The organism is Streptomyces diacarni, assembly GCF_003323715.1.
Taxonomy (GTDB): Bacteria; Actinomycetota; Actinomycetes; order Streptomycetales; family Streptomycetaceae; genus Streptomyces; species Streptomyces diacarni.
The window spans coordinates 1-109002 of sequence record NZ_QOIN01000049.1 but is presented as its reverse complement, the minus strand read 5'-3'; the positions used below and the strand labels follow the sequence as shown (position 1 = coordinate 109002).

104 protein-coding genes, 1 tRNA gene, 1 rRNA gene and 3 pseudogenes are annotated in these 109002 nt (G+C 72.2%); 45 read left to right on the top strand and 64 right to left on the bottom strand.

What is annotated here, in order from left to right; genetic code table 11:
- Nucleotides 1-117: ribosomal RNA gene (gene rrf / locus DTL70_RS25765) — 5S ribosomal RNA — on the top strand.
- Between the two features lie 242 nt (nt 118-359).
- Nucleotides 360-1652 carry a ricin-type beta-trefoil lectin domain protein gene (locus DTL70_RS25760; protein WP_147266820.1) on the top strand — a complete coding sequence of 431 codons (1293 nt, stop codon included), beginning with the start codon at nt 360-362 and terminating at the stop codon, nt 1650-1652.
- Between the two features lie 81 nt (nt 1653-1733).
- Here the strand turns inward: DTL70_RS25760 and DTL70_RS25755 are convergent, their stop codons facing one another.
- The 6 genes from DTL70_RS25755 to DTL70_RS25730 all read right to left on the bottom strand — a co-directional run bounded on the left by DTL70_RS25755 (nt 1734) and on the right by DTL70_RS25730 (nt 10361).
- Nucleotides 1734-3107, bottom strand: coding sequence for an RICIN domain-containing protein (locus DTL70_RS25755; protein ID WP_114024388.1), 1374 nt, complete (start codon nt 3105-3107; stop codon nt 1734-1736).
- Nucleotides 3108-3187: 80 nt separating this feature from the next.
- Nucleotides 3188-4876 (bottom strand): hypothetical protein, encoded by a 1689-nt coding sequence (locus DTL70_RS25750; RefSeq protein ID WP_114024387.1) that lies wholly within the window; start codon nt 4874-4876, stop codon nt 3188-3190.
- A gap of 142 nt (nt 4877-5018) precedes the next feature.
- Nucleotides 5019-6449, bottom strand: coding sequence for an ATP-binding protein (locus DTL70_RS25745; protein ID WP_114024386.1), 1431 nt, complete (start codon nt 6447-6449; stop codon nt 5019-5021).
- Nucleotides 6450-6554: 105 nt separating this feature from the next.
- Entirely contained in the window at nt 6555-8063 is a 1509-nt protein-coding gene (locus DTL70_RS25740; protein ID WP_114024385.1) for an SCO6880 family protein, read from the bottom strand.
- A 53-nt stretch (nt 8064-8116) separates the two neighbouring features.
- A complete protein-coding gene (locus DTL70_RS25735) occupies nt 8117-9496 on the bottom strand; it encodes a hypothetical protein (protein ID WP_114024384.1) in 1380 nt (459 codons plus the stop codon).
- Complete coding sequence (locus tag DTL70_RS25730) at nt 9486-10361, bottom strand: DUF8175 domain-containg protein (RefSeq protein WP_114024383.1); 876 nt, start codon at nt 10359-10361, stop codon at nt 9486-9488. Before DTL70_RS25730 ends, DTL70_RS25735 begins: the two co-directional genes overlap by 11 nt.
- 354 nt (nt 10362-10715) lie before the next feature.
- On the opposite strand from DTL70_RS25730, the gene DTL70_RS25725 reads away from it, so the two are divergent.
- Complete coding sequence (locus tag DTL70_RS25725) at nt 10716-11015, top strand: YiaA/YiaB family inner membrane protein (protein ID WP_181861085.1); 300 nt, start codon at nt 10716-10718, stop codon at nt 11013-11015.
- A gap of 135 nt (nt 11016-11150) precedes the next feature.
- Here the strand turns inward: DTL70_RS25725 and DTL70_RS25720 are convergent, their stop codons facing one another.
- Together DTL70_RS25720 and DTL70_RS25715 are read right to left on the bottom strand one after the other, a co-directional pair.
- Entirely contained in the window at nt 11151-11798 is a 648-nt protein-coding gene (locus tag DTL70_RS25720) for an O-methyltransferase (RefSeq protein WP_114024382.1), read from the bottom strand.
- Nucleotides 11799-11966: 168 nt separating this feature from the next.
- Complete coding sequence (locus DTL70_RS25715; RefSeq protein ID WP_114016278.1) at nt 11967-12275, bottom strand: hypothetical protein; 309 nt, start codon at nt 12273-12275, stop codon at nt 11967-11969.
- A gap of 472 nt (nt 12276-12747) precedes the next feature.
- On the opposite strand from DTL70_RS25715, the gene DTL70_RS25710 reads away from it, so the two are divergent.
- Together DTL70_RS25710 and DTL70_RS25705 are read left to right on the top strand one after the other, a co-directional pair.
- On the top strand, nt 12748-13728 hold the full coding sequence (locus DTL70_RS25710) for a C40 family peptidase (protein ID WP_114024381.1): 981 nt from the start codon (nt 12748-12750) through the stop codon (nt 13726-13728).
- 264 nt (nt 13729-13992) lie between these two features.
- On the top strand, nt 13993-14709 hold the full coding sequence (locus DTL70_RS25705; RefSeq protein ID WP_114024380.1) for a phosphatase PAP2 family protein: 717 nt from the start codon (nt 13993-13995) through the stop codon (nt 14707-14709).
- A gap of 45 nt (nt 14710-14754) precedes the next feature.
- On the opposite strand, the gene DTL70_RS25700 is transcribed toward DTL70_RS25705, so the two are convergent.
- The gene (locus tag DTL70_RS25700; RefSeq protein WP_147266819.1) at nt 14755-14976 is read right to left on the bottom strand and encodes a hypothetical protein; all 222 of its coding nucleotides are present in this window, start codon (nt 14974-14976) and stop codon (nt 14755-14757) included.
- 579 nt (nt 14977-15555) lie between these two features.
- Here DTL70_RS25700 and DTL70_RS25695 point away from each other — a divergent pair.
- Together DTL70_RS25695 and DTL70_RS25690 are read left to right on the top strand one after the other, a co-directional pair.
- Nucleotides 15556-16425, top strand: coding sequence for an SCO4651 family lipoprotein (locus tag DTL70_RS25695; RefSeq protein WP_245979734.1), 870 nt, complete (start codon nt 15556-15558; stop codon nt 16423-16425).
- Nucleotides 16426-16562: 137 nt separating this feature from the next.
- Nucleotides 16563-16793, top strand: coding sequence for a hypothetical protein (locus tag DTL70_RS25690; protein ID WP_114024378.1), 231 nt, complete (start codon nt 16563-16565; stop codon nt 16791-16793).
- A 48-nt stretch (nt 16794-16841) separates the two neighbouring features.
- On the opposite strand, the gene DTL70_RS25685 is transcribed toward DTL70_RS25690, so the two are convergent.
- Complete coding sequence (locus tag DTL70_RS25685) at nt 16842-17213, bottom strand: metal-sensitive transcriptional regulator (protein ID WP_242751937.1); 372 nt, start codon at nt 17211-17213, stop codon at nt 16842-16844.
- A 207-nt stretch (nt 17214-17420) separates the two neighbouring features.
- Between DTL70_RS25685 and DTL70_RS25680 the strand changes: the two genes are divergently transcribed.
- Nucleotides 17421-18041: a DUF47 domain-containing protein gene (locus DTL70_RS25680; protein WP_027738658.1), complete on the top strand. Its 621-nt coding sequence runs from the start codon at nt 17421-17423 to the stop codon at nt 18039-18041.
- Nucleotides 18042-18047: 6 nt separating this feature from the next.
- Nucleotides 18048-19043, top strand: a complete 996-nt coding sequence (locus DTL70_RS25675) for an inorganic phosphate transporter (RefSeq protein ID WP_114024377.1) — start codon at nt 18048-18050, stop codon at nt 19041-19043.
- 254 nt (nt 19044-19297) lie between these two features.
- On the opposite strand, the gene pstB is transcribed toward DTL70_RS25675, so the two are convergent.
- The 4 genes from pstB to pstS all read right to left on the bottom strand — a co-directional run bounded on the left by pstB (nt 19298) and on the right by pstS (nt 23504).
- Entirely contained in the window at nt 19298-20074 is a 777-nt protein-coding gene (gene pstB / locus DTL70_RS25670; RefSeq protein ID WP_114024376.1) for a phosphate ABC transporter ATP-binding protein PstB, read from the bottom strand.
- Nucleotides 20075-20087: 13 nt separating this feature from the next.
- Entirely contained in the window at nt 20088-21161 is a 1074-nt protein-coding gene (pstA, locus tag DTL70_RS25665) for a phosphate ABC transporter permease PstA (RefSeq protein ID WP_114024375.1), read from the bottom strand.
- The gene (pstC, locus tag DTL70_RS25660; RefSeq protein WP_114024374.1) at nt 21158-22144 is read right to left on the bottom strand and encodes a phosphate ABC transporter permease subunit PstC; all 987 of its coding nucleotides are present in this window, start codon (nt 22142-22144) and stop codon (nt 21158-21160) included. The genes pstA and pstC overlap by 4 nt, the downstream gene beginning before the upstream one ends.
- 232 nt (nt 22145-22376) lie before the next feature.
- Nucleotides 22377-23504, bottom strand: coding sequence for a phosphate ABC transporter substrate-binding protein PstS (gene pstS, locus DTL70_RS25655; RefSeq protein ID WP_114024373.1), 1128 nt, complete (start codon nt 23502-23504; stop codon nt 22377-22379).
- A 320-nt stretch (nt 23505-23824) separates the two neighbouring features.
- Here pstS and DTL70_RS25650 point away from each other — a divergent pair, with 320 nt between their 5' ends.
- Both DTL70_RS25650 and DTL70_RS25645 read left to right on the top strand, forming a co-directional pair.
- Nucleotides 23825-25003 carry a C40 family peptidase gene (locus DTL70_RS25650; protein WP_245979732.1) on the top strand — a complete coding sequence of 393 codons (1179 nt, stop codon included), beginning with the start codon at nt 23825-23827 and terminating at the stop codon, nt 25001-25003.
- A gap of 300 nt (nt 25004-25303) precedes the next feature.
- Nucleotides 25304-26716: a PP2C family protein-serine/threonine phosphatase gene (locus DTL70_RS25645; protein WP_114024371.1), complete on the top strand. Its 1413-nt coding sequence runs from the start codon at nt 25304-25306 to the stop codon at nt 26714-26716.
- A 33-nt stretch (nt 26717-26749) separates the two neighbouring features.
- Here the strand turns inward: DTL70_RS25645 and DTL70_RS25640 are convergent, their stop codons facing one another.
- From DTL70_RS25640 to DTL70_RS25630, 3 genes are all read right to left on the bottom strand, one after another.
- Nucleotides 26750-27112, bottom strand: a complete 363-nt coding sequence (locus tag DTL70_RS25640; RefSeq protein WP_114024370.1) for a DUF2516 family protein — start codon at nt 27110-27112, stop codon at nt 26750-26752.
- A 139-nt stretch (nt 27113-27251) separates the two neighbouring features.
- Nucleotides 27252-27920: a hypothetical protein gene (locus tag DTL70_RS25635; RefSeq protein WP_114024369.1), complete on the bottom strand. Its 669-nt coding sequence runs from the start codon at nt 27918-27920 to the stop codon at nt 27252-27254.
- A gap of 257 nt (nt 27921-28177) precedes the next feature.
- Nucleotides 28178-28585 carry a helix-turn-helix domain-containing protein gene (locus tag DTL70_RS25630; RefSeq protein WP_114024368.1) on the bottom strand — a complete coding sequence of 136 codons (408 nt, stop codon included), beginning with the start codon at nt 28583-28585 and terminating at the stop codon, nt 28178-28180.
- A gap of 153 nt (nt 28586-28738) precedes the next feature.
- Between DTL70_RS25630 and DTL70_RS25625 the strand changes: the two genes are divergently transcribed.
- Nucleotides 28739-30160 carry a MerR family transcriptional regulator gene (locus tag DTL70_RS25625; protein ID WP_114024367.1) on the top strand — a complete coding sequence of 474 codons (1422 nt, stop codon included), beginning with the start codon at nt 28739-28741 and terminating at the stop codon, nt 30158-30160.
- Between the two features lie 207 nt (nt 30161-30367).
- Here DTL70_RS25625 and DTL70_RS25620 read toward each other — a convergent pair whose 3' ends face one another.
- Nucleotides 30368-31018 carry a TetR/AcrR family transcriptional regulator gene (locus DTL70_RS25620; protein WP_114024401.1) on the bottom strand — a complete coding sequence of 217 codons (651 nt, stop codon included), beginning with the start codon at nt 31016-31018 and terminating at the stop codon, nt 30368-30370.
- Nucleotides 31019-31370: 352 nt separating this feature from the next.
- Between DTL70_RS25620 and abc-f the strand changes: the two genes are divergently transcribed.
- The 3 genes from abc-f to DTL70_RS25605 all read left to right on the top strand — a co-directional run bounded on the left by abc-f (nt 31371) and on the right by DTL70_RS25605 (nt 34924).
- Nucleotides 31371-33041, top strand: coding sequence for a ribosomal protection-like ABC-F family protein (abc-f, locus tag DTL70_RS25615; protein ID WP_114024366.1), 1671 nt, complete (start codon nt 31371-31373; stop codon nt 33039-33041).
- 71 nt (nt 33042-33112) lie between these two features.
- Complete coding sequence (locus DTL70_RS25610) at nt 33113-34006, top strand: Vgb family protein (protein WP_114024400.1); 894 nt, start codon at nt 33113-33115, stop codon at nt 34004-34006.
- Nucleotides 34007-34144: 138 nt separating this feature from the next.
- Entirely contained in the window at nt 34145-34924 is a 780-nt protein-coding gene (locus DTL70_RS25605; RefSeq protein ID WP_114024365.1) for a class I SAM-dependent methyltransferase, read from the top strand.
- Between the two features lie 74 nt (nt 34925-34998).
- Here DTL70_RS25605 and DTL70_RS25600 read toward each other — a convergent pair whose 3' ends face one another.
- The 4 genes from DTL70_RS25600 to DTL70_RS25585 form a co-directional block, all read right to left on the bottom strand.
- Complete coding sequence (locus DTL70_RS25600) at nt 34999-35418, bottom strand: ankyrin repeat domain-containing protein (RefSeq protein ID WP_114024399.1); 420 nt, start codon at nt 35416-35418, stop codon at nt 34999-35001.
- 106 nt (nt 35419-35524) lie between these two features.
- Nucleotides 35525-36256 carry an HAD family hydrolase gene (locus DTL70_RS25595; RefSeq protein WP_114024364.1) on the bottom strand — a complete coding sequence of 244 codons (732 nt, stop codon included), beginning with the start codon at nt 36254-36256 and terminating at the stop codon, nt 35525-35527.
- 98 nt (nt 36257-36354) lie between these two features.
- Nucleotides 36355-37434: an aminoglycoside phosphotransferase family protein gene (locus tag DTL70_RS25590; protein ID WP_114024363.1), complete on the bottom strand. Its 1080-nt coding sequence runs from the start codon at nt 37432-37434 to the stop codon at nt 36355-36357.
- A gap of 265 nt (nt 37435-37699) precedes the next feature.
- Entirely contained in the window at nt 37700-38566 is an 867-nt protein-coding gene (locus DTL70_RS25585) for a FadR/GntR family transcriptional regulator (protein WP_114024362.1), read from the bottom strand.
- A gap of 261 nt (nt 38567-38827) precedes the next feature.
- On the opposite strand from DTL70_RS25585, the gene DTL70_RS25580 reads away from it, so the two are divergent.
- Nucleotides 38828-39010 (top strand): hypothetical protein, encoded by a 183-nt coding sequence (locus DTL70_RS25580; protein ID WP_114016255.1) that lies wholly within the window; start codon nt 38828-38830, stop codon nt 39008-39010.
- A gap of 234 nt (nt 39011-39244) precedes the next feature.
- On the opposite strand, the gene DTL70_RS25575 is transcribed toward DTL70_RS25580, so the two are convergent.
- The 3 genes from DTL70_RS25575 to DTL70_RS25565 form a co-directional block, all read right to left on the bottom strand.
- Nucleotides 39245-40531: a GNAT family N-acetyltransferase gene (locus tag DTL70_RS25575; RefSeq protein WP_114024361.1), complete on the bottom strand. Its 1287-nt coding sequence runs from the start codon at nt 40529-40531 to the stop codon at nt 39245-39247.
- 197 nt (nt 40532-40728) lie between these two features.
- The gene (locus DTL70_RS25570) at nt 40729-41679 is read right to left on the bottom strand and encodes an asparaginase (protein ID WP_114024360.1); all 951 of its coding nucleotides are present in this window, start codon (nt 41677-41679) and stop codon (nt 40729-40731) included.
- A gap of 137 nt (nt 41680-41816) precedes the next feature.
- Nucleotides 41817-42371, bottom strand: a complete 555-nt coding sequence (locus DTL70_RS25565) for an RsiG family protein (protein ID WP_114024359.1) — start codon at nt 42369-42371, stop codon at nt 41817-41819.
- Nucleotides 42372-42533: 162 nt separating this feature from the next.
- Between DTL70_RS25565 and dtd the strand changes: the two genes are divergently transcribed.
- The gene (dtd, locus tag DTL70_RS25560) at nt 42534-42959 is read left to right on the top strand and encodes a D-aminoacyl-tRNA deacylase (RefSeq protein ID WP_114024398.1); all 426 of its coding nucleotides are present in this window, start codon (nt 42534-42536) and stop codon (nt 42957-42959) included.
- Nucleotides 42960-43031: 72 nt separating this feature from the next.
- Here the strand turns inward: dtd and ygfZ are convergent, their stop codons facing one another.
- From ygfZ to DTL70_RS25490, 11 genes are all read right to left on the bottom strand, one after another.
- Nucleotides 43032-44057, bottom strand: a complete 1026-nt coding sequence (ygfZ, locus tag DTL70_RS25555) for a CAF17-like 4Fe-4S cluster assembly/insertion protein YgfZ (RefSeq protein ID WP_114024358.1) — start codon at nt 44055-44057, stop codon at nt 43032-43034.
- Nucleotides 44058-44066: 9 nt separating this feature from the next.
- Nucleotides 44067-44513 carry a Fur family transcriptional regulator gene (locus DTL70_RS25550; protein ID WP_114024357.1) on the bottom strand — a complete coding sequence of 149 codons (447 nt, stop codon included), beginning with the start codon at nt 44511-44513 and terminating at the stop codon, nt 44067-44069.
- 83 nt (nt 44514-44596) lie between these two features.
- A complete protein-coding gene (locus DTL70_RS25545; RefSeq protein ID WP_114024356.1) occupies nt 44597-45406 on the bottom strand; it encodes a PT domain-containing protein in 810 nt (269 codons plus the stop codon).
- Nucleotides 45407-45754: 348 nt separating this feature from the next.
- Nucleotides 45755-46339, bottom strand: coding sequence for a heme-binding beta-barrel domain-containing protein (locus DTL70_RS25540; RefSeq protein ID WP_114024355.1), 585 nt, complete (start codon nt 46337-46339; stop codon nt 45755-45757).
- Between the two features lie 255 nt (nt 46340-46594).
- Nucleotides 46595-46966, bottom strand: coding sequence for a DsrE family protein (locus DTL70_RS25530; protein WP_114024354.1), 372 nt, complete (start codon nt 46964-46966; stop codon nt 46595-46597).
- A 68-nt stretch (nt 46967-47034) separates the two neighbouring features.
- Nucleotides 47035-47322, bottom strand: a complete 288-nt coding sequence (locus tag DTL70_RS25525; protein ID WP_114024353.1) for a DUF1416 domain-containing protein — start codon at nt 47320-47322, stop codon at nt 47035-47037.
- 39 nt (nt 47323-47361) lie between these two features.
- Nucleotides 47362-48204 (bottom strand): sulfurtransferase, encoded by an 843-nt coding sequence (locus DTL70_RS25520; RefSeq protein WP_114024352.1) that lies wholly within the window; start codon nt 48202-48204, stop codon nt 47362-47364.
- Nucleotides 48205-48816: 612 nt separating this feature from the next.
- The gene (locus DTL70_RS25505) at nt 48817-49533 is read right to left on the bottom strand and encodes an LmeA family phospholipid-binding protein (protein WP_114024351.1); all 717 of its coding nucleotides are present in this window, start codon (nt 49531-49533) and stop codon (nt 48817-48819) included.
- Nucleotides 49534-49651: 118 nt separating this feature from the next.
- The gene (locus DTL70_RS25500) at nt 49652-51538 is read right to left on the bottom strand and encodes a hypothetical protein (protein WP_245979730.1); all 1887 of its coding nucleotides are present in this window, start codon (nt 51536-51538) and stop codon (nt 49652-49654) included.
- Entirely contained in the window at nt 51535-51801 is a 267-nt protein-coding gene (locus DTL70_RS25495) for a MoaD/ThiS family protein (RefSeq protein WP_114024350.1), read from the bottom strand. Before DTL70_RS25495 ends, DTL70_RS25500 begins: the two co-directional genes overlap by 4 nt.
- A gap of 12 nt (nt 51802-51813) precedes the next feature.
- A complete protein-coding gene (locus DTL70_RS25490) occupies nt 51814-52860 on the bottom strand; it encodes an alpha/beta hydrolase family protein (protein WP_245979737.1) in 1047 nt (348 codons plus the stop codon).
- A 416-nt stretch (nt 52861-53276) separates the two neighbouring features.
- Here DTL70_RS25490 and DTL70_RS25485 point away from each other — a divergent pair, with 416 nt between their 5' ends.
- The 8 genes from DTL70_RS25485 (at nt 53277) to DTL70_RS25450 (ending at nt 63763) form a co-directional block, all read left to right on the top strand.
- Nucleotides 53277-54065 (top strand): response regulator transcription factor, encoded by a 789-nt coding sequence (locus DTL70_RS25485; RefSeq protein ID WP_114024348.1) that lies wholly within the window; start codon nt 53277-53279, stop codon nt 54063-54065.
- A gap of 182 nt (nt 54066-54247) precedes the next feature.
- Nucleotides 54248-55291 carry a LacI family DNA-binding transcriptional regulator gene (locus DTL70_RS25480; protein WP_114024347.1) on the top strand — a complete coding sequence of 348 codons (1044 nt, stop codon included), beginning with the start codon at nt 54248-54250 and terminating at the stop codon, nt 55289-55291.
- A 178-nt stretch (nt 55292-55469) separates the two neighbouring features.
- Nucleotides 55470-56573: a S1C family serine protease gene (locus tag DTL70_RS25475; protein WP_114024396.1), complete on the top strand. Its 1104-nt coding sequence runs from the start codon at nt 55470-55472 to the stop codon at nt 56571-56573.
- A 167-nt stretch (nt 56574-56740) separates the two neighbouring features.
- Entirely contained in the window at nt 56741-57523 is a 783-nt protein-coding gene (locus DTL70_RS25470) for a response regulator transcription factor (protein WP_245979729.1), read from the top strand.
- 134 nt (nt 57524-57657) lie between these two features.
- The gene (locus DTL70_RS25465; protein ID WP_245979735.1) at nt 57658-59148 is read left to right on the top strand and encodes a HAMP domain-containing sensor histidine kinase; all 1491 of its coding nucleotides are present in this window, start codon (nt 57658-57660) and stop codon (nt 59146-59148) included.
- Between the two features lie 10 nt (nt 59149-59158).
- Nucleotides 59159-60058, top strand: a complete 900-nt coding sequence (gene mshD / locus DTL70_RS25460; RefSeq protein ID WP_114024346.1) for a mycothiol synthase — start codon at nt 59159-59161, stop codon at nt 60056-60058.
- 194 nt (nt 60059-60252) lie between these two features.
- Nucleotides 60253-62463, top strand: coding sequence for an RNA degradosome polyphosphate kinase (locus tag DTL70_RS25455; RefSeq protein WP_245979727.1), 2211 nt, complete (start codon nt 60253-60255; stop codon nt 62461-62463).
- 127 nt (nt 62464-62590) lie between these two features.
- The gene (locus DTL70_RS25450; RefSeq protein ID WP_245979726.1) at nt 62591-63763 is read left to right on the top strand and encodes a CHAD domain-containing protein; all 1173 of its coding nucleotides are present in this window, start codon (nt 62591-62593) and stop codon (nt 63761-63763) included.
- A gap of 134 nt (nt 63764-63897) precedes the next feature.
- Here the strand turns inward: DTL70_RS25450 and DTL70_RS33300 are convergent, their stop codons facing one another.
- Nucleotides 63898-64737 carry a class I SAM-dependent methyltransferase gene (locus DTL70_RS33300; protein ID WP_147266818.1) on the bottom strand — a complete coding sequence of 280 codons (840 nt, stop codon included), beginning with the start codon at nt 64735-64737 and terminating at the stop codon, nt 63898-63900.
- Between the two features lie 154 nt (nt 64738-64891).
- Here DTL70_RS33300 and mshA point away from each other — a divergent pair, with 154 nt between their 5' ends.
- Together mshA and DTL70_RS25430 are read left to right on the top strand one after the other, a co-directional pair.
- Complete coding sequence (gene mshA / locus DTL70_RS25435) at nt 64892-66262, top strand: D-inositol-3-phosphate glycosyltransferase (protein WP_114024341.1); 1371 nt, start codon at nt 64892-64894, stop codon at nt 66260-66262.
- Nucleotides 66255-66758, top strand: a complete 504-nt coding sequence (locus DTL70_RS25430; protein ID WP_114024340.1) for a type III secretion system chaperone family protein — start codon at nt 66255-66257, stop codon at nt 66756-66758. The genes mshA and DTL70_RS25430 overlap by 8 nt, the downstream gene beginning before the upstream one ends.
- A gap of 15 nt (nt 66759-66773) precedes the next feature.
- Here the strand turns inward: DTL70_RS25430 and DTL70_RS25425 are convergent, their stop codons facing one another.
- The 7 genes from DTL70_RS25425 to DTL70_RS25390 form a co-directional block, all read right to left on the bottom strand.
- On the bottom strand, nt 66774-67232 hold the full coding sequence (locus tag DTL70_RS25425; RefSeq protein ID WP_147266817.1) for a hypothetical protein: 459 nt from the start codon (nt 67230-67232) through the stop codon (nt 66774-66776).
- Entirely contained in the window at nt 67229-68446 is a 1218-nt protein-coding gene (locus DTL70_RS25420) for a DUF6973 domain-containing protein (protein ID WP_147266816.1), read from the bottom strand. The genes DTL70_RS25425 and DTL70_RS25420 overlap by 4 nt, the downstream gene beginning before the upstream one ends.
- A 53-nt stretch (nt 68447-68499) precedes the next feature.
- Entirely contained in the window at nt 68500-69018 is a 519-nt protein-coding gene (locus DTL70_RS25415) for a hypothetical protein (RefSeq protein WP_114024337.1), read from the bottom strand.
- A gap of 811 nt (nt 69019-69829) precedes the next feature.
- A complete protein-coding gene (locus tag DTL70_RS25405) occupies nt 69830-70096 on the bottom strand; it encodes a DUF4235 domain-containing protein (RefSeq protein WP_114024335.1) in 267 nt (88 codons plus the stop codon).
- A gap of 1 nt (nt 70097) precedes the next feature.
- Nucleotides 70098-70436, bottom strand: coding sequence for a DUF3618 domain-containing protein (locus tag DTL70_RS25400; protein ID WP_114024334.1), 339 nt, complete (start codon nt 70434-70436; stop codon nt 70098-70100).
- A complete protein-coding gene (locus DTL70_RS25395; protein ID WP_114024394.1) occupies nt 70433-70858 on the bottom strand; it encodes a phage holin family protein in 426 nt (141 codons plus the stop codon). Before DTL70_RS25395 ends, DTL70_RS25400 begins: the two co-directional genes overlap by 4 nt.
- 391 nt (nt 70859-71249) lie before the next feature.
- The gene (locus tag DTL70_RS25390; RefSeq protein ID WP_181861082.1) at nt 71250-72545 is read right to left on the bottom strand and encodes an MDR family MFS transporter; all 1296 of its coding nucleotides are present in this window, start codon (nt 72543-72545) and stop codon (nt 71250-71252) included.
- A 109-nt stretch (nt 72546-72654) separates the two neighbouring features.
- Here DTL70_RS25390 and DTL70_RS35000 point away from each other — a divergent pair, with 109 nt between their 5' ends.
- The 3 genes from DTL70_RS35000 to DTL70_RS25375 all read left to right on the top strand — a co-directional run bounded on the left by DTL70_RS35000 (nt 72655) and on the right by DTL70_RS25375 (nt 76105).
- Complete coding sequence (locus tag DTL70_RS35000; protein ID WP_425470408.1) at nt 72655-73080, top strand: alpha/beta fold hydrolase; 426 nt, start codon at nt 72655-72657, stop codon at nt 73078-73080.
- A gap of 96 nt (nt 73081-73176) precedes the next feature.
- On the top strand, nt 73177-74034 hold the full coding sequence (locus tag DTL70_RS25380; RefSeq protein WP_114024332.1) for a 3-hydroxybutyrate dehydrogenase: 858 nt from the start codon (nt 73177-73179) through the stop codon (nt 74032-74034).
- A 10-nt stretch (nt 74035-74044) separates the two neighbouring features.
- Nucleotides 74045-76105 (top strand): helix-turn-helix domain-containing protein, encoded by a 2061-nt coding sequence (locus tag DTL70_RS25375; RefSeq protein WP_114024331.1) that lies wholly within the window; start codon nt 74045-74047, stop codon nt 76103-76105.
- On the opposite strand, the gene DTL70_RS25370 is transcribed toward DTL70_RS25375, so the two are convergent.
- On the bottom strand, nt 76067-77533 hold the full coding sequence (locus DTL70_RS25370; protein ID WP_114024330.1) for an MFS transporter: 1467 nt from the start codon (nt 77531-77533) through the stop codon (nt 76067-76069). The two genes, DTL70_RS25375 and DTL70_RS25370, sit on opposite strands and share 39 nt — an antisense overlap.
- A 127-nt stretch (nt 77534-77660) precedes the next feature.
- Here DTL70_RS25370 and DTL70_RS25365 point away from each other — a divergent pair, with 127 nt between their 5' ends.
- Nucleotides 77661-78422 carry a phosphoglyceromutase gene (locus DTL70_RS25365; RefSeq protein ID WP_114024329.1) on the top strand — a complete coding sequence of 254 codons (762 nt, stop codon included), beginning with the start codon at nt 77661-77663 and terminating at the stop codon, nt 78420-78422.
- Between the two features lie 110 nt (nt 78423-78532).
- On the opposite strand, the gene DTL70_RS25360 is transcribed toward DTL70_RS25365, so the two are convergent.
- From DTL70_RS25360 to phoU, 4 genes are all read right to left on the bottom strand, one after another.
- Complete coding sequence (locus tag DTL70_RS25360) at nt 78533-78904, bottom strand: type II toxin-antitoxin system death-on-curing family toxin (protein WP_342776512.1); 372 nt, start codon at nt 78902-78904, stop codon at nt 78533-78535.
- Nucleotides 78905-78930: 26 nt separating this feature from the next.
- Entirely contained in the window at nt 78931-79128 is a 198-nt protein-coding gene (locus DTL70_RS25355; protein WP_114024327.1) for a hypothetical protein, read from the bottom strand.
- Nucleotides 79129-79462: 334 nt separating this feature from the next.
- Nucleotides 79463-79627 (bottom strand): hypothetical protein, encoded by a 165-nt coding sequence (locus DTL70_RS33705; RefSeq protein WP_181861081.1) that lies wholly within the window; start codon nt 79625-79627, stop codon nt 79463-79465.
- A gap of 176 nt (nt 79628-79803) precedes the next feature.
- On the bottom strand, nt 79804-80583 hold the full coding sequence (phoU, locus tag DTL70_RS25350; protein WP_245979716.1) for a phosphate signaling complex protein PhoU: 780 nt from the start codon (nt 80581-80583) through the stop codon (nt 79804-79806).
- A 221-nt stretch (nt 80584-80804) separates the two neighbouring features.
- On the opposite strand from phoU, the gene phoR reads away from it, so the two are divergent.
- The gene (phoR, locus tag DTL70_RS25345) at nt 80805-82112 is read left to right on the top strand and encodes a two-component system sensor histidine kinase PhoR (protein WP_114024326.1); all 1308 of its coding nucleotides are present in this window, start codon (nt 80805-80807) and stop codon (nt 82110-82112) included.
- Between the two features lie 5 nt (nt 82113-82117).
- On the top strand, nt 82118-82789 hold the full coding sequence (phoP, locus tag DTL70_RS25340; RefSeq protein WP_479685630.1) for a two-component system response regulator PhoP: 672 nt from the start codon (nt 82118-82120) through the stop codon (nt 82787-82789).
- A 210-nt stretch (nt 82790-82999) separates the two neighbouring features.
- On the opposite strand, the gene DTL70_RS25335 is transcribed toward phoP, so the two are convergent.
- Entirely contained in the window at nt 83000-83710 is a 711-nt protein-coding gene (locus DTL70_RS25335; RefSeq protein WP_114024324.1) for a copper chaperone PCu(A)C domain-containing protein, read from the bottom strand.
- Nucleotides 83711-84362: 652 nt separating this feature from the next.
- Between DTL70_RS25335 and DTL70_RS25325 the strand changes: the two genes are divergently transcribed.
- From DTL70_RS25325 to ispF, 3 genes are all read left to right on the top strand, one after another.
- Entirely contained in the window at nt 84363-84845 is a 483-nt protein-coding gene (locus DTL70_RS25325; RefSeq protein WP_016472332.1) for a CarD family transcriptional regulator, read from the top strand.
- A gap of 383 nt (nt 84846-85228) precedes the next feature.
- Complete coding sequence (gene ispD / locus DTL70_RS25320; protein WP_114024323.1) at nt 85229-86008, top strand: 2-C-methyl-D-erythritol 4-phosphate cytidylyltransferase; 780 nt, start codon at nt 85229-85231, stop codon at nt 86006-86008.
- Nucleotides 85998-86537: a 2-C-methyl-D-erythritol 2,4-cyclodiphosphate synthase gene (gene ispF, locus DTL70_RS25315; protein WP_114024322.1), complete on the top strand. Its 540-nt coding sequence runs from the start codon at nt 85998-86000 to the stop codon at nt 86535-86537. The genes ispD and ispF overlap by 11 nt, the downstream gene beginning before the upstream one ends.
- A gap of 8 nt (nt 86538-86545) precedes the next feature.
- Here the strand turns inward: ispF and DTL70_RS25310 are convergent.
- Together DTL70_RS25310 and DTL70_RS25305 are read right to left on the bottom strand one after the other, a co-directional pair.
- Nucleotides 86546-86746: pseudogene (locus tag DTL70_RS25310) on the bottom strand (IS110 family transposase); the annotation flags it as partial.
- Between the two features lie 515 nt (nt 86747-87261).
- Nucleotides 87262-87702 carry a hypothetical protein gene (locus DTL70_RS25305; RefSeq protein ID WP_114024321.1) on the bottom strand — a complete coding sequence of 147 codons (441 nt, stop codon included), beginning with the start codon at nt 87700-87702 and terminating at the stop codon, nt 87262-87264.
- A 335-nt stretch (nt 87703-88037) separates the two neighbouring features.
- On the opposite strand from DTL70_RS25305, the gene DTL70_RS25300 reads away from it, so the two are divergent.
- The 8 genes and pseudogenes from DTL70_RS25300 to DTL70_RS25265 all read left to right on the top strand — a co-directional run bounded on the left by DTL70_RS25300 (nt 88038) and on the right by DTL70_RS25265 (nt 101003).
- Nucleotides 88038-90857, top strand: coding sequence for an AfsR/SARP family transcriptional regulator (locus DTL70_RS25300; RefSeq protein ID WP_114024320.1), 2820 nt, complete (start codon nt 88038-88040; stop codon nt 90855-90857).
- A 574-nt stretch (nt 90858-91431) separates the two neighbouring features.
- A complete protein-coding gene (locus DTL70_RS25295) occupies nt 91432-92025 on the top strand; it encodes a GNAT family N-acetyltransferase (protein ID WP_114024392.1) in 594 nt (197 codons plus the stop codon).
- A 27-nt stretch (nt 92026-92052) separates the two neighbouring features.
- The gene (locus tag DTL70_RS25290; protein ID WP_245979714.1) at nt 92053-93720 is read left to right on the top strand and encodes an ABC transporter substrate-binding protein; all 1668 of its coding nucleotides are present in this window, start codon (nt 92053-92055) and stop codon (nt 93718-93720) included.
- 151 nt (nt 93721-93871) lie between these two features.
- Nucleotides 93872-95671 (top strand): ABC transporter permease subunit, encoded by a 1800-nt coding sequence (locus DTL70_RS25285; protein WP_114024390.1) that lies wholly within the window; start codon nt 93872-93874, stop codon nt 95669-95671.
- 59 nt (nt 95672-95730) lie between these two features.
- Nucleotides 95731-96036: pseudogene (locus DTL70_RS25280) on the top strand (MFS transporter); the annotation flags it as partial.
- An 80-nt stretch (nt 96037-96116) separates the two neighbouring features.
- On the top strand, nt 96117-97517 hold the full coding sequence (gene cysS, locus DTL70_RS25275; RefSeq protein WP_114024319.1) for a cysteine--tRNA ligase: 1401 nt from the start codon (nt 96117-96119) through the stop codon (nt 97515-97517).
- A gap of 254 nt (nt 97518-97771) precedes the next feature.
- A complete protein-coding gene (rlmB, locus tag DTL70_RS25270; protein WP_114024318.1) occupies nt 97772-98698 on the top strand; it encodes a 23S rRNA (guanosine(2251)-2'-O)-methyltransferase RlmB in 927 nt (308 codons plus the stop codon).
- A gap of 142 nt (nt 98699-98840) precedes the next feature.
- The gene (locus DTL70_RS25265; RefSeq protein ID WP_114024317.1) at nt 98841-101003 is read left to right on the top strand and encodes a DoxX family membrane protein; all 2163 of its coding nucleotides are present in this window, start codon (nt 98841-98843) and stop codon (nt 101001-101003) included.
- Between the two features lie 212 nt (nt 101004-101215).
- On the opposite strand, the gene DTL70_RS25260 is transcribed toward DTL70_RS25265, so the two are convergent.
- The 3 genes from DTL70_RS25260 to DTL70_RS25250 form a co-directional block, all read right to left on the bottom strand.
- Entirely contained in the window at nt 101216-101935 is a 720-nt protein-coding gene (locus tag DTL70_RS25260) for a nucleotidyltransferase family protein (RefSeq protein ID WP_114016199.1), read from the bottom strand.
- Between the two features lie 82 nt (nt 101936-102017).
- A complete protein-coding gene (locus DTL70_RS25255) occupies nt 102018-102464 on the bottom strand; it encodes a hypothetical protein (protein ID WP_114024316.1) in 447 nt (148 codons plus the stop codon).
- Between the two features lie 375 nt (nt 102465-102839).
- Complete coding sequence (locus DTL70_RS25250) at nt 102840-103973, bottom strand: ABC transporter ATP-binding protein (RefSeq protein WP_114024315.1); 1134 nt, start codon at nt 103971-103973, stop codon at nt 102840-102842.
- Between the two features lie 171 nt (nt 103974-104144).
- On the opposite strand from DTL70_RS25250, the gene DTL70_RS25245 reads away from it, so the two are divergent.
- A tRNA-Thr gene (locus DTL70_RS25245) sits at nt 104145-104221 on the top strand.
- Between the two features lie 102 nt (nt 104222-104323).
- Here DTL70_RS25245 and DTL70_RS25240 read toward each other — a convergent pair.
- The 9 genes and pseudogenes from DTL70_RS25240 to DTL70_RS25200 form a co-directional block, all read right to left on the bottom strand.
- The gene (locus DTL70_RS25240; protein WP_114024314.1) at nt 104324-105583 is read right to left on the bottom strand and encodes a tyrosine-type recombinase/integrase; all 1260 of its coding nucleotides are present in this window, start codon (nt 105581-105583) and stop codon (nt 104324-104326) included.
- Nucleotides 105580-105807, bottom strand: coding sequence for an excisionase family DNA-binding protein (locus DTL70_RS25235; protein ID WP_114024313.1), 228 nt, complete (start codon nt 105805-105807; stop codon nt 105580-105582). Before DTL70_RS25235 ends, DTL70_RS25240 begins: the two co-directional genes overlap by 4 nt.
- Complete coding sequence (locus DTL70_RS25230; RefSeq protein WP_114024312.1) at nt 105804-107144, bottom strand: replication initiator; 1341 nt, start codon at nt 107142-107144, stop codon at nt 105804-105806. Before DTL70_RS25230 ends, DTL70_RS25235 begins: the two co-directional genes overlap by 4 nt.
- Before the next feature lie 122 nt (nt 107145-107266).
- Nucleotides 107267-107545: a hypothetical protein gene (locus DTL70_RS25225; protein ID WP_114024311.1), complete on the bottom strand. Its 279-nt coding sequence runs from the start codon at nt 107543-107545 to the stop codon at nt 107267-107269.
- A 14-nt stretch (nt 107546-107559) separates the two neighbouring features.
- Entirely contained in the window at nt 107560-107754 is a 195-nt protein-coding gene (locus DTL70_RS25220; RefSeq protein WP_027760578.1) for a hypothetical protein, read from the bottom strand.
- A 13-nt stretch (nt 107755-107767) separates the two neighbouring features.
- Nucleotides 107768-107959, bottom strand: a complete 192-nt coding sequence (locus tag DTL70_RS25215) for a mobile element transfer protein (RefSeq protein ID WP_027760579.1) — start codon at nt 107957-107959, stop codon at nt 107768-107770.
- Nucleotides 107959-108147, bottom strand: a complete 189-nt coding sequence (locus DTL70_RS25210; RefSeq protein ID WP_114024310.1) for a hypothetical protein — start codon at nt 108145-108147, stop codon at nt 107959-107961. The genes DTL70_RS25215 and DTL70_RS25210 overlap by 1 nt, the downstream gene beginning before the upstream one ends.
- 19 nt (nt 108148-108166) lie before the next feature.
- Nucleotides 108167-108787: a DUF2637 domain-containing protein gene (locus tag DTL70_RS25205; protein WP_114024309.1), complete on the bottom strand. Its 621-nt coding sequence runs from the start codon at nt 108785-108787 to the stop codon at nt 108167-108169.
- Between the two features lie 94 nt (nt 108788-108881).
- Nucleotides 108882-109002: pseudogene (locus DTL70_RS25200) on the bottom strand (IS5/IS1182 family transposase); the annotation flags it as partial.

Here is a 109002-nt window from a genome sequence, read left to right as displayed (position 1 = left end):
TTCGGTGGTCATAGCGTGAGGGAAACGCCCGGTTACATTTCGAACCCGGAAGCTAAGCCTTTCAGCGCCGATGGTACTGCATGCGGGAGCGTGTGGGAGAGTAGGACGCCGCCGAACTATTCGTGAGGAAAGCCCCGTTGGCACACGCCAACGGGGCTTTCTTTTTTGCGTTCACGGGGTTCGTAGCCCGGTCGCGCGCTTCGTCTTTTCGCCGGCATTCCCTTTTGAGCTCGCCCCTGACTTGTTCTTGCGAGGCGCTCGGCCGTTCTCGCGCCTCGTGGTAACGGTTGAGTCACGGCGCGGGACGGTGTGGGCGGTCAGCGCTCTCCGTTTGTGTACCCCCACGAACAGGAGGCTGCGTGACAACGCATCGGAAGCGGTCCGGAGGCGGCGCACATCGGGCCAGGCGCTGGAAGTTCATCGTCCCGGGAGGCGGTGCCGCGGTGGCGCTCGCGCTCGTGTGGAGCGCGATGGGCATGCCGGGTTGGGCGGACGAGTCCACTCCGAGGACGGCGGCGGAGGTCGCGGACGCGGTGGAGACGGCGCCCATGGGGGCCGTGGCGTGCGACGACGGCGAGGACGGCGACGGCAAGGGGCGTTACCAGGCCGTCTACGTGCACCGGCAGGGGGCCGCCCCACGCGAGGGCGGCCCGCAGGCCGTGCGGCAGGTGCTCTGGGACATCGACCAGACCTTCGAGGCGAGCGCGAAGCGCTACGCGGGTGACGACGAGAGCCGCCGGCCGCGCTTCGTCCAGGACGAGGAGTGCAGGCCCGCGGTGTTGAGCGTCGAGGTCACCGGGTTGGGTGAGAAGCACTCGATGCAGCAGGCGCGGGACGCGGCACGGTCCGTGGTCGAGAAGGAGCTGACGCGGCGGCTGGGTGGTGAGGCGCGGTTCGCCGAGTGGGAGAAGACGCACCGTGAGCTGTTCTTCTACGACACCGGCGAGCCTGACGGCTGTGGCACGGCGGGGACGCCGAGTCCCGAGTCGCGGGCCACGCTGCACGGTGGGTGGGCCGAGGTGTCCTGGGGTTGTGCGAGCGAGAGCGCGTTGACGCACGAGATGGTGCACCAGTTCGGCGTCTCGCACTGCGACGAGGACAAGGCCCAGGGCAACGATCCGATCTGCCGGGGCTACGACGAGACCCCGCGCTGTGACGGTCCGCGTGCCGCGTCGGTACTCGACTGCGGCCTGGACGGGTTCGCCTACTTCCATCCGCGCCCGGCCAAGGGGAGCTACCTGGCCACGCACCCCGAGGAGAACGTGGCGCGCAGCCCGTATCTGATGAAGAACCGGCAGGCCAGGGCGGTGAAGGCCCGGCTGGTGGACGCGGACGGCGGGAAGTGCCTGACCGCTCGGGGCGCGCAGTCGTCGAAGCTCGGACTCGCGGCCTGCGGCGGGGACGGGCAGACGTGGGTGCGCGAGATCGGCGGACGTGGCTACTTCAAGTTCAAGCTGGGAGAACGCTGCCTGGAGAAGCGCGACGGCGGGCGCGCGGTACTGGCCGACTGCGCGGCCGGCAAGTCCGCGCAGCACTGGTGGGTGAACGCCAATGTGGGCGACCGACTGGACGGGTACCACCTCGTGCACCGTTCGGGCGGTGACCCCGTGACCGTGGGCGACGCCACGACCTTCCGGATGCGTCAGGCGTAGGCACAGGCGTGGGCGTGGGCGTAGGTGTCGCCCACGCGTCGTCGACGACCACGGCGACGGCGACTCGCCGGGGTCGCGTCATCAGCGGTCCAGCGGGTCGCCGTCGTAGCGGAAGCGCAGGGACGGGGTGTTGTAGTAGTTCGCCGTCGTTCCGATGGTGGACGGGTGGGTTCTGCCCTGCGCGGCGTCGTGCCAGGCGTCGAGCCCGAGGAAGTGGAGGCGTGACCCCTGCTGGGCGAAGGCCATGGTGCCGTCGTCCTGCGGGAAGTACGTCCAGCGGGCGGTGCGGTTCTGCGAGGCGCACGACTGCTGGTGTACCGGTGCACCGTCGGTCTCGGTGCCCGTGTGGACGAGGCAGAGACCGCTGGCGCGGTTGCGCAGCTGTGCTTCCTGGGCCGGCTTGTTGAGCAGCAGGTCCCACTGTTGCGAGGCCGCGCCGGTGCAGGGCGCCTCGTGCGGAGCGGATCCCGGGGCGTCGGAGATGTCCATGCAGCGGCCGGTCGAGGCGATCCGCAGCCGGGTACGGGCGTCGGCGGGCTGGGCGGCAGGCCTGCTGGGTTTCCGCACTGCCTGTGTGCGGCTCGGCGACGGGGGCGGAGAGCTCTTCGCCGGGGTGGGGGTGGACCGGGTGCCGGTCGGCGGTGCGTGGGTGGCGGGCGGGTGCCGGGGAGCGGCGGCGCGGGGCTCGTCCTCGCCGTCCGGGAAGAAGACGAATCCCCCCACGGCCAGCGCCAGCAGCGAGGCACCGACGCCGGCGCCGATCTTGACGCCGGCCGTGGTCGAGGCGGCACCGGAGGCTCCGGCGGTCTTCCCCGCTGCTGCCGTCCCGGCTGCCACGTTCGCGGCCGTCGTCACACCCGTCGCCGCTGTCGCCGAGGCGGTCGCGGCTGCCGTGGCACCGCCTGTGCCGTGGGGTGTGCGGGCTTCGGTGGGGGTCTCGGAGAGCCAGCGGTCGAAATCGGGCGCCAGTTCGGTGCGGCGTGCGGTCTCGGACCAGGCGGCTGCCGTGCGACGGACAGCCGTGAGGAGGTAGGGCCGCCACGCCTCCGTGGGGCCGCCGCCGGCGCGCACGGCCTGGAGCGTGCGGGTGAACGCCTCGGAACCGAGGTCCTCCGCCGTGTGCGGGTCCCGGCAGCAGGTGCGGGCGTAGGCCAGCACGGCCGGGTGATGGCGCCGGTAGAGCTCGTCGAGAGCCGCTTGCCCGGTGAACGGGTCGCTCGCGCGGAGATCCTGTGTGAGAGCCGCGTCGCTGCGCTGCGCGGGCCCACCCGACGTCGTGTGCGGAACCGGACCGTCCGGGGAGGCGACACCGTGCCCTTGCCGGTCAGCAGGGCCGGCCGGGTCAGCGGAGTCGGCCGGGTCAGCGGGGTGGTGGCCGCTCGGGGCTCCGTGGTCCTCATCCCCCGTGCTGACGCCGGTGGGGGGTGGGGAGTTCGTGGGGCCGCTGTGACGCATGCACGTCATTGTGGCGGACGTGTGTGCGAGCCGGAAAGGTGAGGCCGCGACGCGGACGGAGACGCACCGACGGGCGTCGGTCAGGAGGGCGGCGTGACGGTCAGCTCCAGCACCGTCGTCAGTGGTGGGTCGAGCCGGCCGTCAGATGACCGTGCGGCCATGCGGCGGCCGTGCTCGACCACGCTCTCGATGAGCGCGTTCAGCAGCGGTAGCACCTCCGGCTCCGCGCCCACTACATACAGTGTGCCCGCTTCGGCGATGAACGATTCCCTCGCGAGCCTGTCGGCTCGCTCGGCCGAACACGCGTTGCGCACGTGCAGCTGCGACAGAGGAGCCAGCGCCCGCCGGATCAACGCGACCGCGTCGGCGCGCAGTTGCGGATGCCCGGCGAGCGCGGCCTCGAGCTCCCCCGCCGCACCCGCCGTCGCCTTGGGGTGCGAGCGCAGGATCCGTACGGCATCCGCCGTCCCACCCGTCGCCAGCGCCCAGCGGTGCACCTCGCGGAACGGGCGCTTCTCCAGCGCCGCCGCGTGCAGCCAGCAGCGCAGCAAGGTCTCGGCTGTGCTGTGGGTCGTCGCGTCGATGGGGCGCGGGGAGCGCAGCGGCGCCAGCAGAGCCGTCGCCCGGGAGGCGACCGTCGTACGGTCCGCGCAACCGTGGTGCGGCGACCAGCGGATGCGGTCGGGGGTGTCGCAGGCGTGCGTCGGGTCGAAGAGGTGGACAGGACCGAGCTTGGCGCGGGCCGCTTTCGTCGCCGCCCACAGGTCCGGCGTCGCCGAGGTGACGAGGGCGGCACCGGGCGCTTCGAGGACCCGGCCGACGGGATCGCCGTCCGGACCCGATCCGTGCGCGCCGTCGGCCGTCGTGCGCCGGCCTCCCACAAGGCCCCCGACGAGGCCTCCCGCGAGGGCCGTCGCACCGGCTTCGGAGCCGAGGGGCACGCGGGCTGACGTGCGCTCGGGCCCGGTCGGATGTGCGGTGGGGAAAGGAACGGCCGGTGCGTCGGCGGGGGGTGGCGAGGGCGTGCCCTGCGTGCCGGGCGGCGCCGGTGAGGCCGTGGGTGACGCTGTCGGCGGCGCGGCCTCGGTCGGCCACGGCTGCGACCGCTGCGCGGACACGTCGTGTGGCGCCTGCTCTGCGTGGGGCTCCTGCGCCTCGTGGGACACCTGCTGATCGGTACGCGGGTGTGCCGACCGTGCCTGCGGTGCGCCGGGGTGAGGCTGCGGGGAGGCCGGCGTCTGCGGGGAACCAGGTGTCTGCTGGAAGCCAGGCGCCTGGTGGGCCGGATCAGGGGACAGCGGCACGGACCCCTTCGTGAGAAACGTTTCCGCTTCCTCCCGTTCCCGGACCAGCCGCCGGGCCTTCCGTACGGCGCGTGCGCGGGCGACCGTCCCCATCACGAACACCGTGAGCACCATCAGCACCATCAACTGGCTGACGAAGATGCCCCAGAACAGGCCGTAGCCCGACAGCTGCCCCCGCGGGGTACCGGGCCAGGCGCCGGCGATGTCGTGCGGCTCGGTGACCAACTCGCGGATGGCGAGCGGGGTCCTGCCGAAGGTGACGTCGTCCGGCCAGGCGCCGTGGGAGAAGAGGCCGGCCAGACCCGTCGCGGTCCACACGAAGACGGTGAGCCCCAGCAGGAACGCCAGCGCGCCCACCAGCAGGCCGTCGGGGACGCCACCGTCTCCCCCACCGGCCGCGCGGCGCGGCCGGTGCGGGTCGTGGCCGCCGGAGCGGCGGCCCCTTTCACGGTCGTCGTATCGCATCGGCACCGGTATTCAATCGGGGGACGCCGGTCGCGGCAAGATCCCCTCCAGCGGACCACCTGTGCGGGGTACGCGGCGGGTCGGGTGCGGCGGGGCACCTGTACGGGGGGTACCTGTGCGGGGAGCACGCGCCGGGGCGGGCTCACGCCACCGTGGAGCCCGACGAGCGTCCGGGCGAGGAGCGTTCCATCGCCAGCGCCCGCGCCTCGCTCTCCGCTTCCAGATCGGCGTCCAGGGCCGTCTCGAAGACGGTGTCCCGGTCGGCGGAACTCTCCGTCATGGCGCGGTCGGTGAAGACGAGCGGCCGTTCCGCCTCGGTGACCAGGTGCTTGACGACCTGCACATTGCCGTTGACGTCCCACACGGCGATGCCGGGCGACAGTGTCGGAATGATCTCCACCGCCCAGCGCGGCAGGCCGAGCACCTTGCCGGTGGCCCGTGCCTCGTCCGCCTTCTGGGCGTAGATCGTCCGGGTCGAGGCCATCTTGAGGATCGCGGCGGCCTCGCGCGCGGCCGCACCGTCGACGACGTCGGAGAGGTGGTGGACGACGGCGACGAACGACAGGCCCAGCCGCCGCCCGAACTTGAGCAGCCGCTGAAAAAGCTGGGCGACGAACGGGCTGTTGATGATGTGCCAGGCCTCTTCGACCAGGAAGATCCGCTTGCGCCGGTCCGGCCGGATCCAGGTGTGCTCCAGCCAGACACCGACGATCGCCATCAGGATCGGCATGGCGATGGAGTTGCGGTCGATGTGGGACAGGTCGAAGACGATCAGCGGGGCGTCCAGGTCGATACCGACCGTCGTCGGACCGTCGAACATGCCGCGCAGGTCACCGTCGACCAGCCGGTCGAGGACGAGGGCGACGTCCAGCCCCCAGTCGCGGACGTCGTCCAGCGCCACGTTCATCGCCTCGGCCGACTCCGGCTTCGGATGCCGCAGCTGCTCGACGATGTCCGTCAGCAGCGGCTGCCGGTCGGCCGTCGTGGCGTTGACATAGGCGTGCGCCACCTTGAGGGCGAAGCCGGAGCGCTCGTCCAGGCCGCGGCCCAGCGCGACCTCGATGATGGTGCGCAGCAGCGCCAACTGCCCCGTGGAGGTGATGGCCGGATCCAGCGGGTTCAGGCGGATGCCCTGGTCCAGCGCCGCCGTCGGATCGAGGCGGATCGGGGTGATGCCCATCTCCTCCGCGATCAGGTTCCACTCGCCGACACCGTCCTCGCCCTGCGCGTCCAGCACCACCACCTGCCGGTCGCGGAAGCGCAGCTGACGCAGCACATACGTCTTCTCCAGCGCCGACTTGCCGTTGCCGGACTCGCCCAGCACCAGCCAGTGCGGGGCGGGCAGCTGCTGGCCGTAGAGCTGGAAGGGGTCGTAGATGTAGCCCTTCCCGCTGTAGACCTCGCGGCCGATGATGACGCCGGAGTCGCCGAGGCCGGGCGCGGCGGTCGGCAGGTAGACGGCCTGCGCCTGCCCGGTGGACGTACGGACGGGCAGGCGGGTCGTCTCCGTCTTGCCGAACAGGAAGCTGGTGAAGGCTTCGGTGATCGCGGACAGGGGATCGAGCGCGGCCATGCTGGCTACCTCCGGCCTGGAGCGGCGGTGCGGCGAGGGTGGGGCGGCGGTACGGCGCCGACACAGACGAAGCAGTCAGGTCTCATGCAGGGCTCCTTCCGCGCCTCAGCGCCGTATTCCGGTGGCGAACGGGAGAGTGTTGACGAAGGCGCGGTGGTGCTCACGGTCGCACCACTCCAGCTTCAGGTAGCTCTTGCCCGCCGACGCGCGGATCGTCCGCTTGTCGCGGGCCAGCGCCTCAGGGGACCGGGAGGAGACGGTGAGGTAACCGACGATGTTGACCCCGGCCGCGCCCGAGGCCAGATCCTCGCCCCGCTGGTCGACACGGCCGTGCGCGGCGAGGTCACGCGGGTCGACGGTGCGGTTCATCTTCGCCGACCTGCTGGCCTCCGCCTCGTCGTTCGTCTTCTCCGTCAGCATCCGTTCGATGGCCAGCTCGGTCGGCTCCAGATCCATCACCACGGCCACCGTGCGGATGACATCCGGGGTGTGCACGAGCAGCGGCGCGAGGAAGTTGACGCCGACCGGCGTCATCGGCCACTCCTTGACCCACGCCGTGGCATGGCACCACGGGGCACGCGTCGTCGACTCCCGCGTCTTGGCCTGCAAAAACGTCGGCTCGACCGCGTCCAGCTCGGCGGGCCACGCGTTGCGCTTGGACATGGCCTGGATGTGGTCGATGGGGTGATCCGGGTCGTACATCGAATGCACGAGCGAAGCGAGCCGGGCTTGGCCGAGCGGCTGCCGCACCCTGATGTCCGCCTCCGCCAACCGGGCACAGATGTCCGTCAGCTCGCGCGCCATCACTATCGCCAGCCCCTCGTCACGGGACAGCTTGCGGCCCGCCGTACGCCGCGCCGCCTTGGCGATCGTGTCCCCCTCGACAGCCAGCTCCCGCCCGTACTGCATACACGCCACCAGATACGCGCGATGCTGCTCGCTGGAGGTGGAGACCATCGACTGCAACTGGTCGTAGGACGTGCGCAGCCACCCCGCGGCACGCTCGTCGCCCCGCTGCGCCACATCCTTCGCGTGCGCGTCCGGATCCGCGGGCAGCGTACGGGCGAGCATCTGCAGCCGCGTGACATAGCCGTCACCGTTGGCCACATGCTTCAACAGGGTGCCGAAACGGTCGACCAGCGCCTCCTGGTCCTCACTGTCCCGCAACCCGACGCCAGGACCCTCGATCTCGATGGCCGCCGTCACCGTACGCCGGTCCGCGTGCAGCAGAACGGCGATCTCGTCGGGACCGAACGGCGCCGACATCCACGCGATACGGCCCACACCAGGCGGCGGACCGATCTCCACCTCGCGGCCGTCGAGCGTCGTACCCGCCTCCGCCGCGTTCGAACGGTAAGTCGTACCGCGGCGCAACAGCCGCTTGTAGGAACGGTTGATCTCGAACCACCTGTAGAACGTACGGCCCCTGTACGGCACATAGACCGCAGCCAGCGCCAACGCCGGAAAACCGACAAGCGCGGGGATACGAAGAGACAGCACGGGAATCAGCAGACCACTCATCATCCCGAGGAACGCGCCGACCACGATCGCAGCGATCTCGCCCGTGTCACGGTTCTTGCCGACGATCGCGTTCGGCCGGGCCTTGCCGATCATGTACGTACGGCGCTGGGTCGAAAGACCCGAACCCGCCGTGTGCGAAGGCGTCGTCACCCGCGGTCACCCCCCGAAGGGCGAGGCCGCGGCGGGTTCGAGCGGCCGGCCGAACCCCCGGAACCGGACGAGCCCCCGCGCGGCGGGCGCGCCGAATGCGGCGTCGCGCTCGTCGCCGGGGCCGGCGCCGGCTGACGGGGCGGAGGCGCCTCCTCCGCGCCACCGCCACCACCGCCACCACCGCCGCCGCCGCGCGCACTGTGCGCGGCGACACCGCCCGTGACGGCCTGCCCCGAACCCTGACCGCCGCCACCCGAACCCGAACCGGCCGCGTTCGCGGCGGCCGCGGTCTGCCCCCCACGGCCACCGTGCGTCGTGATGCCCTGACGCACCAGCGCCGCGGGCGACGACACCACAGCGGCCGCCCCACGCGACGACGTACGCACCGCGTTGCGGTGATTGGCGATGTCGTCGCCGAACCCTGGCACGAACCGGTAGATCATCGCGCTCGCGAAGATCGCCAACAGGATGATCGCGAGCCCGGACACCACCGCCGAAACCGAATCAGGACCCTCCCCGCCTGCGAGCGCACCCGCGAGGCCCAGCACGATCACGATCACAGGCTTCACAAGAATCACAGCGATCATGATGCCCGCCCAACGGCGCACATGCCCCCACAGATTCTTGTCGACCAGCCCCGCGTAGACGGCCGTGCCCAACAGCGCCCCCACGTACAGCAGCGCCGCCCGCACCACCAGCTCCAGATACAGCACCCCGGCCGCCAGCACCGACACCAGCGACACCACGATCAGCATGATCGGACCGCCGCCGATGTCGTGACCCTTCTTCAAGGCCTCCGAGAACGTACCGAAGAACTTGTCCGTCTCCTTGTCCGTACCGGCCGCCACGATCTCCGTCACCGAATCCGTCGCCGACACCACGGTATAGAGGATCAGCGGGGTGAACGCCGACGCCAGCACCGTCAGCCACAGGAAACCGACCGCCTCCGTCAGCGCCTCCGTGAACGGCACCCCCCGCACCGCGCGCTTCGCCACCGCCAACAACCACAGCGTCAGCGTCAGAATCGTCGACGCCGCGAACACCACGGCGTACTGCCGCAGGAACTCCGTATTCGTGAAATCGACCTTCGTCGTCGAATCCACGAGCTTCGCCAACTTCTCCACCGTCCAACTGGCAGCTTCGGCACAGCCTTTCGCCAGGGAGGAGAGGGGGTCGGTGGCTGCCGTGGGATCGTCGAGAGGGCTTCCGCCGCTGCCGTCGCTCTTCTCGCAGTCCTCGGCGAAGGGGCCCGGTGCGTAGTCGCAGTCCTCCTTGGGGTCTGCCGACGCGCCGGGTGCGAATAGCAGGACAGCGCCCTGCAAACTTGCGAGACCGGCCCCCAGAGGCAGAAGCCGGCGGCGGAGTTCAGCGCGCATAGGTGAAACCTCCGAACTTCTCTACGGCGTCAGAGATCTCGTCCGCGCTCGAAGCCGTGTTGTCGCCGTTCACGGGCGCGGGGCCTTCCTTCTGGGAGAAGTCCTGCACCTTCCAGTCACCGTCTGTCCACTTGAGGTCCAGGCTGAGTGTGAACCAATCGCTTCTGACGGGATTCGTGGACTTCTTTCCCGCGTTGCCGAAGACGCCTGTACACCACACGGCAAGTCGCGCGGAAGACTTCTTGTACTCCCGGACGCTGGTCCCCACCGGGGCGGTACGGGAGACGAACTTCGCTCCTGACTTCGCCGCCCCGTTCTTGTCCAGCCCGATCTTCTCGAACAGCGCGGAGGAGTACGCCTTGTCCATCTTGCGTTGCGTCTCATCGACCTTGGCGGGAACGAAGAGCCGCTGCACGATGGCGTCTCGCTGCGACTTCTTCATCATGTCCGCGGACACCAGTGCGACAGCGTAGTTCGCCGCGGCGCTCTGTGCCCCCTGCTCGGTGTGGGCGAAGCCGGAGGGGATGGTGGTGTCGGAGGAGTTCTTCACGGGTTTTTCACCGGTGGGGGCGGTGGGCTGGGCTCGGGAGTCGCCGCCCCGGGAGTCGTCGGAGGCGGCACCGCCGTCCTCGCCGCCTCCTCCTCCGCGGTTGGCGAAGGCGATGGCGGCGATGAGGAGGACGACCACCGCGACGACGGTGATCAGGCTGCGCCCCGGCCGGCTCGGCGGCCGACCGCCGCTGCCGCCTGCCTCGTTGCCCGGTAGGCGCGTCCGCGTCGTCGTCCGGCTGCCCTCACTCGCGCCGGGCGCGTAGTCGCTCGTGCGAGTACGCCCGTCGTACTCGTCGCCGCCGCCGATGTTCATGCCGGGCTGGCCCCCTCGACCTCTGTCGCTCAACTGCCGTCACTGCATTGTCCCCTCACTTGACGGTAGCGGGGTCACACCGCGCATGTGCCGTGTGCAAGCCAGGTGTTCGGCAGCATGTCGAACGCCTCGCCGGTGCGCCGTGTGCGTTCTCGCCGCTCGTGGCCTGTCTACGTCCGCGCCGGTGGGGCGGGCGGCGTGCAGCCGGTGAATGTTCGCCGGAGGGAGGGCTCGCGGGGAGCCCGGGGGCGCACGGTGCGCCCCCGCTTGCTGAGCGGCACGTGGCGGGGGTGGGTGCCGGAGATGAGTATCCGTACCCATGCTCGTGCCGGCTCTCGCCTGCACGCTGTGGGCATGAGTGAGACGACTCGTTCGCTTCAACGGCCGACGACGACGGCGTTCTTCGTGCAGTCGGCGATTGCTTTCGGTGTGGCGCTCTCGGCGTTGCTCGTCGGGATCGTGCGGTTGCCGGTGGGGCAGTGGGAGCGCGGGTTTCTGGCGCTCGGCCTCGTTTTCGTCGTGACGTCGGCGTTCACGTTGGCCAAGTGTGTCCGGGACCGCCAGGAGGCGGAGGAGGTGACGAACAAGGTCGACAAGGCGCGGATCGACAAGCTGCTCTCGGAGACGGACCCGTTCGCGCCGGGCCACGGCTGAGGGGCGGTCGACGTCTGTCCGCGGACAGACGTCGACCGCGGACAGCTGTGGTGCCTCGTGGAGCTCGGTGGCGGGTTTCCCGCCCAGGGCACGGTTGCGCGGTCGTGCCGTCTGTTCGGGCCCGGGTGCCGCGCGCTACGCGCGCTTGCGTGCGAGTGTCACGCCGTCCCGCAGCGGCAGCATGACGGACTGCATGCGGTCGTCGGCGGTGATCGTGTCGTTGATCCGGCGGATGGCGACGTCCGCCTCGTCCTGTGCTGCCGGGTCCACCACGCGGCCCGTGCGCAGTACGTTGTCGAGTACGAGCAGGCCGCCGGGGCGGAGGCGCGGCACCAGCTCCTCGTAGTACGTCGGGTAGCCCGCTTTGTCGGCGTCGATGAACGCGAAGTCGATGCCTGGTTCCTGCGGCAGCGCGCGGAGGGTTTCGGCGGCGGGGGCGAGGCGCAGGTCGATGCGGTCGGTGAGGCCGGCCCGCTGCCAGTAGCGCCGGGCGACTGCCGTCCATTCCTCGGAGACGTCGCAGGCGATGAGGCGCCCGTCCGCGGGCAGCCCGCGGGCGATGCAGATGGAGGAGTAGCCGGTGAAGACGCCGACCTCGACGGCGGTCGTGGCCCGGGTGAGCTGGACGAGCATCGTGAGGAACTCGCCCTCGTCGTGCGTGATCTGCATCGTCGTGCCGGGTTCCAGCGCGTGGGTCTCCTCGACCAGGTCACGCAGGAGGTCGTCGGCGGGCGTGCAGTGCGCCAGCAGGTAGTCGTCGAGGGCGGGGTTCACGATGTCCATGGGGCTCCTCGGGCTCTTGGTGCTCCTGGGGCACGGGCGGGGACGGTGTCGCTCGTCGGGAGGGGCGGCAGGTCGCCGTCGGTCCGTCGGACCACCGGCCTTACCGGGCCCGCCAGCCGCCAGCCGCCAGTCGCCAGCCCACCTGGGCGTCGGCCCGTGGGTCCGCCGCTAGACGGCCATGCCGTAGACGATGGTGAAGAGGGTGCCGAGCGAGCCGATGATGAACACGCCGGTCAGTCCGGCGACGATCAGGCCTTTTCCTTGCTCGGCGCTGAAGGTGTCGCGCAGGGCCGTCGCGCCGATGCGCTGCTTGGCCGCGCCCCAGATGGCGATGCCCAGGCAGAGCAGGATCGCCACGGCCATGATGACCTCGACCATCACGCGTGCTTCGTGGCCCAGGGAGCCGAACGGTCCCCAGTCGGGCGCGATCCCGCCGATGATGGTGGTGATGTCGCCCTTTTCAGCCGCCAGGAACATGGAGAACTCACCGCCTCGTTTCATGGTTTGTCTCTGACGGATTGTGCCACGGCCTGGTGACAAGGGGAGCGCCGCGCTTACCCGAAGTGCCCGCCGGTACGGGAGTTTTGTCTTGCGGGGCGGCGGGGCGGCGGGGCGGGGGTCGCTGGTCCGTGGGGCCGCCGGGGCGCCGCCGCCCCGGCCGGGCACGCGCACGCCCCTCCACCCGTCCACCCACCCATCCGTCCACCCACCCATCCGTCCACCCACCCGTACGCCTGTGCGCCGTTGGTGCTCCTCGTGGGCCGTGCGGGGGTCCGTTGGGGCCGGGTGGGGCCGGGGGTGCGGCTGGGTAAGGACCTGGGGCGGGGTGGATGGGCGACGCGTTCGCCTGGGCGCCTCCTGTCCGCCGTTCCTTTGTGGCGCGGGGGCTGGAATGATGAGCGCGGTTGTCGTGCGAGGAACTGGTGTCCTGCGGGGGAGGGTTGGGGGCGTGGGCCGGAAGAAGGTGTGGCTGCTGGCGGTGGGTGGCGGGCTGGGAGTGCTCTCCTTGTTCGTCGCGCTGCTCGTGGTGGGTACGTACGTGGCCGCGGCCAGCATTTTCGGCGGCGCCGGAGGCGCGGTCGCGCTCGCCAAGGGATCGGTTCCGGCCGCTTACTCGGGGCTCGTGCAGAAGTGGGGCACCTATTGCAAGGCCCTCAACCCGGCGGTTCTCGCCTCGCAGCTGAAGCAGGAGAGCGGTTTCCAGCCCGACGCGCAGAGCAACGCGCAGGCGCAGGGCATCGCGCAGTTCATCCCCACGACGTGGTCGGTGCACGGCTTCGACGCCAATGGTGACGGCAAGAAGAGCGTGTGGGACCCGGAGGACGCCATTCCGTCGGCTGCCAAGTACGACTGTTCGCTGGCGAAGAATGTGAAGGACGTGCCGGGGGACGCGACGAACAACATGCTCGCCGCGTACAACGCGGGCCCGTACGCCGTCATCAAGTACAACGGGGTGCCGCCGTACAGCGAGACGAAGAACTACGTGTCGACGATCCGCAGGATGGAGAAGAGCTTCTCCGCGCCCAGCGGCCGGCTGAGCCCGACGAAGGCGGGGGCGGGTGCCATCGCGTTCGCGCAGAGCAAGCTGGGGACCCCGTATCTGTGGGGCGGTAACGGTACGCCGGAGCAGGGCGGCAGGTTCGACTGTTCGGGGCTGACGAAGGCGGCGTACAAGAAGGTCGGGGTCGAGCTGCCGCGCGTGGCCAACGACCAGTACGACACGGGGCCGCATCCCAAGCGGGACGAGCTGCTCCCCGGGGATCTGGTCTTCTTCGCACATGATCTGACCAATTCGCGCTCCATCCACCACGTCGGCATCTACGTCGGGGGTGGCAAAATGATCAACGCCCCCTACACGGGAGCGAAGATCCGGTACGACCCGATCGACTCCCCGGACTACTTCGGAGCGACCCGTCCGGCCGGCAAGTGAGCGGCGCCGCGTGCGCACAGCCGGGGCGCACGGTTGTGTACGCAGAGCAGGGATTACGTCAACAATCCGTGAGGCATAGGTCCTGAGCTGCGTCTATGGGTCACCCTTGGGTAACGTCCTGGTGATCGTTCGGTACGTACGGAACGGTTCGCCTGCCGCAGCGCGTTTTTCTCCGCGGAACGGGACTTCCGCACCGCGACCACGGGGGGTCGTCAGCGCAGATCCAGCCATGAGCACACAGCCGAAGTGAGGGGCCGCACCGCGATGGCACTCTGGGACAACCCCGATGTCGAACTTCTCTACGACATCAACGGCCTGGCCAAAGACGCACCCACGTGGGCCGACCGGATCATGGAGTACGTCGGGGAGTACGGCATCGCCGTGGGGCTCGTCGCCCTGGCCCTGTGGGCCTGGTGGGGCGTCACCCGCAGGCGCGAGAGCCGGGAGGAGGCCCTCAGCGGCTTCGCCGGGCTCGTCTGGGCGCCCGTGGCGGCCCTCGTCGCGCTGGCCGTCAACATCCCCATCCGCGGCTTCGTCGAGCGACCCCGGCCCTTCCTGGACCATCAGGGCGTGGAGGTCCTGGTCCAGGGCAAGACCGACTTCTCGTTCGTGAGCGACCACGCGACGCTCACCATGGCCATCGCCGTCGGCATCTTCATGGTCCAGCGCAAGCCGGGACTCGTCGCCATCGCCCTCGCCGTGCTGGAGGGCTTCTGCCGCGTCTACATGGGGGTGCACTACCCCACCGACGTCATCGGCGGCCTCGCCCTGGGCACCGCCGTCGCCCTGCTGCTCGCCCCGGTCGCCATGTGGGCGCTGACCCCGCTGGTGCGGCTCGTCGCGGGCAACGCCAGGATCGAGACGCTCCTGTGGGCGGGCGGCGCGGCCGCGCGGACGTCCGCGGAGGACGACGGCCGGCCCGCCGAGCACCGGGAGGGTGCCACCGCGCGCCGCAGCTCGGGCCGCGACCTGGCGGCCTGAGCACCTGTCCCTGGCGGCTCCCCTTCCCCGTCCCCGAGGGTCGGCTTACAGCGCCCCCGCCGGTCCGCCCGGCGGGGGCGCTGCCGTGTGCGGGGCGGGGTCTCGGTGTGCGTCCTGGTGTGCGAGGGCGTCCGCGCGGGCCCGGTCGCGGGCGCGGCGCGCCGCGCCGCGCCAGCCGCAGGCGCACGAGGCGGAGCAGAACGCTCCCCGTTCGTGCAGCGCCGTGACGTGCGCGGCGGCTCCGTCCAGACGGGCGGCTTCGTCCACGGCCGGACGGTCGTTTGAAAGTGCGCCCCCGCCCACGGCCGCGCCGCCGTCCGGATGTGTGCCTTCGTCCACGGGCGAGGCTCCGCCTGTGCGTGCGGCTCCGGCCGCGGGTGCGGTCCCGGCCGCGGGTGCGGTCCCGGCCGCGCCCCTCGGCGGGACGACCCGTCCGGACCCGGGACCGTCGGATTCGACCCCAGGTCGGGGCGCGGGGAGACGGTCCGGCTGGTGTTCGGGGGCTCGCTCTCGCACGTGACCACCGTACTGGGGCCGTGACGGCCGCTCCCAGGGCCTCGTTGCCCCCGATGAACCGACGGATCCGGACCGGCCCGCGACCGGTACGGCAGCGACCGGGAACGAGAGGTCGGCGGGATGACAGTGCGGCGACGGGGGCGGCTGGGACAGCCGGGATGGCCGGGGCGGACAGGGCTGACGCGGCTCATGGCGCGCACGGCGGCGTGCAGGGCGCGCACGGCGCGCGGAGGGCGCACGGGCGGGCCGGGGCGGCGGCAGGGGCGGGCCGCACGCCCGGGGCGGCTCGCGCGTGGCGACGCGGTGCGCTCTCCCGTACTGGTGGCGGCGGTGAGCACCGCATTCGCCGCCGTGGCGCTCACGGGATGTTCCGGGGACGGTGCGGTCGCCACGGACGGTCCTCCCACGGCGGCGCGCCCCTCGGGCCCTGGCGGAGCCGCCGTGGTCAGGGCGGCCGAAGCCCTCACGCGGGCCGGTTCGGCGCGGGTGTGGACGGCCATGGAGATGGCCAGCGGCGGTACGCGCGTCACCATCGAGGGGTCGGGCCTCTTCGATCTGTCCCGTGCCACCGGGAGGCTGCGGGTGACGCTGCCGCCCGGCGCGGACGGGGCGCGGCCCGGGGAGCGCAGGCCCGTCACCGAGTTGATCACTCCGGATGCGCTGTACATGAAGAACCGCGCGGGTGTGCCGGCCGACAAGTGGGTGCGGGTGGCGACCGCGGGGCTGCCGGACGGGAACCTGGTGACGGGCGGGGCGACGGACCCGATCACCGCGGCTCAGTTGCTGAGGGGCGCCCGGCGCATCGCTTTCGAGGGGGCCACCGCGTTGGACGGCGAGCGGGTGTGGCACTACAGCGGTGTGGTCGACATCGAACGCGCGGCCGATGCGGCGCCGCCGCGGGCCCGGCACCGGTTGCGGGCGGCGGAGAAGGGGTTCGCGGGCCGTACGGTGCCGTTCGACGCCTATCTGGACGCCCAGGGCCGGCTGCGGAAGGTGCAGCACCGGTTCTCCTTCACCACGGAAGCCACCGGCAGGGATCCCGTCGGAGCGGGCCCCACCGGCAGCGCGGAGCCGTCCGTTCCGCCGGACATGGACCTGACCGTCTCGTCGACGACCCGGCTGGGCGACTTCGGGGTCGAGGCCCGGATCGCGATGCCCGAGGCCGGCGACATCTGGGCGGGGAAGATCGCGGCTGGGTGACCGGGCGTTGATCCGGTAAATGGTTCGGAAGTGCCATGCGCGGACGGTGTGGTACTCCCTACGCTGGGAAGCCGGGCCCCCGGCCCGGCCGTGGCGTTCCCGCCCGGTGGATCCGTGGAGCACGGGAGGTGATACGTGTGCCTGTACCGAAGCGTGACAACGGAGGTGACGGCCGCGGGAGCCGCTGCCGGCGGCGCGCGCTGACGCAGGATCACCAGGACCACGCGGCCCTCGCCGAGATCGAGCTGTGCGGAGAGCTGATGATCGCCGCCTCCGCCGCGGAGGGACCCCTCAGCCGGGCCCGTATCGACGAGGTGCTCCGCCGCGCCGCCGGTGAGCTGGACGAGGCCCCCGGCCCGACCCGGTAGGACCCGGCCGAAAGCAGCGCCCGGGTGGGCCGTGGCCCTACGCGGGGTTCAGGTGCGCAGGAGGCGGGCGATGGCGGCGGTGGCCTCTTCGACCTTGGCGTCCATCTCGGCGCCGCCGTCCTGTGCCGCGTGGGCCACGCAGTGCCGCAGGTGCTCTTCGAGGAGTTGGAGGGCGAAGGACTGGAGGGCCTTCGTGGAGGCGGAGACCTGCGTGAGTATGTCGATGCAGTAGACGTCCTCGTCGACCATCCGCTGGAGGCCCCGGATCTGGCCCTCGATGCGGCGCAGTCGCTTGACGTGAGCTTCCTTGTTCTTCGTGTAGCCGTGCTCCCCGGTGGCCGCGTGCGCGGAGCAGCACTGGGAGGTGGCTTCGGCCACAGTGTCCGGTGTCTCGGGGATGGGCTGTGGCGGCGGCGTCATGCGGTCCTCCAGGTGGTGGTGAGGGGCGGGCGGGGGCCGTGGCACCGGGGTTTTGATACCCCTCGTGGGTATAGGATACCGGACTTCTCCGAGCCCGCTTCAACGCGCGGGCTGACATGGGTGACACTGGGGGGACGCCGGTTCGCTGTGGCCGGATGATGCGCCTAGCATCAACGAGACCGTCATCGAGGCATCCGAGGACCCCCAGTGCGCTTTCGTCTGACCCCCAGGGAGACGAGCTTCTACGACATGTTCGCGGCCTCCGCGGACAACATCGTGACCGGCTCGAAACTCCTCATGGAACTGCTCGGGGCGGATTCCTCCGCGCGAACCGAGCTCGGCGAGCGGATGCGCGCCGCGGAGCACGCCGGGGACGACGCGACGCACGCGATCTTCCACCAGCTCAACTCCTCCTTCATCACCCCGTTCGACCGCGAGGACATCTACAACCTGGCCTCCTCCCTCGACGACATCATGGACTTCATGGAGGAGGCCGTCGACCTCGTCGTCCTCTACCAGATCGAGGAGTTGCCCAAGGGAGTCGAACAGCAGATCGAGGTGCTGTCGCGGGCTGCCGAACTGACGGCCGAGGCCATGCCGAATCTGCGGACCATGGACAACCTCACCGAGTACTGGATCGAGGTCAACCGGCTGGAGAACCAGGCCGACCAGATCCACCGCAAGCTGCTCGCCCACCTGTTCAACGGCAAGTACGACGCGATCGAGGTCATGAAGCTCAAGCAGGTCGTGGACGTGCTCGAGGAGGCGGCGGACGCCTTCGAGCATGTGGCCAACACCGTCGAGACCATCGCGGTCAAGGAGTCCTGACGCTCCGTGGACACCTTCGCGCTGATCGTGACCGTCGGTGTCGCGCTCGGATTCACGTACACGAACGGCTTCCACGACTCCGCGAACGCCATCGCGACGTCGGTCTCCACCCGGGCGCTCACCCCGCGCGCGGCGCTGGCCATGGCCGCGGTGATGAACCTCGCGGGCGCCTTCCTCGGCAGCGGAGTCGCCAAGACCGTCAGTGAGGGACTGATCCAGACCCCGCACGGCGAGAGCGGCATGGGCATCCTGTTCGCCGCGCTCGTCGGTGCCATCGCCTGGAACCTGGTCACCTGGTATTTCGGCCTCCCCTCCTCCTCCAGCCACGCGCTGTTCGGCGGCATGGTCGGGGCGGCGCTGGCCGGTGGGATCGCCGTCTACTGGTCCGGGGTGGTCGAGAAGATCGTCCTGCCGATGTTCCTCTCGCCCATCGTCGGCCTGGTCCTGGGCTATCTGGTGATGTGCGTCATCCTGTGGCTCTTCCGCAAGTCCAACCCCCACCGGGCCAAGCGCGGTTTCCGTATCGCGCAGACCGTTTCGGCGGCGGGCATGGCGCTCGGGCACGGCCTCCAGGACGCGCAGAAGACGATGGGCGTCGTCGTCATGGCGCTGACCATCGCCGACGTGCAGCAGCACAACGAGATCCCCGTCTGGGTCAAGATCGTCTGCGCCGCCATGCTGTCTCTTGGCACCTACGCGGGCGGCTGGCGCATCATGCGGACGCTGGGGCGGCGGATCATCGAGCTGGACCCGCCGCAGGGGTTCGCCGCGGAGACCACCGCGGCGTCCGTCATGTACAGCGCGTCCTTCATGTTCCACGCGCCCATCTCGACCACGCACGTGATCACCTCGGCGATCATGGGTGTCGGTGCGACGAAGAGGGTCAGCGCGGTGCGCTGGGGGGTCGCGAAGAACATCATCATGGGCTGGTTCATCACCATGCCGGCGGCCGCCGTCGTCGCCGCGCTGATCTTCTGGGCGGTCAAACTCGTCTTCGGCTGACGCGGCCCGGCCGAGCCCCTGGCGCGGCCCGGCCGCATGCCTGACGGGGCTCGGTTGCCCCCTGCCACGTCCCTCCCCCGGCTGAACCCCGGCGCCCTGCCCTCTCCGACACCGGAGGGGGCAGGGCGCCGGAGTCTGTCCGAGGCAACACGACACCGGACACAGGGCACAGGAGGCCGGACACCGGGGAAGGAAAAAGCCCGCGGTGGCACCGCCATGCAGCACCGCGGGCCGTCGGGGGGCCGCCGGAGCGGCTATCCGAAGCGTCCTGAGATGTAGTCCTCGGTGGCCTGGACGGACGGGTTGGAGAAGATGCGCTCGGTGTCGTCGATCTCGACGAGCTTGCCCGGGGCGCCCACCTCGGCGAGGTTGAAGAAGGCGGTGCGGTCGGAGACCCGCGCCGCCTGCTGCATGTTGTGCGTGACGATCACGATGGTGAACCGGGACGTGAGCTCCCCGATCAGGTCCTCGATGGCGAGGGTGGAGATCGGGTCGAGGGCCGAGCAGGGCTCGTCCATCAGCAGCACCTGCGGTTCGACGGCGATGGCCCGCGCGATGCACAGCCGCTGCTGCTGGCCGCCGGAGAGGCCGGATCCCGGCCGGTTCAGCCGGTCCTTGACCTCGTTCCACAGGTTGGCGCCCCTGAGGGACTTCTCGACGATCCCGTCGAGTTCGCTCTTCTTGTGGTCGCCGTTGAGCCGCAGGCCCGCCGCCACGTTGTCGTAGATGGACATCGTCGGGAACGGGTTGGGCCGCTGGAAGACCATGCCGATGGTGCGGCGCACGGAGACCGGGTCGACGCCGGTGCCGTACAGGTCCTCGTCGTCGAGCATCACCTTGCCCTCGACCCGCCCGCCGGGGGTGACCTCGTGCATGCGGTTGAGGGTGCGCAGGAAGGTGGACTTGCCGCAGCCCGAGGGGCCGATGAAGGCGGTGACGGAGCGCGGCTCGACGGTCATGGAGATGTCGTCGATGGCGCGGAAGCTGCCGTAGTAGGCGGAAAGGCCGCTGACGTCGATGCGCTTGGCCACGGGGATCACTCCCTTAGTGCTTGGGGGCCTTCCAGCGGGCGATGCCGCGGGCGACCAGGTTGAGGATCATGACGAAGGCGATCAGCACGAGGGCGGCCGCCCAGGCGCGGTCGTAGGAGGGCTCGTTGCCGTTGGCCCACTGCTCGTAGACGTAGTACGGCAGGGACGACTGGGCGCCTTCGAAGGGGTTGCCGTTGATCGAGGCCGAGCCGAAGACCAGCAGCAGGATGGGGGCCGACTCGCCGGCGATGCGGGCGACGGCCAGCATGATGCCGGTGGTGATGCCGCCGATCGCGGTCGGCAGGACGACCTTGAGGATGGTCCGCCACTTCGGTACGCCGAGCGCCAGCGACGCCTCGCGCAGCTCATTGGGGACCAGCTTGAGCATCTCCTCCGTCGAGCGCACGACGATCGGCATCATCAGGATGGCCAGCGACATGGCGCCGGCGAATCCGGAGTAGCCGAAGTCGAGGATGATGATCCAGAAGGAGAGGATGAACAGGCCGGCGACGATGGAGGGGATGCCGGTCATCACGTCCACGAAGAAGGTGACGGCCTTGGCGAGCCGCCCGGTGCCGTACTCGACGAGGTAGATCGCGGTCAGCAGTCCGACGGGCGCGGCGATCAGCGTGGCGAGGCCGACCTGTTGGAGGGTGCCGATCAGCGCGTGGTAGATCCCGCCGCCCGCCTCCATGGTGATGACGCCGTTCATGGAGTGCGTCAGGAAGTACCCGTCGAGCACCTTGACGCCCCGCGCCACCGTCTCCCAGATGAGGGAGGCCAGCGGGAGGACGGCCAGCAGGAAGCAGACCCAGATGAAGCTGGTGGCCAGCCGGTCCTTGGCCTGCCGGGTGCCTTCGACGGCTCCGGCGAGGACGGCGGTCAGACCCACGTAGAGCAGGGCGGCGATCAGGCCCCACTGGATGCGGCTGTCCAGCCCGGCCACCAGTCCGATGCCGGTGCCCAGCGCGGCGGCGACGGCGGCCAGGCCGAGCGGGGCCCAGCGCGGCAGCCGGGGCCGGTGCAGGGAGGCGGTGGGGGCCGAGGCGTCGACGGGGGCGGCGTCGGCCATGACGGTCTGGCTCATGCGTTCGCTCCCGAGTACTCCTTGCGGCGCGCGATGATCAGCCGGGCCGCGCCGTTGACCAGCAGGGTGATGACGAACAGGACGAGGCCCGAGGCGATCAGCGCGTCCCGCCCCGTGGCACCGGCCTCCTTGAAGCCCGCGGCGATGTTCTGTGCGAACGTGCCGCCGCCGGGCTGGAGCAGGCTGGCGTGGATGAGGAAGCTGGGCGAGAGGACCGTGGCGACGGCCATCGTCTCGCCCAGTGCGCGGCCGAGACCGAGCATGGAGGCGCTGATGACGCCGGAGCGGCCGAAGGGCAGTACCGACATGCGGATGACCTCCCACCGGGTCGCGCCCAGGGCGAGAGCGGCCTCCTCGTGCATCGTGGGCGCCTGCCGGAAGACCTCGCGGGAGACGTTGGTGATGATCGGCAGGATCATGATCGCGAGCAGGATGCCGGCCGTGAACAGGGAGCGCGCGGCGCCGCCCTCGTAGGAGAAGATCCCGCTCCAGCCGAGGTAGTCGTCCAGCCACTCGTACAGGCCGCTCAGGTGCGGGACGAGGAAGAGGGCGCCCCACAGGCCGTAGACGATGGAGGGCACGGCCGCCAGCAGGTCGATGACGTAGCCGAGGGGGGTCGCGAGTTTGCGCGGCGCGTAGTGCGAGATGAACAGCGCGATGCCCACCGCGACGGGGACGGCGACGATCATCGCGATGAGCGAGCTGACGACGGTGCCGAAGGCGAGGACGGCGATGCCGAAGCGGGGCGGCGTCGCGTTGGCGTCCCACTCGAAGGCGGTGAGGAAGTTGGCCTCGTCGGCGCTGATGGCCAGTGCGGCGCGCCAGGTGAGGAAGACGGCGATCGCGGCCATGATCGCCAGGAGGGTGATGCCGGAGCCCCGGGAGAGGCCGAGGAATATTCGGTCGCCCTTCCGGGTGGCGCCTTTCAAGGGGTCCGCGGGGTCCGCGGGTTCCGCTGTCGCGGGTGGGTTATCGGTAGCCATGGTTTCTCCGGTCTGACTGGTGCGGGCCGCCGCGCTCGGCGTGGGTGCGCGGAGTGGCCCTTCGGCGGTGCACCGGATCGTTCGGCATTCCGTGCAAGTGCGGATATTCAGGGCACGGGTCGCGTGGGTGGAGGGGGCGGCGGTGCGTGCGGCACCGCCGCCGCTCCCTCCGACAGGCCTGTTCCTGGCCTACTTCTGGCCTACTTCTGGCCTGGTGAGGCCCGCTCCAGGCTTACTTCAGGCCGTCGATCGTCGAACGGACCTTGGTGATGATCTCTTCGGGGATCGGGGCGTAGCCCTTCTCCGCGAGGGCCCGCTGGCCGTCCTCGCTCGCGGTGTACTTCAGGAAGGACTTCGTCGCGGCCAGCGTCTCCTTCTTGTTGCCCTGGTCGCAGACGATCTCGTACGTCGCCAGGACGATCGGGTAGGCGCTGTCGGCCTGCGTCTTGTAGTTGAGCTCCAGGGCGAGATCCTTGCCCTGGCCGACGACCTTGGCGTCGGCGATCGCCTTGGAGGCGTTGCCCGTGGTGGCCTCGACGGGCTCCTTCGCGCCGGTGTCCAGCTTGACCGTGTTCAGGTCGTTGCCGGTGGCGTAGGACAGTTCGGCGTAGCCGATGGCGCCGTCGTTCTGCTTGACGTTGGTGGCGATCCCGGAGGAACCGTCGGCGCCCTGGCCGCCCTTGCCTGCCCACGCCTTGGCGGGCTCGTGCTTCCAGGAGGCGGGGGCCGCGGTGTTCAGGTACTTGGTGAAGTTGTCCGTGGTGCCCGACTCGTCGGAGCGGTGGAACGCCTGGATCTTGGTGCCCGGCAGCTTCGCGTCCGGGTTCAGCTTCTTGATGGCCGGGTCGTTCCACTTGGTGATCTTCGAGTCGAAGATCTTGGCCAGCGTGTCGGCGTCCAGCACCAGGTCGTCGACGCCGTCGAGGTTGTACGTGACGGCGATCGGGCCGCCGACCATCGGCAGGTCGATGGCCTGGCCGCCCTTGCACACCTTCTTGGACTTGGCGACCTCGCCCGGCTCGAGCGCCGAGTCGGAGCCCGCGAAGGCCGTCTTGCCCTGGAGGAACTCCTGGATGCCCGCGCCCGAGCCGGTGGGCTTGTAGTTGAGCTGCGTGGTGTCGCACGCGGACTGGTAGGTCTGCGTCCACACGTCCATGGCGTTCTTCTGGGCGCTGGAGCCCGAGGCGAGCAGCTTGCCCTCGCCGTCGCAGCCGATGTTGCCGGCGGCCTTGCTGGTCTCGCTGCCGGAACCGCCGGAGTTGTCGTCCGAGCCGCAGGCGCTCAGGACCAGGGCGCCACACACGGTGAGAGCGCCGACAGCTGCGGTACGGAGCCGGCTCGTGCGCTGAAGCTGCTTCACTGTCGTTCAGTTCCTTCCTGGCCCGGGAGCGACGGCCGGCCGGCCGTCGGACTCTCTGGCTATGGGGCGCGGTCCCTGTCGTGGGGGGTGCCGCGCTCTTCGTAAGGCCGAAATTAGACAGATCAGGTGAAGCGGCCGACGGAGCTGAGTGAACGCCGAGTGAACCTCGGCGGTCAGCCCGGTGCACTGGCGGGCCGCGGCCTCGGGCGGGGCGGCCCGTTTGATACTCGTCAGTACGTTCCTCTGTTGTCTTTCGGACCGGCATGGCACTATCCGCTCCACTGGCCCCAGTTGACCATACGGAAATGGGGGTGGCCCGGGTGAGACGGCCGCTGATCAGCTCGACCCTCGCGTCGTCCGGACGGCACGGCCCGCTCGTCGTGGCCTGCGCCCTGGTGCTGCTGGCGGGACCCGCGCTCGGCACCGCCCACGCCGATCCGGAACGGCCGGGAGCGGGCGGCGCAGGTACGGGCGCCGACTCCGGCTCGACGTCGGGTTCCGATTCCGGTAAGGGCTCGGAGTCGGGATCAGGCTCGGGCGCCGGCTCCGGGGAGCGGGGCGGCGGGCCGAACCTGGAGGAGATCCGCAAGGAGATCGAGCGGCTGCACGACAAGGCGGAGTCCGCGACGGACGCGTACAACGCGGCCGAGTCCGCCACCAAGAAGCAGCGCAAGCGGATCGTCGCACTGGCCAAGCGGATCGACACCGCCCAGGGCAAGCTCGACACCCTCCACGACACCGCGGGCGCCATGGCGCGTGCCCAGTACCGCAGCGGCGGCGTGCCACCGGCCGCGAAGCTGATGCTGGGCGACGACCCGGAGGACTTCCTGCGCGGACTCTCCCTCACGCACAAGGGCCAGCAGGCCACCCGCTCCTTCATCGGCACCCTCACCGAGACCCGCTCCCGGCTCCGCGGTGACGCCAAGGACGCCTCCGACGCCTGGCAGAAGCTGGAGAAGACCCGCAAGAAGAAGGCCGCGGCGAAGAAGAAGGTCAACGGCAGGCTGAAGCAGGCGAAGAAGATCGAGACCGGCCTCAAGGCGGAGGAGCGCGAGCGGCTGCGCGAGCTGCAGGACGAGGCGGCCGAGGCGAAGCAGGCGAAGTGGCTGAAGTCCGGAGTGCTCGACGGCCTCGACGGCAAGGCGTCACCGGCCGGACGGCGCGCCATCGAGTGGGCCACCAAGCAGCTCGGCAAGGACTACGTGTGGGGGGCCGAGGGCCCCGACACCTTCGACTGCTCGGGCCTGACGATGCGCGCCTGGGAGGCCGCGGGCGTGCGCATCCCCCGTACCTCGCAGGAGCAGTGGAAGCAGCTGCCGCACGTGCCGGTCGGCAGCATGCGCCCCGGCGACCTGATCATCTACAAGAAGGACGCCAGTCACGTCGGGATCTACGTCGGTGACGGAGCGCTGCTGCACGCGCCGCGCACCGGTCGGCAGATCACGGTCGAGGGGGCGGGCTCCATGCCGATCCTGGGTGTGGTACGTCCCGACAAGTGAGACAGAGTCGTCCACTCCGGGCGTGTCCCTTCGCCCCCTTTCGTCGCTTTCCGCGCGTGAGCTTGGTCATGTACCGGCCACGGGATACGGCTCCGACCTGCGGTGAACTCGCGCTTCACCACGGGCATATGACAGGGGTCGACCGAGGCGGGCCATTCCGTCCGCGCAGTCGAGGGCGCTAAGGTCCCTCCGGAGAGCCCGGGATGACGAGCGCCCGACCACCGCGCGCCGTTCCGGGCCGAGCCATGGTGGCCGCCGCACGGCGCGCACCACGCCCTCGGGGGAGGGAGAGGTTTCAGCATGCCCGCAAGCGCGCCCGCGGCCGGAACGGCGGCGCAGCCCGCCGAGGCACCGGCCCAGCAGGCCGCGCCCGGAACCGGCGGCAGCCTGACCCTGCTGGTCATCGAGGACGACCCGGCGGGGGTGGTGAGCGTGCCCCGCATGCTCGACGCCTACGGCAAGCCCGTACGCGTCCGCACGGCCCGCAACCTCACCGAGGCCGCACGGCTGCTCACCGACGACGTCCACTGCATCCTGCTCGACCTCGCGCTGCCGTGCGAGGACCGCTGCGAGGAGCGGTCGGAGGACCGGCGCGACGGGCTGCGTGAGGAGCGCGGGAGCGGCGAAGAGCCCGCCACCGCAGAAGGCCGCACCGCGGGACGGGTGCCGGCCCAGGCGGCACCGGCGCCCGCGGCGGAGCCGTTGTCCGAGACCCCGGCTGAGCCCGACGAGCTGCACATCCTGCGCCGTGTCCTGCGCATGGCGCCGCGCCACGCCGTGCTGGCCCTCACCGACGGCAGCGACGCCGAGCGGGCCGCGGACGCCGTACGGGTCGGCGCACAGGACTACCTCTTCCGCGACGAACTCGACGGCAGGCTGCTCACCCGCGCCATCCGCTACGCCGTCGCCCGCAAGCGCGCCGACCTCGCGCAGCGCCAGCTGACCGAGAGCCGGCTGCGCGCCCAGGAGAACGCCAGGCTGGAGCGCGGACTGCTGCCCAGGCCGATCCTGGAAGGCAGCGCGTTGCGGTTCGCCGCGCGCTACCGCCCCGGCCGCTCCCGCGCCCTGCTGGGCGGGGACTTCTACGACACCGTCCGCACCCCCGACGGCACCGTCCACGCCATGATCGGCGACGTGTGCGGGCACGGCCCCGACGAGGCCGCCCTCGGTGTCGAACTGCGTATCGCCTGGCGCGCCCTCACCTTCGCGGGGCTGTGCGGGGACGCCCTGCTGAGCACCCTGCAGAAGGTGCTGGAGAACGAACGGGCCAGCGAGGAGATCTTCGCGACCCTGTGCACCGTCGACATCTCCTCCGACGGCCGCAGCGCCGGCATCTGCCTGGCAGGCCACCCCTCCCCCCTGTTCGCGGGCGGAGCGGGGGCGGCGCCCCGGCTGCTGCCGTACGACGAGAGCGGGCCCGCGCTCGGGCTGCTCCCGCACGCGCGCTGGCCGCGCCGGCAGGTCACCCTGGGGCGCTCCTGGAGCCTGATGATGTACACCGACGGCCTGATCGAGGGGCGCGTGGACGAGGGCCGTACGGACAGCAGGGAGCGGCTCGGCCAACAGGGAATGCTCGACCTCGTGGCCCGCAGGCTGGCCGAGGGCGCCAGCGGCGAGGGGCTGCTGGACGCGACGATGACCGAGGTCCGCCGCCTCAACGGTGGCGAACTCACCGACGACGTGGCGGTCCTTCTCCTGGATCGCTCCCGCTGACCGGAGCCGGCCGCGCCGTCGGCGCCACCGGCGTCACCGACCGTTGAAGGGTCCGTACGGACCGTCGCTGCTGCTGCCTCCTCTGCGGCGGCCCCAGCCGCCACCACGGGGCCGTCCGTTGCCCATGACCTGCTTGAGGGCGGGGCGCACGTCGACGATGTACACGATCGTGGCGATCAGGCCGATGATCTGCAGCAGGAAGAAGGGGATCTGCAACACGTTCACCAGGGCGGTGAGGCCCAGGACGATCAGCCAGAACGGCTTGGTCTGCTTGCTCGCGGCGCGGTAGGCGTCCTCCCGCCGTAGCGCGCTGTCCACGAAGGCGAACACCGCCAGAGCGAGCAGCACGACGCTGATCAGCGCCATGACGGTGAGCTGGAAGCCGTTGAACAACATCGTGCTCACACTCCCGGTCGGTCTCGGAGTCGTGTCTGACTCTTGCGGGCGGCTGTGCCGCCACCGTACCCCAGCACGAGGACAACGAGCCGGGCACGCGCATGGTGCCCGGCCCGTTCCCCACCCGCGCCCACGCGGCTCAGGACTCGCTCTTCGGCGTCGGCTTCCGGGCCGCCGGGGTGGTCTTGCGAGCGGCACCCGTCTTGGTGGCGCCGCTCTTGCCGGCCGCGGCCTTGGTCCCGGCGGTCTTGCCGTCGGCGCTCTTGCCGGCGGTGGCCTCGGTGCCGGCACCGGTTTCGGTGTCGCCGTCGGCCGCCGTCCTGCCCGTGGCCGTCGCGGACCGCGCAGCGGAGGCCTTGCCCGCGGGGGTCTCCTCGGCCGGCGGCTCGGCGATCTTCACGGCCGTGGCGGGCTCGCGCTCCACGGTCACCTCGGCGGCCTCGGACCCGTCGCCCTCGCCACGCCAGTTCTTGACGGCCTCCCGTCCGCGCACGGCCAGCTCGTCGTAGGCCTCACGGGCCTTGACCGCGTACTCAGCGGCGAAGCCGACGCCCTGGAGCGCGAAGTGCTGGGCCTGCTCGCGGAGCTTCTTGATGTCGGTGTCGATCCCGCCGAGGGTCTCGCTGACCCGGGCCTGCGTCTCCTTGGCCTGCTGGGTGAGCTTCGCCTGCACCTCCTTGGGGTCCGTCTCGCGGACCGAGGCGAGTGCCTGCGGCGCCTCTTCACGGAGCTTGTCGACGACACCCGCGGCGAAGTAGAGCGGCGTCGGGTCGGTGAGGGACTTGCGCAGGTCGTTCGCGATGGGCATGAGGGTACGCCTTTCGTGGCTGAACTCGCGTGGCGGTACGGAGGATTGCCGTATCGCCGTGGCTGATCCGCACGGGTGCGGTGTTCCGGCGCGCCGCGCCGGTGCTCGTCCGGGGAGCCCCGTGCTCCCGTGCTCCGGTGTTTCCGTGCTCCGGTGTTTCCGTGCTCCGGTGTTTCCGTGCTCCGGTACGTGCGTCCGTTCGCGGAACGCGCCGGTCGGTCGTTGCGCTCTGTGCTGATTGTGGGGTTCGGGCGGACTTACTCCGCGGACGCCGCGCTCGGCGGGTCCGCCGCCCGTCGCTGTGCGTTCTCCTTGTGCTGTGCGTTCTCCTTGCGGAAGGACTCGTAGATCTGGAGCAGCGCCTGCTTCTGCTGTTCGTTGACCGACGAGTCCGCGAGGATGGCGGCCGGCACCTGCAACAGGTCCTCGCGGTCCCGCTCGTCGAGCATTCCGGCCTGCACGTACAGCGTCTCCGCCGAGATTCGCAGGGCTTTGGCCAGTTGCTGCAGGATCTCCGCGCTCGGCTTGCGCATTCCGCGCTCGATCTGGCTCAGATACGGGTTCGAGACATCGGCGGCCTCCGCGAGCTGCCGCAACGACAGCTTCGCGTTGCGCCGTTGTTCCCGTAGGAACTCCCCGAGGTTCCCGACATTGAGCGAGGCCATGTCCCCACACTGCACCCATCCGCTAACTTTTGCAAGCACCTTGCTTGCAAGTGTCGCGTCGGCAGGGGCGTTGACCTTCACCCAGGGGAAGACCAGAGCATCGGCGGGGCCGGGCGCGGTGCCCGGTTCGAAGAGGGAGGGAGGGCGGGTGGGATGGGCACGGATCTGCTGACCATCGGGGCCTTCGCCAAGGCGTCACGGCTGTCGCCCAAGGCCCTGCGGCTGTACGACCGGCTCGGTCTGGTGACACCCGCCAGGGTGGACCCGTTCAGCGGTTACCGCCTCTACGCTCCCGCGCAGCTGGAGCGGGCCAGGCTGGTCGCCTGGCTGCGGCGCCTGGGCATGCCCCTCGCCCGCATCCAACGCGTGTGCGAGCTGGCGGAGTCGGACCGCGGTGCCGGGGCGCCGGTCGCCGCCGCGCGCCCGGGGACACAGGGCGGAGCCGCCGCGCGCGAGGTGCGGGCCTACTGGGCTGCGGTCGAGACGGAGACCACCGCCCGCCGCGACCTGGCCACCTTCCTCATCGACCACCTGTCAGGGAAGGACGGTCCCGAGATGACCGAGCAGAACGCGACAACCGAGAACATCCGGTGGCACGCGCACCCGCACGACGCCTCGTCGGCGACACCACGCGCTCCGTTGGGCATCCGGTACGCGGCACTGACCGACGCCGGACGGGTACGCGGAAACAACCAGGACACGGCGTACGCGGGGGAGCGGCTGCTGGCCGTCGCGGACGGTTTCGGCGCCGGGGGCGGCACGGCGAGCGCCGCAGCCGTCGACGTCTTCAAACGGCTGGAAACCGACACCGAGTGGTTGGCAACCGACGTCGGGTTGCCGGCAGCTGGTGCAAAACGGTCGGCAACCGATGCCGCGTGGTCGGCAAGCGGCGTGGAACCGTCGGCAAGCGGTTCCGTGGCCGACTCGGTCGGGGAACTCCTCAACGTGCTCGACGACGCCGTGCGCGAGGCCGGTCGCGCTGTTCACGGTGCCGCGGCGTCCGACGACGCTTCCCGCGAGAGCGGCACCACGCTCACCGCCGCCCTGTGGACCGGTTCCCGACTGGCCCTCGTGCACATCGGTGACTCCCGCGCGTACCTGCTGCGGGACGGCGGGCTGTTCCAGATCACCCATGACCACACGGTCGTGCAGACGATGATCGACGAGGGGCGCCTCAGCCCCGAGGAGGCCGCCTCCCACCCGCAGCGTGCCCTGCTGGCACGCGCCCTGACCGGCGGCCGCGGCGAGACGGCCGCACGCACCGCGAACGACGCGGAGAGGGGCGCGGGGGAGCAGACGGGCGCGGGAGAGCGGAGGGACGCGCCGGTGAGTGGGGCGAACAGCTCGCCGAGCGCCCAGCTGCGGCTCCACGGCGTCCGTCTCGGCGATCGGTACCTGCTCTGCTCGGACGGGCTGTCCGCGGTGGTTCCGACGGCACGCGTGCGTCAGTCGCTGAGCGCGGCCACCGATCCTGACGACGCGGTCCGCACCCTGGTCGGGCTCGCCAACGAGGCGGGCGGCCCGGACAACGTGAGCTGCGTGGTGGCCGACGTCGTGGAGGCCGCCGACGGGTGACGGGCGGACGTGCCGCGCCCCGTACCGCTGTCTCGTCGGACCTCTACGGCGGTTCTCTACGTCGCTTCTCTACGTCGGATCTGTACGCCGGATGCTCACGTCGGCGGTCGCGGGGCGAGCCGGTCGCGCGGGTTGACGATCGAGGAGCGGGCCATGGACAGGCAGCCGCAGCCGATGCCGGGTTGCTGCGCTTCGGCGGCTGCGGGGTTACTCGGGGCGGCTCCGCGTGCCGAACGCGCCCGCGCGGGCCGCGAGCACCGCGGTGCGCGCCGCCTCGCCGGGAAGCGCCGGGTCGGGTGCGCCGTGCAGCAGGACCAGATGGTGGTAGAGGGGAGCGGTCGCGGCCACCAGCAGGCCCCGGGTCTCCACGGGCGGGGTGAGTTCGCCGCGCGCCACGGCGCGCTCGACCACGTCCACGCACCGCTCGTAGCGGTCCTCCCAGAACCGGCGGAGCGCGTCCGCTGCTCCCGCGGAGCGGAAGGAGGCGGCGATCAGTGCCATGGCCAGGGAGGACTCCTCGCTCAGCGCGTCCTGCACCTCCTCGTTCAGCGCCCGCAGGTCGCCCTCGAGGCAGCCGGTGTCCGGCGCGGTCCACCTGTCCGCGCCGGCCGCGTCCAGCACGTCGGCGAGCAGTCCGCCGACGTCACGCCAACGCCGGTAGACCGTCGCACGGTGGACGCCCGAGCGGGCAGCCACGGCGTCCACGGACAGCCCGTCGTATCCGTGTTCCACCAGGAGCGGACCGACGGCCGCGAGTACCTGGTCGCGCACGCGCGCCGTCCGCCCTCCGGGGCGTCGGGCCGCGGGTGGCGGCGGTTCCGCGGCCTCGCCGCCGCCTTCCGCTTCCTTCTTCGTCACCGCCACAGCGCCGCCTCCGGTCTTCTCGCCCTTTTCACGCACCCGCCCACGTTCTCGTATCCGTTCTCTTCCGCTGTCGTCCGGTCCGCTCTCGTCCGGGCCGCTTTCGTTCAGGCCGCTTTCGTTCGGGCCGCGGATCTTCGTTCGCGTCCGGCCTCGGATTGCTCTTGCGGTCGGAGGGCCGTCGTGTCACCATCTTAACGCGACAGGTGTCGCTGTAAAAGCCGTGGCGGGCGCTGCCCGCACGTACGACGACGTGGAACGAGGAAATTGCCGATGCTCATCCGAAGCGTGTCCCCGGTCCTGCGGCCTGTCCCGGCCGCTTCACCCTCGATCGCTGTGGAGAGCATGGATGCCTACCCAGATCTCGGCCTCGGCCGTGACGAAGTCGTATGCGGGCCGGACGGTTCTGGACGGAGTGAGCTGCGCGTTCTCGGCGGGTGAACGCGCGGGGATCGTCGGCGAGAACGGCTCGGGCAAGACGACACTGCTCCGCCTTTTCACCGGGCAGGAGAAACCCGATCAGGGGGAGATCGTCGTCCACGCTGAGGGCGGCGTCGGACATCTCGCCCAGGAAGAGCGGCTCCCACCCGCGTTGACCGTCCAGCAGGTCATCGACGGCGCGCTGCGGGAGTTGCGCGACATGGAACACCGCCTGCGCGTCCTCGAGGCGGCGATCTCGGAAACCGACGCTGCCGGGCGGCCGTCCCCGAACTCGCGGAAGGCGCAGGGGGAGTACGGCGAGCTGCTGACCGCTTTCGAGCTGCGTGGCGGCTACGAGGCGGAGGCCCGCGTCGAACGTGCGCTGCACGGGCTGGGCCTGGGGGTGCTGTCCCGTGAGCGAACCGTGGGCGGTCTCTCCGGAGGAGAACGCGTCCGGCTGAGGCTGGCCGCGCTGCTGGCGGCGAGCCCCGAGGTGCTCCTGCTGGACGAGCCGACCAACCACCTCGACGACGCCGCGCTGCGCTGGCTCGAGGACCATCTGCGCACCCGCCGCGGCACGACGGTGGCCGTCTCCCACGACCGCGCCTTCCTCGAACGCGTGGCGACGACGCTGTGGGAGGTGGACGCCGACCGGCACCAGGTGGTCCGCTACGGCAACGGCTACGCGGGCTATCTCGCGGAGAAGGCGGCCGCTCGCCGTCGCTGGGCGGAGGCTCACGAGCGCTGGCGGGCGGAGGCGGAGCGCCTCAGGGAGACGGCGGCGACCACGGCCCGCAGGGTCGCCCCGGGCCGGGCCATGAAGGACGGCAACAAGATGGCGTACGACCGCGCGGCGGGCCGTGTCCAGCAGTCCGTCGCCGGCCGGGTGCGCAACGCCGAGGAACGGTTGCGCCGCCTGCTGGCCGATCCCGTCCCGCCATCTCCCGTGCCGTTGCGGTTCTCCGCGGCGCTGAGCGGCTCGGGCCTGCGCGGCACGGTGCTGGACGCCGAGAACATCAGCGTGCGCGGCAGGCTGGCCCTCACGGACCTGACGGTCGCGGCGGGTGAGCGCCTGCTGGTCACGGGGCCGAACGGCGCGGGCAAGAGCACCCTGCTCGATGTGCTGGCGGGCCGGGCGGAGCCCGACACCGGCCGGATCTCGCGGCGCGGCCGCATCGGCCACCTCTCCCAGGAGCCCGAGAGCGCGGCCGCCGCCGGGGTGTCGCTCCTCCACGCCTACGCGCAGGGCAGGCCGGGACCGGTCGAGGAGCACGCGGAACGGCTGCTGTCGCTGGGGCTGTTCGCCGCGGAGCGGCTCGAGGTGCCGGTGGCCCGGCTCTCCACCGGCCAGCGGCAACGCCTGGCGCTGGCCCGGCTGGTGACGGAACCGGTCGACGTCCTGCTGCTCGACGAGCCGACCAACCACCTTTCCCCCGCCCTGGTGGAGGAGCTGGAAGAGGCCCTGGAGGCCTACGACGGCGCGTTGGTCGTCGTGAGCCACGACCGCAGGCTGCGGCAGCGCTGGCGCGGTGCCCACCTGGCGCTGGAAGGAAAAGCACCGCTTCCGCTGGGAGCGGCCGACGACAGGAGCTGCCCGTGACACCCGCACATGTGCCCTCAGCGACAACCTCCTCCGCCGCGGCGCCGTCGGGCGCCGGCTCGTCGGCGGAGGTGAGGACGGTGGCCGCCTTCGGCGCCGAGGCGGGCCCCTACGACGTCGTCACCGGACCGGACGGAGCCCTGTGGGCGACGCTGGTCCATGCGGGTGCGGTCGCCCGCCTCACCCCGGACGGCCGGGTGACCACCCACTCGCTGGACGCCCCCGACTGCGGGCCTACGGTCATCACGCCGGGGCCCGACGGCGCCCTGTGGTTCACCCGCTACCGGGACCACCGCATCGGCCGGATCACCGTGGACGGGCGGGCGGAGTCGTTCGCCCTGCCGACGCCCGAGTGCGGACCGTACGGCATCGCGGCGGGTGCGGACGGTGCCCTCTGGTTCACCGAGACGAGCGCCCACCGCATCGGCCGCATCACGCCGGACGGTGAGGTCACCGAGTTCCCGCTGCCGTGCGAGGGCTTCCCCTCGGCGCTCGTTGCCGGCCCTGACGACGCGCTGTGGTTCCCGCTGAACCAGGCGGACGCGATCGGCCGGATCGACCTCGACGGCACGGTCACCGTCCACCCGGTGCCGACCGAGGGCGCCGCACCCGTGGGCATCACCAGCGGCCCCGGCGAGGAAGACGGCTCGGGAGAGCTGTGGTTCGTGGAGATCGGCGCGGGGCAGTTGGGCCGTATCACCACGGACGGCCGGGTGGACGAGTATCCGCTGCCGGACCGCGGGTGCCGCCCCCACGCGGTGGCGAGGACACCGGACGGCACGTGCTGGGTCACCGAGTGGGCGGCGGGCAGGATCGCGGCTCGCACACCGGACGGACGGATCACCGAACATCCCCTGCCGTCCCCGGGCGCGGAGCCGCACGGCCTCACGGTCGGCCCTGAAGGAGATCTCTACGTCGCGCTGGAGACCGGGGAGGTGGTACGTCTCGGCACCACCCGGCCGTGAGGCGAGGTCGCCCACCGGACGTTGCCGCCCCGAAGCCACCCGCCTGCCCGGCCTGCCCGGGTAGGCGAGGCGGAGGCCTCTGGCTTGACGAGGAGAAATGCGATTGGTCGGGGGCAGGGGAGCGGGGAGGATGCGGCCATGGCACATGCGCACGCGGAGCGGGCTCGGTCGTTCGAGGAGCTCGTGGAGGAGGCTGCCTCGGTCTCCGTGGAGGGCTGGGACTTCTCGTGGTTGGAGGGCCGGGCGACCGAGGAACGCCCCTCCTGGGGGTACCAGGGCCGGATGAGCGACCGGCTCGCCACCGCGTCCGCCGCTCTCGACCTGCAGACCGGCGGTGGGGAGGTCCTCGCCGGGGCGGAGAGGCTGCCGCCTGCGATGGCTGCCACCGAGTCGTGGCCGCCGAACGTCGCCAAGGCGACGGCTCTGCTGCGCCCGCGCGGTGTCATCGTCGTGGCGGACACCGACGAGCCTCCGCTGCCGTTCGCGGACGGGGCGTTCGATCTGGTGACCAGCCGGCACCCGGTACGGGCGTGGTGGTCGGAGATCGCCCGGGTGCTGGAGCCCGGCGGTGCCTACCTCGCCCAGCACGTGGGGCCGGCGTCCGTGTTCGAGCTGGTGGAGTACTTCCTCGGACCCCAGCCCGAGGCACGTGAGCGCCGGCGCCCCGAGGACGCGCGTGCGGAGGCGGAGGAGGCCGGTCTCGAGGTGGTCGACCTGCGGTCGGAGCGGCTGCGTATGGAGTTCTTCGACGTCGGTGCGGTCGTCTACTTCCTGCGCAAGGTCGTCTGGATGGTGCCCGGCTTCACCGTCGGGTCGTACCGCTCGCGGCTGCGCGCACTGCACGACCGCATCCGGACCGACGGCCCGTTCGTCGCCCACTCCGCCCGCTTCCTCATCGAGGCCCACAAACCGAAGTGATCACCAGTCGTTACTTCCCCCGGGGGGTGGCAGGAGAGGCCCCTGGACGGGGTCGTCCGCCCAGGGGGTGCTCGTCAGGGGGTGCCGAAGAGCGTCAGGAGTTCCTGCTTCTCGAACATGCGGGCTGTGTCGATGGCGGACGGCGCGCCGGCCCGCGGGTCGGCACCGGCCTCGACAAGCACGCGTACGACCTCGTCCTCGCCCTTGAAGACCGCGCCGGCGAGGGGGGTCTGGCCCCGGTCGTTGGTGCGGTTGGGGTCGGCGCCGTGGAAGAGGAGGGCGCGGACGGTGTCCGGGTGGCCGTGGTAGGCGGCCAGCATGAGGAGGGAGTCGCCCTTGTCGTTGGTCAGGTTCGCGGGTACGCCCGCGTTGACGTAGGCGGCGACGGTGTCGGTGTCGCCGTGCCGGGACAGGTCGAACACCTTCTGGGCCAGTTCCAGGACCTCGGGGTCGTGTGCGGGCTCGTCGCTCTCGGGGGTGGGTGCGTCGGTCATGGTGCCAGCGTACGGACGGTGGCGGCACACGGGCCGTTTCGGCCCGGCTCTGTTTCCCGGCCGGGCCGCATGCGGCGGCGTGCTGACGCGGCAGCGAGGTGGTGGTTCACACGTGGGCCAGGGGATCGACGGTGAGGAGGACATCGCGCAGCGAGGTGGTGAGGGTTTCGGCTCCGCTGTCCCTCAGCTCCCGTTCCTTGCGCTCGTTGCGGGCGTAGCCGACGAAGGCGACGCCGGCGGCTCGGGCGGCGAGCACGTCGCGGGCGGAGTCGCCGATCATCACCGCGTCCGCGGGGGCGGCACCGGAGGCGTGGAGGGCGCGTTCCACGCAGTCGGGGTCGGGTTTGAGCCGGGGGCCGTCCTGGTCGAGGGTCCGTCCGCAGATGCGGCCCGCGAACAGGCCGAGGAGGCCGCGTCCGGAGAGGTAGCGCTCCACCGCTGCGGCTGAGTTGTCGGTGGCGGCGGCCACGGTGCGTCCCGTCGCGCAGAGGGTGCGTACGAGGGTGTCCGCGTACGGGGTGGGGAAGGCGCCCACCGCGGCCGCGGTCTCCTCCTCGGTCAGCGAGCGTTCCATCGCGCGGGCCGTCGCGTCTTGCATCGCGCGGGCTGTCGAGCGTTCCGCCGCGCGGGCGGTTTCTCCCGGCAGCGAGGTGCCGAACGCGAGGGTGAGCAGGTGCAGCGGGTCCGAGGTCTGGTGGGCCGCCGCATCGGGCAGGGCGTGCTGGTAGGTGGTGCGCAGGCGCCCGGCGATAAGGGGGGCAGGGCGGCGGGCGAAGAGGCGGCACAGAGGGCCGTCGAAGTCGAATATCACGCACTGCGCGGAGGTGAGTTCCTGCATCGCTGACCGTCCCTGTCGTCGCCGGGCCCCGCGGGTGGGGCAGCGATTGTTGCAGGAGTACGGGCGAGGGGGGACCGGTGCGTGCGGTGTGGGTTCGGTCAGGATGTGCACATGTCGGCGTAGGCGGTCTCGATGGCTCCGGCGTCGGGTACGTCGTCGAGGTCGAGGGTGTCGGCCGCCCGGGTCAGGACGTCGTGGAGGAGTTTGGCCGCGTGGCCGAGGCGCTCGGCGAGTTGCGGGGTGCCGACCGCGTCGCGGACGGCGATGGCCTGTCGTACCGCGTCGGTGAAGACGGACTGGGCGCGCTTGTAGTCGAGGTAGCGGGGCAGGTCCTCGTCCAGTTGGGCGTCGGCTCCGGGCAGCAGTGTGCCGACGGTGCGGCGCCAGTCGGCCACGACCTCGGCGTGCTGGGCGGCGGGGTAGTCCATCAGGTACAGGTGGGTCGCCAGGTCGTAGAGGGGGTCGCCGAGGGCTGCGAGTTCCCAGTCGATGGTCCACAGGTGTCCGGCGGGGTCGACGACGAAGTTGGCGCGGTGCAGGTCGCCGTGGAGGAGGCAGAAGGGCCGCTCGGCCAGTTGTGCGGCTGCTCGTGCCGGTCGCGAGTGCGGGCCCAGCGCGTCGTGGGGTACGCCGAGTCGTGCGAAGAGCGCACCGTGGCGGGGCAGCTGGGCGTGATGGGCCCGGGCGCGGGTGTGGGCGAGCATGCTCCGCAGGAAGCCCGCGCTGTCGCGGTGGTGTCGCGGAGGGCGGGCGGTGGAGGGCAGGGGGGCGCGTCGGGCGCGGACCTGGTGGGGCCGCAGACGGCACAGGGAGGCGAAGCGCGCCATGATCTGGCGCAGGTGCTCGGGGGCCACGCGGTGGCCGGTCGGGGCGTGCTCGGCGAGGGTGGTGCCTTCGATGAAGCCGTGGAGCACCATGCCGTGCGGGGTGTCGAGGCGGAGCACCGGGGGGATGCGGGGGACGCCGAGGGAGGCGAGTGCGACGAGGAGTTCGTCCTCGGAGGTGAAGAAGCGCCGGTCCAGCCACGGGACGCCTCCGCGTGGCGCGCCGAGTTTGACGCGTCCCAGCCCGGGGAGCGCGCTTTGCGGCCGTACCACGTACCACTCGCGGTGGTAACCCGCCAGGGGGCCGTCCACCGAGCCGAGCGCTGCGGCCTGCCGGAGGGCGTGGGATGTCATGGGCGCTGTCCTAGGGGCGATTGTGCGGGGGAGCTTCCCCTGCGCACGGGCGAGGCTCCCCGCGTACGGAGGGAGCGCGTACGGAGGAAGGTTCCACACAAGTGGAGGCACTGTATCCGGCCCTCGTTCCTCCTCCGCCGCCGAGAGCGCGCTGGTCACCCGAACGCGGTCGGCCGCGGTCGGCCGGAACGGCGGTGCCCGGCGGCGCGCAGGAGGGGGCGCACGGAGAGCGGGTACGCAGCGGGCGCGGGGCGGACCGTCCGGCTCAGTCGAACCGGGTCGCGATCGTGTCCCACAGGGAGTCGAAGAACTGGCGGGACTCCGCCACGAAGGCCGCCTCCTGGTCGTCCCTGGCCTCCACGCCGCCGGTGGAGCGGAAGAGTTTGGCGGTGAGGCCGAGCACGTCGTACAGGGACAGCTGTTCGCCCTGGAAGGCGGCTTCCTCGTTCCTGACGACCTGGTAGTAGCCGATGAGGGCCTCGTTGCGGTTGAGCAGGTAGAGCTTGTGGGTGGGGGTGAGGGGGACGGCGCGGACGGTGAGGGAGACCTCGACGCCGAACCGGGCCAGTGAGGTCAGCGAGTTGTCGACGGCGTGCACGTAGCTGGTCTGCATCTGGTGCAGCCGCTCGCGGGGTTTGGGGTCGTCGGGGTCGTCGATGAGGCGGGGGAGTGCGAGACGCGCTTCGAGGCTGGGGACGAGGACGCGGGCCGTGAGGGTGCGCGGGGTCAGCCGCCGTTCCATGACCTGGCGTATGGGCCAGGCGAGGGCGTTGTTGAGGGTTTCGGTGGTGAGGGAGAACGCGTCGACGGTGACGTGTTCGGCCTGGAAGGCCGCGTGGAGCCTGTCCGCCAGTTCGACGCCCGCGCTGCGGGGGGCTTCGGCGTGGTGGCCGGGTTCGGCCACGGTGGGTGAGGAGCCGCGGCCCACGTTCTCCAGGAGGTCTTCGCGGGTGAGAGCGGCGAGGGCCTCGCGTACGGCGCTGCGGCCGACGGTGAACTCGGTCTCCAGTTCGCGTTGGGTGGGGAGCCGGGAGCCGGGCGCGTACTCGCCGTTGCGGATGCGCGCGCGCAGGGCGTCGGCGACCACGTCGCGCGGGCGGCGGCCGCTGGTGGAGGCGGGCTTCCTGGTCACACCGCCGACCCTACAACTTCGCGGAAAAGTGCGGCAGTTGTCCGTCAGCGGTTTTCGGATGGCGGACAACTGGGAATGCATAAGGTGAGTTGGTCGCCAACTCGCCACGCACACCGCAAAGTTGGTCACGACATGTCTCGGTCTGCCGGCCCCGAGTCGCTCGCCCGTTCGACGACACGATCCGCCCGTTCGACGACGCATGGGCGCACCCCGTACCTCCAGCACAGCCGTTCTTCCCGTGCCTGAGAAGGAGGGATCGCCATGCCGCTCCTCGCGCTCGCCGTCGCAGCAGCCGTCGTCTTCTTCGAACAGCTCGTCCAGGTGCGCTTCGGGGTCCTCGGCCTCGCCGGGTTCCTGTTGCTGAGTATCGGCCTCAAGGCCAGGCACACCGGATGCAGCACCGCCGGCGCGCTGGTGCTCGCCACGCTGCTGCTGCATCCCTGACCGTCCCGCCCCCACGGCGGGCGGTCGCCGTCATGCCGCCTTCCCCTCCCACTCACCCACGCCACGGGGGAAGGCGGCTTGATGACGGAAACCGGCACGCCGGCCCACGCGGTGGCGGCACCACGCCCCGCCCCTCACGCGCGCGGTGGACGGCCCCACGACCCCTGCTCCCCGGGCCGGAACACTGTCAGAACATCCTTCCGAACCGGGTGCCGAACACGCGTCAGAACACCGTCAGAACATGTCCGGGCACCATGGCCGCCGCGCGGTGCGGAACAGCGCGTCCGCCCGCTCGACGGCCCCCTCGCGATGACCGGCCAGCAGCCCCAGGGCGGCGAGCCGCACGGCCGACTCGTCGCCCAGGTAGAGGGCGGCGAGTTGTGCGACGTCGAGGGTGAGGTCGGGTTCCTCGCGGGTGGCGGTGCACTGGGCCGCGCTCCGCGGCCCGCCCGTCTCCAGGCGGAACCTGCCGGCCGCGTAACCGTCCTTGTCGCGCACGTCCAGGACCAGGGAGGTGCCGGCGCCCGCGTAGGTGCGGGCCGTCAGCATGCGCGGTACGTCCAGCGGGCGGATCCACAGCCAGTCGGTGTGGCTGACGGTGCGCGCGGCACGCGGGTCGGGCAGCAGCAGGGGCAGTACGTCGTCGGGGGCCCGCAGCCCCGTCCGCACCCGCTGGACCCAGTCCATCGCCAGGACGTACCGCCACAGCGCGGCCTCGCCGGCAGCCGTGGTGGCGAACAGGTCGCTGACCGTGAGGGTCTGTTCGGGCTGCTTGGCCTGCCACACGTTGTCGGAGGCGTAGGTCACCCCGCCCTGCGGGCGGCCCTCGGCATCGCGGTAGACCGCGTGGAACGGCGCGGTGAAGCCGTCGTCGGGGTAGCGCAGTTCCCCGGTGGCCACCCGCCACCACTTCTCGTTCCTGTCGATGGCGCCCTGGCGGTGCGCACCGGCGCGGAACCGCGCGTGGACCGCGGGCATCGACGCGCGGAAACTGGCGGCGTCCTCCAGGTCCACCCGCCCGCCGTCCCCCGCGTCGGCGGGGCCCGCGTACCGCCGGTCGAGGCCCGTGCGGGCGACGTGGACCTCCCACTCGGTGGCCCCGGCGGCGGGTCCGAAGCCGTAGCGCCCATAGATCGGGTACTCGGCGGCGATCAGGCTGGCGCAGGCGTCCCCCCGCTCCTTCGCGGCGTCCAGCGCGTTCGCCATCATCGCCGTCAACAGGCCACGCCTGCGGTGCGTGGGGGAGACGGTGACGGCGGTGACGGCACACGCGGGCAGCACGGCGCCGCCCGGCACGGTCAACTCCTGCGGCGTCGTACGGAACGTGGCCACGCACCTGGCCCCGTCGTAGGCGCCCTGTGTGCGGTCCAGCGCGGCCGGGGTGTCGAGGCCCTGCCTGCGGACCGCGGCCTCCTCGGCGCTCACGGCGGGGCCGCGGAAGAAGCCGGTGGCGACGGCGCGCAGCCACTCGGGGAAGTCGTCGGGGGAGGCCAGGGTGCGGATCTGGAGACCGTTCGCCATGCGGTCACGCTAGGCGCGCGGCCCTGCGCCCGCATCCGGGTTTCCGGAGCGTCGAACGCCGGCCTCCCGAGCGCCGGCAAACACCGGCCTCCCGCGAGCACCCGGCTCCTCGCGAGCACCTGGCTCCCCACGAGCACCTGGCTCCTCGCGAGCCGTCGACCTCGCAGGACGCGGCGCGTATCAGAACCCGGCGCGGATCAGAACGCGGCGCGGACCTCGCCGACTCGGACGCCGCCGCCCAGGACCGGGACCGTCGAGAGGCGTTCGAGTACGGGTGCGCTCGCTCCCATGTGGACGGACAGGGCGCGTGCCACGACGGGGCCGAGCGCCCTGCTCGCGCCGTCCTCCACCTTGAAGGCGAGGGCCTGTCCGTCCGGCAGCGCGACCCCCTGCACCGCTTCGGCGCCCATCTTGCTGACGCATCCGGGCAGCTCCCGCATCAGCCAGGTGTCGTGCCGACGGGTACCGCCGACGTACTCGGGGTGGGCGCGCATCGCCTCGGCGACCCGTCCCTCGGGGGAGTCTTCGGGCGCCAGGGCCAGCGCGCGGAAGCCGCGGGCCAGGCCGGTCAGTGAGACGGCCATCAGCGGGGCGCCGCAGCCGTCGACGCCGACGTGCGCCACCGGGTCGCCGGTGGCCTCCTCCAGGGTGGCGCGGACCAGCTTCTGCAGGGGATGGCCGGGGTCGAGGTAGCTCTCCAGCGGCCATCCCGCGGCCTGGCAGGCGGCGAGCATGGCGGTGTGCTTGCCCGAGCAGTCCATGGCCAGCGGGGTGCGGGTGTGTCCGGCGGCGAGGAAGGCCTCGCTCTCCTCGTCGTCCAGCGGGAGGGAGGCCGGGCACCGCAGGTGGGACTCGGCCAGTCCGTGCTCGGCGAGCATCGTGCGCACCAGGTCGAGGTGGAAGGGCTCCGCCGAGTGGCTCGCGGCGGCCAGTGCCAGCCGCTCACCAGACAGCTCGAGGCCGGAGCGCAGCACGGCGGAGGCCTGGAAGGGCTTGTTCGCCGAGCGGGGGAAGACCGGCGCCTCCGGGTCGCCCAGCGCGCAGGTGACGCTGCCGTCCGCCGCCAGCACCACCAGCGAACCCCGGTGCCGCCCCTCGGTGAAGCCGGACCTGACGACCTCGGCGAGCACGGGGAGTATGTCGGGCATCTCGGGACCTTCCGGTGATGTTCGGCGTACCGGCGTACGGGGTTGCGGCATTCGTGACCCCTCACCGTAACCGCACCGGACGACCCGCGAAACGCGCGCCCCCGGCCCGCGCAGCGGGCCGGGCGGCCGTCGGCCGGTCACGGCAGCAGGTCGTCCACCTGCGCCTCCCCCTCCCGGTAGCGGCGGGCGATCTCGGTGCTGCACCCGTCGGCGGTGCGCTGCAATCCCTGGCGGCGCCCCGAGACTTGGCTCTCGTACCCGACCAGCCGTGCCATGGCCTCGTGCAGCTCGGTGTCCGTGCGGGCCGCCAGGTCGCTCAGCTCCACCTCGGCCAGCATCGTCTCGGCCAGTGCCCGGTACTTCTCACCGCGCGGTGCGGCGAGAGTCACATGGCGCGCGGAGCGGTGGCCCGCCGGGTTGTCGGTGAGGATCTGCGGCAGCAGGTCCAGCAGTGGTGACCCCGCGGAGCTGCGCCGGGCCAGCTCGGCGCGGAGGATGTCGATCCGCCCCTGGAGCAGTCTGCGGACGTAGCTCAGATCCGCCTCGTCCTGCTGGGCCTCGCGCCTGAGGGCGCGCAGCTCGGGCAGGCTCAGCGTGAGCAGGTCAGGCCGGTTCTCCTCCGGCAGCCGTCCCGAGGCTCCGCCTCCGGGCTGTCGTGGTGTGTGAGCCCGGCCCGCACCGGTTGTGCTCATGGGCTTGTGTCCCCTCATCCCCGTCCGCGGTAGCTCGCGCGGCACGTGCTGAACGCACCGCGTGTGCGCATCGTGCCACTGAGTGCCCCCCGTTCGCACCGGTCACCCGCCCGCATGGCGGCCGCGTCCCGCCTCGGGGGGCGGGGCGGCATGATGGGCGGCATGCGAGCAGTGGTGCAGAGAGTGGACGGCGCGAGCGTCACCGTGGAGGGCCGGACAGTTGGTCGGATAGTCGGCGAGGGCCTGTGCGTGCTGGTCGGGGTCACGCACGAGGACACGAAGGAGAAGGCGGCGCAGCTCGCGCGCAAGGTGTGGTCCGTACGGATTCTGCACGGGGAGAAGTCGTGTTCGGATGTCGGAGCGCCGCTGCTGGTGATCAGTCAGTTCACTCTCTACGGTGACGCGCGTAAGGGCCGCAGGCCGACGTGGAACGGCGCGGCGCCGGGCGAGGCCGCCGAGCCGCTGGTCGAGGAAGTGGTCGCCAGGCTGCGGGAGTTGGGTGCCGAGGTCGCCACCGGCGAGTTCGGGGCCGACATGAAGGTGTCCCTGACGAACGACGGCCCCTTCACGGTGTTGCTGGAGGTCTGACGCCTGCTCTTTCCCCGCCCTCGGGGGGCGGGGAAGAGCAGGCGGACCGGATCCAGGGCGCGACGGCGGTGTCTACGGGGCGACGACGGTTTCCTGGGCGGCCGCCGTGGCGTCGGGGCCCACGATGAGTTCCGCGTCGGGGGCGATGTTCCGCTTGACCAGGGCCAGCGCGATCGGCCCCAGCTCGTGGTGGCGGGCCGAGGTGGTGACGAAGCCGATCTGCCGTCCCTCCAGTCCGGTGGCGGCCAGCCGCACCGCGTCGCCGTGCGCCGGCAGCCGCACCTCGCTGCCGTCCAGGTGGAGGAAGACCAGGCGGCGCGGCGGTTTCCCCAGGTTGTGGACGCGGGCGACGGTTTCCTGGCCGCGGTAGCAGCCCTTCTCCAGATGCACGGCGGAGCCGATCCAGCCCACTTCGTGGGGGATGGTCCGGTGATCGGTCTCCATGCCGAGGCGGGGCCGCCGCTCCTCGACCCGCAGGGCCTCGTGGGCCAGCACGCCCACCGCGGGCGTGTGGGAGGCGGCGAACGCGGTCAGCTCGGCGCGCGGCAGGAACAGGTCGCGCCCGTGGGCGGTCTCGCGTACGGCGTGGACGCTCGCGGGCACCTCGGCGATGGATCCCGCGGGCAGGTGGACGACGGCGATCTCGCTCGTCCGGTCGGCGATCTCCACCCGGTAGAAGAAGCGCATGCTCTCCAGATAGGCCAGCAGTTCGCCCTGTTTGCCCGGTTCGGTGTGCATCCACACCGTCGCCCCGTCGTCGACGAGCTGGAGTTCCTGTTCGATGTGCCCGTTGGCGGAGAGGATCAGCGCCTCGGTGGCCTGCCGGGCCGGGAGCCGCTCGACGTGCTGGGTGAGCAGCAGGTGCAGCCAGGTGAGGCGGTCGTCACCGGAGACGGTGACCACACCGCGGTGCGAGAGGTCCACGAAGCCGGTGCCGTCGGCGAGTGCGCGCTGCTCCTTGAACAGGTCGCCGTAGTGGGCGGCGACACCCTCGTCGGGTGCCTCGGCGGCGACGGCGCCCGGCAGCGTGAGCAGGGGGCTGGGGGTGGCGGCAGGGGCTGGGCCGCTGCTCGGGGTGCTCGGACTGCTGGAGGACATACGCCCAGCCTACGACGGTCCTTCCTCGCTCTCCTCGGCCTTCGCCCGGCACGTGGCGCACCGCCCGAAGATCGCGAAGTGCTTCATGTCGGTGTCGAAGCCGAAGCGCTCGCGCAACCGGGCGGTGAAGGGCTCGGCCTCGGACAGATCGGCCTCGATCACGTCCGTGCAGTCCCGGCACACCAGGTGCATGTGGTGGTGGCGGTCGGCCAGGTGGTAGGTGGGGGCGCCGTGGCCGAGGTGGGCGTGGGAGACCAGGCCCAGCTCCTCCAGGAGCTCCAGGGTGCGGTAGACCGTCGAGATGTTGACGCTGCCCGCCGTGCGGCGGACCTCGGCGAGGATGTCGTCCGGAGTGGAGTGCTCCAGTTTGTCCACGGCCTCCAGCACGAGCTGGCGCTGCGGGGTGAGCCGGTATCCGCGCGCCCGAAGATCGCTTTGCCAGTCGGTGGTAGCCACGAGGTCCAGTGTAGAAGCGGTGCGGGTCCGGGTGCCCCCGTGGCACCCGGACCCGCCCTACCGGAAGAGATCGAGCCGCGGGATCAGTTCTGGGCGGCGGTCTTCTTCCGCTTGGCCAGGAACACGGCCGCGCCGCCGATCACGACGAGGGCGCCCGCGCCGCCGACGAGCAGCGGGGTGTTGGAGCCGCCACCGGTCTCGGCCAGGTCGCCGCCGCCCGAGCCGCTGCCCTTGTCCGTACCACCGGCGGGCGCCGGGGTGTTGGCGTCGTCGGAGGAGTCGTCGCCGGGCTTTTGCGACGGCTTCTCGGTGGGCTTGTGGGTGGGCTTCTCGGACGGCTTCTCGCTCGGCTCGTCCGTCGGCTTCTGCGTCGGCTTCTCGGTGGGCTTCTCGGTCGGCTTGGGCTTGGTCGCGTCGACGCTGTAGGTCTGGGTGACGCTGTTGTTGCTGGTGTCGGGGTCGCTCTTGTCGCCCTTGATCTCGGCGCGCAGCGTCTGCTTCTTGCCGGAGAGGCTGGCCGGGAGGTCCATGTTCTCCAGGGCGTCGCCGTCGGCGGCCAGCTCGGCCACGATGACGACCTTCTTGGCGCTCCAGGACTTCACGGCGCCCTTGTCGACCTTCGGCTTGGCGGTGAAGGTGACGTTCTTGACGGCGGTCACCGTGACGGTGGCCGTGGTGGCCTCGGGCCCGTGGTTGCCGAAGTTGCCGCCGATGCCGTCGCCGAGGACCTTGCCGGAGTTCTTGTCGTAGAGGATGCCCGACGTGAGGCCGACATTCAGCTCGGCGCCGCTGTCGTAGGCGAACGCGCCTGCCGCGGTGGCCACCTGGGTGGCGGCCAGGCCGCCGAGGAGGGCGACGGTGGCGGCGGCGGAAGTGATGCGGGAACGATTCACAGAAAGAGCCTTTTCCCCGTTGGGCGGCCGGGCGCGGCGGCGGAAGCGTGCGGGAACACACGCGCTGAGGGCCGCCGGGGCCCGTGCCGGTGAATGGATTAACGCCATTCTTATCACTCAGGGGTACGCATTAGCTCCGCTCGCGGACGGTGAACCGACCGTCCGGTAGCGTGCGACGAGCGCCTGTGACCTGCTCGAATGCCGGCGGGAAAAGAACCCGGAGAAGCCGAAGAGCCGCTTTCCGGCTGCTGACCGGAAAACGGCTCTTGCACAGCTTTCACAATCGTGACACCGCTGAGACGCCTGGTGCCGCACTGTGACGCGGCACCAGGCCGCGGTCGGCTGTACTCAGCGGAAGAAGGCGATACCGTCGTCCGGCAGGTCCACGACGTCCTTCGCCCACTCCTTGGGGTCGACGACCTTCTTCAGCTGCGCCGACATGTAGGGGTGCAGCGGCGTCTGCGGCGTGGCCTTCTCGCCCACCCACATCAGGTCGCCGTTCACGTAGCCGTACAGCCGCTTCCCGCCGCTGTACTCGCCCGCCGCCTCGGTACGCGCCACCGCGTCCGTCGCCAGGTCGATCTGCGGCTTCTTGTCGGCCAGCTCCCCGTACCAGACCTCCGCGATGCCCTGGTCGCGGATCATCACGACCTCGACCCTGCGGTCCCTGCCGATCCGCCAGTACCCCGTCTCGGTCTCCAGCGGGCGGACCTTCTTGCCCTCCCCGTCCAGCTCCCAGGTGTGCGAGAAGTACTCCAGGAAGTCACGCCCGTCGTGGGTGAAGGTGACCTCCTGCCCGAAGTTGCACTTCTTCTCGCTCTGGCCCTCGCTCTGTCCCTCGTCGAGGGCGGCCACTCCCGCCCCGGTCCAGTTGCCGAGCAGGAAGGCGAGGGGGACGAGGTCCGGGTGCAGGTCGGACGGAATCTCGATCATGATGCGCTCAAGTCGTCTCGAAGGTCCGGGTCAGCTGGGGGCCGCGCTCAGCGCTGACCCTGGTACAGCTTCTTGAAGGTCAGCCCGGCGAAGGCCACGGTGCCGATGCAGACGAGGACCATCAGGGCGGTGAAGAATGCCTCAAGCACGGGGCGGCTCTCCTTGGGCGGTGTTCTGGGACTTTGCCGAGTCTAGTCGCCGCCGCGCGGGGCGGCCTCCCGAGGGGGCCGCTGCGGCCTCACGGGGGGATGGGGCTCAGTAGACGAGGGCCTGCACGCCCTCCGGCATGATCTCGCTGACGAAGACCTGCGCGCCGGCGATGCGGACGCCCTCGGCGACGTCCTTCTCCTCGATCCCCCTGCGGGCCGCGCACTGGGTGCACAGGGTGATTGCTCCCCCGCTCGCCAGGACGGCGTCCATGAGGTCGGGCAGCGGAGCCGCGTGCGGCAGGTCGAACTCGGCGGCGCGGCCCGGCAGGGCGAACCAGGCGGACTCGCCGGTCAGCCACAGGCTGACCCGGGTGCCGCTGGCCGCGGCCACGGAGGCGACGGTGAACGCCTGCGAACACCTCTCGGGGGCGTCAGCCCCCGCGGTGACCTTGATGACGAGCGTGCTGCGGGTTGCCATGGCCGCCAGCCTACGGGCGGCCCACCGCCGGTGGGCGCCCAGCAGCGGAGGGCGCCCACCGGGGGAGGTCACACCGCGATGGTGACCTCGGACAGGTTGCCCGTCTGGGCGATGACGGTGCGGTCGGCCGTGCCGCCGGGTACCAGGGCGCGGACGGTCCACGTGCCCTCGGCGGCGTAGAAGCGAAACTGGCCGGTGGCGGAGGTCGGTACCTCCGCGGTGAACTCCCCGGTGGAGTCGAGCAGCCGCACGTACCCGGTCACGGGTTCGCCGTCACGGGTGACGCTGCCCTGGATCGTCGTCTCGCCGGGCTTGGCGCTGGCGGCGTCCGGGCCGCCTGCCTGTGCTCCGCACATGGTGGGTTCTCCCTGGAGTGGTTCGCGGAAGGGCGGGGGTCAGTTCGAGCCCAGCTCGACGGGCACGCCGACGAGGGAGCCGTACTCGGTCCAGGAGCCGTCGTAGTTCTTGACGTTCTCCTGGCCCAGCAGCTCGTGCAGCACGAACCAGGTGTGGGCGGAGCGCTCGCCGATGCGGCAGTAGGCGATGGTGTCCGTGCCCAGGTCGACGCCCTCGCCCTGGTAGAGCTCGGTGAGCTCGTCGTCGGACTTGAAGGTGCCGTCGTCGTTGGCCGACTTCGACCAGGGGATGTTGCGCGCGCTGGGCACGTGTCCTGCGCGCTGCGACTGCTCCTGCGGCAGGTGGGCGGGGGCCAGCAGCTTGCCGCTGAACTCGTCGGGGGAGCGCACGTCGACCAGGTTCTTGGTGCCGATGGCGTCGACGACCTCGTCGCGGAAGGCGCGGATGGAGGTGTCCTGCGGCTTGGCCTGGTAGTCGGTGGCCGGGCGCTCGGGTACGTCGGAGCCGTCGACCAGGTCGCGGGAGTCCAGCTCCCACTTCTTGCGGCCGCCGTCCAGGAGCTTGACGTCCCCGTGGCCGTAGAGCTTGAAGTACCAGTAGGCGTAGGCGGCGAACCAGTTGTTGTTGCCGCCGTAGAGGACGACGGTGTCGTCGTTCGCGATGCCCTTGGCGGACAGGAGCTTCTCGAAGCCCTCCTGGTCGACGAAGTCGCGGCGGACCGGGTCCTGGAGGTCCTGCTTCCAGTCGATGCGGACGGCGTTCTTGATGTGGTTCTTGTCGTAGGCCGAGGTGTCCTCGTCCACCTCGACGAGGACCACCTTCGGGTCGTCGATGTGGGCCTCGACCCACTCGGCGTCGACCAGTACGTCGCTGCGGCTCATGCTGTCTCTCCTCTTGGGTGGGTGGGGTGCGGCGGAGGGCGAGTGGGGCGTACGTGGGCGCGGGGCGCGCGGTTCCTTTCCCGTCCGCGGCGGGAGCGGCGGGGGCCGTGGGCTGCCGGGGGGAGGGAGCGGTGCCGGTGCCGGTGCCGGAGCAGGGTGCCGGGTACGGCGTCCGCGGGGAGGCGGGAGGTGCCGAGGGGAGCTCTGCTGCCGGGGGAGGCGGGCGTGCGCGGGGGGCGCCTGGTGCGCTGCGGTGCGCGGCGTCGGCGGGGAGCGGACGGCCGGCGGGTCAGCGGGAGCCGCGACAGAGCATGGCGGCGATGCGGCACAGGTCCACTGCCCGGCGCTTCGTGAGGTCCGCCTGTCGCTTCATGGCTCGATCGTAAGGACGACGGAGGGCCCGTGTCACCGCTGATCCGTACTCTGAGACGGTTGTGTCCGCGATACGGGACGCCGGGTGTTCCGCAGGGCGCCGCGCGGCCGTGCGGAGGCCGTGCGGTGGCCGGAAACATCTACTGTGCGGACCCGCGTGTCTCGCATTCCGGGACCTGCGGTGCCGTGCGGTGCCGTGCGCTCCCGTGCGGGACCGTGCCTGCGCGGGTGGCCGGCCGGTCAGCCGGCCAGGTGTACGCCGGTGCCCTCCATGGAGAGGTTCACCCCGTCCTTGTCGGCGTCGACCTTCTCGAGCTTCAGCCCCTCGGGGAGCTTGTCTATCGTCCGGTCGAAGTCGATCTTCTCGCGGATCGTCTTCTCGATACCGGGGATCTTGGAGCCCGGCACCTCGTCCGCGTGCAACCGCACCGTCTTGCCGCCGGTCACACTGACGGTGCTGTAGACGCTGCGCTCGATGGTCTTGCCGATCAGCGGAACGGTCACACTCGCGCTGACCTTGACCTGGTCCTTGCCGGACTTGCTCTTGCCGCCGTAGCTGACGCGTACACCCTCGTCCGCCGCGTTGGACAGGTCCTTGTAGGAGAGGTGGACGGTGCCGGTGGCGTGGTCGGCGACGGCCGAGCTGAAGTTGTCGGACAACGCGACGTCGGTGGCCTCCATGGAGACCTCGCTCAGCCGCACCTCGCGCCCGCCCGCCTTCGCGGTGACGCCCTTCACCTGGGCCGTCACCTTGTCCAGTTCCTTGGCGGCGACCTGGGTGAGGAAGGGGAACCCCTCGATGGAGACCTCGGGGTCGCCGGAGGAGGCGGAGCCCAGCTCGCCCTTGAGTTTCTTGGCCACCTCGTCCTCGGCGAGGTTGACCGCGATCCGGTCGGCGGCCACGAAGAGCCCGGCGAGTACCACCAGGATCACAAGCCCTATGCGTAGTGCGCGCATTGCGTTCCGTATCCCCCATGAGTCGGCTGGCTACGCGCGAGCGTAACCCGCCGCCCCCGCTGTCCGCGGAGTGGTGAACGGGAGGTTCCGGGGTGTGACCGGCGCTGCGGGGCCCGGCTCACAGCAGCGTGCGGCCCAGCAGGTACAGGGCGGGGGTGGCCAGCGTGAGGGGCAGCGCCACGCCCGCTGTCATGTGGACGAAGCGGGACGGCCAGTCGTAACTGGCCACCCGCAGCCCCACCAGCGCGCACACGCCCGCGCCCAGGCCGAGCAGCGCGGCTGTGACCGGTTCCACGCCGTCCAGCTGGGACAGTGTGGAAAGTGCCGCCGCCACACCTGCGGCGGCGGCCGACGCGAGGAGGACGGAGGCGGGCCACGGCAGCGGTACGGCGCGCAGCAGCGCGGCTCCCGCGACGGCGGCGGCGCCCACCGTGACCGCCTCCGGCTCTGTGGGGATCAACCCGGCGGCCAGCACCGTCAGCCCTGTCGCGGCGAACCCCATGGTGACCGCGTACAGACGTTCGTCCGGGCTGGAGTTGTTGCGCAACTGCAGCACGAGGGAGAGCAGACACCACACCCCGGCGGCCGCGAGCAGCACCGCGGGCGCGTTCCCCGAGCCGCCGTCCGGGTGGCGTCCCAGACCGTCGGTGACCAGCAGCCCGACGTCGGCGGTCAGCCCCGCCACGAACGCGAGCGCGATGCCCTGCCGGGCGGGCCACATTCCGTTGAGCCGGTACCAGCCCGCGGCCGTCACCGCCTGGAGCAGCACCACGGCGCCGGCCAGCGCACCGTGCCCCAGCGGTGCCGCGGCCGCCAGCAGCGCCGCCAGCACCGTGGTGACCGCCGCGGGACGGAAGCCCGGCGCGATGATCGGCGACCCGGTACGCGGCCGCGCCCCGCGCGGGCCCCGCGCCGGGTCCGCGGCGCCTGCGGCGGCCTCGGCGGACCGCGCCTGCCCGGTGCGGTCCTGCTCCGCCTGCGGGGGAGGCCACCCCGGCTGCCCGTGCGGCGGCCGGCCGAACGGCTGCGGTTGCGGCTGGGCGTAGGGCTGCTGTTGGGCGTGCGGCTGTGGCTGGGGCTGCGCGTACGGCTGGGGCTGCGCTGCGGCGGGCTGCGGTGGGGGCATCGGCTGTGACGGGTCGTGGTGCTCCGGTGGAAGAGGTCCCGCGGCGCCGGTGGCGGAGAGAGCGGGGGCGGACTGTCGGCCCGCGTACGGATCGGGAAGCGGCTGGTGCGCGCCCTGCCCCGTCGGGTCCTGGGCCCCAGGCGCGGGCGGATTCGCGTCCGGGAGGGGGCCGGGGGCGCCGGCCGAGGCGGCCGCGGGCCCGGCCTGGCGGCGCGCCACGGCCTGGCCCGGTGCCTGCGGAGGCGAGCCGTCGGGCGCGGGAGGCCGGGAGTCCGGCCCGTCGACGATGCGGGGCAGCTGGAAGGTGGCGTCCGCGCCGCGGGGCAGCGGCTGCGCGGGCGGTGGCGTCTCGTCGGGGAGCGGCTCGGGCTCGGTGATCCGGGTCACCTCGTACGTCGGCTCGAACGACTGCTGCGCCCAGGCCTGCGGGGTCCCGTAAGGGGAGCCCCAGGCGCCGTGGGCGCGCGGATCACCGCCGTACGCCGGATACGTGTCCTGCGGCGGCATCGGCTGCTGCCACGGCTGCTCCGACTGCCACGGCTGTTCGGCCCGGCCCTGTTGCCAGTGCTGCTCGTGCTGCTCGTACCGCTGCTGGTGCTGCTGAGGGCCGTATGACGGGTCGTACTGCCGGGACGGGCCGTACTGCGGGTACGGGTCGTCCTGCGGGTACGGGTCGTACTGCTGAGCGTGCCGCCCCTGCTCAGGCTGCTGCTGTCCGGGCTGCTGGTGCCAGGCGCCCTGCCACGGCTGCTGCGGCTGTTGGGGCTGCGGCTGCTCCGGGTACGCGTACTGCTGTTGCGGTGGCAGCGGCTGGGCGGCCTCGGGGTGGGGCGCCGGTGCGTCGGGCGGCTCGCCGTACGGGGTCCGGTCCTCGCTCATCGGGCGCCTCCCGCGAACGGGGGGAGCACCTCGACCGTGCCGCCCTCACTCAGGCCGACCGTCTCGTGGGCGCGGGCGCCCACGGCGCCGCCGTCGACCAGGAAGGAGCAGCGCAGCAGTACGCGCGCGAAATCGGGCCGCTCCGCGTGGAGCTCGCGGGCGCGCCGCAGCGCGTCGGCGAGCGTGCCGGCCTCGTACGGCTCCTCAGCCGTGCCTGCCGCGGCCTTCGCCGCCGCCCAGTAGCGGATCGTGCCGCTGGCCATGGTGGGTCCCTCTCAGCCGTCCGTACCCTCGGTGCGGTCCGCGCCGCCGGTGGCGCCGGGCTCCGGGGGTCTCCCGGTGCCCTGGGTGCGCCGTGTGCCTGCCGCGCTCTCGCGGCTCCCATGATGGGGCCTGGCGGCGGCCGCGTGTATCCGGGTGGCCGTCCAGGCGCCGATACGGTGCAGCAGCGCGGGCTCCGCGGAGTTCTCGGCGTGTCCGAACCCCGCCTCGATCCACAGCTCACACGCCTCCGGGTCCGCGGCCTCGGCGAGGGAGAGCGGGTGGTCGAGGGGGAAGTAGGGGTCCTGGTCGCCGTGGACGAGGAGCAGGGGGACGGGCGCGATCAGCTCGGCGGCGGCCACGGGCGAGAGCGGCACGGGGTTCCAGTCGCGGTGGTGGACGCGGGTGCGGAGCCCGTAGCGGGCGACGAGGCGGCCGAGCGGGTGCTGGATCGCCCAGTGGAGCCGCCGCATGGGGGCTGTGCCCCGGTAGTACCAGCGGGCGGGGGCGCTCACGGCGACCACCGCGTCGGCGTGCGCGTCGGCGGGCTCCGCCTCTCCGCCGTCGCCCCGCCCGCTGCCGTCGCTCTCGCGCGCGACCGTGCGCCCCCTGTGCTTCACGGGATCAGGGGTTGACGGTGTGTAGCCGTCGGGGGCGCCGGGCCGGTAGAGGGCGCCGTGGCGCAGGACGACCGAGCCGCCCATCGAGAAGCCGATCGTGGCCACCCGGCGGTGCCCGAGGGAGCGTGCCCAGGCGACGGCGGCGGCCAGGTCCAGTACCTCGCGGTCGCCGACCGTCGAGTGTCCGCCGGAGCGTCCGTGGCCGCGGAAGGAGAAGGTGACCACCGCGGCGTGCCGGGAGAAGGCCGTGGCCGCGCGGCGCAGCGCGGGCTTGTCGAGGGCGCCGGTGAAGCCGTGCGCGAGCACGAGCGCGCCGGGCCCCGCCTCGCCGTCCGCCGGGCGCGCCGCTGTCCCGGAGTCCTCGCCGGGGCGGGGGGCGGCGTACGGGGTGTACGCGGCTTCGATCCGGACGCCGTCCGCCGCGCGCAACTCCGTGCACATCGGTCCCATGGGGCTACTCTCCGTGAGGTGTTGCCGGGGAGGGCGAGAGATGTCACATGCCGCTCCGTCCTTCATGCGGGTATTGTGCTGGGCAAGCAGGACTCGGGCAGCGTCGCCCCCGGGTCCTTTTGTGCTTTCTGGGGGCCGGGGCCGTGGTCAGGCCGCGGTCCAGCCCTCGGGCAGTGCCGTACGAAGCAGTGCCGACACATTCCCCCGGGCACAGCAGCCCGGGTGGCGTCCGGTGTACCGGGCGCCAGGAGGGAACTCGACGTCATGGGCAAGCGAACCGTGCAGAACCGAGACCGGGACCGAGGCCGTTCGAAAGCACACCATCCGCGCTGGGACCCACCCCACCTCTTCTCTCCCCCGCACCCCTCCCCCCGCAGGGCCGGCTCGCCGGAGGAGGGCGGGCGCGCATGAGCTCCCTTCTTCTCCTCACCAACGCGCTCCAACCGTCCTGTGAGGTGCTGCCCGCGCTGGGGCTGCTCCTGCACAACGTGCGGGTCGCGCCCGCCGAGGGGCCCGCGCTGGTGGACGCGCCGTCCGCCGACGCGATCCTCGTCGACGGGCGCCGCGACCTGCCGCAGGTGCGGTCCCTGTGCCAGCTGCTGCGCTCGACAGGCCCCGGCTGCCCGCTGCTGCTGATTGTGACGGAGGGCGGGCTCGCCGCCGTCACGGCCGAGTGGGGCGTCGACGACGTCCTGCTGGAATCGGCGGGGCCCGCCGAGGTGGAGGCCAGGCTGCGGCTGGCCACGGGCCGGCAGCAGGCCACCGCGGACGACAGCCCGATGGAGATCCGCAACGGCGACCTGTCGGTGGACGAGGCCACCTACAGCGCCAAGCTCAAGGGGCGGGTCCTGGACCTCACGTTCAAGGAGTTCGAGCTGCTGAAGTTCCTCGCGCAGCATCCGGGACGCGTCTTCACCCGTGCCCAGCTGTTGCAGGAGGTGTGGGGCTACGACTACTTCGGCGGTACCCGCACCGTCGACGTGCACGTGCGGCGGCTCCGCGCCAAGCTGGGGCCCGAGCACGAGGCCCTCATCGGGACCGTCCGCAACGTCGGCTACCGCTTCGTCTCCCCGGACAAGCCCGACAAGGCGGGCAAGGGCGGGCAGGCGGAGAAGCCGGCCGGCTCCGTGGCGGACGAGGCGGAGCGCGTGACGCGTGAGGCCGCCTCCTCGGCCCGCCGCGGCGAGCAGCCCTGAGCCCTTTCCGCTGAGAGCCCTTCCCAGAGGCCCTTTTCTCCAGGCCTCCCTCCACCGGGCTCCTTACCCCGGACCCTTCCACCGGGCCGTTTTCCCGCCGCCTGTCCCCGCCCCGCGGGGCGGGGACAGGCGGCGGGAAAAGGACGGTGGCCGGACAGGTGGACCCGCGTAGACTCTGCGGCGTGGCCAAGGTGACGCGTGACGACGTGGCGAGAGTGGCGGGAACCTCGACGGCCGTCGTCAGCTATGTGATCAACAACGGTCCCCGGCCGGTCGCCCCGGCCACGCGGGAGCGGGTGCTCGCCGCGATCAAGGAGCTGGGGTACCGGCCCGACCGCGTGGCGCAGGCGATGGCGTCCCGCCGTACGGACCTGATAGGGCTGGTCGTCCCGGACGCCCGCCAGCCCTTCTTCGCGGAGATGTCGCACGCCGTCGAACGTGCCGCTGCCGAGCGCGGGAAGATGGTCCTGGTCGGCAACTCCGACTACCTCGACGAGCGCGAGGTCCACTATCTGCGCGCCTTCCTCGGCATGCGGGTCTCCGGCCTCATCCTCATCAGCGCCGGCCCCAGCGAGCACGCCGCGGCGGAGATCGACGCGTGGGACGCGCGCGTCGTGTTGATGCACCGGCGGCCCGAGGCCATCGACGACGTGGCCGTCGTCCTCGACGACGTGGGCGGCGCCCAACTGGCCACCCGCCACCTGCTCGAACACGGCCACGAACACGTGGCCTGCCTCGGCGGGGTGGAGGAGACGCCCAAGCACGGCGACCCGGTCACCGACCACATCGTCGGCTGGGAGCGGGCCATGCGGGAGGCGGGCAAGTCCGTCGAGGGCCGCCTCTACCAGGCGCCCTACAACCGGTACGACACCTACCGCCTCGCGCTCGACCTGCTCAGGCGCCCCGACCGTCCCACCGCGCTGTTCTGCGCCACGGACGACCAGGCCATCGGCGTGCTGCGGGCCGCACGCGAGCTGGACATCGACGTGCCGGGACAGCTGGCGGTCACCGGGTTCGACGACGTGAAGGAGGCGGCCCTGACGGATCCGCCGCTGACCACGGTCGGCTCGGACCGCAAGGCGATGGCGAGCGCCGCGGTGGATCTGGTGCTGGACGACTCGGTGCGGATTCCGGGCACGCGCGCCGCGGGGGTTCCCGGCGGGAAGGGGCGGATGCGGCAGTTCCCGTCCGGGCTGGTGATCCGCCGCTCCTGCGGGTGCGGCTAGTTCTTCCTGCGGCTCTTGCTCCGGTAAGAGGGTGCCCCTGTTCGAAGCGTGCGGTCTGCGGGTTGTTGGTGGCTTGGCGCGCCGTTCCCCGCGCCCCTTCGGGGCTCGGCGGGGAGAACTTCGGGGTTTTTCAGGGGCTCCTCAGATGGCTTTCATGTTGCGGGGCGACGCTCGTGCCATGGAGAACTTCGCGAGGAACACCCAGCCGGGTACGGGGCAGCAGAGTTCGGGGCAGCAGGCGCGGCAGGACTCGGGGCAGCAGGGCGCGGGCGCGCCGTGGGCGGACACCGCCACCTTCGGGGCCGTGCCCCCGCCGCCCGCCGAACCGCCCGCCGCGCACCCGCACGCGAAGCCTCGGCGGATGCGGCGGCCCGCCGCGCTGCTGACGGCGGTGGCCGTGGGGGCGGCCGTGATCGGCGGGGGCACCGCCTTCGGGATGCAGGAACTGCTCGGCGGCCGCGGTGCGCCGAGCGCCTCCGCGCCCGCCGCCGACGGCACCAACGCCGCGGCCCAGGGCACGGTCTCCGACGTGGTGCGGAGCGTGAAGGACAGCGTGGTGGAGATCAAGGCGAACTCCGGTTCGGGCCAGTCCACGGGATCCGGCGTGATCATCACCGAGGACGGCCAGATCGTCACCAACAACCACGTCGTGGCGGGGGCCGACAGCGTCAAGGTGACGTTCAGCGACGGCAAGACGGCACAGGCCGACGTCGTGGGCACCGACCCCGACAAGGACCTCGCCCTGATCAAGGCGGACGGGCGTGACGGTCTCAAGCCGGCGCCGCTCGGCGACTCGGACGACGTCGGCGTCGGCGACCAGGTCGTCGCCATCGGCTCGCCCCAGGGCCTGTCCAACACGGTGACCAGCGGCATCGTCTCCGCCAAGAACCGCGAGGTGAAGGTCCCCAAGACGGACGGCGACCAGGGGCAGCTCCCGGGCCAGGGCGGTGGCGGCGGGCTCGACGGCGAGTGGCCGTTCGAGTTCGACGGCGGCGAGTACAACGGCGGCGTCCAGGGCGAGACGACGACCTACAAGGCCCTCCAGACCGACGCCTCCCTCAACCCGGGCAACTCAGGAGGCCCCCTGTTCACCATGTCCGGGCAGGTCGTCGGCATCAACTCGGCGATCCTTCCGGCAGGCTCGGGACAGGGCCAGGGCCAGGGGCAGGCGTCGCAGTCCGGCGCGGGCAGCGTCGGCCTCGGCTTCGCGATCCCCGTCAACGACCTGAAGCAGGACCTGGGCACTCTGCGGAACGGCGGGGACAGCGGGGGCGGCGCGTGACGGTGCCGGTTTCCCGGCGGGCACCGCGCACGCCCTCGGTGGCTCCCGTGGCTCCGGCCGCTCCCGATGGCCCGGCCAGTCCCGGCGCCCCGGCCTCGCCCGACGTTCCGGGTGGTCCTGGCGTTCCGGCGGGTGCGGGGAGGGGGGACGGTGCCAAGCTGGGGGCCATGCCCTCCGACACCCCCTCCACCCCACCCGCCGCGTCCCCGGCCCCGGCCTCGGGCCCCGCCCCGGCGGCCGAGGAGCCGACCGTCCTCGTCGTCGACGACGAGCCCGCCGTCCGGGACGCGCTGCGCCGCAGCCTGAGCTTCGAGGGGTACACGACCGTGCTGGCCTCCGACGGCGCCGAGGCGCTCGACCAGGTGGCCGCGCACCGCCCCGACCTCGTCGTGCTCGACGTCCTGATGCCGCGGATGGACGGGCTGACCGCGGCGCGCCGGCTGCGCGCCACCGGGCAGCGCGTGCCGATCCTCATGCTGACCGCCCGCGACACCGTCGGCGACCGCGTCTCGGGGCTGGACGCGGGCGCCGACGACTACCTCGTCAAACCCTTCGAGCTCGACGAACTCCTCGCCCGCGTCCGCGCGCTGCTGCGCCGCAGCTCCTACGCGCGCGAGCAGGCGCACGCCGACGCCACGCAGGAGCCGGAGACGCTCTCCTTCGCCGACCTGCGCATGGACCTGCGCACCCGCGAGGTGACACGCGGCGGGCGGCCCGTCGAGCTGACCCGCACCGAGTACACGCTGCTGGAGATGTTCCTGGCCCACCCGCGCCAGGTCCTCACCCGCGAACAGATCCTCAAGGCCGTCTGGGGCTTCGACTTCGAGCCGTCCTCCAACTCGCTCGACGTGTACGTGATGTACCTGCGGCGCAAGACCGAGGCGGGCGGCGAGCCCCGGCTGGTGCACACGGTGCGCGGTGTCGGCTACGTCCTGCGGGACGACACGTGACCCACGGCGCCCCCGGCACGCCGCCGCACACCGCTCCCACCCCGGGCCCTCCTCCGCATCCGAGTCCGAGCCCGGGGCCGAGCCCGCGGAGGGTCTGGTTCCGGCTGCGGCGCGAGGGCGCGCGCGCCGTCTCCATGCCGCTGCGCGGGCGCCTGGCGATGCTGGCCGCGGCGACGGTCGCGCTCGCCGTCGCCGCCTGCGCGACCACCTGCTGGTTCCTGGTGAGGGCCCAGCTGCTCAGCTCCCTCGACGACTCGCTGCGCGACAACTCCGTCGCGCCCAGCGCCGTCGTCGACCGCGTCCGCTCCGGCCAGTGCACCCCGCCCGACCAGCCGGCGCCCAACCCCTTCGGCGCCACCGTGCAGGTCGTCGACACCTCCGGCGGCAGCTGCGTGATCGTCGGCCGCAAACTCGATGTGACCACCGCCGACGTCGGTGTCGCCGAGCGCGACCGCAGCCAGTCCCTGCACACCGCGCGCGCTTCCAACGGCACCGAGTACCGGGTGCGCACCACCCAGGTGCCCGGCACGGGGCTCGCCGTCTCGCTGGCCCGGCCCCTGACCGAGATCGACGAGTCGCTGCGCCAGCTCGCGCTCATCCTCGCCCTGGTCGGCGGCGCCGGCGTCCTGGGCGCCGCGGGCGCCGGAGTCGCCCTCGCCCGCGCCGGACTGCGCCCCGTCGACCGGCTCACCGGTGCGGTCGAACACATCGCCCGCACCGAGGACCTGGCCGTGCGCATCCCCGCCGAGGGCGACGACGAGATCGCCCGCCTCTCCCGCTCCTTCAACGCGATGACCGAGGCCCTGGCCAGCTCCCGCGAACTCCAGCAGCAGCTTATCGCCGACGCGGGGCACGAGCTGCGCACCCCGCTCACCTCGCTGCGCACCAACATCGACCTGCTGGTCCGCAGTGAGGAGACCGGGCGCGCACTGCCCGAGGACGACCGCAGGGAACTGCTGGCCTCTGTGCAGGCGCAGATGACCGAACTCGGCGCGCTCATCGGCGACCTGCAAGAGCTCTCCCGCCCGCACGGAACGTTCGCCGCAGGCGCAGGCGCAGGCGCAGGCGCAGGCGCAGGCGCAGGCCCGGGCACCGGTACGGGCCCGGGCACCGGTACGGCCGCCGGGAGCGTGCCGGGCGAGCCCGGCGACCCGGCGCACAGCGGCATCGTCGGACTGCACGAGATCGTCGAACGCGCCGTCGACCGGGTGCGCCCGCGCGGACCGCGGCTCACCCTGACGACCGCGCTGGAGCCCTGGTACGTGCGCGGCGAGCCCGCCGCACTGGAGCGGTCCGTGGTCAACCTGCTGGACAACGCGATCAAGTTCAGCCCCGAGGGCGGCACCGTGCGCACCGCGCTGCACGGCGGAACACTGACGGTGCGCGACCACGGGCCCGGCGTGCCCACCGAGGACCTCCCGCACGTCTTCGACCGCTTCTGGCGCTCCCCCTCGGCGCGCAGCCTGCCGGGCTCGGGCCTTGGCCTGTCCATCGTCGCCCGCACGGTCGCGCAGAGCGGCGGGCAGGTGTGGCTGCGGCGGCCCGAGGACGGCGGGCCCGGCACCGAGGCGGTGCTCCGGCTGCCCGGGGCGCCCACGGCACCCCCCAGAGCCCCTTCGCCGTAGGGTCGGTCCCATGAGTGACGTGGAAGTTGTGGACGAGGTACCCGCAGGCGTCGTACCCGAGGTCCAGGCGCTGATCGAGGAGGCCGCGCGGCAGGACGGCCAGGCCGCCGTGTCCGAACAGGGCCGCATCCACCTGCGCGGCGGCCCCCGCGAGGCGGTCCGCCACCTGCTGCTGCGCACCGGCGACGGCACCCTGGCCGGGTACGCGCAACTCGAGGACACCGACCCCGTGGAGGCGCCCGCCGCCGAACTCGTCGTCGCCCCGGCAGCGCGCGGGAACGGCCACGGCAGGCGGCTCGGCCAGGCCCTGCTGGAGATGTCAGGGCGGCGGCTGCGCCTGTGGGCGCACGGCGGGCACCCCGCCGCCCGCCATCTCGCCCAGAGCCTCGGCCTCACCCTCTTCCGCGAACTGCGGCAGCTGCGGCGGCCGCTGGCCGGCTGGGACCAGCCCGAGCCCACACTCCCCGAAGGGGTCACCGTCAGGACCTTCAGGGCCGGCGAGGACGACGCGGACTGGCTGGCGCTCAACGCCGCCGCTTTCGCCCACCACCCCGAGCAGGGCGGACTCACCCAGCGCGACCTCGACGACCGCAAGGCGGAGGAGTGGTTCGACCCCGCGGGCTTCTTCCTCGCCGAACGCGGCGGACGCCTGATCGCCTTCCACTGGACCAAGGTGCACGCGGCGGAGGGTCTCGGCGAGGTGTACGTACTCGGCGTCGCCCCCGGCGAACAGGGCGGCGGCCTCGGCAAGGCCCTCACCACCATCGGTCTCCGCCACCTCGCGCGGGACCGGGGACTGCCGACGGCCATGCTGTACGTCGACGCCGACAACGTGGCCGCCGTCAGGGTCTACGAGGCCCTCGGCTTCAGCACCTACGAGACCGACCTGATGTACCGCACCGAAACGTAGGAGCCGCCTGCGGCCGTCCCCGCGTCCCGGCCGCCCCAGCGCGGCCGGGGAGGGGCGCCGGCAGGCGCGGCGAACTCCGGGGCAACCAGGGTCACCCCGGGTTGCCATGTGGGCGTAACCAGCGATTCAAACTCGCTTGCGAGGCTCGCGAAATGCCCCGCCTCATCCTCGTGAAGAGCATCGACAATGGCGGTATGACCCAGCAACCGCACCGCCCCAGCAATGTTCCCGGCGCGGGCCCCGACCTGGGCCTTGACCCGGACATCGACTCGGATGTCGACAGTTTCGAGGACGGCGGCGGCCACCCGGCGCACACCGCCGCAGACCTGCCCGCCGACCGGTTCCTGGACCGCGAACGCAGCTGGCTCGCGTTCAACGAGCGGGTGCTCGAACTGGCGGAGGACCCGCGTACCCCGCTGCTCGAACGGGCGAACTTCCTGGCGATCTTCGCGAGCAACCTCGACGAGTTCTTCATGGTGCGGGTCGCGGGGCTCAAGCGGCGGATAGCGACGGGCGTGGCGACGCGCAGCGCTTCGGGGCTCCAGCCGCGCGAGGTGCTGGAGGGGATCTGGAGCCGGTCCCGCGAACTGATGGCACGGCACGCCGCGTGCTACCAGCAGGACGTGGCGCCGGCGCTGGCGCAGGAGGGGCTGCACCTGATCCGCTGGGCCGCGTTGACGGAGAAGGAACAGGCGCGGCTGTTTCGCATGTTCCGGCAGCAGATCTACCCGGTGCTCACGCCGCTGGCGGTGGACCCCGCGCACCCCTTCCCCTACATCTCGGGTCTGTCGCTGAACCTGGCGGTGGTCGTCCGCAACCCCGTCAGCGGGCACCACCACTTCGCGCGGGTGAAGGTTCCGCCGCTGCTGCCGCGGTTCCTGGAGGCCTCCCCGCACCGTTACGTGCCGCTCGAAGACGTCATCGCCGCCCACCTGGAGGAACTCTTCCCCGGCATGGAGGTGCTGGGCCACCACATGTTCCGGGTGACGCGGAACGAGGACCTGGAGGTGGAGGAGGACGACGCGGAGAACCTCCTCCAGGCGCTGGAGAAGGAGCTGATGCGGCGCCGCTTCGGCCCCCCGGTCCGGCTGGAGGTCGAGGAGTCCATCGACCCGTACGTGCTGGATCTGCTGGTGCGGGAGCTGAAGGTCGGCGAGGCGGAGGTGTATCCGCTGCCGGGCCCGCTGGACCTCACGGGGCTCTCGGGCATCGCCTCGGCCATGGACCGGCCCGAGCTCAAGTACCCGAAGTTCGTGGCGGGAACGCACCGGGCCCTGGCGGAGGTGGAGTCGGCGTCGCCCCCCGACATCTTCGCCGCGCTGCGCGAACGCGACGTGCTGCTGCACCACCCCTACGACTCGTTCTCCACCTCCGTGCAGGCGTTCCTGGAGCAGGCCGCGGCCGACCCGGGCGTACTGGCCATCAAGCAGACCCTGTACCGCACCTCGGGCGACTCGCCGATCGTGGACGCGCTGATCGACGCGGCCGAGTCGGGCAAGCAGGTGCTGGTCCTCGTGGAGCTCAAGGCCCGCTTCGACGAGCAGGCCAACATCAAGTGGGCGCGGAAGCTGGAAGAGGCGGGATGCCATGTCGTCTACGGCCTGGTGGGGCTCAAGACGCACTGCAAGCTGTCGCTGGTGGTGCGGCAGGAGGACGAGGTGCTGCGCCGGTACGCGCACGTCGGCACCGGCAACTACCACCCCAAGACGGCGCGGCTGTACGAGGACCTCGGCCTGCTGACCGCGGACCAGCAGGTGGGCGCCGACCTGTCGGACCTGTTCAACCGGCTCTCGGGCTACTCGCGGCGCGAGACCTACCGGCGGCTGCTGGTCGCCCCGCACTCGGTGCGGGAGGGGCTGGTCTCCCGCATCAAGAAGGAGGTCACCCACCACAGAGCCGGGCGCGAGGCGTATGTACGGATCAAGGTCAACTCCATCGTGGACGAGGCGGTGTGCGACGCGCTCTACCGCGCCTCCATGGCGGGCGTGCCGGTGGACGTGTGGGTGCGAGGCATCTGCGCGCTGCGCCCCGGGGTGCCGGGCCTCAGCGACAACATCCGCGTGCGCAGTGTGCTGGGCCGGTTCCTGGAGCACTCCCGCGTCTTCAGCTTCGCGCAGGGCGGCGATCCCGAGGTGTGGCTGGGCAGCGCGGACATGATGCACCGCAACCTGGACCGGCGCATCGAGGCGCTGGTGCGGGTGACCGACCCCACCCACCGGACGTCCTTGAACCGGCTGCTGACCACGGGCATGGCGGACACGACCGCGTCGTGGCACCTGGGGCCCGACGGGGTGTGGACGCGCCACGCGCAGGCGGCCGACGGGGAAGGGCAGCCGCTGCCGAACGTGCAGGAGCTGCTGATCGAGGGGCGGCGGCGCAAGCGCGGCCCGACGGTGGCGACATGAGCGCCGGCCTCGGCCGGCACTCGCACGGCGCGAGCACGCGGCGAACGTGCGAGCCGGGGCGTCCGTGCGAGCCGGGGCGTCCGTGCGAGGCGGGGAAGGGGTCGTGATGGTCGGACGGAGCCGGGACATGGTGGTCGAGCCCGTGGCCGGTACGCGGGACGCGGAGGAGGAAGGGCCGGTCCCTGCGGCGGTGACGGGCAGCGCCGCCGACGTGCTCGGAGGCTATCTGCACGGGCGCGCGGCGGAGTTCCTGCGCGCACTGCGCGCGCACGCCCGGGGAGCGGGCGGAGCGGGGGGTTCCGGCGGCGGTACGGGCCACGACGGCGCAGCCGGCCCGGAGCGGGACGGTACGGCGCAGGCTGTGGACGGCCTGCGGGCGGCGGCGCGCCGGCTGGGCGGCACGCTGCTCACCTACCGTCCGCTGCTCGACGCGGCGTGGGCCGACAGCCTGACCACCGAACTGGGCTGGCTGGCGGGCACGCTGGGCCGCGAGCACGCGTACGCGGCGCGACTGGAGCGGCTGCTGGGCGCGCTGCACCGGCTGGCGGGCCCCTCCTCGCCGGTGCAGGACCCCGAGGGGCCGGACGCCGGGGACCGGTCTACCGGGCCTCCCGCGCGGGCGGGGGACCGGGCCGGGGCGGCGGCGCGGGCGAAGAGCGCGCTGCCGGTGGGTGCGGCCCGCGCGGGCGCGCTGTTGGACAGGCAGCTGACCCTGGCCAGGACGCGCGCCCACTCGGCGGCGCTCCAGGCGCTGGGCTCGGCCCGCTTCCACGCTGTCGCGGACGCGGTGGCGCTGCTGGCGTCGGAGGCCCCGTTCCGCGCGGACGAGGCGCGGATCGGCCTGCCCGCCCCGGCGGTTCTCGAACCGCTGGCCGAGCAGGCGCGGCGGCAGCTGGCCGACGCCGTCGCCGTGCTCCCGCTCTCCCGTGCGGGCGCGCCGTACAACGCGGACGGGCTCGCGCGGTCGCTGGCCACCGAGGCCCGGCAGGACGCCGCGTGGGACCAGGTGCGGGTGCTGCTGCGGCTGTGCCGGTACGCCCAGGAGGTGCTGGAGCCCCGGGGCGAGCCGGACGCGCGGACGCGGTCCGCAGGACAGGCGCTGGAGCGGCACCGGCAGGCGGCTGCCGCCGCGGCGGCAGCCGCCTCGGCCGCGGCGACTCCGCGCATCGCTCCGGCCACGGCCTACGCGCTCGGTGTGCTGCACGCCGATCAGCGCCACGAGGTCGAGGCCGCCCGCTTCGCCTTCGGCCACCACTGGACCCCCGGCCTGCTGACATCCCCCGGCCCTGACCCCCTGTAGCGCGCGCCTCCTCGGCCCGCCCGGCGCCACCCGGCGGCGGCACGAGAGCGGCGGTCCCTCCGCGAGCGTGGCGGTCGGCTCGGCGCGGCCGCACCGTGTGGCGGTCAGTTCGACGCGGCCGCACCGTGTGGCGGTCAGTTCGACGCGGTCGCACCGCGTGGCGCGAGCGCGTGCCAGTGCACGGTCAGCTCGCCCTGGCGCCGGCGGCGGGGGTCGTCGGCCAGCGGCCAGTCGGCACTCAGCGCCTGGGCGGCGCGTATCCAGCGTTGGCGGGCGCCGAGTGCGCCGTAGGGGGAGGCGGCGGCCCAGGCGCGGTCGAAGTCGCGCAGGAACGCGTGCACGGGTTCGCCGGGCACGTTGCGGTGGATGAGCGCTTTGGGGAGGCGTTCGGCCAGGTCGGAAGGCGCGTCGAGGGTGGCGAGGCGGGCTGCGAAGGTCACCGTGCGGGGCCCTTCGGGGCCGAGCGCGACCCACACGTGGCGGCGGCCGATCTCGTCGCAGGTGCCTTCGACCAGCAGGCCGTCCGGCGCGAGCCGTGCGCACAGCCGCGCCCAGGCGGGCGCCACGTCCGCCTCCGGGTACTGGCGGAGCACGTTCGCGGCGCGGATCAGGCTCAGGCCGCGGCTCCCGCCGCGGGTGACGCCGCCGACGGGCAGCTCGAAGCCGCCCCGGACGAACGCCAGCCCGTCGCGCTCGTACGGGCGTGCGGCCGCGACCCGCTCGGGGTCGATCTCGACGCCGTAGACGTGCACGTCCTTACGGACCGTCCGCAGCCGCTCCAACAGCTCGACGGCGGTCCAGGGCGCCGCCCCGTATCCCAGGTCGACGGCGGTGGGGTGGAGGAGGGAGCGGCGCAGTGCCGGGCCGTGCGCGGCGGCGATCCAGCGGTCCATCCGGCGTAGCCGGTTCGGGTTCGTCGTCCCGCGCGTGACCGTGCCGACGGGGCGGGACGGTGCGGCGGGACGTGCGGGCATGGCACGAGCATACGAGGGGCCGCGCCGGGCGCCTTCGGTCACGATTCGGCAAAGTGGGAAGAGGAGGCAACCTTTCCGCTGTTCTCCGTCGAGGGCCCGCGACACCCGGCTCCGCACCGTGAGCACATCCGCACCCGGAGGAGGCATCGGCACCGTGAGCCATTACGTGTCCCGGCTCGGTCAGCGGCGCGGCAGTCACCCGTCCCGGACACACCAGCCCAGGAGCGCGCTGCTCAGGCTGTCCGGGGCCGCCCGCCGTGTCCGCAGGGTGGCCATGCTCAGCGTCCACACCTCCCCGCTGCACCAGCCGGGCACCGGCGACGCGGGCGGCATGAACGTCTACATCGTGGAGCTCGCCCGGCAGCTGGCGGCGCAGGGCACCGAGGTGGAGATCTTCACGCGGGCGACGACAGGCGCGCTCGAACCCACCGTCGAGCTGGTCCCCGGTGTGCTGGTCCGGCACATCGACGCGGGGCCCTACGAGGGGCTGTCCAAGGAGGAGCTGCCCGCGCAGCTGTGCGCCTTCACGCACGGCGTGATGCAGGTGTGGGCGGGGCACAGGGCCGGCTACTACGACCTGGTGCACTCCCACTACTGGCTCTCCGGGCACGTCGGCTGGCTGGCGGCGCAGCGCTGGGGCGTGCCCCTGGTGCACGCCATGCACACGATGGCCAAGGTCAAGAACGCCGCCCTCGCCGCAGGCGACACCCCGGAGCCGGCCGCCCGCGTCATCGGGGAGACCCAGATCGTGCGCGCCGCCGACCGCCTCATTGCCAACACGGCGGAAGAGGCGGGCGAGTTGATGCACCACTACGAGGCGCCGGCGGAGCGCACCGCCGTCGTCCACCCCGGCGTCAATCTCGACCGCTTCCGCCCCTCCGGCGCCCGCAGCGCGGCGCGGGCCCGCCTCGGGCTGCCTCCCGACGCCTTCATCCCCCTGTTCGCCGGGCGCATACAGCCCCTCAAGGCCCCCGACGTGCTGCTGCGCGCCGCCGCCCTGCTGGTGGACGAGGACCCCTCGCTGCGCGGCCGCATGATCGTCCCCGTCGTGGGCGGGCCCAGCGGCAGCGGCCTGGCCAAGCCCGAGGGGCTGCAGAAACTGGCGGCCCGCCTCGGCATCGCCGACCTGGTGCACTTCCGCCCGCCGGTGGGCCAGGAACAGCTCGCCGACTGGTACCGGGCCGCGTCCGTGCTGGTGATGCCGTCCTACAGCGAGTCCTTCGGTCTCGTCGCCGCCGAGGCGCAGGCCTGCGGCACGCCCGTGGTGGCCGCCGCCGTGGGCGGGCTGCCCGTCGTCGTACGGGACGGCGACAGCGGTTTCCTCGTCGAAGGGCACGAGCCCGCCGGCTACGCACGGGCCCTGCGCCGCTTCCTCGACGACCCCGCGCTGACCGACCGGCTCGGTGACGCCGCGGCCGCCCACGCCCAGAACTTCGGCTGGGGCGCGGCGGCCGAGGCGACCGCCGAGGTGTACGCCGCCGCGTCGCAGGAGCGGCGCCGTCGCCTACGATCGCCGCATGGGTGAGGTTGCTGCCGCCGCCAGGGCGACGATCGAGCGGACGCTGACGGACGCCGAGCTGGAGTGGGAGAACCCGGCGGAGGGCACCTACGTCGTCACGCTCCCCGGCACCCGCAAACTCCAGACCACCTGTTCGCTGGCCGTCGGCGCCCACTCCCTGTCGGTCAACGCCTTCGTGGTCCGCAACCCCGACGAGAACCACGCGGCGGTCCACCGGTGGCTGCTGGAGCGCAACACCAGGCTCTACGGCGTTGCCTACGCCGTCGACAGCCACGGCGACATCTACCTCGCGGGACGGCTGCCGCTGGCCTCCGTCACCCCCGACGAGGTCGACCGTCTCCTCGGCAGCGTCCTGGAGAACGCCGACGGTTCGTTCAACACGCTGCTGGAGATGGGCTTCGCCACCGCCATCAAGAAGGAGTACGCGTGGCGTACGGCGCGCGGCGAGTCGACCCGCAACCTGGACGCGTTCACGCACCTGACGCGGAAGCCGGAGCGGTAGCCTGGCGCCCGCCTGCTACCGCTCCGACAGCGCCAGCAGGGACCTGGGGGCGCGGGCCGTGAGCACCACCCCTGCGCCCCAGGTGTGCCTGCCGTCGACGGCCAACAGGTCCGGGATCACCGAGACGGCCTTGGAGAGCTTGCCGTTGTACTCGAACACCAACAGGTTGCCCGCGTCGTAGTACCGCTTGCCGTCGAGCACCGGCTCGCCCACCGCCCGCTCGACTTCCTCGGCCGTCGCCCCCTCGAAGAAGACGTGCACCTTCTCCCAGTTGAAGACCGTCAGGTCCGCGAGCTTCGCGGTGCCGCCCTCCCGGCTCAGCTTCCGCAGCTTCTTTGACAACCCCTCGTCATAGGCCACCCCGGTCTTGCCGACGGCGGACTCGTACGACTCGCTCACCTTTTCCCCCGCATCCGCGCACCCGGCACACAGCAGCAACACCGCGGCACCCGCGGCGACCACGCCCCGCCTCAACTTCCGCTCCCCGCTCCACTGCGCTCGCCACTGCCCGAGCCGCCGCTGTCCGTGTAACCGGAGACCTGGTCCTTCTCGGCCTCGGGCGCTCCCAGCGTCGGGTCACCTGTCCCGTCGGGGCCCACCTGGTCGCTGAAGGCCAGCCTGCCCCCGCCCTTGGGTATGACGACCATGTCACCGCCCCGTACGGCCTTCTCGACGAGGTCGGCCAGTTCCTCCTCGGACGCGTCGGGGTGCGCCTGGGCGATCCGCCTGCCGACCTCGTTGTTGTACAGGTCCATCGCCTCCCGCTCGGCGGGGTTCCCGGGGCGGGCCTCGTGAGCGATGGTGTACTTCTCCGTCCACTCGGCGCCGTACTTCTTCGTCATCAGCGCGTTCCAGTAGGAGTGGCGGAACGCGTCGTTGTGGTCGTCGTTCCGGTCGTCGCTGGAGAACCGGGCGTCGGCGGTGTCGAACGCGTTCTCCTTGATGCCGTTGAAGGCGGGCAGGCCGGCCAGCCCCAGCTCGTCGAGCATGTCCGCCTCCGTCTCCGTCACGGTGACGGTGCTGAAGAGAGCGGCCCGCAGAATCCAGTTGCGGGGGTATCCGACGATGCCGCCGGGGTCGGGGCCCACCTGATAGTCCTTGAGGATGCGGTCGAGGTCCTCCCGCGTCCCCGGGGGCGTGTAGTCGACCTTGCGGGGGTTGAAGCCGTTCATGCCTGCCGCGCGGCTGCCCGGCGGCGCGACGGCGGCCATCAGCGCCTTCTTGATCGCGGCGTCCGCCTCGTTGACGGCCTCGACGGCCGCCTCGACGGCCGTCTGCCAGTCAGCGACCTTGTCGTCCAGGGCCGACGCGAACGTGGGATCGTGGCCCCTCGCCAGCCGCTCCCCCTCGTTGAGCTTCGTGGTGTCGAGCGTGACGCGGCCGCTGCCGTCCACGCTCATCTTGTCGTCCTCCGCCTCCGCCACCCGCTTGCCGAGGGCCTTCTTCCGCGCCACCAGGTCCTCGTACGCCTCGGTCAGCAGAGTGGCGATGCCCTCGGCCTGGCTCTTGGCGTTGCCGAACTCGCCCGAGGACACCGTGGCGACCTCGTCGAACGTCACCTTCGCGACCCCCGCCCACTGGCTGTGCGCCAAGTGGCCGCGCACATGGGTGTTGTAGTCGCGACGCAGCTCACCGAAGCGTTTGCTCATGCGTTTCCACGCGGCGGCGACGTCATCCAGTTCGGTCATGTCGGCGGACATGATGTCGCGGAAAGAGAGCCTCATCGCGTGCGACCGCCCGTCTACCGGAGCGGCCGCAGGCCGGTGGGCCGGCCGCCCGGCAGGTCGGTGAGCAGCGGACCCTGGCCGCCGAGAAGGGCGTTGCGCACCAGGCCGTCACGCGTCTGGAAGAGCACCTTCGCACCGTGCAGCGCGTCCCGCTCCCCCTGCAAGCGCTGTTCGAGGTTGCGCACCTGCTTGCTCCACTCGCCCAGCACGTGCTCGACACCCTCCCAGGCCTGCCACAGCTGCATCGTGCCGCCGGTCTGTGCACGTTCGCCGCCGAGCGTTCCGGGCGCCGGTTCCCGCGGCGGCTCCCCGCCCATCGTGCCCGCGCCCCGCAGGTGCGGCAGCAACTGCTCCTCGACGTACTTCGCCGCGGCCTTCTTCGCCGCGGGGTCGGTGGCCACCCGGTCGGCACCGCCGGGCCCCGTACCGCCGCCACCGCCGGCGTGCGCAGCCGAGTTGAGCCGCGTGTGCGCGTCCCGCCGGGCCTGGCCCTGCGCTATCAGCGCGTCCCACTCTGCCTTGAACGTTTCCACCCGTGCCCCTCAGTTCCGCCGTTCGTGGCGCGAGTCGCCATGATAGGCCGCGCGGCGGCGGTGTCATCGGCCGCAGGCCGACGGTGTCATCGGCCGTGCGCAGGCGGCTCCTTCGGCCCTGACGGGCGGACACGTCGAAACAGGCGCGAGGAGCCGTGAACTTTTGCGGCGGGTGCCGCATCACACCTGAGGGACGGGCTGGTACGGCTCGTGGCCCGCGGGAGGCGGGCGGGACGACGGCCGGCCGGCGAGCAGCAGTGACGAGGCAGGTGAGAGCAGTGGGCGAGGCACAAGGCGAGGGTGCGGAGCGGAGTTGGCGTGACCGTCGGGGCGGCGGTGCCGCAGGCGAGGGGAGCGAAAGGCCCGGTGGGGGCCGTCGTTCCGTGGCCGCGGCGAGGGACGTGCTCTCCGCCCTCGCGCTCGTTGTGGGAGTCGTGCTGGGGATCGGTTCGTGGCGCGGGTACCTCGCGCGGAGCGGGGCGCCCGAGGGCGGCGAGGCGGGGCCCGACCAGGGGCTGCCCCTGGTCGGGCCCCGGCACGCGAGCGAGTCGACGCCCGCGGCCGGCACGCCTGCGCACTGTTCCGGTGCCGGGCGTCCGGCCGGTGTACGGCAGCGGGCGGCGGCCCCCGGCCGGAGCGCGGTATCCGTGTGACGGGCTTCCGTGCGACGGGGCCGGGGCGGTGACCTGCCCGACCGGCCCGTCGAGGGAAGCGGTTGACACGGCTGTCCGCCGCCTGCTTACGAGGCGGCGGACAGCCGCGTGAAGCGGCCCTCTTGCCCTGGTCAGGCAAGAGGGCTCAGCAAGGGGACTCAGTTGGGCCAGGTGCCGGTCAGGCGGTGGACGGTGGTGGCGCCACTGCGGTCCACCGCTGCCTTCACGGCGGCGAAGATGGCACCCTGCAGGGCGGCCGCGAGGAGGATCTCCCGCCAGCCGCGGTCCTGGTCGGTGGCGCCGGGGGCGTCCTCGTCGTGGCCCGTGACCTTCCAGATCCGTTTGAACAGCGCGCCGGACATGGCGCCGCTGGCGGCACCGAGCGCCATGCCGACCGGCTTGTAGGCGATCTTTGCCGTGTTCATCTCAGTGCCTCCTGCTGCGGACGGCGAGGAGCACCGCGAGCACGGCCACGCCTGCGACGAGTGGCGCTCCGCCGCCCGCACGGGTCATCTCGGCCGCCTGGTGGGCCTTGTCCCGCACCGGCTGGGGGGTCCGGTGCTGAATCCTGTCCCCCATCGTGTGGGCCTTCTCGGTCGCCTGGCCCTTGAGCTGCGTGGCCTTCTGCCGCGCCTGCGCACGCACGTCGGCGCGGGCGGCCAGCGCCTCGACGGTCTCGCCGAGTTCCCTGCGGGTTTCCTCCACCTGGGCGCGCAGCTCGTCGGGGGTCGGCTTGGCGCCGTGGCTGTGGGAGTTGCCGGTCATCGGTGCGACCTTTCCTTGATCTCGGTCACGTCGGCCTTCATGCTCTCGACGGCCCGTTCGGGCGTGGCCGGGGTGGCCTTGCTGATCTGCTGCTTGCCCACGAGGGCGAGCACGCCCGCCAGCACCAGCAGGGCGCCGGTCACGACGAGCGCGGCCAGCCACAGGGGCCAGACCAGGTTCAGCGCGACGATGCCGGTGGCGGTGCCGGCCAGCAGGGCGACGAAGCCGAACAGGGCTGCTCCGCCGAACATGCCGCCACCGAGGCCGAAGCGTTTGCCCTTCTGCTGCATCTCCGCCTGTGCGAGGTGCATCTCCTGGCGGGCGAGGTCGGAGATCTGTGCCGAGGCCTGTTTGACCAGTTCACCGACGGATTCCTCGGAGGTCTTCTTCCGGTGGCCGTCCTGGCGGACGTCCTGCGCCATGTCCTGCGGGGCCTCAGGGCGCACGTCCTGACTCAGGTCCTGGTCGGCCGGGGGCTTCAGGGTCGTACTCATGGGTCCTCACCGCCTTTCGCAGCTCGGCCGGGTGCGAGCGGCGCCCAGCGCGGGCATCACCGTCCCCCGGCGTACCCAGGTGGGGGACGCCTATGCGAGGGGCACCACGGCCGTGCGCGGCGGCCTCGCCGAGCGGGGCGCGCACGTCGCCCCATGCCATGCGGCGGATCGCCGCCCCGTCCCCGCTCCCCTCCGCGGTGCCGGTCGGGGAGTAACCGGCCAAGGTGGTGACGAGCCGGCGGCCGGTGCGTGGCGCGCGGGGCCATGAGGCGGGGATCGGGCGGACCTGCGGGAGCCTCACGTACACCGCACAGGCTCCCTATGCGACGGGTGCCGTCCCCGGCTCGGCCGCCGGGTCGGCGGCGGCCACCGGCTCGTCGGGTCCGGCGTCGCGCAGGCTGCGCAGCAGCAGTCCGTAGCCGGCTGCGGTGAGGGTGCCGACGACGGCGCTGGCCGCCCACAGGGTGTCGGAGCCGAAGCGGTCGATGACGGTTCCGCCCAGCAGTGGGGCGCTCAAGGAGGCCACGGACCAGGAGAGCGTGTACATGCCCTGGTAGCGGCCTCGCCCGTGGGCGGGGGAGAGACGCACGACCAGGCCCATCTGGGTGGGCGAGTTGATCATTTCGCCGACTGTCCACACCGCTACGGCCACCGCGTAGAACGCCGCGGATCCGGCGAACGCGTTCAGTCCGAAGCCGTACCCGGTCAGCAGCGCTGAGACGATCAGCAGTCTGGCGGGGTCGCGGTGCTCGATGAAGCGGGTGAGGGGGAGTTGGAGTGCGACGATGAGGACGCCGTTGAGGGCGATGACGGTGCCGAAGTCGGTGCTGGTCAGGCCGTGTTCGCCCATGGAGATGGGCAGGGAGACGAAGGCCTGCTGGATGAGGGTGGCGAGCAGCAGGTTGAGCGCGACGACGGCCATGAAGCGCTTGTCCCGCACCACCGTGGCCATGGAGACGGCGGCGGCCTCGCGCCCGTCCGCGGAGTGCGCGGGTGCGGGCGGCGCCTCGGGCCGGGACTCGGGCAGTTTCGCGAAGACGACGACGGCCGTGACCAGCACCATCGCCGCCTCGCCGAGGAACAGCAGGTGGTAGCTGTACTGGGCGATGAGTCCCGCGCTGGTGGAGGAGACGGCGAAGCCCAGGTTGATCGCCCAGTAGTTGAGGCTGAACGCCCTCACCCTGTCCTCGGGGGCGACGATGTCGGCCATCATCGCCTGCACGGCGGGGCGGGAGGCGTTGGAGGCCATGCCGACGAGTCCGGCGACGGCCGCGATCGCGACCGGGTGGGTCACCAGGCTGAGCGAGGCGACGGAGGCGGCCGTCGCCACCTGGGCGGCCAGCATGGTCGGCCGCCGTCCCAGCCGGTCGGTGAGTACACCGGCGCCGAGGGAGGAGAGGACACCGCCGAGCCCGTAGAGCGCGCCGACGAGTCCCGCGTACGAGGCGGAGAAGCCGCGTTCGGCGGTCAGGTAGAGGGCGAGGAAGGTCGCCACGAAGGCGCCGAGCCGGTTGACGAGCGTGCTGGTCCACAGCCACCAGAACTGGCGGGGGAGCCCGCCGACGCTCTCGGCGGCAGCCTGTTTCAGCCCTCGGACAGACACCTTCGCGCCCATGACCGCTCCCCCTTGCCTCACGCTCGCCGCACGCGACGGCCCGCGACGACGCTCCGCGCCGATGTAAGTGTCTCAGCGCGTAGCGCACGTTACTCACAGGCGTGGTGAGGTGACCAGTGAATTACCGGAAGCGGTCAATCGACGCCGTGCGGAGGGGCTCACCTGTCGGAGGTCAGCCCCCAGCCGCGCCCAGCCCCTCGGGCGCGCCGTCCTCCCCGGTGCCTCGCTCTACGCCCCCGACCTGCGCGGACGCGCCGCGAGCGCCGACCTGCCCGGTCCTTACGGGCTCGCCGCGCACGTCGCCGACGTCCTGGCGCTGCTCGACCACCTCGGACAGCGGCGCGCCGTGCTGATCGGCCACTCCATGGGCGGCTTCGTCGCCGCGCTCGCCGCCGCCCGGCACCCCTCCCGGGTGGCCGGCACGGTGCTGGTGGACGGCGGGCTGCCCTTCCCGGGCACGGGCGCGGCCGGGGGAGAGGGGGGAACCGGGGAAGTCGGCGTCGCGGCCGAGGTGAGCCGCCGGGCAGTGGCCTGACGCGGTGGAAGCGTACCCGCGGCACACAGGAGGCCCGCGAAGAATGGGCGCGGGTCACATCCGTGCGGGCCGGGGCCCGCGCCTAGGCTGGCCCCCATGACGCCCCAGCCCGAGCCCCCGCAGGCCGAGCCCCGGCAGGCCGCCTCCCCGCAGTCCGCCTCCCGCGCCGTCGCCCTGGACCTGACCGGTCGTACCGCCCTGGTCACGGGCGCGGCCGGCGGTATCGGCCGGGCGTGCGCACTGCGGCTGGCGGCGGCCGGGGCCCGGATCCGGGCCCTGGACGTGGACCCCGAGGGGCTCACGGCACTCGCCGAGGAGGTGGCACGGACGGCCGGCCCCTCGGCCGCGGCCGTCGAGGCCCACCCGCTCGACCTGACGCAGGACGCCGGACTGGACGCCGCCGAACGCGCGGCCGACGGCGCCGACGTGCTCGTCAACGCGGCGGGCACGCAACTCGTGCGGCCCCTCGAACAGTTCCCGCCCGAGGCGTTCCGCACGATGCTCACCCTCATGCTGGAGGCCCCGTTCCGCACCACGCGCGGCGCGCTGCCGGGCATGTACGCGCGGGGCTTCGGCCGGATCGTGCACATCTCCTCGGTCCACGGGCTGCGCGCCTCGGCGTACAAGTCGGCGTACGTGGCGGCCAAGCACGGACTCGAAGGGCTGTCGAAGACGACGGCGCTGGAGGCGGCCGAACACGGGGTGACCTCCAACTGCGTCAACCCCGCCTACGTGCGCACCCCGTTGGTGGAGCGGCAGATCGCCGACCAGGCGGAGGCGCACGGCATTCCGCCGGAGCGCGTCGTCACCGACGTCCTGCTCGCCGACTCGGCGCTCAAGCGGCTGCTGGAGGTGGAGGAGGTCGCCGAGGCCGTCGCCTACCTGTGCACTCCGGCCGCCTCCTTCCTCACGGGGTCGTCCCTGCCCCTCGACGGCGCCTGGACCGCGCACTGACCCTGTGCCCATGCGCCCCACGAGCCGCCCGCCAACCCCCGACGACGGATCCGACGACCACACCGACGCCTGCCTCGGGTACCTCGAACTCCTCACCCGGGGCGCCCCGCCCGAGGCGTACGACGACCCCGCGGCGCACCCGGCACCGGCGCACAGCGGCTCCGCCGCCGCACGCGGCAAGCACCTCGCGCTGCGCATCCGCGCGGAGCTGGAGGGCAGGCGGCGGCGCGAGGCCGAACTGACCGCGCTGTTCGAGACGGTGCACGACCTGGCCGGACTGCGCGACGTGGACGACGTGCTCCAGGCCATCGTGCAGCGCGCCCGCCGCCTGCTGTCCACCGAGGTCGCCTACATGACGCTCACCGACCCCCAGCGCGGCGACACCTATATGCGGGTCACCGAAGGTTCGGTCTCGGCCCGCTTCCAGCAACTGCGGCTCGGCATGGGCGAGGGACTCGGCGGGCTCGTGGCGCAGACGGCCCGCCCCTACGCCACCCAGGACTACCCGCGCGACGCCCGCTTCCAGCACACCCACCCCATCGACAGCGGCGTCGGCGAGGAGGGCCTCGTCGCCATCCTGGGGGTGCCGCTGCTGCTGCGCGGCCGTGAGGTCATCGGCGTGCTGTACGCGGCCGACCGCCGCGAGCGCGTCTTCGAGCCCGAACAGATCGCGCTGCTGCGGTCGTTCGCCGCGCACGCCGCCGTCGCCCTCGACAACACCCGGCTGCTGACCGAGACCACGCAGGCCCTGGCCGGGCTCCGCGCCGTCAACGCGACCATCCGCCGCGCCTCCGACGTCCACGACCGGCTCACCGAACTCGTCGTGCGCGGCGGCGGCGTTTCGGATGTGACCCGGGCGCTGGCCGAAGTGCTCGGCGGCGCCGTCGAGTTCGCGGACAGCGGCGGTCCGGTCGCCTGGGAGGCCGCCGTCGCACGCTCCCGCCGCGACGGACACGCCGTACGCCAGGACGACACCTGGGTGGCCGCCGTCACCGCGGGCGGCGAACCACTCGGCGCGCTGCTGCTGCACGGCCACCCCGAGCTCGCACCCGTCGACCAGCGCACCCTGGAGCGCGCCGCGATGGTCACCTCGCTGCTCCAGCTCGCACGCCGGTCCGCGGGCGAGGCCGAGCAGCGGGTGCGCGGCGAACTCCTCGACGACCTGCTGGACGCCGCACACCGCGACCCCCACCTGCTGCGCGACCGTGCCGCCCGGGTGGGCGCCGACCTGGACGTCCCCCACACGGTGCTCGCCGTGCGCCTCGACCCGCCGGCCGCCGCCCGCGGCCCCCTCGCCCCCGGCGAGGGCGAGGGGGACAGGCAGCGCCTGTGGTCCGCTGCCGGGCACCTCGCCGCCACCCGGCACGGACTGGCCGCCACCCGCGACGGCGGCCCCGTCCTCCTGCTCCCCCTCCCCCCACCACCCGCCTCCGACCGCCCCACCCCGACCGGCCGCCCCACCCTCTCCCGCAGCCCCGCCCCCGCGGGAGACCCCTCACCTGCGGGGCCCGCCGGCGCGGGAGGCACGGGGGGCGCGGCCTACCCGGGAGACGGCGAGGCCGTCTCCCGCCTCGCACGGCAGGTGGCCGCCGAGCTGGGCCGGGCCGTGGGCGGGCCCGTCACGGTCGGCGCCTCGGCGCCGGTACCCGCACCCGCCGACCGACCGGGCTCGGTCGCCGCCGCCTACCCGGAGGCCCGGCGCTGCCTGGACGCGCTCAGCCTGCTCGGCCGGTGCGGTGAGGGCGCCGCCGCCTCGGACCTCGGTTTCCTCGGGCTGCTGCTGACGGACACCCGGGACGTCACCGGCTTCGTCCGCCGCACCCTGGGGCCGGTTCTCGACTACGACGCACAGCGCGGTACCGGCCTGGTGGCCACCATGGACGCGTACTTCTCGTGCGGCATGAGCCCCGTCCGCGCCAAGGACCTGCTGCACGTCCACGTGAACACCGTCGCCCAGCGGCTGGAGCGGGTGGCCCGGCTGCTGGGCGACGACTGGCAGGCGCCGCACCGCACGCTGGAGGTGCAGCTGGCGCTACGGCTCCACCGGCTGGCGGGAGCCGTCGGCGGCTGAGGACGGGGGCGCCGTCTCGCCCGCCCCTTCCGGTGCGCGGCCGCCCGCGCCCGGGCGCGCGGGATCGTCCGGCTCGCCCACCTCGTTCAGGTCGCGGTGGCGTGTCTCGTCCGCGCACGCCAGGGCGACGACGGTCAGCAGCGCGGCCGCGATGACGTACAGGGACACCATCGCGGAGCCGTCGAATGCGGCCAGCAGCGCGGTCGCGATCATCGGCGCGGGCGCTCCCGCCGCCACCGAGGAGAACTGCGCCCCGATCGAGGCGCCCGAGTACCGCATCCGGGTCGCGAACAGTTCGGAGAAGAACGCCGCCTGCGGCGCGTACATCGCTCCGTGCAGCACCAGGCCGACCGTGACGGCGAGGGCGATCAGGGCGAAGTTCCCGGTGTCGAGGAGCGCGAAGAACGGGAAGATCCAGGCGCCGACGCCGAGCGCGCCCAGCAGGTAGACGGGCCGGCGGCCCACCCGGTCGGAGAGGCCGCCCCACAGCGGGATGACGCAGAAGTGGACGGCGGAGGCGAGCAGTACGGCGTTCAGTCCTGTCTGCTGCGACAGGTCGAGGTGGTCGGTGAGGTAGACGAGGATGAAGGCGGTCAGTACGTAGAAGCTGATGTTCTCCGCCATGCGGGCGCCCATCGCGACCAGTACGTCACGCCAGTGGTGCCGCAGCACGGCCGGCAGCGGTGGCTCCTCGTCCGCGGCGTCGGCCTGCTGTTTGCGGGCCTCGGCGCGGTCCCTGGCCTCCTTGAAGACGGGTGACTCGTCCACCGCGAGGCGTACCCACAGCCCGACCACCACCAGCACCCCGGACAGCAGGAACGGCACCCGCCAGCCCCAGCTCTCGAACGCGCTGTCGGTCAGCAGCGCGGTGAGCACCGCCAGCACACCGGTCGCCAGCAGCTGACCTGCCGGTGCGCCCGTCTGCGGCCACGAGGCCCAAAAGCCGCGCCGCCTGGCGTCCCCGTGCTCGGACACCAGCAGCACCGCGCCGCCCCACTCGCCGCCCAGCGCGAAACCCTGCACCAGGCGCAGCGTCGTCAGCAGCACGGGCGCGAACGAGCCGACCGTGGCGTGCGTGGGCAGCAGCCCGATGGCGAACGTCGCGCCACCCATCATCAGCAGACTGATGACGAGCAGCTTCTTGCGGCCGATCCGGTCCCCGTAGTGACCGAAGACCAGCGCGCCGACCGGGCGGGCCGCGAAGCCGACCGCGTACGTGAGGAACGACAGCAACGTGCCGACGAGCGGATCGGAGTCCGGGAAGAACAGCGTGTTGAAGACCAGCGCGGCGGCCGAACCGTAGAGGAAGAAGTCGTACCACTCGATCGTGGTGCCGACGAGGCTCGCCGCGACGATCCGCCGCAGCGAACGGGCGGTGGGCGGCGCGGCGGCCGAGGACGCCGAGGGGGACGAAGAAGGGGGAACCATGCCGCCGCACGCTAGGGAAACCGGCCACGGCCCCCCATGTGGCGGCGCCCCACACTTCGCCGCCTGCCGGTGAGGCCCACACCCACCCTCGCTCCCCGCCGACCGGCCGACGCGTAGGCTTCCGGGTATGGCCGACGCACCGTACAAGCTGATTCTGCTCCGCCACGGCGAGAGCGAGTGGAACGCCAAGAACCTGTTCACCGGCTGGGTGGACGTCAACCTCACCGAGAAGGGCGAGAAGGAGGCGGTCCGCGGCGGCGAGCTGCTCAGCGACGCCGGCCTGCTCCCCGACGTACTGCACACCTCCGTGCAGAAGCGCGCCATCCGCACCGCGCAGCTCGCGCTGGAGTCCGCGGACCGCCTGTGGATCCCCGTCCGCCGCTCCTGGCGGCTCAACGAGCGGCACTACGGTGCGCTCCAGGGCAAGGACAAGGCGCAGGTCCGCGACGAGTTCGGCGAGGAGCAGTTCATGCTCTGGCGCCGCTCCTACGACGTGCCGCCGCCCCCGCTGGAGGACGGCGCCGAGTTCTCGCAGAGCGACGACCCCCGCTACGCGGGCGTCCCCAGCGAGCTGCGGCCCCGCACGGAGTGCCTCAAGGACGTCGTCCAGCGGATGCTGCCGTACTGGTTCGACGGCATCATCCCGGACCTGATGGCCGGCAAGACCGTCCTGGTCGCCGCCCACGGCAACTCGCTGCGCGCGCTGGTCAAGCACCTGGACGGCATCTCCGACGAGGACATCTCCGGCCTCAACATCCCCACCGGCATCCCGCTCTCCTACGACCTGGACGCCGACTTCCACCCCGTCAACCCCGGCGGCACCTACCTCGACCCGGACGCCGCGAAGGCCGCCATCGAAGCCGTCAAGAACCAGGGCAAGAAGAAGTAACGCAGGCGCGACCACGGCCCCCGCCTGCGGAGTCGCCGCGAGTGGGGGCCGTGGTTGTGCCTGTGGGAGCCCTGGCCATGGTGCTGGCTGCGCCAGCGCCAGAGCGTCACCTACGAAGGCTTCACGAAGGACGCCAGGTGCTCGGCGATCTCGCCGATCTCAAGCCGACTCTGAGAAACCTCGAGAACGAAGGCTTCCGCCTTGTCCTCGTCCAGCGGCTCGGCAAGCTCGTACCCGTTGAGGTCCAAGAAGACGATGGCCGTCGCCCATCCAGTGCGCTTGTTGCCATCGATCAGGCTGTGGTTGCTGGCAACAGAGTGCAGAAGAGCAGCGGCCTTCTCGAACAGATCGGGATACGCGTCTTGACCGAAGGCGCTGGAGCGGGGCCGCTGTACGGCAGAGGACAAAAGCCCCCACTCCCGAATTCCCGGTCGACTACCGAGCGTGATCTCAGCGATGGAGAGGACGTCCTCTTCATCCAGATACTCGGTGATGTGGGAACTCCGGGCTACTTGGTGGCCAGACGCTTGTTGAGGCCGGCGGAAATCCTCGCCGTGCGCAGAGCGGCGGCACGCACCTTCCGACGGCGCAGTTCAGCGAGAACAGTGTCGTGCGCGAGAGACTTCACGCTGGTGCCCTCCTGGGACGCAGCCTCGCGGACTTGAGCCATTTCCTCTTCGCTGAACGTCACGTTCAAAGCAGGCATGAGGCCTCCCTTCTCGCCTTAGGTACCCGTTCTGGTACCAGGCTACCAGGCCGTCCCGGAGCCCGAAGCGAGCACGCAGCCGTGATCGCGCCCCGACCTGCGGTTCTGCTGCGCTAAGGGGCACAGTCTCATCGATAAGGGGCACAGCCTCATCCGGGGGCCGGCAGAGCGCCGGTAGAGCGCGGCCACGGCCTCCCGGGTCCGCTGCCGGCTCGACGGCCCGCGCGGTCGGTCAAGGCGGGGCCCTGACCTGTCGAACCGGTCAGGGCACCGCCCCGTATCCCGTGGGGGTCTCGCGCACACTCGCGTCCGGGTCGGCGGGTGTGCGGTGCGGTCAGCCGCAGGAGCCGCCGCACGAGCAGGCGCCGCCGGACTGGCAACCGCATCCGCAGCCGGCACCGCATCCGCACGCCCCCAGCAGGGGCAGCTCCCGCACTTCCCGTGCGGCGGTCTGCGGCCGTTCGGCCGGGGTGTGGGGCGGCTTCGGGGAGTCAGCCATCGTTCCCTCCTCAGCAGGGGCAGTCATGGACGGGCATGACACCGCCCATTGCACGCCTCACTGCCATGGGCGCATCAAGGGCGCGCGGGTGCACACCCACCCGGCCCCGGACCTTGGCCGGTCCCCCCCCGGGACCCCCGGGACCTCGGCGGGCCGCCGAGCCCCCGCTCAGCGCCTCACCGGCTCTCACCCGAGCCCGCCGCACCGCCGTCCGCCGCGGCACCACCCGCCGCGGCACCACCCGGCGCCGCACTGCCCGTCGCGGCGGAACCCGCCGCGGCGCCCGTCGCCGCGGCCAGTGCCGGGTCGATCTCGTCGGCGTAGTCCCCCGTCACCAGGTAGACGACGCGGCGCGCGACCGACACCGCGTGGTCGGCGAACCGCTCGTAGTAGCGGCCCAGCAGCGTGACGTCCACGGCGGTCTCGATGCCGTGCTTCCAGCGGTCGTCCATCAGGTGCTGGAAGAGGGTGCGGTGCAGCAGGTCCATCGCGTCGTCGTCCTGCTCCAGCTGCAGGGCCAGGTCGACGTCCTTGGTGATGAGGACCTCGGCGGCCTTGGCCATCAGCCGCTGGGCGAGCTGGCCCATCTCCAGGAGCGTCGCCTGGAGGTCCTGCGGTACGGCGGACTCCGGGTAGCGCAGCCGGGCGACCTTGGCGACGTGCTGGGCCAGGTCGCCCGAGCGCTCCAGGTCGGCGCTCATCCGCAGCGAGGTGACGACGATCCGCAGATCGGTGGCGACCGGCTGCTGCCGGGCCAGCAGCTGTATCGCCCGGGTCTCCAGGTCGCGCTGGAGGTCGTCGACCTTCTCGTCGGCGGCGATGACGCTCTCGGCGAGCTTGAGGTCCGCGTCCAGCATCGCCGTGGTGGCGCGCCCGATCGCGGAGCCGACGAGCCTGGCCATCTCGACCAGGCTGTCCCCGATCGAGTCCAGCTCCTCGTGGTACGCGTCCCGCATGGCTGTCCTTCCCTCGCACTGTTTCGACCGGAGGCCCGGGTACCGGTGCCCCCCGGGGGCCTCACGGTGGCCCCACGCTTTCACGGTGCGCCCGGGATGCGACCGGTTCGGCCCTCCACGGTGAACCAGAGGCGCCGTGCGGGTAAACACTGGGCGACAGCTGTTGCGGGCTGCCCCTCCTGGGCTGGGGGTGTGTTCGGTGGGGCGCATAACCTGGCTGTATGGACGTGAATGCGGCGGTCGCCGCGGCAGCAGCGATCGCCGGTGTGTGCACCGGCGTGATCGCGATGCTGGCGTTCCGCTGGAGCGAGCGGGAGCAGGCCCGCCCGACCCGTACCTCCTCCTCGCTGCACACAGGACCCGGGCTTCCCCCGGGCGTCGACACGGTCCTGTCGGTGCTGCGCTCCTCGGCCGTCGTGCTGGACGAGAGCGACGCCGTCGTCAAGGCCAGCTCGGCCGCCTACGCGCTGGGTCTGGTGCGCGGCGGCAGGCTCGGTATCGAGCCGATGCTCCAGATGGCGCGGGACACCCGGCGGGACGGTGAGATACGCCAGGTCGAGCTGGACCTGCCCCGGCGCGGTACCGGAAGGGGTGATGCCCTCGCGGTCTCCGCGCGGGTCGCTCCGCTCGGCTCCCGGCTGGTGCTCCTGCTGGTGGAGGACCTGACGGAGGCCCGCAGGATCGAGGCGGTGCGGCGCGACTTCGTCGCGAACGTCAGCCACGAGCTCAAGACCCCGGTGGGGGCGCTCTCGCTCCTCTCGGAGGCGGTGCTGGACGCCTCCGAGGACCCGGAGGCGGTGCAGCGCTTCGCCGGGCGCATGCAGAACGAGGCCACGCGGCTGACGAACCTGGTCCAGGAGCTGATCGACCTCTCGCGGGTGCAGAACGACGACCCGTTGGAGGACTCCGAATCGGTCCGCGTCGACGAACTGGTGACCGAGGCGATCGAGCGCAGCCGGCACAGCGCCGAGGGCAAGCAGATCACGCTGCTGGCCGGAGGCGCCGAAGGCCTGCACGTGTGGGGGAACAGGGGGCAGCTCGCCGCCGCGCTCGGCAACCTCGTCGAGAACGCCGTCAACTACTCACCGGCCCGCACCCGCGTCAAGGTCGCGGGCCGCCGCACCCAGGAGGGCGGGGAGGACCTCATCGAGATCGCCGTCACCGACCAGGGCATCGGGATCTCGGAGCGCGACAGGGAGCGGATCTTCGAACGCTTCTACCGCGTCGATCCGGCCAGGTCCCGTGCCACCGGCGGCACCGGGCTCGGCCTGTCCATCGTCAAACACGTGGCCGCCTCGCACGGCGGGGAGGTCACGGTGTGGAGCGCCGAGGGCCAGGGCTCCACCTTCACCCTGCGGCTGCCCGAGGCGGGCAGTGGGCGGGAGCAGGCCGCGCTGGAGAAGGCCGACCGGCTGGGCCGGAACCGCCTCTCCGGCGCATTGCAGGAACCGGCCGCCTTCGACGAGGAGGAGCGGCCGTATGTCGACCAGGCTGATGAACAACTTTCCGCCCCGGAGGTCCTCCCGTGACCCGAGTGCTCGTCGTCGAGGACGAGGAATCGTTCAGCGACGCACTGTCGTACATGCTCCGTAAGGAAGGCTTCGAGGTCGCGATCGCGGCCACGGGTCCAGAGGGGCTCGACGAGTTCGAACGCAACGGCGCCGATCTGGTGCTGCTCGATCTGATGCTGCCAGGACTGCCCGGCACCGAGGTCTGCCGCCAGCTGCGCGGCCGCTCCAACGTCCCCGTGATCATGGTGACGGCCAAGGACAGCGAGATCGACAAGGTCGTCGGTCTGGAGATAGGCGCCGACGACTACGTCACCAAGCCGTTCTCCTCCCGCGAGCTGGTCGCCCGCGTCCGCGCGGTGCTGCGCCGCCGCGGTGAGCCGGAGGAGGTCACCCCCGCGGCTCTGGAGGCCGGTCCTGTCCGGATGGACGTGGACCGGCACGTGGTGACGGTCGGCGGCGGCAAGGTGGATCTGCCGCTCAAGGAGTTCGACCTGCTGGAGATGCTGCTGCGCAACGCGGGCCGGGTGCTGACCAGGATGCAGCTGATCGACCGGGTCTGGGGCGCCGACTACGTGGGGGACACCAAGACCCTCGACGTCCACGTCAAGCGGCTCAGAGCCAAGATCGAACCGGACCCGGGCGCCCCGCGCTACCTGGTGACGGTGCGCGGTCTCGGCTACAAGTTCGAGCCGTGAACGGACCCTTGGCCTACGTGCCGTGAACGGGCCCTTGGCCTACGTGCCTGTGAACGGGCCCTTCGGCCGGGAGTCGTCAGCGGACCCCTCGGCTTCGCGCCGTGAACGGCCCCCTCCCGGCTTGTAGGCCGTCAACGGCCCCTTGACGCGACGGGAGGCCGCACCCGCCAAAGGGTGCGGCCTCCCGTCGCGTCGGCGTCGAGGCGCGGCTCAGTGTCCGGCGTGCGCGCCGCCCTGCTCGGTGGCGTCCGCGGGCGACGAGGCGGAGTCCGAAGGCTGCCCCTGGCTGCCCTGCTCCTGCTGCTGCCCGGAGCCGGTCCTGCCCTCCTCGCCCTCCTCACCCGGCTTGTCACCGGGACCCGCGGTCTCCGACGACGAGGCCGAGGAACCCGGCTTCGGGCCCTGGCTGGACGGCGACGCGCTCGGGCCCACCGTCTTGTAGGCGCCCTTGGCGGGGAAGACCGCGGCCTTCAGCTTGACCGCGCCGGTGCTGCTGAGGTCGAAGGTGACCTGCTGGGCGTTGCCGTCCTTGACGCCCGCCCGCTTCGCGTCGGTGAGCAGCGCCGAGGCCTCGCCCTTGCCGCCGAGCTCCAGCGAGCCCCCGGCCGGGACGACCAGCTTCTTCTCGCCCTTGGCCGGGCTGAGCTCGGCGCGGGTACCGCTGACCGAGACGCCCTTGAGGGTCTGGTCCTTGTTGCCGTCGTTGAAGATCCGCGCCGTGACGGTCGCTTCGCCGGTGCCGTGCGTGCCGGTCACGACGTTGGCGTTCTGGATCTTGATGGTCCCGACGTGCGTCGCCGCGTTGTCGGGCTTGATCTCCAGCGTCTGCGCGTCGTTCCCCGCGCCACAGGCGGTCAGCGAGACGGCGGCGAGCGCGAGGGTGGTGGCGGCGAGGGTGCCGCGACGAAGGCTGCTGCTCACGGCGGCGGCAACTCCTTGGCGGGCCAGGGCGGCGGCACGCTGCTGAGCACGGGAGGCTCCGGAGCGTTGCCGGTCGCGTACGGATGGGCTTGGCGTGCGCGCTCAGGTTACCGACAGCCCGAGGAGGCCCCGCACCCGACCCTCCGACCCACCCGCCACCGACCACCGCCCCAGGGGGCAGCCGCACGACCGCGGTGCCCGTTCGGTGCCGCCTGGTGCCCGCCCGGGGCCCGAATAGCCGGCCGATAGCCGTGGTGAGCTCCCCATGAGGTCGCGGCGGTGTTCGGGTGGGCTCCGTGCGGGGGATTCCGGGGAATGCGGAAGGTTGATGAAGAATTGATCAACAGGTTCTTACACAGCCATTGATCAATTCTTGGGAAAGCCGGAAGACCGTACGAAGAGGCCGCTCCCTACAGTCGGACAAATCGGTCACCGTGGACGTGTCGTGAGACTCTTGCGGAGGTCGATCGTCCTCGTTTGCGAAGGTGCGCAGAACCGCTCCCACCTGCGAATACCCGCTTGCATTGACCGTCCACAGCACGATAGAGGGCCGCTTGTCAAGCCCCGAGATACGCCCTGACCTGCGAAAACGCCATTCAGAAGACGTCGTTGCCGTGTTACCCTGGATAGCCACGGAAGGGGTACCTGACACATGACGTTCAAGGTTGGCGACACCGTGGTCTATCCCCATCACGGGGCCGCGCTGATCGAGGCTATCGAAACTCGCCAGATCAAAGGCGTGGACAAGACCTACTTGGTTCTGAAGGTTGCGCAGGGCGATTTGACGGTGCGCGTGCCGGCGGACAATGCGGAGTTCGTGGGTGTACGTGACGTCGTCGGTTCGGACGGGCTGGACAGGGTCTTCGAGGTGCTCCGCGCGCCGTATGCCGAGGAGCCGACCAACTGGTCCCGCCGCTACAAGGCGAATCTCGAGAAGCTCGCGTCCGGCGATGTGATCAAGGTGGCCGAGGTGGTGCGCGACCTGTGGCGCCGGGAGCGCGAGCGCGGCCTCTCCGCAGGTGAGAAGCGCATGCTGGCCAAGGCCCGCCAGATCCTGGTGAGCGAGCTGGCCCTGGCGGAGAACACGAACGAGGACAAGGCCGAGGCGCTTCTCGACGAGGTTCTCGCTTCCTGACCCACGGGCTTTCCTGATCCGCGGACTGTCCCACCGGAGGGACGTACGGTCCCGCCGGGCGGAACGCTCCAACGGTCGACGTGCTGCAACGACTGTGCGCGAGCGACTCGCAAGCGACTGTTCGCAGTTCCACATATGCCGCGGTGCCCGGATGACCTCAGTCGCCGGGCACCGCGGCATATGTGGTGCTATGGGCCGACAGAGCCCACGCCGCCCGAGGGACGGCCGGATCATGCGTGCCGGGCCCGGGCTGCACACTCGACCGGTGTTCACGGAAGGGCTCGATCGAGTGGTCGTGCCCGGCACTACCTCCAACCTACGGTCGGGGTACCCCCTGGCCATACCCACCCCGGCTGAGGACACAAACCCTGGACGCGCTACCGATGTCAATCGAATCCACAGACTCCGCCCCTTCCGATGATCCGCGTCCCACGGCTGACGCCGGCCCCCGCACGGCCGTGGTGATCCCCGCCGCCGGCCGGGGCGTACGGCTCGGCCCGGGGGCGCCCAAGGCGCTGCGCGAGCTGGGCGGTACGCCCATGCTCATCCACGCGGTCCGGGCGACGGCACGGGCCCGCACCGTCGGACTGGTCGTCGTCGTCGCGCCGCCGGACGGCGCCTGGGAGGTCCGCTCCCTGCTGGACGCGCACGAGCTGACCGACGTCGCCGTCGTACCCGGCGGCGACACCCGCCAGGACTCCGTACGGCTCGGCCTCGCCGCGCTGCCCGACACCGTCGAGACGGTGCTCGTCCACGACGCGGCCCGGCCCCTCGTTCCGCACGAGACGGTCGACGCCGTCGCCGCCGCCGTACGCGACGGCGCACCCGCGGTGGTACCCGCGCTGCCCGTCACCGACACCGTCAAGCAGGTCGAACCAAGCACCGACGCGGAACCCGAGCCGGTGACCGGCACCCCGGACCGCGCCCGCCTGCGCGCCGTGCAGACCCCGCAAGGCTTCGACCGGAAGATCCTGGCCCAGGCACACGCCCGGCTCGCCCCCGAAGGCGAGGGCGCCACCGACGACGCCGGCATGGTCGAACGGCTCGGCGTCGAAGTCGTCGTCGTGCGCGGCCACGAGGAGGCCTTCAAGGTGACCCGCCCCCTCGACCTGGTCCTGGCGGAGGCGGTACTGGCACGCAGGAAGGCGAACGTTGAGTACTGAGCACACCGCCGCACGGCCGGCCGGGCACGAGGCCGGGCACACCGGGCGCCCCGTCCTCCCCCTGGTCGGCATCGGCACCGACGTGCACGCGTTCGAGGAGGGCCGCGAGCTGTGGTGCGGCGGCCTGCTGTGGGAGGGCGAACCGTACGGTCTCGCCGGGCACTCCGACGGAGACGTCGCCGCCCACGCGGCGTGCGACGCCCTCTTCTCCGCCGCGTCCCTGGGCGACCTCGGGGCCCACTTCGGCACCGGCAGGCCCGAGTGGTCCGGCGCCTCCGGCGTCACTCTCCTCACCGAGGCCGCACGCATCGTGCGCGACGGCGGCTTCGAGATCGGCAACATCGCCATCCAGGTCATCGGCGTCCGCCCGAAGATCGGCAAGCGCCGGGCGGAGGCGGCCGCAGTCTTGGCCGCGGCCGCCGGTGCGCCCGTCTCCCTCGCGGGCACCACCACGGACGGGCTCGGCCTCACCGGCCGCGGGGAGGGCCTGGCGGCCCTGGCCACCGCCCTCGTCCTCCCCACCCCCTGACCCGCTCCGCCGGGCATCGACGTGAGGACCTCGCAGAGAGGGCGGGTCTCCAGCAGGGCCTCGATCTGTGTTTTCCACGCCCGGCGTTGTTCGTGAACGGCTGCGAGGGGCGTGGCCAGGGGAAGCGCGACCACATCGAGGGTCCCGGTGCCCGGGACGACGACGGTCTGCTCATCCGGGGCGTCGAAGACGTCGTTGACCAGCCGTTCGGTCGTGGGCGCCGCACCCTCGCCGTGTGACCCACGGCCTTCGGCGTGACCTTGGGATCGGGGTGCTGGGTGCGGGCGTCGGAACATTGAGCGCACCCGGACTCGCGCGCCGGCTCGGGTCCGGCCCGATGACGCTCGCCCCGCTCGCCGGGGCCCCGCTCGCACAGATCCCTGTGCTACGCGCCTCTCTCGGCCTGGTGTGGCAGGCCGTCGGTGAGGGCATCTGAGCGGCGACACCGCCATCCTTCTGTTCGCGTGGGACCCCACCCGCAGATGAGCACACGATTCCCCGTCGGCAGCCCGCCCGCCCGCCCGGCCCGATACCGAAGGTATCGTGCCTTGGCGGGGGCAGTGCCGCTTTCGGCCGTCTGCTCGTCCGGCTGAGGGCGGTGAGGGTGCCTGCCGGTCATGCGGTAACGGCCGCTTTGTGGCCGGCCTTCCGGCCGCGCCCGGGGCCACCGGGCAATGCATCGAAGGGGACAAGGCCGCGCTCAAGCGGGTCTCGATGGAGCAGCTCAGCACCAACCGACCTTCTTGTAGCCGACCCAGAATTCTCCCTTGTTGTTCACACTGGCGTTGGTGCCGAAATGCGCGCCGGTGTGGGCACCGAGGATCCTGCCGACCCGCCCTTGGGAAGTGCTGTTGATGTCGATGTACGGCTTCCCGAAGAGATTCTTGACGTATTGCGCCGAGGCATCGCCCGGCGCCCGTGTGCCGCTGGCGTAGCACGCGGTGCCGTTGGAGCGGCGGAGCACCAGGTCCCCGTTGTCCTGCATCGTCAGCTTGTAGCCACTGTTGCAGATGGCTTTGTTCTTACCGAGAGTTCCCGAGAACGACTTCCCGATGCAGGTCGGAGCGGCGACCGCCGGGGAGGCAGCCGCACTTCCTGCAGAAGCGGCCACCGCAACACTTCCGACTGCGATGGCCAGGGCGAATGTACGACGTGCACGGACCATTGGAATTCTCCTTTGGTGAAGGTTTCTCTGTCGAGGCCGGCCAGATTTTAGGTAACGCCGCATGCGCCCTTCGCTTGTCGCAGGCGCCGCCGGGTACCCGGGCTCCGCATTTTTTGCGGTGTCGACCGGTTTCCTCACGAGTCGAGGCTGTGGGATCATGTTTGTCGTGAGCCTTGGATGGTTCTTAAATCGGGGGCTGGCCATGCAAAATACGTGTTGCTCTCGTAAGTAGTCCATCTCGTCATGTCTGTCCCGGTTTTTGAAGATCCTGAATTGCCTGGTGGAACGACGGGAGGGAGCTGACCGGTCTCCGCGGCGGGAGAGGTGAGGCGATCATGTTCTTCGGGGTGCTGGGGGCGATCGAGGCCCGGCATGAGGGCCGGACAGTCGGGCTGGGGCACGCCCGGCAGCGATGCGTGCTGGCCGCGCTGCTGGTGGACGCCAACCGGGTGGTGCCCACCGACCAGCTCGTCGACCGGGTGTGGGCGGGCCACCCACCGCAGCACGCCCGTAGGACGCTCTACGTCTACCTCTCCCACCTGCGCAGGGCGCTGATCGACATGGGCATCGAGATTCACCGGCAGTCGGAGGGTTACTTGCTGAGTGTCGACGCGGACTCCGTCGACATGCACCGCTTCCGCACCCTTCTCGCCCGCGCGCGGGCCGACAAGCGGGGCGACAAAGTGTCCAGCGAGACCGGAACGACGGCGCTGGAGGAGGCACTGGGCCTCTGGCGTGGCGAGGCGTTCGCCGGGGTCGACACACCGTGGTTCAACAGCCAGCGCGAACTTCTGCTCGGTGAGTGGTTCGTCGCCACGCTCGACCTGTACGACGCACGCCTGCGCCGCGGCGATCACTCCGGTGTTCTCCCCCAGGCGCTCGACTTGTCCAGCGCGCACCCCCTCGACGAACGTCTCGCCGGACAGGTGATGCTCGCTCTCCAGCGCAGCGGACGGCAGGCCGAGGCGCTCAACCGGTACGAGCGGCTTCGCCTGCGATTGGCGGACGAGCTGGGCGCCGATCCCGGCCCCGAGCTGAGGCAACTGCACGGCCGGCTCCTCGAGGGCGACTCCGCGGACCTCGCGAGCCCTCCGCCCGAGAGGAGCCCGGCTGACCGGGCCCAGCGTGTCGTGCCACGGCAGCTACCGCCCGCTCCGGCGCATTTCGCCGGTCGTGCCGCCGAGATCGCGCAGCTGACGGCCGCGCTGGACGAGAGCACAGAGGAGGGCGGCACAGTGCTCGTCTCCGCACTGGCTGGGGCAGGTGGGGTCGGCAAGACCTGGCTCGCGCTGCAATGGGCACATCGGGTGAGGGACCGGTTCCCGGACGGGCAACTGTTCGTCGACCTGCGAGGCTTCAGCTCCCATGGTCCGCCGATGGATTCTGCGGTCGCGATGCGCGGGTTCCTCGAAGCGCTGGGGGCCGACACCCGCCACATCCCGACCGACCCACATGCCCAAGCCGCGCTGTACAGAAGCCTGATGGCCGAACGGCGCAGGCTGGTCGTGCTGGACAATGCGGCCACGGCCGACCAGATCGTTCCGCTGCTGCCGGGCAGCCGGACATGCACGGTGGTGGTGACGAGCCGCCGCACTCTACCCACGTTGATCAGCCGGCACGGTGCCCAGAACCTGCGGCTCGCACCGCTCACCACCCAGGATGTGCACGACCTGCTCACCGCCCGGCTCGGCGCACAGCGGATCGCCGCCGAACCCGGCGCGGTGGCCGACCTGATCGAGCTGTGTCGCGGGTATGCCCTGGCGCTGGGCCTGATCGCCGGCCGCGCCCACGCGCGCCCCGACATCCCGCTGGCCCACCTCGCTGCCGAGTTGCACGAACTCGGCCTGGCCGCCCTGGACGATGAGGATCCCGCCGCCAGCCTGCCTGCCGTCCTGTCCTGGTCCTACCAGGTGTTGTCTCCTGAGCAGCAAACCGTCTTCGGACTGCTCGGTCTGGCCCCCGGCACGGACATCGGCACTCCTGCCGCCGCACACCTCACCGGCCTGTCCACGGCACGGTCCAAGCGTGCGCTCCGCGTGCTGGAAGACGCGTCCCTGCTCGCTTACGACGCACACGGCCGCTACTCCATGCACGATCTCATCCGCGCCTACGCCACCGACACCGCACACCGCCGCCTGCCGGGCCCGACCCGGCAGGCGGCTCTGCGGCGGGTAGTGGACTTCTACCTCCACACCTCCCACGCCGCCGACCGGGTCCTGGACCCGCACCGCCATCCGACCTCGTTCGACTTCTCGACCACCGAGGTGTGCCCTCGCCCGCCGTCCGACGACCCGGCGGCCATGGCGTGGTTCCACACCGAACACGCCAACCTGCTGGCCGCCCAGCAGACCGCCACGGCCCACGGATGGCACGACACCGTCTGCCGTCTGGCCTGGACGCTGAGCACCTTCCACTTCCGACGGGGATACCGCGATGACGACCTCGCCATCTGGCAGGCCGCAGTGGCCTCCGGGGCCCACCTGACCGACCCCACCACCCGCAGCCTCTCCCACCGGCTCCTCGGCCGTGCCTACGCCAATCTGGGCCGCCACGGCGAAGCTCTGGAACACCTGCACCACGCCCTCGCCGTTGCCAACGCCCACCACGACCTTTCCTGCCAGGGTTACGCCCACAGGGCGCTCGCCTGGACCTCGCGACAAATAGGCGACGACCGCCGGGCCATGGAACACGCCGGCCAGGCCCTGGACATCTTCCGCGCCACCGACCAGCCGGTCATGGAGGCCCGGACGCTCAACGGCACAGGCTGGTACGCCGCTCACCTCGGCGACCACGACACCGCCCGCACGTACTGCGAGGCCGCTCTTGCCCTGCAACAGCACCATCACGACCCCAGCGGCAAGGCCAACACGCTGGACAGCCTCGCCTACATCGACCACGGCACCGGCCGGCACCGCGAGGCCATCGACCACTACCGGCAGGCCCTCGCCCTGTACCGCGAGCTCGGCTACACGTCCCACGCCGCCGACACACTCGACCGAATCAGCCACCCCTACACCGCGCTCGGCCGGCACGACCATGCTCGTACGGCCCGACAGGAAGCTCTCGAGCTTTACCGACAACAGGGACGTGACGAAGACGCAGCACGGGTACGCACGCACCTCACCGCGTCGGCCGCACCGGACTCTGCCCACTGAGCGACACGGGCCCCACCTGGAACGTGCTGATCAACGGCGCCCCCCCCGGCGCCGCCCCGGCCCCGTCCGGAACCCTCGACAGGGGGGGGCAGAAGTCACGCCGGGCCCGGAGGCCGGCCGCCCCATCGCAGGACCGCGAAAAGACAACGGGGACATGCTTCTTTCCGTCGCCGCGGTGGCGGAGTGCCGGGATGGTGCGGTGGCGCGGTTGTGGGCGGCCGGGTCGTGTGGGGGTGCGCACCGTTGCGGCGGGAAGGGGGCCCGGCGGACCTCCACGGCGGCCCGAACCGGCAACCACCGGCCACGGCCCACTCGGCCGCCACTACGGCCACGGGCCGTCGGCCGTGGGTGGCCGCCACGGGCCACCCGCTACCGGTCACAACCGTCAGCCGCCACCGGCCGGGGGGTGCCGCCACGGGCCTCGGGTCGCGGGCTGCCGCCGGCCGTCACAAGCCACCGGCCGCCGCCGCCGACCGCACGGTCGCCGCCGCCGTCATCGGTCGCCGGGCGTGCCCGGCGACCCCCGTTGCGGTGGGTGCGTTGTTGCGAAACGGTCGCAGTTACAGTTGTGGTGATGTCTTACGTATTGCGTACCGCCGCCTCAGCGGATGTCGACGCCGCGCGCAGCGTCATGCTGGACACCGTCTACGGCGATCTGCGGTCGGGGTACGTGCCGCGCTGGCACCGGGACATCATCGACATTGAGGGAACGTATCTGCGTCCGCGTCGCCGCACGCTGCTCGTCGCGGTCGACGAGGCCGACGGCGAGGTCGTGGGCACGGGCGCGGTCCGTGACCAGGGCCCGCAGGCGCCGCCGAATCCGCCGTGGGTGGCGGAGCGTTTCCCGTCGCGGAGCACCGCGCAGTTGTGCAGGATCTATGTGCGTCCGACGCACCGCCGTCTCGGGATCGCCCGGGCGATGGTGCGCGAGCTGTCGGCGTTCGTCGCGGGGGCGGGCGGGTACGAGGCGGTCTATCTGCACACGGATCCGGCGGTGCCGGGGGCCGAGCCGTTCTGGCGGTCGTTGGCGACGGTCGTGTGCGACGAGCGGGAGTTGCCGGGTGGCGGGCAGGGCATCGTCCACTTCGCGTTGCCGGTCCCGGCGCCTTCGGTGGGGGAGCCTGCGGGGGAGCCCGCGGGTGTCTCGCTGACCGCCACCGCTTGTTGAAAATCGCTTTCAGGTAGAGTCCGACCCATGCCCCACATACGCCGCGCCGCCAGGCCGCCCCGCCGCGCCGCCAGGCCGAATTCCCGCGCTTCCGAGGCGCGCACCCGCGCTTCCGAGGCGCGCACCCGCGCTTCCGAGGCGCGCCCCCGCGTTCCCGAGGCGCGCACCCGCGCTTCCGAGGCGCGCCCCCGCTCCGCCGCGGTGGCGCCGCCGACCGCCGTGCTCCTCACCGTCGTCGGCGCGCTGACGCTCACGGCCTGCGGTGGCGGAAACGGCGGCTCGTCCGGTGACCGGCTGCGGGTCTCGATGGCGTTCCCGCCGGCCCAGGCGATGTCCCCGTACGGGGACGACGCGGTCACTCTCAGCAGGCTGTCGGTCATCGAGGGGCTGACCAGGCTGGACTCCTCGGGTGAGGCGAAGCCCGCGCTGGCGACGTCGTGGACGTCCTCGCAGGGGGACCGCACGTGGACGTTCCAGCTGCGGAGGGCCAGGTTCCAGGACGGGAAGAAGGTGACCGCCGAGGCGGTGGCCCGCTCTCTGACGGCGGCCACGAAGGCCTCCCCGCAGCCGCGCGTGCTCAGTGACGCGGGGAAGCTGTCCGTGCGGGCGAAGGACGCGGACACGGTGGCCGTGACCAGCAGCGAGCCGGACGCGCTGCTGCCCCAGCGGCTGGCCAACCCTTCCCTGGCGGTGCTGTCGCCGCAGGCGTACGGCAAGGGCGACAAGGTGACGGTCGCCGGGCATGCGACGGGCCCGTTCACCCTGACGAAGGTCGAGGGAACGGTCCGCGCGAAGCTGGACCGTTACGACGGCTACTGGGGTGGCGAGGCGCAGGCGTCCGGTGTGGACGTGACGTTCACGGCGAACGGGACGACGCGTGCCAACGCGCTGCGGGCGGGCAGCACCGACATCGCCGAGTACGTGCCGGTCTCGCAGGCGTCGGTGCTGGAGAAGAGCCAGGTGCACGAGGTGCCCACCGCGCGCACCAACAGCCTGTACATGAACACGGGGAGCGGCCCTCTCCGGGATGCGCGGCTGCGCGCCGCCGCCCGTGCCGCCATCGACAGCAAGGCCCTGATCAAGAGCGTCTACGAGGGGTACGCGGACGAGCCCGAGGGGCTGCTGGGGCCTGGTGTGAAGTGGGCGGGGGACAAGCGGGTGCCGGTCGAGGGCCGGGCGGAGGCCGCTTCCAGGGCGCAGGTGAAGAAGGCGCCGAAGATCACGCTCGCCACCTACACCAATCGCCCCGAGCTGCCGGAGGTCGTCACCGCGCTCCAGCAGCAGTTCGAGAAGGCGGGGTTCGAGGTCGAGCAGGTGGTGCGCGACTACGCGCGGATGGAGGCGGACGCGCTCGCGGGCAAGTACGACGTCTTCGTGCAGGCCCGCAACACGCTGCTCGATACCGGTGACCCGGTCTCGTACATGGAGTCCGACTTCACCTGCAAGGGTTCGTTCAACATGTCGCAGCTGTGCGACGAGGACGTCGACGAGGCCGTCGACAAGGCGGCGGGCACCGAGGACACGGCAGCCCGGCAGCGTGCGGAGATGGCGGCCGAGGCGAAGATCCTGCGGACGGATGCCGTGGTGCCGCTGCTGCACGAGCGTTTCATCCAGGGTGTCGCGGACGATGTCGAGGGGGTCTCCCTCGATCCGATGGAGCGCACGTTGGTCACCGCCGACACCCGTCGCGGGTGAGCTTCGCGTGGGACGCGTGGGAACGAACCCCCCGGTGGCCGAGGGCAGCACGGGGACGGCCGTTCGTGGGAATGGCCGTACGTCCTCCGGGGTCGCGCGCGGTCGGCGGGCTCCGGCGGGGCGGTGGCTGTCCGCCCGGCCCGTACGGGGACTGCAGGTCTGGGCGGGGCGGATCCTCGCCGCGCTCGGGGTCCTCCTCGTCATCGGGCTGCTGCCCTGGCTGACGCGCACCGATCCGGCCCGCACGATCCTGCACGCGCGCTACGCCGACCGCGCGCCGACGCCCGACGCGCTGGCCGCCATCCGCGCGGAGACGGGACTGGACGCGGGGCCGCTGCGGCTGCTCGGCGACTGGGCCGCGGGGGTGGCGCAGGGGGATTTCGGCACCTCCTGGGTGTCGGGGCAGCCGGTGGGCCCCGATGTGCTCGCGGCGCTCGGTGTCTCCCTGACGCTCATGGGCGTCTCCCTCGCCGTCGCCGTGCTGCTGGCGACGGCGCTCGGCTTCCGCACCCTGGCGGCGGGGGCGCGCGGAACCGGCCGCAGGCGCCCCACCGCACGCGCCGGGGCGCTCGGCGCGGTGCTGGCCGCACTGCCCGAGTTCCTGCTCGCCGCCGTCCTCGCGACGCTCTTCGCGGTGCGGCTCGGCTGGTTCCCGCCCCTGGGCTGGGGCGGTGACGACCCTGTGGCCACCGCCGTGCTGCCCGCGCTCGCCATGGGCATCCCGGCGGGCGCCCTGCTGGGACGGCTGCTCGACGACGCGCTGCCCGCCGCCTTCGCCGAGGAGTGGGTCCGCACGAACGTCGCCTACGGCGTTCCGCCCGTGCGCCTCGCCCGGCACGCGCTGCGCCGCGTACTGCCGCCGCTGCTGCCGCAGTTCGGGTTCGTCGTCGTCGGTCTCACCGGGGGCGCCGTCGCCGTCGAGACCCTCTTCGCCATCCCGGGGCTCGGCGGGACGGCGCTCAAGGCCGCCCTCGCCCAGGATCTGCCCGTCCTCCAGGCCTGCGTCCTGCTGCTCCTCGCGCTGGGGCTGGCCGTCGGTGCCGGGGTGCGGGGCGTGCGGCGGGCCGCGCTCGGCCCCGCGCTGGACGCCGGGGCGCTGCCCGCGCTGCGCCGCCCCCACCTGCCTCCCTCCCGCGCCCTGGCCTGGTCGGCCGGTGTTCTGGCCGCCCTGCTGGTGGCCACCGTCGGCTACGGGATGACCCGTGACCCGCTGCACGTCGACACGGCCGCCCGGCTCGCCGCCCCCGGCGCGGCGCACCCGTTGGGCACCGACGCGCTCGGCCGCGACCTCCTGGCCAGGATCGGGCACGGCGCCGCCCGTACCGCGCTGACGGCCGTGGCGGTCGCTGCCGTCACCCTCGTCGCCGGGGCGGTGCTCGGGGTGCTGACCCGCTGGACGGAGGGCCTGCGGGAGGTCGTCAACGCCCTCCCGCCGGTCATCGCCGGTCTGGTCGTCGCGGGCATCGCGGGACCTGGCGCCGTCGGTGCGGCCGCTGCCGTCGCCGTCGTCGCCTGGGCGCCGCTGGCCGCCCACACCGCCGCGCTGTACGAGCAGGAGCGCGCCGCCGCCCACGTCGAGGGCGCTGTCGCGCTCGGCGCGGGACGGTGGCACCTGCTGCGCCGCCACGTACTGCCAGGCGTGCTGCCCCCCGTCGTGCGGCACGCGCTCCTCCGTGTCCCCGCGCTGGCCCTCGCCCTCGCCTCCCTCGGCTTCCTGGGTCTCGGCGCGGAGCCGCCCGCCCCCGAGTGGGGCCGCATGCTCTCGGAGAACATGCCGTACGCCGAGCGCGCCCCGTGGGCGGTCCTCGCGCCCGCCGCGGGCCTCGCCGTGGTCGGCGTGCTGGCCGTGGCGGCAGGGACGCTGACCTCCACGGCGCGTGGGAAGCCGACCTGCACGGCAGGTGAGAAAGGGAAGTGCCAGGGGGCGGACGGGGCTGATGAGGTCTCGTGACGCGGGTGCGCCGCCGAACCCGGTCCGTGCGGCGCGGCGCGGGCCGCCCCCGCACCTCCCTGGGCTCGCTGGCCGACATACGCGCCCTGCCGCCCTTCGTGCGGCTGCCCGCCGCCACGCAGTTGGCGTTCGACATCGGGTTCTTCGCCGTCCTGCCCTACCTGGCCGAGCACCTGGGCGGGGCGCTGGGCATGGGGGGCCGGCTGGTCGGCCTCGTGCTGGGGCTGCGGACGTTCAGCCGGCAGGGGCTGTTCGTCGTCGGGGGCGCGCTCACCAACCGGTACGGGCCGCGCCCCGTGGTGCCGGCCGGGTGCGTCCTGCGCATTGCCGGGTTCCTGTGGCTGGGGTACGCGGCGCCGCCGGCTGAGGGGGCGAAGGGGCCGGTCGGCGGGCGCCTCCCCGCCAGGGGCACGGGGGCCCGCGGCGGGCTACTACCCTTGACCCCGTGACTCTTCGCCTGTACGACACCAGCGCCCGGCAGATCCGCGACTTCAGCCCGCTCGAGCCCGGCTGTGTCTCGATCTACCTGTGTGGCGCCACCGTGCAGGCCGCCCCGCACATCGGGCACATCCGTTCGGGCCTGAATTTCGACATCATGCGCCGCTGGTTCGCCTACCGCGGCTACGCGGTGACGTTCGTGCGCAACGTCACCGACATCGACGACAAGATCATCGTGAAGGCCGCCGAACAGGGACGCCCCTGGTGGGCGATCGGCTACGCGAACGAACGCGCCTTCAACGCCGCCTACGACGCCCTCGGCTGCCTGCCGCCCACGGGAGAGCCGCGCGCCACCGGTCACATCCCCGAGATGGTCGAGATGATGCGCGTCCTCATCGACCGCGGCCACGCCTACACCGCCGACGGCAACGTCTACTTCGACGTCCGCTCCTTCCCCGCCTACCTGGGCCTGTCCAACCAGGACCTCGACAACCTGCGCCAGCCGGCGGGCGAGGGCGAGACGGGCAAGCGCGACCCCCGCGACTTCGCCATGTGGAAGGCCGCCAAGCCCGGTGAACCGTTTTGGGAGACGCCCTTCGGCCCCGGACGCCCCGGCTGGCACCTGGAGTGCTCCGCGATGGCGCACAAGTACCTCGGCCGCGCCTTCGACATCCACGGCGGCGGCGTCGATCTCGTCTTCCCGCACCACGAGAACGAGATCGCCCAGTCCCGCGCCTTCGGCGACGAGTTCGCCCGCTACTGGGCGCACAACGCCTGGGTCACCATGAGCGGCGAGAAGATGAGCAAGTCGCTGGGCAACTCGGTCCTGGTCAGCGAGATGGTCAAGCAGTGGCGCCCCCTCGTCCTGCGGTACTACCTCGGGGGCCCGCACTACCGCTCCACCATCGAGTACAGCCCGGAGTCCCTGCGCGAGGCCGACGCGGCGTTCGCCCGCATCGAGGGGTTCCTCCAGCGCGGGACCGAGCTCGTCGGCGACGTGGCACAGGCCGCACGCGTCCCCGACGCGTTCGGGGAGGCCATGGACGACGACTTCGCCGTACCGCAGGCGCTGGCCGTCGTCCACACCACCGTCCGGCAGGGGAACGCCGCGCTGGGCGAGGGCGACAAGGCCGCCGTCGCCACGGCGGTCGCCGAGGTGCGGGCCATGCTCGGCGTCCTGGGGATGGACCCGCTCGACCCGGCGTGGTCCGGCGGCGCGCGGCAGGAGGGGGCCGGCCTGCACTCCGTGGTGGACTCGCTGGTCGGCCTCGTGCTCCAGCAGCGGCAGGCCGCCAGGCAGCGCAAGGACTACGCCGCGGCCGACGCTCTGCGCGACGACCTCCAGCGCGCCGGCCTGACGATCGAGGACACCCCCTCGGGCCCCCGCTGGGAGCTGACCGGGGACTGAGGGACCCGCGGCGGCGGGCCCGGCGGGAGCGGCCCCGGGTGGCAGGGGCCCGCCGGAGCGGCCTCCGCGCACCGGGAACGCGCATGAGGCGGGGCGGCCCGGGCCCGAGTACCGGTACCGTTGACAGGCCGTACGTACATCCGAACCCAACCACTTCCGCGCCCGCGAACCCGCGGCGCGCTCCGCACCGCGCGCCGCCTCGTGGCCGCGGTCCGCACCGTCAACGTGAGCCAACGTGAGCAAGGTAGGTACCCATGCCCGGGAAGAAGAAGGGCCCGCAGGTCGGCAGCGGAGGACAGCGCCGCCGAGGCCTGGAGGGCAAGGGCCCGACGCCGCCCGCCGAGATGCGCAAGGGCCACGCCAAGCAGCGCGCCGCGCAGGCGAAGGCGCGCCGCGCCCAGGGCCGTCCGCAGCGCGGCGGTCCCCGAGGCGGCAAGGGCACCTCCGAACTGGTCGTGGGCCGCAACTCGGTGGTGGAGGCCCTCAGCGAGGGCGTCCCGGCGAACGCCCTGTACGTCCAGCAGTTCATCGACAACGACGAACGGGTCCGCGAGGCGGTCCGCGTCGCCGGTGACCGGGGCGGCATCCGGCTGGTCGAGGCCCCCAGGCCGGAGCTGGACCGGATGACGAACGGCCTCAACCACCAGGGCCTGGTCCTCCAGGTGCCGCCGTACGAGTACGCGCACCCCGAGGACCTGGCGGCCGCCGCGTTCGACCGCGGCGAGGACCCGCTGATCGTCGCGCTCGACGGGGTGACCGACCCGCGCAACCTGGGCGCCGTCGTCCGCTCCGCGTCCGCGTTCGGCGGGCACGGCGTGGTCGTTCCCGAGCGCCGTGCGGCCGGAATGACGGCGGGGGCGTGGAAGACGTCGGCCGGTACCGCGGCGCGTACGCCGGTCGCGCGCGCCACCAACCTCACCCGTGCGCTGGAGTCGTACCAGAAGGCGGGTGTGACGGTGATCGGTCTTGCCGCGGACGGTGACGTCGAACTGGGGGACGTCGCCGCGCTCGACGGTCCGCTCGTGGTCGTCGTCGGCAGCGAGGGCAAGGGCCTGTCCCGGCTGGTGGGGGAGACGTGCGACCTGCGCGTGCGCATCCCGATGCCGGGCGGCGCCGAGTCGCTGAACGCGGGTGTCGCGGCGGGCGTCGTCCTCTACGAGGCGGCACGGCGGCGCGCCTGATCCGGGCGCGCGGCGTCACCGGCGCGGGGCGTCACCCGTGGGGCGCGGGCCCCGGCGGCCGCCGGGGCCGATGATCACTTGACGGGCCTCCGACAGATCGGCGTGGTCAAGGCAGTGTCCTAACCGTCCGTCACTCGGTTAGATGAGTGTGGACACCAGAACACCCCGCGCACCCGGCGCTTCGGGCCGCGGCTCTGGGCACGGCCCAGGGGGAAGCCCCCGCGGTTTCTTCGACGACGAGCCGGTGCTGAGCACGGTCAAGGTCCCGTCCGACCCCGCAGAGGTGGTCGTCAATCACGCGAGTTTCCGCGTACGGCTCGGTGCGTCCTCGACGGCGCCGGCCGCGTACTCCTCCTCCGTAGCAGCGCGCGCCGCCCTGGCGTCCGCGGCCTCCGCCGCGTCGCTCACGCCCGCCACCGCTGTCCCCGTCGGCGCCGCTTCCCCGGCGGCCCGCGCGGGAATGGCCGGTGCGGGAGCGGCCGGTGCGCCCGGTGCGGGAAGCGGCGCCGGGAACGGCGCCGTGTTCGAGGACACCGAGCCGCTGCCGGTCGCCGCCGGTGGCCGCCGCTCCGGCGCCGCGGGACCCGCCGGGTCTCCCGGCGCCGCACGGGCGGGGCGCCGCCGCACGCCCGTGGTCTGGAGCGGCGGCGCCGAGCCGGACGACACCGGCGCCACGAAGGTGATCCAGGCCGCCCGCACCGCCGGTCTCGTCGGCTTCGCGGGGCCCGCGGGTACCGAAACCGACCCCTCGTCCACGCAGACGCTCCCCCGCGTCGACGGCGCGCCCCCGCGCGGTGGCGCGGGCGGACCCGCCACCGTCGTCGGCCCGCCCCGCGGCCCCCAGCCGTCCGAAAGCGGCAGGACCGTCCCAGGCGGCGGCGCGCCGCTGCCACCACAGGGCGAACCGCTGCTCAAGGGCGTACGCCCGGCGCGCGGCGCCTTCGACGGCGAGTACGGCGCATCCGGCGACTCCGACACGTACGACGCGTACGGCGCGCAGGGCCGGCACGGCGGCTCCGCCGGACACACCGGCCGGATCGCCACCGTCGGTCCGCCCGCCGGCCCGCACGGGCCTCACGACGGCGCCGACACGGGCCCCCTGACCACGATCGGCTACCCCGGGCCGCACGACGAGGCCGCCGAGGACCGCGGTCAGGACACCGAAGGACGACGGCGCCGCGACGGCGTGCGGCACGCCTACTACCCCGGGCGCCGCATGAACCTCGGCGTCGTCCTCCTCCCGCTGCGTGTCTTCCTCGGCTTCATCACCGTCTACGCCGGGATGGGCAAGCTGTGCGACCCCGTCTACTTCGACGGCGGCGAACGCGGCTCCATGGTCACCTGGCTGCGTTCCCTCGAACCGTGGACGATCGCCTCCCCGCTGCGTGACTTCGCCCTGGCCCACCCGGTCGGCGCGGGGCTCACCGTGGCATTCCTCCAGGTGATCGTCGGCGTACTGACGATCTTCGGCCTGTGGCAGCGGGTCGCCGCCGGCCTCGGCGCGCTCCTGTCGGCCGCCCTCCTGATGACGGTCAGCTGGAGCTCGGTGCCCGCGTACGAGGCGCCCGACATCATCTACCTCGCCGCCTGGAGCCCGCTGATCATCGCGGGCGCCCCGGTCTTCTCCGCCGACGGCAGGCTCGCCGGCGAGGCCTGGCGCAAGCTCGGCCCCCGCGTCTCCCTGTGGGACCTGCGCCGCCGCGTGCTGCGCCGGGGCACCCTCGTCGCCTCGGTGATCGTCGGCCTCGCCCTGCTCGTCGGCTCGCTGCTGGGCAGCGCCGTACGCTCCTCCCAGACGACCACGCTCCCGGGCCGCGACGAGGCGCCCACCAACCGGCTGCCCGGCTCGCCGATGCCGCGGACCCCGGGCGAAGGCGCCGGCCCGGGCCAGGCCACGCAGGGACCGGACGGCGGCGCGGACGGCCGGCACGGGGACGCGGACACCCGCCGCAAGGACCGCGACCCCTCCGAAGACGGGTCCCGGCCGGGCGAAGGCCGGGCCACCAGCGGCCCGGAGTCCACCCCGAGCCAGGGCAGGACCCAGGGAACGTCCCAGGGCGCCCAGCAGGGCACGACGACCCCGGGCGCCGAGGAAGGCACCACCGCACCGCCCCAGCAGCAACAGCAGCCGCAGCAGCCCCAGGCGACGACGGGCAGCGGAGGCGCGTCCAACGGCCTCTCCCGCCAGTCCTCTCCCTCCGGCGGCACCTCGTCGTCCGGCTCGGGCGGCGGCACCTCCGCCTCCGGCGGCGACAGCGGCGGCGGCGGACGCGGCGCGTTGGGCGGCCTGCTGGGCGGCCGCTGACGCGCGGGCCGCGGTCTGCCAGGCAGGCGACCTGGCAGACCGCGGTCTGCTCCGCGCATGTGTGAGGCCGTCGGCTCCTTCTCGGGATCTCGCGATACCCGCGGTGGAGCCGGCGGCCTCACGCGCGCGCTCTGTGCTCTGCGGACTGTGCTCTGTGCTCCGCGGGCTGTGGCCTGCGCCCGGTGGCGCGCCCGCCGCGCCGACGCCGAGTGTCAGCCGCCGTGCTCGCCGGCGAGCTCCTTGGCCGCCTCCGTCAGGTCCTTGGCGGTGTCGATGGCCCGCCAGTACGAACGCTGGGGGAGCGGGTAACCGGCCAGGGCCCGTTCGCGGGCGAGCCGGGGAAAAGTGGTGCGCTCGTGGTCACCGCGCTCGGGCAGCAGCCCGGCGAAGCGTCGCGCGAAGACGTAGACACCCGCGTTGATCAGATACGGGGAGGGCGGCGCCTCGATGAAGTCCAGGACGTGACCGAACTGGTCCGTCTCCACGGCGCCCCACGGAATACGCGGCCGGGCCAGCGCCAGCGTGGCCGTGGCATCGCGCTCGGCGTGGAACGCGGCCATCTCGCGCAACGAGAAGCGCGTCCAGATGTCGCCGTTCGTGGCGTACCACGGCTCGTCAGGACGCGGCAGGGAACGCGCCGCGAACTTCAGCCCGCCGCCACGCCCGAGCGGCTCCGGCTCGGTCACCGTCGTCACACGGCAGGGGAGTTCGGCCTTGCCGAGCCACTCCTCGAGCACCTCGGCGAGGTGACCCGAGGAGACGACGACATCGGTGACGCCCTCGTCCGCGAGCCACGCCAACTGGTGGCCGATGATCGGCACTCCCGTGCCGGGGATCTCCACCATCGGCTTCGGACGGTCGTCGGTGTACGGCCGAAGCCGTGATCCCTGCCCACCGGCGAGGATCACGGCCTGGGTCGGATGCTGGGTCATGTGCCGCACCCTATGCGCGCGGCACGGGGCTCCGCTGGGCGCGACCGGGCTCTGCTGGGTTCTGCTGGGTTCTGCCGGGGCCTCAGCCCATCTGGGCGACCCCGTAGGCGAACGACGTGTCGCAGACCGGACGGGAGAAGCGCTGCGCCCGCTGGGCGCCGTACTTGTGGACGGCTGCCTTGCCCAGCGCCCGCGCGAGCGAGGTGCAGTGCCGGGCGAGCGACGGCTTGCGCGTCATCGCGCGCTGGAGACTGCTGAGCGCCACCCCGGGATCCTGCTCCTGCAACTCGGCGATGAGGCGGTCGCGGAGCACGTCCTGGGGCTCTCGCTCGGTCGAGGACGCGGGAGGCGAGGCGGGCGTCGAGGCGTCCCGCGACGACGCCTCGTGCGAGGACGCGGTGAGCAGTTGCGTGTCCGAGGGCGAGGCGGCCCATGGGACGCGGGCGACGGCGAGTGTCCCGGACAGAACGAGCACGACCGGGAGAACAAGGGCGAGGGATCGGCCGATACGGCGGGCTGCGTGGTTCACGCCCGTGATGGTAGCGACAGGTAGTGATTTGGCGACATTGAGTCACCACTTCGGGGGACGACATGCATGAGGTGTTCGAGTGTCGCCGTACGCAAGGGTGAGGCGCGGGCCTCATGTTGACGGCGCTGAGGCGGGCCGACGGCGGGGCCGACGGCGGGGTGACGGCCGACTGACGGGGCGGTGTCGGGGGCGGGCGTGATGACGGGCGTGGTGACGGGCATGACGACGGGGCGCTGACGACGAAGGGCCGCGACGGGTGTGGTGAACCCGTCGCGGCCCTTCGTCGAGACACCGCGTACAGCGGCGATGCTGAGGCGCGAGGCGTTGAGCCTCTCAGCTACTGCGCTGCGCTCAGTCGCTCAGTCGCTGAGGCGCTCAGTCGCTCAGGCGCTCGCCGGAAGAGGTGGCGAAGACGTGGGACTCGCCGGCGCGCGGCACGACGTGGATCGTGGTCCCCTTCTCCGGAACGCTGCGGCCCGAGACGCGGACCACCAGGTCGCTCTGCTCGCCCCCGATGTCGGCGGTGCCGTAGACGTACCCGTCGGCGCCGAGCTCCTCGACGACGTTCACCGTCACCGGGACACCCGCGTGCTCGCCCTTGGACAGCTTCTTGTCGCCGTCGCCGCCGCTCTCGCCGTCGACGAGGTCGAAGTGCTCGGGCCGGACGCCGACCGTGACCGTCTTGTCACCCTTGTCCGCGGCGGCCTTCACGGCGTCGCGCTCCACCGGCACCACGCTGTTGCCGAATTTGACGCCGCCGTCGGTGATCGGGACCTCCACCAGGTTCATGGCGGGGGAGCCGATGAAGCCCGCGACGAAGAGGTTGGCGGGACGGTCGTACATGTGACGCGGGCTGTCGACCTGCTGGAGCAGCCCGTCCTTGAGGACGGCGACCCGGTCGCCCATCGTCATGGCCTCGACCTGGTCGTGCGTGACGTACACCGTCGTGATGCCGAGCCGGCGCTGGAGGCCCGCGATCTGCGTACGGGTCTGGACGCGCAGCTTCGCGTCCAGGTTGGACAGCGGCTCGTCCATGAGGAAGACCTGCGGCTCACGGACGATGGCCCGCCCCATGGCGACACGCTGCCGCTGGCCGCCGGAGAGCGCCTTGGGCTTGCGGTCCAGGTACTGGGTGAGGTCGAGGATCTTGGCCGCGTCCTCCACCTTCTTGCGGATGTCGGCCTTCGGCACACCGGCGATCTTCAGGGCGAAGCCCATGTTGTCGGCCACGGACATGTGCGGGTACAGCGCGTAGTTCTGGAAGACCATCGCGATGTCCCGGTCCTTCGGCGGAAGGTGGGTCACATCCCGGTCACCGATGCGTATGTTGCCCTCGTTGACGTCCTCCAGCCCTGCGAGCATCCGCAGTGACGTGGACTTTCCGCATCCGGAGGGTCCGACGAGGACGAGGAACTCGCCGTCCTCGATCTCGATCTCGAGCTGATCGACGGCGGGCGTCTCCGCCCCGGGGTACACCCGGGTCGCCTTGTCGTACGTGACCGTGGCCATGTTCTCTTCTCCTTCACCGGCAGGTACGTGCCGGACGATCCGTCGTAAAGGGGGAGGTGTAGTCCACTGCGTGGACCTGGCCAGGACGCTAGCCTCTGATCCGTCTTTTGTCAGTAGTCCGACCAGCCCGAACCACCGCCGGGTACACTGCACGAGCGAGAGCACACCCCCGCCGCCTTAGCTCAGCTGGTTAGAGCATCTGTCTTGTAAACAGAAGGTCGTCGGTTCGAATCCGACAGGCGGCTCCAGCTCGTTTTGCAGGTCAGAGGCCCGTCCCGGGGATCAGGGGCGGGCCTCTGTGGTGCCGTACAGCAGCGAAGTACAGCAACCGGGATGATCGTTACGGGCCGCTACGAGTCCTCGTCGGACTCCTCGGGGTCGTCCGGCGGGCTCTGGCCGAAGCCGCGGGAGAGCCGTTGCAGTGCTTCGCGGATCTCCTCGTCACTGGCCTCCGAGTACACGTCGAAGGTCATCGTGAACTTGGAGTGCCGCAAGATCCGCTGCGCCACCTTGGGGTGCACCTTCATGGCGACGAGCAGCGAACCGGTGGTGTGCCGGGTGTTCCGGAGCGGGATCGCGCGGACGCCGGCTTGGCGGATGCGGACGGCGAAGGCCCGGGTGAGGTTGCCGGGCTCGATCGGCGTCCCGTAGCGAGTGGTGAAGATCAGCCCATGCATGTCCTGCCAGAGCTCTCCGGCCGCTTCTCGGTCCTCCTGTTGCTGCTGGCGACGCTGCCGTAGCGCTGCGAGGCAGAGCTCCGGCAGGGGGAGGAAGTCCTCCGAGTCCTCCGTCTTCGTCTCCCGGTGCAGGACCTCACGGCCCGCACGCTGGAGCTGGTGGTCGATGTACAGCTCTCCGGCGTCGAAGTCGATGGACTCCCAGGTGAGGCCGAGAATCTCACCGCGCCGGAGCCCGAGGGTGAGCGCCAGGACCCAAGCGGCGTACAGCGGGTCGTCCGAGGTGACGGCGTGCTCCAGGAAGCCGCTGGCTTCCCCGACGGACCACGCCTTGACCTTCCGGCGCCGGGGCTTCGGGACACGTACGAGCTTGGCGACGTTGCGCGGGATCTCCTCTTCGACCACGGCCTGACTCAGAGCCGCGCGGAGGGTGTCCCGGGCGATCTGGACGACCCGCCCGCTCGGGTACTGCTCGCAGCACTCGCCGATGGCGCAGCAGCGTTGCCGCTCGGGACGACGCTTGGCGTCCTTGCGCTGGGCGCAGCACTGGCAGGTGTCGGCGAGCTTCGTCAGCCACTCGCGCACGTCGCGGACCGTCAGCTTGTCGAGCCGCTTGGGGCCGAGGCGGGGCACGATGTAGAGGCGAGCGGCACCCTCGTACGCGACGTACGTGAGGGGCGCCAGGTTGGGCTTCACGACCGAGGTCAGCCAGTAGTTGAGGAAGCCGTCCACAGTGCGGTGCCGAGTGGCCACCGGGCCCTTCTTGGCCTCGTTGTGGAGCTTCAGCCACTTCTCGTGGACTTCCGGGCGGGTCTTGCCGTAGACGTACTTGCGCTTGCGTTTGCCGTCGGGGGTGGTGACCCAGACGTACGCGGCGAAGCCGTTGCGGTAGGGGTAGATGGAGCCCTCGCCGTTGCCCCGCTTGCCGCTCATGCGTACCACCTCTCGGCGCCGACGGCTTCGGCTTCCGCCGCACAGCGGTCGATGTACTCGTCCACCCAGGCCGGGAGGATGCGGCGGTTGCGGCCGACCTTGACGGAGCGGATTTGCCCGGTGAGGACGAGCATCTTGGTCTTGGAGAGCCCGAAGCCGAGCATTGCGGCGACCTCGGCGGTGGTGTGCCACTTGGGCGTGATGGTGGTCGCGGTTGCCGTCATCGGGCGTTGTCTCCTTCCGGGGTGTGGGCGTTCGGGGTGTCGGCGAGGGAGGCGGATAGCCACTGTTCGGTGGGGGTGAGGCCGGTCCCGGCGTAGGCCCAGTGGGCGAGGACGAGCGTCGTTTGCTCGCTGTCCATCGGCTGTGGATCGTCGCCGCGTGCGATGGCGGCTTGGAGACGGCGCCATTCGGCGCGGGCGGTGCGGAGGGCTCCGAGGGTGGTGGAGTAGCGGCGGGTTTTGGTGGAGAAGTGGCCCCGGAAGCCGAGCATGTGAGCCCAGGCGCGGAGGCGGAGGTGTGCGAGGTCTTTGCGGGCGCCCAGGGCCCAGGCGGTGCGGATGAGGCGTTCGGCATGCGGGGGCAGGTGCATGGTTGCCAGCTCGGCGACGAAGCGCAGACGGCGGTCCAGAGTGCCCGTGGCCGTCTCGGCGCCTTTGGTGGCGTACTTGGCGATGTAGGCAGCAACGGCGCGGTCGGTGAGGGCCTGGCTGCCGTCGAGGTCGGGTCCGTGGATGGTGCGGATGTCGAGCTGTCGGCCGAAGGCGAACGTGTGCGTGCGGCCATCGACCACCGGGCCAGGGACGACGGCCCGTGTAGCGGCGGCGCGGATGGCGTCGCCCAGCAGCTCGGCCGTAGCCCAGTGTGGGGGTCGGGTCTCGCCGCCGGCTGGGCCGTCGAGGCGGATGACGGCGTGGAAGTGGACGGCGCCGCGCTTCTGGTACTCGGCGACCTTCGCGAAGGAGACCCAGGCGCGCTCTGGAAGTTCGCGTTGGGTGAGTCCGGCGCGGCGTGCGATTTCGCGGCGGAGGTGGATGGTGAAGCGGCGCCACAGAGCGCCCGCGTGGGCGTTCCAGAGCACCGCGGATTCGTAGTCGTAGCGGTCTGCGTCCAGCGGCGTACCGAGCAGCGGGTCATCGTCAGCGTGGTGACGGCCGCAGCGGCAGCGACGAGTGCCAGGCCGGTTGTGGACCGGGCCGAAACTGGGCGCGGTGAAGGTCGCGAAGACGCGCGGGTGTGTCGTCACCGTCTCGGGGGTGCCTTTGCCGCCGCGTAGTCCGGCGGTAATGAGGTGGAAGGTGTCGCGGCGGTAGGTCTCGGCGCAGGCCGCGCAGCGGGTGGTGCGGCGGTTGCCGCAGCGGACCAGGAGGTCACCGGCCGGCAGGTCGCCCGAGTCGAGGCGGCGCAGGGCCGGGCCGATCTCGCCGGTGGTGGTGTCGAGGTTGTGTTCGGTGCGGTGGCCGGCCAGGCGGACGGGATTGGTGCAGCCGCCCAGGCCGGAGAGCTGGCGGAGGATACCCGGCAGGGAGCCGGTTGCGGCGAGGCTTGCCAGGTCCGTCACCGGGGGCGGGGTGGGACGGGTGATGATGGCTGTACTCCTTCTCAGATTTTTCGGGTTGGGAAGGGGCTTGGGCTTCCGGGGCGGCGGATGCTTGGCGGCTTCTGGGCCGCCCCGGGAGCCGTTCAGCGGCGGCGGTGCTGGGCGCCCAGCAGCGAGCGCAGGACGACAGCGGCCACAGCGACCGAGACGGCCGTGACGACGACGGCGGCCAGGAACGCGACGAGGACCACACCGCCGACCACCACGGCCGCGACGGCCCCGGAGCCGACCGAGGGCAGCGACCGTGGCGGCGGGGCGAGGGGTGCGGAGTGCTGGCAGCCGCAGGCCGGTACGTGCATCTGCTGGGCGGTCGTGGGCAGGTTCGGGGTGTGGGTTTCGGGGAGCTGGGGGCGCAGGAACATCGGTTGCTCTCCTGTCAGTCGTGGGTGCCGTTGACGGTTTCGACTCCGGTGCGGGTGCCGTTGTCGATGGCGGGGGCGAGGAAGGTGTCGGCGAGGTAGAAGCCGAACAGGGCGATCACGACGACGAGCCAGACGCGGACGCCGAGGAACTTCACAGCGCCCCACACCAGCAGGCCGAGCACGACGACCAGGGGGAGGTTCACGGACACGGGTGGCTCTCCTTCAGCGGACGGGGCAGCGGTGGGTGCGGGCGGCCAGCTCTGCGGCAGCGCGTGAGTCGTAGTCGGCGGAGAAGCCACAGCGCGGAGCGGTGCAGGCGGCGGTGTGCTTCTCACGACCCCGGCCGTCATGGGCCGTGCCGACCTGCACGGGGCCGATGCGGGTCACGGAGCGGAAGCGGCGGTTGAGCGGCATCAGCAGTCCTTCAGTCGCAGGGATGCAGGGTCGGGGAAGCGGCGCAGGATGCGGGCGGCTTCGTCCGGGTCCTCGGTGCGAGTGGCGGCTTCTTCTGCCAGCAGCCGGGCCAGAGCGGGGCGGCCGGTGTGGGCCATCTCGTGGGCCGCGTCGAGGTAGTCGAAGCTGTCGGGCAGGTATCCGGGCATGGAGGTTCCTCCGGTTCGGTCAGGTGAGGTGGGCTGCGATCTGCTCGGCGAGCGGTGCGGGGACGCCGAGGCGGGCGCGGAGGGTCGGTGTGTCGATGGGTGTGCCGGTGCGTTCCTCGTGTGCGGTGGCGATCTTGCGGGCGTGCTCGATCAGAGCGGCCGGAACAGCCGTGGTCGGCGCCGGGAGCTCCGGTGCAGTCGGTGCGGAGGGGTCGGGCGTGGGCTCTGCGATCTCGGGGCCGGTCGGCTGCTCGGCGGCCGGCTCGGCTGGGGGTTCGTGTGTGGTGTGGGCGAGGAGGGTGCCGCCGAGGAAGGCCAGCGCGGGCCACCCGGCGACGAGGATGCGCAGCCAGTCGGGAACGTCGCCCAGGTCCAGGAGTCCGGCGGTGGCGATGTTGGCGCCGAGGGAGGCGGCGAGGGCGACGAGGAACCAGCACCAGCCCGCAGCCCGGTCACGACCCGAGCGCAGCCGACGCCAGGCAGCGACCAACAGCAGATCGACCGAGACCGGGTATGCCCAGGCTTTCCATCCGTCCTGACCCGCAGCCGAGGCCAGGTCATGCAGGTGGGCGAAGGACAGCGCAGCAGCGATGACCGCTTGCACGAGCACGGCGTCAACCCGGGCGAGGTGGGGGCGCATGGATGGCACCTCCTTTCTGTTTTCGGCATGGGAGGGGTAGGGACTTGGCGCGAGATGGACGCGCCGGCCGAATCGGAGAGCGGAAGGTCAGGCGCTAAGCCGTGTCTGACAAAGGGTCTTGGGTGGGTTCGCGGAGCCAGAGGATGAGTGCGGCGAGGTGGACTCCGGCCTTGTAGCGGGCGGCGAGTTTGTCGAAGCGTGTGGCGATCGCGCGG

Excerpts from the sequence above, each read along its gene's own strand:
- DTL70_RS25755 (WP_114024388.1), bottom strand. The coding sequence starts at position 3,107 with ATGCGTCACAGCGGCCCCACGAACTCCCCACCCCCCACCGGCGTCAGC.
- DTL70_RS25750 (WP_114024387.1), bottom strand. The coding sequence starts at position 4,876 with ATGCGATACGACGACCGTGAAAGGGGCCGCCGCTCCGGCGGCCACGAC.
- DTL70_RS25745 (WP_114024386.1), bottom strand. The coding sequence starts at position 6,449 with ATGGCCGCGCTCGATCCCCTGTCCGCGATCACCGAAGCCTTCACCAGC.
- DTL70_RS25740 (WP_114024385.1), bottom strand. The coding sequence starts at position 8,063 with ATGATCGGCAAGGCCCGGCCGAACGCGATCGTCGGCAAGAACCGTGAC.
- DTL70_RS25735 (WP_114024384.1), bottom strand. The coding sequence starts at position 9,496 with ATGCGCGCTGAACTCCGCCGCCGGCTTCTGCCTCTGGGGGCCGGTCTC.
- DTL70_RS25730 (WP_114024383.1), bottom strand. The coding sequence starts at position 10,361 with ATGAACATCGGCGGCGGCGACGAGTACGACGGGCGTACTCGCACGAGC.
- DTL70_RS25725 (WP_181861085.1), top strand. The coding sequence starts at position 10,716 with ATGAGTGAGACGACTCGTTCGCTTCAACGGCCGACGACGACGGCGTTC.
- DTL70_RS25720 (WP_114024382.1), bottom strand. The coding sequence starts at position 11,798 with ATGGACATCGTGAACCCCGCCCTCGACGACTACCTGCTGGCGCACTGC.
- DTL70_RS25715 (WP_114016278.1), bottom strand. The coding sequence starts at position 12,275 with ATGTTCCTGGCGGCTGAAAAGGGCGACATCACCACCATCATCGGCGGG.
- DTL70_RS25705 (WP_114024380.1), top strand. The coding sequence starts at position 13,993 with ATGGCACTCTGGGACAACCCCGATGTCGAACTTCTCTACGACATCAAC.
- DTL70_RS25685 (WP_242751937.1), bottom strand. The coding sequence starts at position 17,213 with ATGACGCCGCCGCCACAGCCCATCCCCGAGACACCGGACACTGTGGCC.
- pstA (WP_114024375.1), bottom strand. The coding sequence starts at position 21,161 with ATGAGCCAGACCGTCATGGCCGACGCCGCCCCCGTCGACGCCTCGGCC.
- pstC (WP_114024374.1), bottom strand. The coding sequence starts at position 22,144 with ATGGCTACCGATAACCCACCCGCGACAGCGGAACCCGCGGACCCCGCG.
- DTL70_RS25645 (WP_114024371.1), top strand. The coding sequence starts at position 25,304 with ATGCCCGCAAGCGCGCCCGCGGCCGGAACGGCGGCGCAGCCCGCCGAG.
- DTL70_RS25640 (WP_114024370.1), bottom strand. The coding sequence starts at position 27,112 with ATGTTGTTCAACGGCTTCCAGCTCACCGTCATGGCGCTGATCAGCGTC.
- DTL70_RS25635 (WP_114024369.1), bottom strand. The coding sequence starts at position 27,920 with ATGCCCATCGCGAACGACCTGCGCAAGTCCCTCACCGACCCGACGCCG.
- DTL70_RS25630 (WP_114024368.1), bottom strand. The coding sequence starts at position 28,585 with ATGGCCTCGCTCAATGTCGGGAACCTCGGGGAGTTCCTACGGGAACAA.
- DTL70_RS25625 (WP_114024367.1), top strand. The coding sequence starts at position 28,739 with ATGGGCACGGATCTGCTGACCATCGGGGCCTTCGCCAAGGCGTCACGG.
- abc-f (WP_114024366.1), top strand. The coding sequence starts at position 31,371 with ATGCCTACCCAGATCTCGGCCTCGGCCGTGACGAAGTCGTATGCGGGC.
- DTL70_RS25605 (WP_114024365.1), top strand. The coding sequence starts at position 34,145 with ATGGCACATGCGCACGCGGAGCGGGCTCGGTCGTTCGAGGAGCTCGTG.
- DTL70_RS25600 (WP_114024399.1), bottom strand. The coding sequence starts at position 35,418 with ATGACCGACGCACCCACCCCCGAGAGCGACGAGCCCGCACACGACCCC.
- DTL70_RS25595 (WP_114024364.1), bottom strand. The coding sequence starts at position 36,256 with ATGCAGGAACTCACCTCCGCGCAGTGCGTGATATTCGACTTCGACGGC.
- DTL70_RS25590 (WP_114024363.1), bottom strand. The coding sequence starts at position 37,434 with ATGACATCCCACGCCCTCCGGCAGGCCGCAGCGCTCGGCTCGGTGGAC.
- DTL70_RS25580 (WP_114016255.1), top strand. The coding sequence starts at position 38,828 with ATGCCGCTCCTCGCGCTCGCCGTCGCAGCAGCCGTCGTCTTCTTCGAA.
- DTL70_RS25575 (WP_114024361.1), bottom strand. The coding sequence starts at position 40,531 with ATGGCGAACGGTCTCCAGATCCGCACCCTGGCCTCCCCCGACGACTTC.
- DTL70_RS25570 (WP_114024360.1), bottom strand. The coding sequence starts at position 41,679 with ATGCCCGACATACTCCCCGTGCTCGCCGAGGTCGTCAGGTCCGGCTTC.
- DTL70_RS25565 (WP_114024359.1), bottom strand. The coding sequence starts at position 42,371 with ATGAGCACAACCGGTGCGGGCCGGGCTCACACACCACGACAGCCCGGA.
- dtd (WP_114024398.1), top strand. The coding sequence starts at position 42,534 with ATGCGAGCAGTGGTGCAGAGAGTGGACGGCGCGAGCGTCACCGTGGAG.
- ygfZ (WP_114024358.1), bottom strand. The coding sequence starts at position 44,057 with ATGTCCTCCAGCAGTCCGAGCACCCCGAGCAGCGGCCCAGCCCCTGCC.
- DTL70_RS25540 (WP_114024355.1), bottom strand. The coding sequence starts at position 46,339 with ATGATCGAGATTCCGTCCGACCTGCACCCGGACCTCGTCCCCCTCGCC.
- DTL70_RS25530 (WP_114024354.1), bottom strand. The coding sequence starts at position 46,966 with ATGGCAACCCGCAGCACGCTCGTCATCAAGGTCACCGCGGGGGCTGAC.
- DTL70_RS25525 (WP_114024353.1), bottom strand. The coding sequence starts at position 47,322 with ATGTGCGGAGCACAGGCAGGCGGCCCGGACGCCGCCAGCGCCAAGCCC.
- DTL70_RS25520 (WP_114024352.1), bottom strand. The coding sequence starts at position 48,204 with ATGAGCCGCAGCGACGTACTGGTCGACGCCGAGTGGGTCGAGGCCCAC.
- DTL70_RS25505 (WP_114024351.1), bottom strand. The coding sequence starts at position 49,533 with ATGCGCGCACTACGCATAGGGCTTGTGATCCTGGTGGTACTCGCCGGG.
- DTL70_RS25500 (WP_245979730.1), bottom strand. The coding sequence starts at position 51,538 with ATGAGCGAGGACCGGACCCCGTACGGCGAGCCGCCCGACGCACCGGCG.
- DTL70_RS25495 (WP_114024350.1), bottom strand. The coding sequence starts at position 51,801 with ATGGCCAGCGGCACGATCCGCTACTGGGCGGCGGCGAAGGCCGCGGCA.
- DTL70_RS25490 (WP_245979737.1), bottom strand. The coding sequence starts at position 52,860 with ATGTGCACGGAGTTGCGCGCGGCGGACGGCGTCCGGATCGAAGCCGCG.
- DTL70_RS25485 (WP_114024348.1), top strand. The coding sequence starts at position 53,277 with ATGAGCTCCCTTCTTCTCCTCACCAACGCGCTCCAACCGTCCTGTGAG.
- DTL70_RS25475 (WP_114024396.1), top strand. The coding sequence starts at position 55,470 with ATGGAGAACTTCGCGAGGAACACCCAGCCGGGTACGGGGCAGCAGAGT.
- DTL70_RS25470 (WP_245979729.1), top strand. The coding sequence starts at position 56,741 with ATGCCCTCCGACACCCCCTCCACCCCACCCGCCGCGTCCCCGGCCCCG.
- DTL70_RS25465 (WP_245979735.1), top strand. The coding sequence starts at position 57,658 with ATGCCGCTGCGCGGGCGCCTGGCGATGCTGGCCGCGGCGACGGTCGCG.
- mshD (WP_114024346.1), top strand. The coding sequence starts at position 59,159 with ATGAGTGACGTGGAAGTTGTGGACGAGGTACCCGCAGGCGTCGTACCC.
- DTL70_RS25455 (WP_245979727.1), top strand. The coding sequence starts at position 60,253 with ATGACCCAGCAACCGCACCGCCCCAGCAATGTTCCCGGCGCGGGCCCC.
- DTL70_RS25450 (WP_245979726.1), top strand. The coding sequence starts at position 62,591 with ATGGTGGTCGAGCCCGTGGCCGGTACGCGGGACGCGGAGGAGGAAGGG.
- DTL70_RS33300 (WP_147266818.1), bottom strand. The coding sequence starts at position 64,737 with ATGCCCGCACGTCCCGCCGCACCGTCCCGCCCCGTCGGCACGGTCACG.
- DTL70_RS25430 (WP_114024340.1), top strand. The coding sequence starts at position 66,255 with ATGGGTGAGGTTGCTGCCGCCGCCAGGGCGACGATCGAGCGGACGCTG.
- DTL70_RS25420 (WP_147266816.1), bottom strand. The coding sequence starts at position 68,446 with ATGACCGAACTGGATGACGTCGCCGCCGCGTGGAAACGCATGAGCAAA.
- DTL70_RS25405 (WP_114024335.1), bottom strand. The coding sequence starts at position 70,096 with ATGAACACGGCAAAGATCGCCTACAAGCCGGTCGGCATGGCGCTCGGT.
- DTL70_RS25400 (WP_114024334.1), bottom strand. The coding sequence starts at position 70,436 with ATGACCGGCAACTCCCACAGCCACGGCGCCAAGCCGACCCCCGACGAG.
- DTL70_RS25395 (WP_114024394.1), bottom strand. The coding sequence starts at position 70,858 with ATGGCGCAGGACGTCCGCCAGGACGGCCACCGGAAGAAGACCTCCGAG.
- DTL70_RS25390 (WP_181861082.1), bottom strand. The coding sequence starts at position 72,545 with ATGGGCGCGAAGGTGTCTGTCCGAGGGCTGAAACAGGCTGCCGCCGAG.
- DTL70_RS25380 (WP_114024332.1), top strand. The coding sequence starts at position 73,177 with ATGACGCCCCAGCCCGAGCCCCCGCAGGCCGAGCCCCGGCAGGCCGCC.
- DTL70_RS25375 (WP_114024331.1), top strand. The coding sequence starts at position 74,045 with ATGCGCCCCACGAGCCGCCCGCCAACCCCCGACGACGGATCCGACGAC.
- DTL70_RS25370 (WP_114024330.1), bottom strand. The coding sequence starts at position 77,533 with ATGGTTCCCCCTTCTTCGTCCCCCTCGGCGTCCTCGGCCGCCGCGCCG.
- DTL70_RS25365 (WP_114024329.1), top strand. The coding sequence starts at position 77,661 with ATGGCCGACGCACCGTACAAGCTGATTCTGCTCCGCCACGGCGAGAGC.
- DTL70_RS25355 (WP_114024327.1), bottom strand. The coding sequence starts at position 79,128 with ATGCCTGCTTTGAACGTGACGTTCAGCGAAGAGGAAATGGCTCAAGTC.
- DTL70_RS33705 (WP_181861081.1), bottom strand. The coding sequence starts at position 79,627 with ATGGCTGACTCCCCGAAGCCGCCCCACACCCCGGCCGAACGGCCGCAG.
- phoU (WP_245979716.1), bottom strand. The coding sequence starts at position 80,583 with ATGCGGGACGCGTACCACGAGGAGCTGGACTCGATCGGGGACAGCCTG.
- phoR (WP_114024326.1), top strand. The coding sequence starts at position 80,805 with ATGGACGTGAATGCGGCGGTCGCCGCGGCAGCAGCGATCGCCGGTGTG.
- DTL70_RS25325 (WP_016472332.1), top strand. The coding sequence starts at position 84,363 with ATGACGTTCAAGGTTGGCGACACCGTGGTCTATCCCCATCACGGGGCC.
- ispD (WP_114024323.1), top strand. The coding sequence starts at position 85,229 with ATGTCAATCGAATCCACAGACTCCGCCCCTTCCGATGATCCGCGTCCC.
- DTL70_RS25305 (WP_114024321.1), bottom strand. The coding sequence starts at position 87,702 with ATGGTCCGTGCACGTCGTACATTCGCCCTGGCCATCGCAGTCGGAAGT.
- DTL70_RS25300 (WP_114024320.1), top strand. The coding sequence starts at position 88,038 with ATGTTCTTCGGGGTGCTGGGGGCGATCGAGGCCCGGCATGAGGGCCGG.
- DTL70_RS25295 (WP_114024392.1), top strand. The coding sequence starts at position 91,432 with ATGTCTTACGTATTGCGTACCGCCGCCTCAGCGGATGTCGACGCCGCG.
- DTL70_RS25290 (WP_245979714.1), top strand. The coding sequence starts at position 92,053 with ATGCCCCACATACGCCGCGCCGCCAGGCCGCCCCGCCGCGCCGCCAGG.
- rlmB (WP_114024318.1), top strand. The coding sequence starts at position 97,772 with ATGCCCGGGAAGAAGAAGGGCCCGCAGGTCGGCAGCGGAGGACAGCGC.
- DTL70_RS25265 (WP_114024317.1), top strand. The coding sequence starts at position 98,841 with ATGAGTGTGGACACCAGAACACCCCGCGCACCCGGCGCTTCGGGCCGC.
- DTL70_RS25260 (WP_114016199.1), bottom strand. The coding sequence starts at position 101,935 with ATGACCCAGCATCCGACCCAGGCCGTGATCCTCGCCGGTGGGCAGGGA.
- DTL70_RS25250 (WP_114024315.1), bottom strand. The coding sequence starts at position 103,973 with ATGGCCACGGTCACGTACGACAAGGCGACCCGGGTGTACCCCGGGGCG.
- DTL70_RS25240 (WP_114024314.1), bottom strand. The coding sequence starts at position 105,583 with ATGAGCGGCAAGCGGGGCAACGGCGAGGGCTCCATCTACCCCTACCGC.
- DTL70_RS25235 (WP_114024313.1), bottom strand. The coding sequence starts at position 105,807 with ATGACGGCAACCGCGACCACCATCACGCCCAAGTGGCACACCACCGCC.
- DTL70_RS25225 (WP_114024311.1), bottom strand. The coding sequence starts at position 107,545 with ATGTTCCTGCGCCCCCAGCTCCCCGAAACCCACACCCCGAACCTGCCC.
- DTL70_RS25215 (WP_027760579.1), bottom strand. The coding sequence starts at position 107,959 with ATGCCGCTCAACCGCCGCTTCCGCTCCGTGACCCGCATCGGCCCCGTG.
- DTL70_RS25210 (WP_114024310.1), bottom strand. The coding sequence starts at position 108,147 with ATGCCCGGATACCTGCCCGACAGCTTCGACTACCTCGACGCGGCCCAC.
- DTL70_RS25205 (WP_114024309.1), bottom strand. The coding sequence starts at position 108,787 with ATGCGCCCCCACCTCGCCCGGGTTGACGCCGTGCTCGTGCAAGCGGTC.